This window comes from Xanthobacter autotrophicus (assembly GCF_005871085.1).
GTDB classification, from domain to species: domain Bacteria; phylum Pseudomonadota; class Alphaproteobacteria; order Rhizobiales; family Xanthobacteraceae; genus Xanthobacter; species Xanthobacter autotrophicus.
This window is the reverse complement of sequence record NZ_VAUP01000031.1, coordinates 1-111,992: the sequence shown is the minus strand read 5'-3', so window position 1 is coordinate 111,992 and position 111,992 is coordinate 1. Positions and strand designations below refer to the sequence as shown.

Annotated in this window: 107 protein-coding genes, 1 other RNA gene and 2 pseudogenes (1 of these 110 running past the window's edge); 42 read left to right on the top strand and 68 right to left on the bottom strand. The window is 68.3% G+C overall.

Annotated elements, in window-relative coordinates; translation table 11 throughout:
* The 17 genes from FBQ73_RS14545 to FBQ73_RS14465 all read right to left on the bottom strand — a co-directional run.
* On the bottom strand, positions 1-279 hold the 5' portion of the coding sequence (locus tag FBQ73_RS14545) for a phosphotransferase enzyme family protein (protein WP_170218910.1). It extends 717 nt beyond the left edge of the window; the window shows 279 of its 996 coding nt (coding positions 1-279); it begins with the start codon at positions 277-279; the stop codon falls past the left edge of the window.
* A gap of 134 nt (positions 280-413) precedes the next feature.
* Entirely contained in the window at positions 414-1,013 is a 600-nt protein-coding gene (locus tag FBQ73_RS14540) for a HupE/UreJ family protein (protein WP_138400215.1), read from the bottom strand.
* A gap of 22 nt (positions 1,014-1,035) precedes the next feature.
* Positions 1,036-2,112 (bottom strand): hydrogenase expression/formation protein HypE, encoded by a 1,077-nt coding sequence (gene hypE, locus FBQ73_RS14535; protein WP_210236784.1) that lies wholly within the window; start codon positions 2,110-2,112, stop codon positions 1,036-1,038.
* Entirely contained in the window at positions 2,109-3,233 is a 1,125-nt protein-coding gene (hypD, locus tag FBQ73_RS14530) for a hydrogenase formation protein HypD (protein ID WP_138400214.1), read from the bottom strand. The genes hypE and hypD overlap by 4 nt, the downstream gene beginning before the upstream one ends.
* Positions 3,234-3,243: 10 nt before the next feature.
* Complete coding sequence (locus FBQ73_RS14525; protein ID WP_138400213.1) at positions 3,244-3,558, bottom strand: HypC/HybG/HupF family hydrogenase formation chaperone; 315 nt, start codon at positions 3,556-3,558, stop codon at positions 3,244-3,246.
* A gap of 223 nt (positions 3,559-3,781) precedes the next feature.
* Positions 3,782-5,260, bottom strand: coding sequence for a sigma-54-dependent transcriptional regulator (locus tag FBQ73_RS14520; RefSeq protein WP_138400212.1), 1,479 nt, complete (start codon positions 5,258-5,260; stop codon positions 3,782-3,784).
* Positions 5,257-6,264, bottom strand: a complete 1,008-nt coding sequence (gene hypB / locus FBQ73_RS14515; protein WP_138400211.1) for a hydrogenase nickel incorporation protein HypB — start codon at positions 6,262-6,264, stop codon at positions 5,257-5,259. Before hypB ends, FBQ73_RS14520 begins: the two co-directional genes overlap by 4 nt.
* Positions 6,264-6,605, bottom strand: coding sequence for a hydrogenase maturation nickel metallochaperone HypA (gene hypA / locus FBQ73_RS14510; protein WP_138400210.1), 342 nt, complete (start codon positions 6,603-6,605; stop codon positions 6,264-6,266). The genes hypB and hypA overlap by 1 nt, the downstream gene beginning before the upstream one ends.
* Complete coding sequence (locus FBQ73_RS14505) at positions 6,598-7,584, bottom strand: nickel-dependent hydrogenase large subunit (protein ID WP_138400209.1); 987 nt, start codon at positions 7,582-7,584, stop codon at positions 6,598-6,600. Before FBQ73_RS14505 ends, hypA begins: the two co-directional genes overlap by 8 nt.
* The gene (hybE, locus tag FBQ73_RS14500) at positions 7,581-8,483 is read right to left on the bottom strand and encodes a [NiFe]-hydrogenase assembly chaperone HybE (protein WP_246089715.1); all 903 of its coding nucleotides are present in this window, start codon (positions 8,481-8,483) and stop codon (positions 7,581-7,583) included. Before hybE ends, FBQ73_RS14505 begins: the two co-directional genes overlap by 4 nt.
* 5 nt (positions 8,484-8,488) lie before the next feature.
* Positions 8,489-9,343, bottom strand: coding sequence for a hydrogenase expression/formation protein (locus FBQ73_RS14495; protein ID WP_138400207.1), 855 nt, complete (start codon positions 9,341-9,343; stop codon positions 8,489-8,491).
* Between the two features lie 29 nt (positions 9,344-9,372).
* On the bottom strand, positions 9,373-9,783 hold the full coding sequence (locus FBQ73_RS14490; RefSeq protein WP_138400206.1) for a thioredoxin domain-containing protein: 411 nt from the start codon (positions 9,781-9,783) through the stop codon (positions 9,373-9,375).
* Complete coding sequence (locus tag FBQ73_RS14485) at positions 9,783-10,115, bottom strand: HypC/HybG/HupF family hydrogenase formation chaperone (RefSeq protein ID WP_138400205.1); 333 nt, start codon at positions 10,113-10,115, stop codon at positions 9,783-9,785. Before FBQ73_RS14485 ends, FBQ73_RS14490 begins: the two co-directional genes overlap by 1 nt.
* A 3-nt stretch (positions 10,116-10,118) precedes the next feature.
* Entirely contained in the window at positions 10,119-10,745 is a 627-nt protein-coding gene (locus tag FBQ73_RS14480; protein ID WP_138400204.1) for a HyaD/HybD family hydrogenase maturation endopeptidase, read from the bottom strand.
* A gap of 357 nt (positions 10,746-11,102) precedes the next feature.
* Positions 11,103-11,855: a Ni/Fe-hydrogenase, b-type cytochrome subunit gene (cybH, locus tag FBQ73_RS14475; protein WP_138400203.1), complete on the bottom strand. Its 753-nt coding sequence runs from the start codon at positions 11,853-11,855 to the stop codon at positions 11,103-11,105.
* A gap of 12 nt (positions 11,856-11,867) precedes the next feature.
* Positions 11,868-13,682 (bottom strand): nickel-dependent hydrogenase large subunit, encoded by a 1,815-nt coding sequence (locus FBQ73_RS14470; protein WP_138400202.1) that lies wholly within the window; start codon positions 13,680-13,682, stop codon positions 11,868-11,870.
* Positions 13,679-14,791 (bottom strand): hydrogenase small subunit, encoded by a 1,113-nt coding sequence (locus FBQ73_RS14465; RefSeq protein ID WP_138400201.1) that lies wholly within the window; start codon positions 14,789-14,791, stop codon positions 13,679-13,681. Before FBQ73_RS14465 ends, FBQ73_RS14470 begins: the two co-directional genes overlap by 4 nt.
* Before the next feature lie 263 nt (positions 14,792-15,054).
* Between FBQ73_RS14465 and FBQ73_RS14460 the strand changes: the two genes are divergently transcribed.
* The 6 genes from FBQ73_RS14460 to FBQ73_RS14435 all read left to right on the top strand — a co-directional run bounded on the left by FBQ73_RS14460 (position 15,055) and on the right by FBQ73_RS14435 (position 21,612).
* Positions 15,055-15,900: an FRG domain-containing protein gene (locus FBQ73_RS14460; RefSeq protein ID WP_138400200.1), complete on the top strand. Its 846-nt coding sequence runs from the start codon at positions 15,055-15,057 to the stop codon at positions 15,898-15,900.
* An 83-nt stretch (positions 15,901-15,983) separates the two neighbouring features.
* Positions 15,984-16,081: signal recognition particle sRNA small type (gene ffs, locus FBQ73_RS14455), an RNA gene on the top strand.
* 179 nt (positions 16,082-16,260) lie between these two features.
* Entirely contained in the window at positions 16,261-16,524 is a 264-nt protein-coding gene (locus tag FBQ73_RS22935; protein WP_210236783.1) for a hypothetical protein, read from the top strand.
* Positions 16,525-16,805: 281 nt separating this feature from the next.
* Positions 16,806-18,671, top strand: coding sequence for a DNA polymerase III subunit gamma/tau (locus FBQ73_RS14445; RefSeq protein WP_138400199.1), 1,866 nt, complete (start codon positions 16,806-16,808; stop codon positions 18,669-18,671).
* Between the two features lie 56 nt (positions 18,672-18,727).
* On the top strand, positions 18,728-19,048 hold the full coding sequence (locus tag FBQ73_RS14440; RefSeq protein WP_138400198.1) for a YbaB/EbfC family nucleoid-associated protein: 321 nt from the start codon (positions 18,728-18,730) through the stop codon (positions 19,046-19,048).
* A 221-nt stretch (positions 19,049-19,269) separates the two neighbouring features.
* A complete protein-coding gene (locus FBQ73_RS14435) occupies positions 19,270-21,612 on the top strand; it encodes a Tex family protein (RefSeq protein WP_392567236.1) in 2,343 nt (780 codons plus the stop codon).
* An 84-nt stretch (positions 21,613-21,696) separates the two neighbouring features.
* Here FBQ73_RS14435 and FBQ73_RS14430 read toward each other — a convergent pair whose 3' ends face one another.
* A complete protein-coding gene (locus FBQ73_RS14430) occupies positions 21,697-21,996 on the bottom strand; it encodes a hypothetical protein (RefSeq protein ID WP_138400197.1) in 300 nt (99 codons plus the stop codon).
* Positions 21,997-22,236: 240 nt separating this feature from the next.
* On the opposite strand from FBQ73_RS14430, the gene FBQ73_RS14425 reads away from it, so the two are divergent.
* The 8 genes from FBQ73_RS14425 (at position 22,237) to FBQ73_RS14390 (ending at position 27,988) form a co-directional block, all read left to right on the top strand.
* Positions 22,237-22,683: a host attachment protein gene (locus tag FBQ73_RS14425; protein ID WP_138400196.1), complete on the top strand. Its 447-nt coding sequence runs from the start codon at positions 22,237-22,239 to the stop codon at positions 22,681-22,683.
* A 101-nt stretch (positions 22,684-22,784) separates the two neighbouring features.
* On the top strand, positions 22,785-23,291 hold the full coding sequence (locus FBQ73_RS14420) for a TspO/MBR family protein (RefSeq protein ID WP_138400195.1): 507 nt from the start codon (positions 22,785-22,787) through the stop codon (positions 23,289-23,291).
* 32 nt (positions 23,292-23,323) lie between these two features.
* Entirely contained in the window at positions 23,324-23,518 is a 195-nt protein-coding gene (locus tag FBQ73_RS14415; protein ID WP_138400194.1) for a twin transmembrane helix small protein, read from the top strand.
* A gap of 67 nt (positions 23,519-23,585) precedes the next feature.
* The gene (locus tag FBQ73_RS14410) at positions 23,586-24,167 is read left to right on the top strand and encodes a cob(I)yrinic acid a,c-diamide adenosyltransferase (protein WP_138400193.1); all 582 of its coding nucleotides are present in this window, start codon (positions 23,586-23,588) and stop codon (positions 24,165-24,167) included.
* A 192-nt stretch (positions 24,168-24,359) separates the two neighbouring features.
* Positions 24,360-25,091: a rhomboid family intramembrane serine protease gene (locus tag FBQ73_RS14405; RefSeq protein WP_138400192.1), complete on the top strand. Its 732-nt coding sequence runs from the start codon at positions 24,360-24,362 to the stop codon at positions 25,089-25,091.
* Between the two features lie 180 nt (positions 25,092-25,271).
* Complete coding sequence (locus FBQ73_RS14400; protein WP_138400191.1) at positions 25,272-26,021, top strand: electron transfer flavoprotein subunit beta/FixA family protein; 750 nt, start codon at positions 25,272-25,274, stop codon at positions 26,019-26,021.
* A complete protein-coding gene (locus FBQ73_RS14395) occupies positions 26,021-26,965 on the top strand; it encodes an electron transfer flavoprotein subunit alpha/FixB family protein (protein ID WP_138400190.1) in 945 nt (314 codons plus the stop codon). The genes FBQ73_RS14400 and FBQ73_RS14395 overlap by 1 nt, the downstream gene beginning before the upstream one ends.
* Before the next feature lie 141 nt (positions 26,966-27,106).
* Entirely contained in the window at positions 27,107-27,988 is an 882-nt protein-coding gene (locus FBQ73_RS14390; RefSeq protein WP_138400189.1) for a 3-hydroxybutyryl-CoA dehydrogenase, read from the top strand.
* A gap of 152 nt (positions 27,989-28,140) precedes the next feature.
* Here FBQ73_RS14390 and FBQ73_RS14385 read toward each other — a convergent pair whose 3' ends face one another.
* Both FBQ73_RS14385 and FBQ73_RS14380 read right to left on the bottom strand, forming a co-directional pair.
* Entirely contained in the window at positions 28,141-29,430 is a 1,290-nt protein-coding gene (locus FBQ73_RS14385; protein ID WP_138400188.1) for an ATP-binding protein, read from the bottom strand.
* Positions 29,427-30,212, bottom strand: a complete 786-nt coding sequence (locus FBQ73_RS14380) for a response regulator (protein ID WP_246089714.1) — start codon at positions 30,210-30,212, stop codon at positions 29,427-29,429. Before FBQ73_RS14380 ends, FBQ73_RS14385 begins: the two co-directional genes overlap by 4 nt.
* Before the next feature lie 140 nt (positions 30,213-30,352).
* Between FBQ73_RS14380 and FBQ73_RS14375 the strand changes: the two genes are divergently transcribed.
* The 7 genes from FBQ73_RS14375 (at position 30,353) to FBQ73_RS14345 (ending at position 37,257) form a co-directional block, all read left to right on the top strand.
* Positions 30,353-31,060, top strand: a complete 708-nt coding sequence (locus FBQ73_RS14375) for a hypothetical protein (RefSeq protein WP_138400187.1) — start codon at positions 30,353-30,355, stop codon at positions 31,058-31,060.
* A gap of 287 nt (positions 31,061-31,347) precedes the next feature.
* Entirely contained in the window at positions 31,348-32,412 is a 1,065-nt protein-coding gene (locus FBQ73_RS14370; protein ID WP_138400186.1) for a substrate-binding domain-containing protein, read from the top strand.
* A gap of 67 nt (positions 32,413-32,479) precedes the next feature.
* A complete protein-coding gene (locus FBQ73_RS14365) occupies positions 32,480-33,508 on the top strand; it encodes an ABC transporter substrate-binding protein (protein ID WP_138400185.1) in 1,029 nt (342 codons plus the stop codon).
* A 201-nt stretch (positions 33,509-33,709) separates the two neighbouring features.
* On the top strand, positions 33,710-34,528 hold the full coding sequence (locus FBQ73_RS14360; RefSeq protein ID WP_138400184.1) for an ABC transporter permease: 819 nt from the start codon (positions 33,710-33,712) through the stop codon (positions 34,526-34,528).
* Positions 34,529-34,544: 16 nt separating this feature from the next.
* The gene (locus tag FBQ73_RS14355) at positions 34,545-35,339 is read left to right on the top strand and encodes an ABC transporter permease (protein WP_170218908.1); all 795 of its coding nucleotides are present in this window, start codon (positions 34,545-34,547) and stop codon (positions 35,337-35,339) included.
* Positions 35,336-36,394: an ABC transporter ATP-binding protein gene (locus FBQ73_RS14350; RefSeq protein WP_138400182.1), complete on the top strand. Its 1,059-nt coding sequence runs from the start codon at positions 35,336-35,338 to the stop codon at positions 36,392-36,394. The genes FBQ73_RS14355 and FBQ73_RS14350 overlap by 4 nt, the downstream gene beginning before the upstream one ends.
* Before the next feature lie 38 nt (positions 36,395-36,432).
* On the top strand, positions 36,433-37,257 hold the full coding sequence (locus FBQ73_RS14345) for a phosphodiesterase (RefSeq protein WP_138400181.1): 825 nt from the start codon (positions 36,433-36,435) through the stop codon (positions 37,255-37,257).
* A gap of 71 nt (positions 37,258-37,328) precedes the next feature.
* Here the strand turns inward: FBQ73_RS14345 and hemA are convergent, their stop codons facing one another.
* Positions 37,329-38,618: a 5-aminolevulinate synthase gene (gene hemA / locus FBQ73_RS14340; RefSeq protein ID WP_138400180.1), complete on the bottom strand. Its 1,290-nt coding sequence runs from the start codon at positions 38,616-38,618 to the stop codon at positions 37,329-37,331.
* 242 nt (positions 38,619-38,860) lie between these two features.
* On the bottom strand, positions 38,861-39,976 hold the full coding sequence (locus tag FBQ73_RS14335; RefSeq protein ID WP_210236782.1) for a linear amide C-N hydrolase: 1,116 nt from the start codon (positions 39,974-39,976) through the stop codon (positions 38,861-38,863).
* Positions 39,977-40,324: 348 nt separating this feature from the next.
* Here FBQ73_RS14335 and FBQ73_RS14330 point away from each other — a divergent pair, with 348 nt between their 5' ends.
* The gene (locus tag FBQ73_RS14330; RefSeq protein WP_138400179.1) at positions 40,325-40,723 is read left to right on the top strand and encodes an acyl-CoA thioesterase; all 399 of its coding nucleotides are present in this window, start codon (positions 40,325-40,327) and stop codon (positions 40,721-40,723) included.
* A gap of 53 nt (positions 40,724-40,776) precedes the next feature.
* Here FBQ73_RS14330 and hrpB read toward each other — a convergent pair whose 3' ends face one another.
* Entirely contained in the window at positions 40,777-43,281 is a 2,505-nt protein-coding gene (gene hrpB / locus FBQ73_RS14325; protein WP_246089713.1) for an ATP-dependent helicase HrpB, read from the bottom strand.
* Positions 43,282-43,317: 36 nt separating this feature from the next.
* Positions 43,318-44,244, bottom strand: coding sequence for a cation diffusion facilitator family transporter (locus FBQ73_RS14320; protein ID WP_138400178.1), 927 nt, complete (start codon positions 44,242-44,244; stop codon positions 43,318-43,320).
* 248 nt (positions 44,245-44,492) lie between these two features.
* Between FBQ73_RS14320 and FBQ73_RS14315 the strand changes: the two genes are divergently transcribed.
* The 3 genes from FBQ73_RS14315 (at position 44,493) to FBQ73_RS14305 (ending at position 47,878) form a co-directional block, all read left to right on the top strand.
* Positions 44,493-45,485: a WD40 repeat domain-containing protein gene (locus tag FBQ73_RS14315; protein WP_170218907.1), complete on the top strand. Its 993-nt coding sequence runs from the start codon at positions 44,493-44,495 to the stop codon at positions 45,483-45,485.
* 303 nt (positions 45,486-45,788) lie between these two features.
* Entirely contained in the window at positions 45,789-46,538 is a 750-nt protein-coding gene (locus FBQ73_RS14310) for an acetoacetate decarboxylase (RefSeq protein ID WP_138400176.1), read from the top strand.
* A 188-nt stretch (positions 46,539-46,726) separates the two neighbouring features.
* Positions 46,727-47,878 (top strand): patatin-like phospholipase family protein, encoded by a 1,152-nt coding sequence (locus tag FBQ73_RS14305; protein WP_138400175.1) that lies wholly within the window; start codon positions 46,727-46,729, stop codon positions 47,876-47,878.
* A gap of 22 nt (positions 47,879-47,900) precedes the next feature.
* Here FBQ73_RS14305 and FBQ73_RS14300 read toward each other — a convergent pair whose 3' ends face one another.
* Entirely contained in the window at positions 47,901-48,677 is a 777-nt protein-coding gene (locus FBQ73_RS14300) for a sulfite exporter TauE/SafE family protein (protein ID WP_138400174.1), read from the bottom strand.
* 8 nt (positions 48,678-48,685) lie between these two features.
* Positions 48,686-49,336, bottom strand: coding sequence for a glutathione S-transferase family protein (locus FBQ73_RS14295; RefSeq protein WP_138400173.1), 651 nt, complete (start codon positions 49,334-49,336; stop codon positions 48,686-48,688).
* A 524-nt stretch (positions 49,337-49,860) separates the two neighbouring features.
* Here FBQ73_RS14295 and FBQ73_RS14290 point away from each other — a divergent pair.
* The 3 genes from FBQ73_RS14290 (at position 49,861) to FBQ73_RS14280 (ending at position 54,149) form a co-directional block, all read left to right on the top strand.
* Entirely contained in the window at positions 49,861-51,078 is a 1,218-nt protein-coding gene (locus FBQ73_RS14290) for a polyhydroxyalkanoate depolymerase (protein WP_138400172.1), read from the top strand.
* A gap of 109 nt (positions 51,079-51,187) precedes the next feature.
* A complete protein-coding gene (locus FBQ73_RS14285) occupies positions 51,188-52,462 on the top strand; it encodes an MFS transporter (protein WP_138400171.1) in 1,275 nt (424 codons plus the stop codon).
* A gap of 256 nt (positions 52,463-52,718) precedes the next feature.
* The gene (locus FBQ73_RS14280) at positions 52,719-54,149 is read left to right on the top strand and encodes a homospermidine synthase (RefSeq protein WP_138400170.1); all 1,431 of its coding nucleotides are present in this window, start codon (positions 52,719-52,721) and stop codon (positions 54,147-54,149) included.
* 162 nt (positions 54,150-54,311) lie between these two features.
* On the opposite strand, the gene FBQ73_RS14275 is transcribed toward FBQ73_RS14280, so the two are convergent.
* Entirely contained in the window at positions 54,312-54,866 is a 555-nt protein-coding gene (locus FBQ73_RS14275) for a GNAT family N-acetyltransferase (RefSeq protein ID WP_138400169.1), read from the bottom strand.
* Positions 54,867-55,060: 194 nt separating this feature from the next.
* Positions 55,061-56,191 carry a type III PLP-dependent enzyme gene (locus FBQ73_RS14270; protein ID WP_138400168.1) on the bottom strand — a complete coding sequence of 377 codons (1,131 nt, stop codon included), beginning with the start codon at positions 56,189-56,191 and terminating at the stop codon, positions 55,061-55,063.
* A gap of 839 nt (positions 56,192-57,030) precedes the next feature.
* On the opposite strand from FBQ73_RS14270, the gene rplU reads away from it, so the two are divergent.
* From rplU to FBQ73_RS14245, 5 genes are all read left to right on the top strand, one after another.
* Positions 57,031-57,405 carry a 50S ribosomal protein L21 gene (gene rplU / locus FBQ73_RS14265; protein WP_138400167.1) on the top strand — a complete coding sequence of 125 codons (375 nt, stop codon included), beginning with the start codon at positions 57,031-57,033 and terminating at the stop codon, positions 57,403-57,405.
* A 21-nt stretch (positions 57,406-57,426) separates the two neighbouring features.
* Positions 57,427-57,699, top strand: a complete 273-nt coding sequence (gene rpmA, locus FBQ73_RS14260; protein WP_138400166.1) for a 50S ribosomal protein L27 — start codon at positions 57,427-57,429, stop codon at positions 57,697-57,699.
* Between the two features lie 148 nt (positions 57,700-57,847).
* Entirely contained in the window at positions 57,848-58,477 is a 630-nt protein-coding gene (locus FBQ73_RS14255; protein ID WP_138400165.1) for a GNAT family N-acetyltransferase, read from the top strand.
* Between the two features lie 219 nt (positions 58,478-58,696).
* On the top strand, positions 58,697-59,215 hold the full coding sequence (locus tag FBQ73_RS14250; RefSeq protein WP_138400164.1) for an RNA pyrophosphohydrolase: 519 nt from the start codon (positions 58,697-58,699) through the stop codon (positions 59,213-59,215).
* 307 nt (positions 59,216-59,522) lie between these two features.
* Positions 59,523-60,299 carry an outer membrane protein gene (locus tag FBQ73_RS14245; RefSeq protein ID WP_138400163.1) on the top strand — a complete coding sequence of 259 codons (777 nt, stop codon included), beginning with the start codon at positions 59,523-59,525 and terminating at the stop codon, positions 60,297-60,299.
* A 114-nt stretch (positions 60,300-60,413) separates the two neighbouring features.
* Here FBQ73_RS14245 and FBQ73_RS23410 read toward each other — a convergent pair whose 3' ends face one another.
* The 5 genes from FBQ73_RS23410 to FBQ73_RS14220 all read right to left on the bottom strand — a co-directional run bounded on the left by FBQ73_RS23410 (position 60,414) and on the right by FBQ73_RS14220 (position 63,996).
* Positions 60,414-60,734 carry a KTSC domain-containing protein gene (locus FBQ73_RS23410; RefSeq protein ID WP_138400162.1) on the bottom strand — a complete coding sequence of 107 codons (321 nt, stop codon included), beginning with the start codon at positions 60,732-60,734 and terminating at the stop codon, positions 60,414-60,416.
* 50 nt (positions 60,735-60,784) lie between these two features.
* Positions 60,785-61,411 (bottom strand): HupE/UreJ family protein, encoded by a 627-nt coding sequence (locus tag FBQ73_RS14235; RefSeq protein ID WP_138400161.1) that lies wholly within the window; start codon positions 61,409-61,411, stop codon positions 60,785-60,787.
* Complete coding sequence (locus tag FBQ73_RS14230; protein WP_138400160.1) at positions 61,408-62,019, bottom strand: HupE/UreJ family protein; 612 nt, start codon at positions 62,017-62,019, stop codon at positions 61,408-61,410. The genes FBQ73_RS14235 and FBQ73_RS14230 overlap by 4 nt, the downstream gene beginning before the upstream one ends.
* Positions 62,020-62,062: 43 nt before the next feature.
* Positions 62,063-62,953, bottom strand: a complete 891-nt coding sequence (locus FBQ73_RS14225; protein WP_246089732.1) for a HupE/UreJ family protein — start codon at positions 62,951-62,953, stop codon at positions 62,063-62,065.
* A gap of 182 nt (positions 62,954-63,135) precedes the next feature.
* Positions 63,136-63,996, bottom strand: coding sequence for a peptidyl-prolyl cis-trans isomerase (locus tag FBQ73_RS14220; RefSeq protein ID WP_170218905.1), 861 nt, complete (start codon positions 63,994-63,996; stop codon positions 63,136-63,138).
* Between the two features lie 413 nt (positions 63,997-64,409).
* Between FBQ73_RS14220 and FBQ73_RS14215 the strand changes: the two genes are divergently transcribed.
* Together FBQ73_RS14215 and FBQ73_RS23240 are read left to right on the top strand one after the other, a co-directional pair.
* Positions 64,410-66,317 (top strand): hypothetical protein, encoded by a 1,908-nt coding sequence (locus FBQ73_RS14215; protein ID WP_210236781.1) that lies wholly within the window; start codon positions 64,410-64,412, stop codon positions 66,315-66,317.
* Positions 66,318-66,427: 110 nt separating this feature from the next.
* Positions 66,428-68,395: pseudogene (locus tag FBQ73_RS23240) on the top strand (fused MFS/spermidine synthase); the annotation flags it as partial.
* 649 nt (positions 68,396-69,044) lie between these two features.
* Here the strand turns inward: FBQ73_RS23240 and FBQ73_RS23235 are convergent.
* From FBQ73_RS23235 to FBQ73_RS14150, 12 genes are read right to left on the bottom strand one after another with little or no spacing between them, the layout of a single operon-like run.
* On the bottom strand, positions 69,045-69,530 hold the full coding sequence (locus FBQ73_RS23235; protein ID WP_138400157.1) for a copper resistance CopC family protein: 486 nt from the start codon (positions 69,528-69,530) through the stop codon (positions 69,045-69,047).
* 26 nt (positions 69,531-69,556) lie between these two features.
* Positions 69,557-70,231, bottom strand: a complete 675-nt coding sequence (locus tag FBQ73_RS14200) for a TIGR02466 family protein (protein WP_138400156.1) — start codon at positions 70,229-70,231, stop codon at positions 69,557-69,559.
* Positions 70,232-70,289: 58 nt separating this feature from the next.
* Positions 70,290-70,964, bottom strand: a complete 675-nt coding sequence (locus FBQ73_RS14195) for a general secretion pathway protein GspN (protein ID WP_138400155.1) — start codon at positions 70,962-70,964, stop codon at positions 70,290-70,292.
* On the bottom strand, positions 70,961-71,533 hold the full coding sequence (gene gspM / locus FBQ73_RS14190) for a type II secretion system protein GspM (protein WP_138400154.1): 573 nt from the start codon (positions 71,531-71,533) through the stop codon (positions 70,961-70,963). The genes FBQ73_RS14195 and gspM overlap by 4 nt, the downstream gene beginning before the upstream one ends.
* On the bottom strand, positions 71,530-72,609 hold the full coding sequence (locus FBQ73_RS14185) for a PilN domain-containing protein (RefSeq protein ID WP_138400153.1): 1,080 nt from the start codon (positions 72,607-72,609) through the stop codon (positions 71,530-71,532). Before FBQ73_RS14185 ends, gspM begins: the two co-directional genes overlap by 4 nt.
* On the bottom strand, positions 72,606-73,544 hold the full coding sequence (locus tag FBQ73_RS14180; protein ID WP_246089711.1) for a type II secretion system minor pseudopilin: 939 nt from the start codon (positions 73,542-73,544) through the stop codon (positions 72,606-72,608). The genes FBQ73_RS14185 and FBQ73_RS14180 overlap by 4 nt, the downstream gene beginning before the upstream one ends.
* Complete coding sequence (locus tag FBQ73_RS14175) at positions 73,541-74,263, bottom strand: PulJ/GspJ family protein (RefSeq protein WP_170218904.1); 723 nt, start codon at positions 74,261-74,263, stop codon at positions 73,541-73,543. Before FBQ73_RS14175 ends, FBQ73_RS14180 begins: the two co-directional genes overlap by 4 nt.
* Complete coding sequence (locus FBQ73_RS14170) at positions 74,260-74,673, bottom strand: prepilin-type N-terminal cleavage/methylation domain-containing protein (protein ID WP_138400151.1); 414 nt, start codon at positions 74,671-74,673, stop codon at positions 74,260-74,262. The genes FBQ73_RS14175 and FBQ73_RS14170 overlap by 4 nt, the downstream gene beginning before the upstream one ends.
* Positions 74,651-75,142, bottom strand: a complete 492-nt coding sequence (locus FBQ73_RS14165; protein ID WP_138400150.1) for a prepilin-type N-terminal cleavage/methylation domain-containing protein — start codon at positions 75,140-75,142, stop codon at positions 74,651-74,653. Before FBQ73_RS14165 ends, FBQ73_RS14170 begins: the two co-directional genes overlap by 23 nt.
* The gene (gspG, locus tag FBQ73_RS14160) at positions 75,139-75,618 is read right to left on the bottom strand and encodes a type II secretion system major pseudopilin GspG (protein ID WP_138400149.1); all 480 of its coding nucleotides are present in this window, start codon (positions 75,616-75,618) and stop codon (positions 75,139-75,141) included. The genes FBQ73_RS14165 and gspG overlap by 4 nt, the downstream gene beginning before the upstream one ends.
* Positions 75,615-76,826 carry a type II secretion system F family protein gene (locus FBQ73_RS14155; RefSeq protein ID WP_138400148.1) on the bottom strand — a complete coding sequence of 404 codons (1,212 nt, stop codon included), beginning with the start codon at positions 76,824-76,826 and terminating at the stop codon, positions 75,615-75,617. Before FBQ73_RS14155 ends, gspG begins: the two co-directional genes overlap by 4 nt.
* Positions 76,826-78,442: a GspE/PulE family protein gene (locus tag FBQ73_RS14150; RefSeq protein WP_246089731.1), complete on the bottom strand. Its 1,617-nt coding sequence runs from the start codon at positions 78,440-78,442 to the stop codon at positions 76,826-76,828. The genes FBQ73_RS14155 and FBQ73_RS14150 overlap by 1 nt, the downstream gene beginning before the upstream one ends.
* Positions 78,443-78,984: 542 nt before the next feature.
* On the opposite strand from FBQ73_RS14150, the gene gspD reads away from it, so the two are divergent.
* The 3 genes from gspD to FBQ73_RS14135 are packed head-to-tail and all read left to right on the top strand — an operon-like array spanning position 78,985 to position 82,461.
* Positions 78,985-81,288: a type II secretion system secretin GspD gene (gene gspD / locus FBQ73_RS14145; RefSeq protein WP_138400147.1), complete on the top strand. Its 2,304-nt coding sequence runs from the start codon at positions 78,985-78,987 to the stop codon at positions 81,286-81,288.
* Positions 81,289-81,296: 8 nt separating this feature from the next.
* Positions 81,297-81,911, top strand: coding sequence for a prepilin peptidase (locus tag FBQ73_RS14140; protein WP_138400146.1), 615 nt, complete (start codon positions 81,297-81,299; stop codon positions 81,909-81,911).
* A 19-nt stretch (positions 81,912-81,930) separates the two neighbouring features.
* Positions 81,931-82,461: a tetratricopeptide repeat protein gene (locus tag FBQ73_RS14135; RefSeq protein WP_138400145.1), complete on the top strand. Its 531-nt coding sequence runs from the start codon at positions 81,931-81,933 to the stop codon at positions 82,459-82,461.
* Between the two features lie 2 nt (positions 82,462-82,463).
* On the opposite strand, the gene FBQ73_RS14130 is transcribed toward FBQ73_RS14135, so the two are convergent.
* From FBQ73_RS14130 to FBQ73_RS14090, 9 genes are all read right to left on the bottom strand, one after another.
* Complete coding sequence (locus FBQ73_RS14130) at positions 82,464-83,351, bottom strand: alpha/beta fold hydrolase (protein ID WP_138400144.1); 888 nt, start codon at positions 83,349-83,351, stop codon at positions 82,464-82,466.
* A gap of 8 nt (positions 83,352-83,359) precedes the next feature.
* Positions 83,360-85,897 carry an alpha/beta hydrolase gene (locus FBQ73_RS14125; protein ID WP_138400143.1) on the bottom strand — a complete coding sequence of 846 codons (2,538 nt, stop codon included), beginning with the start codon at positions 85,895-85,897 and terminating at the stop codon, positions 83,360-83,362.
* A gap of 104 nt (positions 85,898-86,001) precedes the next feature.
* Positions 86,002-87,525 (bottom strand): UxaA family hydrolase, encoded by a 1,524-nt coding sequence (locus tag FBQ73_RS14120; RefSeq protein WP_138400142.1) that lies wholly within the window; start codon positions 87,523-87,525, stop codon positions 86,002-86,004.
* 6 nt (positions 87,526-87,531) lie between these two features.
* Positions 87,532-88,542, bottom strand: coding sequence for a zinc-binding alcohol dehydrogenase family protein (locus tag FBQ73_RS14115; RefSeq protein WP_138400141.1), 1,011 nt, complete (start codon positions 88,540-88,542; stop codon positions 87,532-87,534).
* 84 nt (positions 88,543-88,626) lie between these two features.
* Complete coding sequence (locus FBQ73_RS14110) at positions 88,627-89,421, bottom strand: transporter substrate-binding domain-containing protein (protein ID WP_246089710.1); 795 nt, start codon at positions 89,419-89,421, stop codon at positions 88,627-88,629.
* A 58-nt stretch (positions 89,422-89,479) separates the two neighbouring features.
* On the bottom strand, positions 89,480-90,208 hold the full coding sequence (locus FBQ73_RS14105) for an amino acid ABC transporter ATP-binding protein (RefSeq protein WP_138400139.1): 729 nt from the start codon (positions 90,206-90,208) through the stop codon (positions 89,480-89,482).
* Positions 90,192-90,845: an amino acid ABC transporter permease gene (locus FBQ73_RS14100; protein ID WP_138400138.1), complete on the bottom strand. Its 654-nt coding sequence runs from the start codon at positions 90,843-90,845 to the stop codon at positions 90,192-90,194. The genes FBQ73_RS14105 and FBQ73_RS14100 overlap by 17 nt, the downstream gene beginning before the upstream one ends.
* A gap of 12 nt (positions 90,846-90,857) precedes the next feature.
* Positions 90,858-91,541, bottom strand: a complete 684-nt coding sequence (locus FBQ73_RS14095; RefSeq protein WP_011995852.1) for an amino acid ABC transporter permease — start codon at positions 91,539-91,541, stop codon at positions 90,858-90,860.
* On the bottom strand, positions 91,538-92,689 hold the full coding sequence (locus FBQ73_RS14090; protein WP_138400137.1) for a mannitol dehydrogenase family protein: 1,152 nt from the start codon (positions 92,687-92,689) through the stop codon (positions 91,538-91,540). Before FBQ73_RS14090 ends, FBQ73_RS14095 begins: the two co-directional genes overlap by 4 nt.
* A gap of 216 nt (positions 92,690-92,905) precedes the next feature.
* On the opposite strand from FBQ73_RS14090, the gene FBQ73_RS14085 reads away from it, so the two are divergent.
* Positions 92,906-93,841, top strand: coding sequence for a GntR family transcriptional regulator (locus FBQ73_RS14085; protein WP_138400136.1), 936 nt, complete (start codon positions 92,906-92,908; stop codon positions 93,839-93,841).
* Between the two features lie 13 nt (positions 93,842-93,854).
* Here FBQ73_RS14085 and FBQ73_RS14080 read toward each other — a convergent pair whose 3' ends face one another.
* The 8 genes from FBQ73_RS14080 to FBQ73_RS14045 form a co-directional block, all read right to left on the bottom strand.
* A complete protein-coding gene (locus FBQ73_RS14080; RefSeq protein ID WP_138400135.1) occupies positions 93,855-94,367 on the bottom strand; it encodes an NADH-quinone oxidoreductase subunit B family protein in 513 nt (170 codons plus the stop codon).
* Between the two features lie 8 nt (positions 94,368-94,375).
* Entirely contained in the window at positions 94,376-95,881 is a 1,506-nt protein-coding gene (locus FBQ73_RS14075; protein ID WP_138400134.1) for a hydrogenase large subunit, read from the bottom strand.
* 9 nt (positions 95,882-95,890) lie between these two features.
* Positions 95,891-97,351 (bottom strand): hydrogenase 4 subunit F, encoded by a 1,461-nt coding sequence (locus FBQ73_RS14070; protein WP_138400133.1) that lies wholly within the window; start codon positions 97,349-97,351, stop codon positions 95,891-95,893.
* Positions 97,348-98,028, bottom strand: coding sequence for a hydrogenase-4 component E (locus FBQ73_RS14065; protein WP_138400132.1), 681 nt, complete (start codon positions 98,026-98,028; stop codon positions 97,348-97,350). Before FBQ73_RS14065 ends, FBQ73_RS14070 begins: the two co-directional genes overlap by 4 nt.
* Entirely contained in the window at positions 98,028-98,981 is a 954-nt protein-coding gene (locus tag FBQ73_RS14060) for a respiratory chain complex I subunit 1 family protein (protein WP_138400131.1), read from the bottom strand. The genes FBQ73_RS14065 and FBQ73_RS14060 overlap by 1 nt, the downstream gene beginning before the upstream one ends.
* Positions 98,972-101,017: a hydrogenase 4 subunit B gene (hyfB, locus tag FBQ73_RS14055; RefSeq protein WP_138400130.1), complete on the bottom strand. Its 2,046-nt coding sequence runs from the start codon at positions 101,015-101,017 to the stop codon at positions 98,972-98,974. The genes FBQ73_RS14060 and hyfB overlap by 10 nt, the downstream gene beginning before the upstream one ends.
* Before the next feature lie 4 nt (positions 101,018-101,021).
* Positions 101,022-101,312 carry a helix-turn-helix domain-containing protein gene (locus FBQ73_RS14050; RefSeq protein WP_138400129.1) on the bottom strand — a complete coding sequence of 97 codons (291 nt, stop codon included), beginning with the start codon at positions 101,310-101,312 and terminating at the stop codon, positions 101,022-101,024.
* A 210-nt stretch (positions 101,313-101,522) separates the two neighbouring features.
* Complete coding sequence (locus tag FBQ73_RS14045; protein ID WP_138400452.1) at positions 101,523-102,125, bottom strand: PadR family transcriptional regulator; 603 nt, start codon at positions 102,123-102,125, stop codon at positions 101,523-101,525.
* 213 nt (positions 102,126-102,338) lie between these two features.
* Between FBQ73_RS14045 and FBQ73_RS14040 the strand changes: the two genes are divergently transcribed.
* From FBQ73_RS14040 to FBQ73_RS22805, 3 genes are all read left to right on the top strand, one after another.
* Positions 102,339-103,331, top strand: a complete 993-nt coding sequence (locus FBQ73_RS14040; protein WP_138400128.1) for a tyrosine recombinase XerC — start codon at positions 102,339-102,341, stop codon at positions 103,329-103,331.
* A 31-nt stretch (positions 103,332-103,362) separates the two neighbouring features.
* A complete protein-coding gene (locus FBQ73_RS14035) occupies positions 103,363-103,797 on the top strand; it encodes a VOC family protein (RefSeq protein WP_138400127.1) in 435 nt (144 codons plus the stop codon).
* Positions 103,798-104,033: 236 nt separating this feature from the next.
* Entirely contained in the window at positions 104,034-104,195 is a 162-nt protein-coding gene (locus FBQ73_RS22805; protein ID WP_170218903.1) for a hypothetical protein, read from the top strand.
* A 75-nt stretch (positions 104,196-104,270) separates the two neighbouring features.
* Here the strand turns inward: FBQ73_RS22805 and lpdA are convergent, their stop codons facing one another.
* The 6 genes and pseudogenes from lpdA to FBQ73_RS14005 form a co-directional block, all read right to left on the bottom strand.
* Entirely contained in the window at positions 104,271-105,677 is a 1,407-nt protein-coding gene (gene lpdA, locus FBQ73_RS14030; RefSeq protein WP_138400126.1) for a dihydrolipoyl dehydrogenase, read from the bottom strand.
* Positions 105,678-105,692: 15 nt separating this feature from the next.
* A complete protein-coding gene (locus tag FBQ73_RS14025; RefSeq protein ID WP_138400125.1) occupies positions 105,693-106,754 on the bottom strand; it encodes an acyltransferase family protein in 1,062 nt (353 codons plus the stop codon).
* 231 nt (positions 106,755-106,985) lie between these two features.
* Positions 106,986-108,212, bottom strand: a complete 1,227-nt coding sequence (gene odhB, locus FBQ73_RS14020) for a 2-oxoglutarate dehydrogenase complex dihydrolipoyllysine-residue succinyltransferase (protein WP_138400124.1) — start codon at positions 108,210-108,212, stop codon at positions 106,986-106,988.
* 27 nt (positions 108,213-108,239) lie between these two features.
* The gene (locus tag FBQ73_RS14015) at positions 108,240-108,581 is read right to left on the bottom strand and encodes a YciI family protein (RefSeq protein WP_138400123.1); all 342 of its coding nucleotides are present in this window, start codon (positions 108,579-108,581) and stop codon (positions 108,240-108,242) included.
* A 9-nt stretch (positions 108,582-108,590) separates the two neighbouring features.
* Positions 108,591-111,545 (bottom strand): 2-oxoglutarate dehydrogenase E1 component, encoded by a 2,955-nt coding sequence (locus tag FBQ73_RS14010; protein WP_138400122.1) that lies wholly within the window; start codon positions 111,543-111,545, stop codon positions 108,591-108,593.
* Positions 111,546-111,886: 341 nt separating this feature from the next.
* Positions 111,887-111,992, bottom strand: a pseudogene (locus FBQ73_RS14005) (succinate--CoA ligase subunit alpha); the annotation flags it as partial.

The window sequence follows — 111,992 nt, the reverse complement described above, 5'->3', positions numbered from 1 at the left end:
GCGCCCGTCCAGGGTCGGGATGATGCGCGGAGTGGGCACCACGTCGTCGGCCCGCAGCGCTTCGATCCAGGCCAGCTCGGAGCGGATCTCCTCCGGCGTGTGATAGCCCGGCCGGTAGACGCGCAGCACCAGGTCGGCCGCGCCGGCGGTGATGCGGAAGGTGGCATTCTCGGAAATGGAGATGAGGCTCACGGCCGCGTCGGGCGGCAGACCCCATTCGGGAAGATGGACGCGGATCAGGCTTTCGATCCGCGTCAGATACTCGGCGTCGTACAGCACCCGCCCGGCCCCTCCCCGGCATTTTCAAGCGAAGCGGAACACGGTTCGCGGGACGAAAATGCGTCAACTCAACAGGTTTGCGGGGTGTGCCTATAGCACGGCCGGGCGCGGATGGCGCCCGGCCGGCTGCACTCTCACAGAATGCCGGTGACGAGGCCGATGCCGGCCAGCGCCACGGCAGCGCCGGCGCCCCGCACATAGCGTGTGCCATGGGTCTCGCCGAAGCGGCCGATGGCCATGCCGAGGCCAAGGCCGGCCACATGCAGCAGTGCCGTCGCGAACATGAAGCCGACACCATAGGCGAGGCCGGAGGCATCCTCGGGCATCTCGGCGCCGTGGGCGTGGCCGTGGAAGATGGCGAAGAAGCCCACCAGCCCCATGGCCATGGCCAGCGGGGCCTTCACGCCGAGCGCCACCGCCGCGCCGAGCACCACCACCGACAGGCCGATGCCCAACTCCACGAAGGGCACATCGATGCCGCTGATGCCGAGCGCGCCGCCCACCGCCATGAGGGCGATGAAGGTGACCGGCACGGCCCAGATGGCGCGCCCGCCGAGCTGGTAGGCGAAAATGCCCACGGTCACCATGGCGAGCAGGTGGTCGAGGCCGCCCATGGGGTGGGCGAAGCCGGCGTCGAAGCCGTGGGTGGCACCCACGCCCGTATGGGCGAAGGCCAGTTGCGGCAGGACCGAGAAGGCTGCGACGGCAAGGGCCGTGCGGGCTGTGTGACGCATATTTTTCTCCCCAATGAAGGTTTCAGCAGATGCGGGGCAACTGATCGCCGACCAGCATATCGACGATGCGCTCGCCCCCGAAGCGCGTTTGCATGACCACCCGTCCGGGCCGCTGGGCCGTGACCTCGCCGATGACGGCTGCCTCCCGCCCCAGCGGATGGGAGCGCAGCGCCGCAAGCGCGGCGTCGGCCTCCTGCGGCGGCACAACGGCGAGAATCTTGCCCTCGTTGGCGAGATAGAGCGGGTCGAGGCCCAGGATCTCGCAGAAGCCCATCACCTCGGCCCGCATGGGCAAGCTGAGTTCGGCAAGCCGCACCCCCACGGCGCTGGCCTCGGCCAGTTCGTTCACCACCGCCGCGACGCCGCCGCGGGTGGCGTCGCGCATCATGCGGATGCCGGGTGCGGCCTCGATCAGCGTCTCGATGAGGCCGTTCAGCGGCGCGCAGTCGCTCTCGATGGTGGTCTCAAGGGCAAGGTCGCCGCGCGCATTGAGGATGGCGGCGCCATGGTCGCCCAGAAGGCCGTTCACCAGAAGCACGTCGCCGGGCCGCGCCCTGGCGATGCCCACGTCGAGCCCCCGCCGCACCACGCCGATGCCGGTGGTGGTGATGAAGAGCTTGTCGCAGGCCCCACGCGCCACCACCTTGGTGTCACCAGTAGCGATGGCAACCCCGGCCGCCCGCGCGGTCTGCGCCATGGAGGCCGCCACCTGCCGCAATGTCTCCACCGGCAGGCCCTCCTCGATGATGACGGCGCAGGAGAGCGCCACGGGCTTGGCCCCGCCCACGGCAAGGTCGTTCACCGTGCCGCAGACGGCGAGCTTGCCGATGTCGCCGCCGGGAAAGAACAAAGGGTCCACCACGAAGCCGTCGGTGGTGAAGGCGAGGCGGTCGCCATGGGCCATCAGGGCGGCGAGGTCGAAGCGGGCTTGGTCCTCGGGCGCGGCGCGCCCGTCGCCGGAGAAGGCGGCGAGGAACACGTCATCGATGAGGTCGCGCATGGCGCTGCCGCCGCCGCCATGGGCGAGCGTCACCGTCTTGTGGCTCAGCGGCCGGCGGCGGGTGGGGGCGGGAATGGGGGAGAGGACGGGGATATTCATGCGGCTTCTCCCCGCACGCCACCATATTGGTAATAGGCGGCGCAAGAACCTTCCGACGACACCATGAGTGCGCCCAGCGGCGTCTCGGGGGTGCAGCCGGTGCCGAATTCCGGGCATGCCCACGGCTTCACCGCGCCGGTCAGCACCTCGCCGCAGCGGCAGGACGAGGGGTCCGCCACCTTCACGTCGGGCACGCTGAAGCGCTTCTCCGCATCGAACGCCGCATAGGGCGCCTTGAGCCGCACCCCGGAGCCGGCGATGGAGCCGAGGCCGCGCCATTCGAAGGTCTCGCGCGGCTCATATACCTCCTCCACTGCCTTCAGCGCCTGCGGATTGCCGTGCTCCGGCACCACGCGGGCATACTGGTTCTCGATTGCCGCCGTCCCGGCCTCGATCTGGCGCAGCACCATGAGCAGGGATTGCAGCAGGTCGATGGGCTCGAAGCCCGCCACCACGAGGGGCTTGTGGAACTCCTCGGCGATGAAGCGGTAGGGCGCCGTGCCGATGACCATGGAGACATGCCCCGGCCCGATGAAGCCGTCGATGCCAAGGTCCGGCTGCTCCAGCAAAGCCCGGAGCGTGGGGATGATGGTGATGTGGTTGCAGAACAGGGAGAAGTTCTCCACCCCCTCCCGCGCCGCCCGCAGCACGGTGAGTGCGGTGGAGGGCATGGTGGTCTCGAAGCCGAGGCCGAAGAACACCACCTGCCGCCCGGGATTGCGCTTCGCCAGCGCAAGGGCGTCGAGGGGCGAATAGACCATGCGCACGTCCGCCCCGTCCGCCTTGGCCTGGAGCAGGCTCTTGCGGGAGCCCGGCACGCGCATGGCGTCGCCGAAGGTGGCGAAGATCACCTCTTCCCGCTCGGCGATGGCGACGCAATCGTCCACCCGGCCCATGGGCAGCACGCACACCGGGCAGCCCGGCCCATGCACGAATTCCACAAGGTCCGGCAGCAGGCCTTCCAGCCCATAGCGGAAGATGGCGTGGGTGTGCCCGCCGCACACTTCCATGATGGCGAACGGCCGGTCCCGCCCGCGTTCCAGCCGGGTGGAGATGGCGCCGATCTCCTTCACCAGCACCGAGGCGAGGGCGGGGTCGCGGAATTCGTCGACGTAGCGCATGGCCGTCTCCTCAGGCGGTGGTGGGGTGAAGATCGACGCTGACGAGATCGACGCTGCCTTTTGTCAGCGCTTCCATTTCCGCCGCCGCCTCGCCGATCTCGGTGAGTACCTTGAGGGTGGCGGCAGCCTCCTCCTCGTCGATGCGGCTCATGGCGAAGCCCACATGCACCAGCACCCACGCGCCCACGAGGTCGCTGAGCGGCGCGCCGGGCTCGGCGACGCACACCACGTCCACGGCGCGGCGGACGCCGGAGACATCCACCACGCACAGCATGGCGTCCTCATCGGCGACGGCGACGATCTGACCGGGAATGCCGAGGCACATGGGGGGCTCCTATTCAGATCGCGGATGGGGAGGAAGGGGCGTACTCCCTCTCCCGCTTGCGGGGGAGGGCTGGGGAGGGGGTCCTGCCGGGCCAGGTCGGAACAGCGGGACAAGAGCCGCGCCGCGCTCCAACCCATGCTGCCTTGCCCCCTCCCAAACCTCCCCCGCAAGCGGGAGAGGGCTTTGCACCGTGACTGTCGAGAGCAGATGCATCCCCACCCCCTCAATGCGAACTGGAAAAGGCCCCGCCGCGGGAGATCCCGTAGCGGTCGAGTTTCGCCCTCAGGCCCACGCGGGAAAGGCCCAGCTCTTCCGCCGCACGGCTCTTGTTCCAGCGACAGCGCACCAGCGTTTCGGTGAGGATGGTGGCTTCCATGCGCTCCACCCGCTCCTTCAGCGGCCCGCCGTCGGGCAGGGAGATGGTCTCCGAGACCCGGACCTCCACCGCCCGCGTCTCGGCGGCGGCGGCGCGCACCACATGGGGCGAGAGCAGGTCGGCGGAGAGCGTGTCGCGCTCGGCCAGCACCAGCATGCGCGTGATCTCGTTCTGCAGCTCGCGCACGTTGCCGGGCCAGTCATAGACCCGCATGCAGGCGAGCGCTTCCTCAGTGAAGCCCTTGACGCGCTTGCCGTGGTGGGATGAGAGCGCATCGAGGATGCTCTGGGCCAGCACCGGGATGTCGGGGCGCCGCTCACGCAGGGCGGGCAGGGTCAGCACCATGGCGCACAGACGGTAATAGAGATCCTCGCGGAAGCGGCCGCGCCCCACCTCGCCATAAAGATCGCGATGGGTGGCAGCGAGCACCCGCACGTTGACCCGCTTGGATTCGTTGGAGCCCACGGGGCGGATCTCCCCCTCCTGCAGAAAGCGCAGCAGCTTCACCTGGAAGGCGGGGGACACGTCGCCGATCTCGTCGAGGAAGATGGTGCCGCCGTCCGCCTGGTCGAGCAGGCCGATGCGGGTCACGTGGGCGCCGGTGAAGGAGCCCTTCTTGTGCCCGAACAGCTCCGATTCCAGAAGCTCGTCCGGGATCGCCCCGCAATTCACCGCGAAAAACGGCCGGTCGGAGCGAAGGCTCGAATAATGGATGGCGCGGGCGAGCAGTTCCTTGCCGGTGCCGGTCTCGCCATGGACGAGGACCGGCACGTCGAAGGTCGCCACCTGCGCCGCCCGCAGGCACACCGCGCTCAGCGCGCTGCCGGGCGCGCGGATCAGCGTGTCGAAATGAAAGTTCTGCTTCACCCGCGCCTGCTGCGCGCCGAGCCGCGCCTCGGCGGTGGCGGCGGTGAGCTTCATTTCCAGGTTCAACCGCTCGTGGTCGCGCTGGAGCTGGAACAGATGGGCGGCGTTGCGCGCGGCGAGCAGCAACTGGTCGGGATGCCACGGCTTGGGGATGAACTGGTAGATCCCCGCCGCGTTGATGGCGCCGATCATGTCCTCAGGCTCGGTATAGCCGGTGACGATGATGCGCAGGATGTCCGGCCAGCGCTCCCGCACCTCGGTGAGCAGCGCCACGCCCGAGGTGTGCGGCATGCGCTGGTCGCAGAAGATCACCTGGATCCACTCGTTCTCGAGAATCCGCCGCGCCTCGTCCGCGTTGAGGGCGGTGAAGACGTCGAACTCCTCGTCGAGCACGCGGGCGATGACCTCCACCGAGCGCGGCTCGTCATCCACCACGAGGATGGCGGGGCGCCGGTTCACCGCTCGCCCCCAACCGCCATCGCCGCGCGAAGCGCCAGCGCCTCGCTCTCGCGGGCGGCGGCGAGCGCGTCGAGGCGCTCCGCGCGGGCCTTGTCCAGCCAGGAGATCCAGCGCGACAGCCCCACCTCGCCCCGCGCGGAAACGCGCAGGATGTCGGCGCGCGGATTCACCCGGCGGATGTTGGCCTCAAGCTGCGCCATGTCCGCGTCCACATGCGGCGCGAGGTCCGCCTTGGTGATGAGGACGAGGTCGGCACCCTCGAAGATGTCGGGATATTTCAGCGGCTTGTCGTCGCCCTCCGCCACCGAGATGAGGGTGACGCGCTTCGTCTCGCCGAGGTCGAAGGCCGCGGGGCAGACGAGGTTGCCCACATTCTCGATGAACAGCACGCCGCCGGGCGGGAGCGGCAGTTTTTCCACCGCGTGCCCCACCATGTGGGCGTCGAGGTGGCAGCCCTTGCCGGTGTTGATCTGCACCGCCGGCACCCCGGCGGCGCGGATGCGCGCGGCGTCGTTGTCGGTCTGCTGGTCGCCCTCGATGACGGCAGTGGGCAGGCGGCCGGCGAGCGCCTTCAGCGTCTCCACCAGCAGCGTGGTCTTGCCCGCGCCGGGGCCGGAGAGCAGGTTCAGGGCGAGCAGGCCGGCGGCCTCGAAGCGGGCGCGGTTGCGGGCGGCGTAATCGTCGTTCTTGGCGAGGATGGAGGTCTCGATCTCCACCATGCGCGCCTGGGACAGGCCCGGCGCATGGGCGCGGGCGGGGCCGGCGCCGTAGTCGAGGGTGCCGCCGGCGGGGTGGGCGTGGTCGTGGCCGTGCCCGTGATCATGGCCGTGGCTGTGGGTGGTGCCGTCCGCATGGGTGTGGACGTGGGCCTCGCCGAGAGCGTGGGCATGGCCCTCGCCGTGCCCGTGGGCATGCCCGTGCTCATGAGGATGGGCGTGCGCATGCCCGCCCGTGGCATCGGAAATGGTGGCGCCGTCGCCGCTACAGCCGCAGACCGTGCACATCACAACACCTCCAGGTCCTTGATCTTCATGTCCGTGCCGCCATTGGGCACGAGGCGTTCCCCGCCGCATTTCGGGCAGGAGGCGAGGCGGTGGGAGAGCGCCACCGTCTCGCAGCAGTCGAAGCACCAGGCGCTGCCGTCCTCTTCCAGCACCACCAGCTCGGCGCCCTCGGCGAGGGAGCCGCGCATCACCACATCGAAGCCGAAGCGTAGCGCCTCCACCTCGATGCCGGCGAAGCGGCCGATGGCGAGGCGCACGCGAGTGACGCGGGAGAAATTCTGCGCCTGCGCCGCCTCCTCCATGGCGGAAAGCAGGCTCTCGCACACCGCCATCTCATGCATGGGCGGGCTCCTCCGCGAAGGACAAGGTAACCGGCACGCACGGATTGATGGCCGACACCAGAAGCGGCGCCAGCCGCCGTGCCAAGGGGCCGGGCGTCAACGCCGCGAAGGCGCGCTCCAGCAGGCCGCCGGGGGCAAGGTTCCAGGCACTGGGGGAGAGGATGCGGTAGGCTGCGACGCGCCCCGCCTCCACCCGCGCCCCATGGCCCAGCAGCCCGCGCGCGGCGGGCGCGATGCCGAGGCCGGGCGGCAGATCGTCTGTCAAAAGGAGCGCCGGCTTCAGCGCCGCGAGGCAATCCACCAGCCGGGCCAGCAGGCGCACGAACAGGCTCGGCCCCTCGCCGGCGAGGAGGGCGGCGACCAGCGGCGTGCGCGCCACCCGGCCGAGGGCGCCGGTCTCGCGCAACCCACCAGCGTCTGAAACCTGCGTCGGAACGAGCGCTGCCGCCACGTCCTGCGCCGTCAAGTCCGGCAGCCCCGCCCGCCCCTCGGCGGGATCGACCTCGCGGCGGATGCGGGCCAGCAGGCGGGCGGTGGGCGTTTGCGCCTCGGCAAGCCAAGCGTCCAGCTCGGCGGGCGAGAAGGCCGAAAGCTCGGCACCCTCCCCCACCAGAGCGGTTGCGAAGGCGTCCGCACCGTCCGGCCGGGCAAGCAGGCCCAGCGCGGCGCGGTCGGGGGCCGCGCCCAGCGCCTGCGGCCAGCTGTGGAGCATGGCGAGGGCGTGATCGCGCACGGTCTCGCGGGCCATGGCGGCACCATCAGCCGCCGCCGGCAGGCCGAGGGCGGTGGCGGCGGCAAAGCCATGGGCGGCGCCGCACAGATTGAAGACGAGGGGCGCGAGCCGCGCCGCCTCTTCCGGCGTGCGGCCCACCAGAGCCTGCGCCGGGTCCGGGCCGGTCTCCCGCCCAAAGCGCCACATCCCAGCGCGCCCGTCGAGCGCGATGGTGAGGCGGCGGAGCGTGGCGGGCGCGTGGATCATGCCGCGCCGTCCTGCGGGCCTTCCGGGGCCACACTCTGCGCCGCGCGCGGGCCGAGGATCACCGCGCGGCGGGACATTTCGGGCGGCGGACCGGCGGGCCGGGGTGCGGGTTCCTCGGAAGCAAGCGCGGCCGCTTCGGCCTGGGCAAGCGTCGCCGCCTCCTCTTCCGCGCGGCGGCGGATCTCGCCGGAGCGGGTGCCCTCCTCCCGGTTGGCAGCATCGAACAGGGCCGGCAGCACCGCCGCCGCCGTCTCCACCGCCTGCAGCATGGAGGAGAAATCGAACATGGGCGAGAACAGGGAGCAGGCCTTGTAGGGCCCCGTCTCCGGCCGGTTGGCGGCGAGGAATTCGTAAGTGCCGGACGGGAAGGCGATCAGCTCCTTGTCACCGGTTCTCAGGCCGCTCCAGTCGTCCTGCGCGCCCGGTAGCAGCACCAGATTCATGAACCACGGCGTCACCAGCACGCCGAGCGCGCGGCCCTCATGGGCGCGGAAGCCCACGGCCTTCACCCCCAGACTCTCGTTCACGAAGGGCACGCCCTTCATCTTGGCGGAATGGATCTCGCGGAACACCGCCTCGAACCGCCCCGGCATGTCCTTGAGCTGGGCGTCCAGATGGGGATCCACCGCCACGGGGGGAGCGATGGCGGGCAGGTCCGGCGTGCCGCCATCCAGCACCATGAACTGGTCGCGGGCGCCGTCGCAGACCGGGCAGCGCCAGTGCTCGGGCAGCGCGGTGAACGGCGTGCCGGCCGGGATCTGCCACGTCTCGCAACCCTCGGCGGGGTCATAGACGTGCCAGCACACCTTGCATTCGAGGCGCGCGGTGGGGGCAAGGCGCGCCCGGTCACCGAGATAGGAGCCTTCGAAGAAGGCGTGGGAAGCAGGAGCAGCAGACATGGCGCTCATCGGATCGCCGCCAGCACGTCGGTGAGGCGCTCAGCGCTGTCGGCGATGTCCTCGCGGGCGGCGCAGGCCACTTCCGGAACCTCGATCACCTCAATGGTGTCGAGGATGAGCATGTCCTGCGAATTGTAGAAGCGCACCCGCCAGACGTTCCGCGTGGCGCAGGCGTCGATACGGCAATTGCCGTAGCCGCGCGAGAGCACGGTGGTCGCCCCCTGTCCCAGCCGCGCATCCAGCATGGCGAGGTCTTCCGGCGTGTGGGGCAGCAGCGACAGGTTGATGACGTGGGGCAGCTCCCCCGGCTGGCGGGCGCGGGCGCGGTGGTCGATCTCCACCAGCAGGGCCGGGGCGTTGAAGATGCCGGGCGCCGGCGTGTCCAGCCCCTCAAGATCAATGCCCGCACCGGCGCCGAAGGCTCGCACCAGCGCGCCGCGCGGGAAGGCCGCCACCTCGATGCGGTCGGTGCCGGCGGCACCGCGCAGGCGCCACACCCCGGCAAAAGTCGCTTCCTGGATTTCCATGGCGCGGGCATCGCCAAAAGCCGCCACCTTGATGGCGACTTCTCCCTCGCCCATGGCCTCATCCACCAGAGCGATATTGTCCCGGTCGAGATGGGTCAGCGGGATGACGTGGCTCGTCCCCGGCTGCCAGCTCTGGAGCGCCGCGATCACCTGTTCCAGCACGCTCAAAGCCGGGGCGAGGCGGTCGGGGTCTGCCACTTCCGGCAGATGGGCCTCGAAGATGCGCATGCCGGAGGGCAAAGGCAGATAGGCGAGGCCCTCCTCGTCGCTGCCGGACTGGCTGCCGGGGCCGAAGCCGACGGGGGGCTGTGTGGCGAAGGGGGAAGAGGACATTCGGGGCGTGCCTTCTGTGGGTCTCAGCCTCAGTGGGTGGCGACGGATGGGGTCTTCAGCAGCGCGCCGAGGCGTTCGAGATATTCGTCCCAATCGCGCATGCGGGAGATGGCGCCCACGGGTAGCCCGCCGCGCACCACCACGATGGCCGGCAGCGCGAGGCTGAGGGCGTCGCGCAGGGCGGCCTCCGTCTTCGGCCCAGCCACTGCGACGCCGAGGACCGCCTCGCCGCCCAGCGCCTTCACCAGCTCCGGCAGCACCACGGCGATATCCGGGCTTTCCAGATGCGCCTTGCCGTGGGCCGGCAGGAACAGGAAATGGTCGCGCGCATCAAGCCGCGCCGTGTCCTCGGGCGCTTCCAGATAGGGCCAGGCGCGCTCGGACACGAGCCGGCGCACCAGGGGATGGAGATTGGCATCGGGGATCGCGGCCTCGGACATCAGGCTTCCTTTCGGCCGGCGGCATAGGCCGCGGCGAGATGGGGCGGCAAAGTGGGCTCGCGATCGGCGAGATCTGCGAAGGCGCGGTCGATGGCTGCGGCGTCCGCCTCCCCCGCCATGATGGCGGCGACACCAGCGAGCGCATCGCTGATGAGGCGCGCCTCATCAGCGTCCAGCAGGCGGCGGGCGGTGCCCTGGAACACCAGCACATGGTCGCCGGCGCGCGCCTCAGGCACCAGGGCAAGGTCCACCCGCTCCCGCGCGCCCTCGGCGCGGCACTGGGCAAAGGTGCCGTCCACCTCCTCGATGCGCATAGGCAGGCCGAGGCACATGGCTCAGCTCCGGGGGGTGGCGAGGACGCGGGGATCACCGATGCGGCAGGCCGCCTCAGCGCTCGGGCGCTCGCTCTCATAGGACTGTCGGCCGACGGCGGCGGTGACGAGGCTGCCCTCTCCTGCACGGGGCGTGGGCACCACGCCGAACTCATCCTTCAGGATGTCGAGCACCTTGCGCGCCGCCGGCTCCACCTGCGCGGCGATGGTGGCGGTGAGGCCGCCGCCGTAATCGTCCAGCAGCTCAGGCTGCACGCCCACCAGCACGATGCGCGCCGGCGTCTTGCCGCGCAGGGCGAGCAGGCCGAGGATCTCCTGAAAGCCGGTCTGGTGCAGGCTCACCTTGCGAGCGGCGAGCACAGCGGGCACCTCGCCATCGGCGAGGATGTGGAGGGTGCCGGGGACAAGGCCGTAATCCACCGCATCCACGATGACCACGCCGTCCGCCTCCTCCAGATAGGGGAGCAGATAGAGGCCCTGGGTGCCGCCATCCAGCAGGGTGACCGCCTCGGGGAAGACGTGGGAGGCGTCGAGCGCTTCCAGCACGCGGACGCCGAAGCCCTCGTCGGCCCACAGGATGTTGCCGATGCCGAGCACCAGAATGCGCGCAAGTTGCCGATCGTCGTCCATGCGACGCATCCCTCCTGGCTGGCCTCCCACGACGGTCTACCGCCGCCTGATTTTCGAGCTTCTCCAATTCAAGGAGCATGCCAGCCGTTCGCAAAGCCAGACAAAGCGTTGATTCGGATCGTGGCGGCTGCATACCTCATACATGGCCGGATAGTGACATATGGAATGACTATGTCCAGTTTATCCATAAATTGGAATCATAGTTCCCGGCTTCCGGATGGTGGGAGGCAATTCCATGCCTTTTCGCGCCCTCCGCGGAGCGAAAAGGGACGGATCAACGAAAAAGGGCGCGGCCGGCGCCGCGCCCTTTCTGTCGTCCATTCAGCCGCCGTCAGGCCCGGCCGTCCACCCGCGCCTTCACTCCGGATCGTCGTCCCGGAAGGTGCGGTGACCGTTGGTGATGGCCGAGACCATGGTCTGGCGAGACATGATGTCCTCGCGGATCACCGAATAGACGTGAATGATCACGAACAGGATGATCACCCACATGCCCAGGTGATGCAGCGTGTGCACCTGCATGGAGCCGCCCAGCAGCGGCAGCACCCAGCCGAACAGCTTGTCTTGCCACGATCCCGGCCCGGTGCCTTCCGAATAGAGGGCAAACCCGGTGACGATCATGAAGGCCAGCCCCAGCACCATCACGAAGAACATGAAGACCTGGGCCAGCGGATTGTGGCCCACGAACTTCAGCGGACGCGGCTTCAGGAACGCATACCACTTGATCTCCACGAAGAAGCCCCGCCAGAAGCTCTTCCGCCAGAACGGGAAGGTGAACAGCTCGCGGGAATACTTGTTGCCGAAGAAGGCCCAGATGATCCGCCCGAGGAAGCCCACGGCGAGGATGTAGCCCGCCGCGAAATGCACGAAGCGGATGGTGCCCATGAGGTAATGGGCGCTCGCCTCCCCCGACAGGGTCGGGAACGGCGAGCCGATGAAGTAGCCGGTGATGCACAGCACCACGATGGACAGCGCATTCACCCAGTGCCAGAGGCGCACCGGCGCCTCATACACATAGACGGTGGTCAGCTTCCTTCCACCCTTGATCGCCTGCGCGACCGGGGTCGCGGAGGCCGCCGGAGGGGCGGCGCCGGAAAGTGAGGTATCGCTCATGGCATCCCTCCCTCAGCGGACGGTGACGCGGGCGAGTTCCTCGCCGCCTTCGGACATGACGTGCGTGGAGCAGGCCAGGCACGGATCGAACGAGTGCAGCGTGCGCAGGATCTCCACCGGCTCCTCGGGGCGCTGCATGGGCGTGTTCATGAGGGAGGCCTCGAACGCGCCGATATTGCCCTTGGGATCGCGTGGCCCGCCGTTCCAGGTGGTGGGCACCACGCACTGGTAGTTCTCGATCCGCCCGTCCTTGATCTTGATCCAGTGGCCGAGGCCGCCGCGGGGCGCGGCCACCGTGCCCACGCCCTTGGCCTCCTTCGGCCAGGTGGACGGGTCCCACTTCTCCATGTTGGCGGTGGAGGTGTCGCCGGCCTTGATGTTGGCGATGAGGTGGTCGAAATCGTCCAGCATCATCTTGGCGCAGTAATGCGCCTCCAGCGCGCGGGCCAGCGTGCGGCCGATGGTGGTGGGCAGCGCCTGCTTGGCGGTCAGCTGGGTGCCGGCCAGGGTGTTGAACTGGCCCAGCGCCTCGTCCACCTGCCCCTTCACATAGTCGACGCCCTGGGCATAGGCGAGGATGTAGCGGGCGAGCGGACCCACCTCCACCGCATTGCCCTTCCAGCGCGGTGCCTTGATCCACGAATACTTGGCGTTCTCGTCCACCGCCTCGATATTGGTGCGGGTGCCCTTGGCATTGGGGCCGAGCACATACTGGGGATCGGTGATGCCGTCCCACGGATGCAGGCCCTTGTCCTTGTTCGCATCGCCGTAGGTGTACCAGGAATGGGCCACGAATTCCTGCACCTCATCCGGGTTGCGCGGATCGATGGGGTGGACCTCGTTCCAGTTGCCGTTGAGGATGACGCCGCCGGGCAGGCGGTCGGTCTTCTTCTGGCCCTGGATGGCTTCGTAGTCGCCATAATCCATGACATTCTGGCCGGAAAGCCCGCCGCCATAGAGCCAGCCCTTGTAGAAGGAGGCGATGGCGATCACGTCCGGCACATAGACGTTCTGGGAGAATTCGAAGGCTTCCTGAAGCTTCAGCTTCACGAAGTTCAGCCGCTCCATGTTGAGCGGGGCGCCGGCGGCCATGTCGCCGTTCATGTTGATGGCGCAGGGCACGCCGCCCACGAGATAATTCGGGTGCGGGTTCTTGCCGCCGAAGATGGTGTGGACCTTCACGATCTCCTTCTGGAAGTCGAGCGCTTCCAGATAGTGCGTCACCGCCAGAAGGTCCGCCTCGGGGGGCAGGAGATAGGCCGGGTTGTCCCAATAGCCGTTCTTGAAGATGCCGAGCTGTCCGCTCTCCACGAACTTCTTCAGCCGGTTCTGCACGTCGCGGAAATAGCCTGGCGAGGACTTGGAATGCGCCGAGATGGACTGCTGCAGGACGCTCGTCGCCTTCGGGTCCGCCTTCAGGGCGTTGACCGGGTTCACCCAGTCCAGCGCATGCAGGTGGTAGAAATGGACGACGTGGTCATGCCACTGCAGCACCTTGGCCATGATCTCGCGGATCAGGAAGGCGTTGTTGGGGATCTTGATGTTGAGCGCGTCTTCCACCGCGCGCACGGAGGTCAGCGCGTGGCAGCCGGTGCACACGCCGCAGATGCGCTCCACGAAGGCCCAGGCGTCGCGGGGGTCGCGGCCCTTCAGGATGACTTCCAGCCCGCGCCACATGGTGCCGGTGGAGACCGCGTTGCGGATGATGTTGTTGGAGTCGACATTCACCTCGCAGCGCATGTGGCCTTCGATGCGGGTGACCGGATCGACCACGATGCGCTTGCCGGAGGTGTCGAGGGAAAAGCCATTCGGCGTCTGGATGGTCACTTCTCGCCTCCCGTCGCGCTATTGTCGGCGCCGTTGTCCGTATTCTTGTGCTGGGCACGCTTCAGCGCGCTCACGGCCGCATGCACCGCGACCCCCGCGCCCACCGCGCCGGCGGCAATGAGGCCCACCTGGTCGGCATTGGCCTCAACGCCGAAGCCCGAACCCTTGAGATCGGCGAGGCGCGCGTACCACGAGCCCTTGTCCCAGAAGCCGTCTTCCGAGCAGCCGATGCAGCCGTGGCCCGCCTGGATGGGGAAGGAGACGCCGTCGTTCCAGCGCACGGTGGAGCAGGCGTTGTAGGTGGTGGGGCCCTTGCAGCCCACCTTGTAGAGGCAATAGCCCTTGCGCGCGCCCTCGTCGTCGAAGCTCTCCACATACTGGCCGGCGTCGAAGTGGGGACGGCGGTAGCACTTGTCGTGGATGCGCTGGGAATAGAACATCTTGGGTCGCCCCTGCCGGTCGAGGTCGGGCAGGCGGTCGAAGGTGAGCATGTAGGTGATGACGCCGGTCATCACCTCGGCGATGGGCGGGCAGCCCGGCACCTTGATGATGGGCTTGTCGAAGATCACCTCATGCACCGGGGTGGCGCGGGTGGGGTTCGGCCGCGCCGCCTGCACGCAGCCATAGGAGGCGCAGGAGCCCCAGGAGATGATGGCCTTCGCGTCCTTGGCGACCTTCTTCAGCTGGTCCACGAAAGGCTTGCCGCCGATGATGCAATACATGCCATCCTCGTTCAGCGGCGGGTTGCCTTCCACCGCGAGGATGTAGTTGCCCTTGTACTTCTCCATCACCTCATCGAGGATCGCTTCCGCCTGATGGCCGGCGGAGGCCATGAGGGTGTCGTCATAATCCAGCGAGATCATGCTGAGTACCACATCCTTGGCCAAAGGATGGGCCGAGCGGATGAAGCTTTCCGAGCAGCAGGTGCATTCCAGCCCGTGCAGCCACAGCACCGGGGTGCGCGGCTTGGTCTCCATGGCTTCCGCAATCTGCGGCGCGAACTCCGGCCCGAGGCCCAGCGCCGCCGCCGTGAGCGAGCAGTATTTCAGGAACGAGCGGCGGGTGATGCCCTGCCGCCGCATGACTTCATAGAACGTCTCGAGGGCCATAAAGGCGTCCCCCCTTGGCTGACCTTGTCCTCCCCTCCGGCGTCGAGGCCGGGGGATTGGAACCGTTTCAGCAAGGGGTGTGCCAGAGGGGGGATGTGAGGGATTTCAGGGGGTTGGGTGCGGTGGCGGGGCGGAGGGGGTGGATGGGGGGTGAGCGGTTGGGGGGCGAGGTGGAAAGGGGGTTGTCGGGCCTCGACTTTCATGGCTAAGCTCAATATCTCGGGGTGCAGTTTGTGCGCCACCTCAACCTAATAGCGATTAAGATGTCCAGATTTGGCAAACTTACCATAAAAGGCGCCGAGTATGTTGAAGACGACAGTGGCGAATGGGTTTATCACGTGCAAAATCCCCATGCACTTATACAGGCTGCGGGATACTTGAAGCACATAGCTGAACCTTACGAGCGAGTGTTTTACAGAGGTCAGAGTAAATTGCATGGATCCCTAAAGCCGTCACTATATAGAGACATAAAAGATAGAAAGAAGGAAGACAAAAAACATGAAAAACTAAATAAGATAATTTCTACATTTAATGAATCTGCAAGCATATTTGATAATATTCCTCCATATGCAGTCGAGCCACTACTACAGCATTATGGAATAAAAACATCTTGGATCGATTTAGTTGATAATATATGGGTTGCTATATGGTTTTCTGTTTATCAATGCCACAGCTTCGGCAAGGCTTCTCAATTCATTCATTTTGAACAAAGATCGCCTAAAGAAGGGAAATTTGGATATATATTATGCGTCGCCGTTGATGAAAATATGAATTTATCCCCGAGGAAGGGCACAATAAGAGGCGATCATACAGAACTGGTTGATTTGAGGATCGCTGTTCCGTCTGTCTTTCTTCGTCCTCACGCGCAGCACGGGTTGTTATTTAGAGATAAGGGGTCTAATGGGTCCCGTGAAATTGACTATTCGAAATATATAAAAGGAATCGTTAGATATAGTTTATCAGACGCGATTTCTTGGCTGGGCAAGGGCATAATCCACGATGTCAGGGCGTTATTTCCTCCGCCCTTCTACGATAATGGCTATGCTATTTTGTTAGGATGCAAGTTGAGCGATAATTCTTTAGGGTGCATTCAGCATATTGGAGCTTGATGGAGCTTGGCCCAAATTGCGATGCGTTGTCCGGGCTCCCCCACCCCCTTGCATCCCTCCCCCACCCCTGCCATATAGCGCTCGGGAGGTTGGCGGTGGACGAGCCACTCGCCAACCGGGTCAGGTCCGGAAGGAAGCAGCCCCAACGAGCCCGACTCGGGTCTTCGTCCAGCCTCCCACCTTATCGATCATGGCATCGCAAGGTCCCGCCCGCAGCGCCGTCCAGGTGCGCGGGGGGCCTTTGGCGTTGCGGCTTGGGCGTTGGGCGCGCCCCGCCCTCGCCCTGTGAATTGCCGCGCCCCGGTCGCAATCCGGATCGGATTTGGGGATAAGACAAGCCACCGTTCCAAGGAGGCTCCCATGTGGGTCGTCGTCGTCCTCGTCCTCAGCGCCCTCGTCAAGCCGGAAGCGGTGGTGAACCGCGATAATTCCTATCCCACCGAGGAGGCCTGCAAGGCCGCCATCGCCAAGAACGTGCCCGCCCGGCTCGATGCCAAGCACAAGGAAGCCGTGGCCGAGGGCTATCGCCGCTACGTCTGCATCCGCGTCCCCGCCGCGGAAGCGCCCAAGGCCGACGCCCCGAAGGCCGACGCCCCGAAGGTCGAGGCCCCCAAGGCCAAGTGAGTGCTGACAAGTCGGGCGCTGGCTCCCTCTCCCGCTTGCGGGGGAGGGTTGGGGAGGGGGCAGGCCTCTCCCCCAGAACCGATTGATCCAGCCCCATGCAGCGGGCCCCCACCCTGCCCTCCCCCGCAAGCGGGAGAGGGTTCAGCCCAGCGAGCGCTTAAGCGCGGCGGGCGGACGGCAGTTTTGCCGGCCCGCCCATCGACGCGGGCGGCCGCGATGCTATGTATGGGGCAGGTGCATCGTAGGGTCGGCATCCCCTGCACATCCCCAAAGGCAGCTTCATGAGCGAGGACACCCACGCGCACCAGGACGATGACGGGCCGGGCCTAGACCTGGGCGCCCCGCCCTACGCCGCGCGCCCGGATGCGGCGCCCGTCCCCGCGCCGGCCCCCGCCGCCTACCGGGTGCTGGCCCGCAAATACCGTCCGCAGAATTTCACCGACCTCATCGGCCAGGAGGCCATGGTCCGCACCCTGAGGAATGCCTTCTCCTCCGGGCGCATCGCGCAGGCCTATATCCTCACCGGCGTGCGCGGCGTGGGCAAGACCACCACCGCGCGCATCCTCGCCCGCGCGCTGAACTACGAGCCCATGGACGGCGGCGCGGGCGGGCCGAGCCTCGACCTGTCGGTGATGGGCAAGCAGTGCCGCGATATCATCGAATCCCGCCATGTGGACGTGATGGAGATGGACGCGGCGTCCAACACCTCCATCAACGACATCCGCGAGATCATCGAGAGCGCCCGCTACCGCCCGGTGATGGCGCGCTACAAGGTCTACATCATCGACGAAGTGCACATGCTCTCCACAGCAGCCTTCAACGGGCTCTTGAAGACGCTGGAAGAGCCGCCGGAGCATGTGAAGTTCATCTTCGCCACCACCGAGATCCGCAAGGTGCCGGTCACCGTGCTGTCGCGCTGCCAGCGCTTCGACCTGCGCCGCGTGGAGGCGGGCGAGCTGGCGGCGCACCTTGCCGGCATCTGCGCCAAGGAAGGCGTCACCATCGAGCCGGAGGCGCTGGCCATCGTGGCGCGCGCGGCGGAAGGCTCGGTGCGCGACAGCCTGTCCCTGCTCGACCAGGCCATTGCCCATGGCGGCGGCACGGTGGGGGCGGAAGAGGTGCGGCGGCTGCTCGGCCTTGCCGACAAGGGCCGCGTCATCGACCTGTTCGAGGCGCTGATGAAGGGCGAGATGGCCCGGGCGCTGGCCGAATTCCGCGACCAGTATGATGCCGGCGCCGACCCGGCGGTGATCCTCACGGATCTGGCCGAATTCACCCACCTCGTCACCCGCCTCAAGATCATGCCCGACGCGGCGCAGGATGCAGCGCTGGTGGAGGCCGAGCGGGTGCGCGGGCTGGAGATGGCGCAGGGCCTGTCCATGCGGGTGCTGGCGCGGGCGTGGCAGATGCTCACCAAGGGCATCGGCGAGGTGCAGCAGGCCCCCAAGCCCGCCCAGGCGGCGGAAATGGCGCTGGTGCGCCTCGGCTACGCCACCGATCTGCCAACCCCCGACGAAGCCCTGCGGCGCCTGAAGGACCAGCCGGTTACCGACGCCCCGCCCTCCGCCCCCTCGGGCGGTGGCGGTGGAGGCGGCGGTGGTGGCGGTGGTGCGCGGCTGTCCATCGCCCCCCGTCCCGTCGAGGCCCGGCCGCAGATGCAAGCCGCGCCGGTGGCGGCCGTGGCGGCGCTGGCGGCGGGTCCCCGCCTCGCCAGCCTTGCCGACGTGGCACAGTATGTCGCCGCCAAGCGCGACCTGGCCCTGAAGCACGCGGTCGAGACCTCGCTGCGTCCGGTGCATGTGGAGGAGGGCCGCATCGAGGTGGCGCTGGTGCCGGGCTCCCCCGCCAGCGTCATCCAGGATCTCTCCCGCAAGCTCTCGGAATGGACCGGCCGGCGCTGGCTGGTCTCCATTTCCTCGCAGCCGGGCGGACCGACCCTGGCGGAGGAGAATGCGGCGGTGAAGGCCGAGCGGGAGGAGGGCATCAAGGCCCATCCGCTGGTGGCCGCCGTGCTCGCCCGCTTCCCCGGTGCCGAGGTGGTGGACGTGCGCACCCGCGAGGAAGCACCCATCGACACCGAGGTCCTCGCCCCCTCGGAAGAGGACCTTTATGCTGGCCCCGGCGCCGACGACGAACTGGAATATTAAAGCATTTTCGCGCGGCGCCTGACGCGGCCGCGCGCCATGACGGGAGAGATGAAGCCATGCGCGACCTGATGGGGATGATGAAGCAGGCCAAGGAGCTTCAGGAGCGCATGCAGCAGATGCAAGCGGAGCTGGAGCAGGTGGAGGTGGAAGGCGCCTCCGGCGGCGGCCTCGTCACCGTGCGCGTTACCGCCAAGGGCGAGTGCAAGGCCGTGCGCATCGATCCCTCGTTGGCGAAGCCGGACGAGGTGGAGATCCTGGAAGACCTCCTGGTCGCCGCCCTGGGCGATGCCCGCGTCAAGGCCGAGCGGGTGATGCAGGAGAAGATGAAGAGCCTCACTGGGGGCCTTGCCCTGCCGCCGGGCCTGAACCTGTTCTGAGGCTGCTTTTCCACCGCGGGCGGTGGGGCCTGGTTACCGCATCGTGACAGCGCCCCGTTGGTCCGCTAGAGCCGGATGCTGTTCGACGCCATAGCGTCGAATAGCTGAATCCGTCTCTATCAATAGTTTAGAGGGCGATTCACCGCTTAGACGCAAACGGACCCGTTTGCGTCTAAGCGGATCGCGCTCTAGGGGCGTGCCCCGATTCCGAAGGAGAGCCCATGGCTGCCGCCGCACCGCAGGGAATGAGCGAGACCATCGCCCGCATCATCGCCGCCGAGATCAGCGCCCGCCCGGCGCAGGTCAGCGCGGCCGTGTCCCTCATCGACGAAGGCGCCACGGTTCCCTTCATCGCCCGCTACCGCAAGGAGGTCACGGGCGGCCTCGACGACACCCAGCTGCGCACCCTGGAAGAGCGCCTGTCCTATCTGCGCGAGCTGGAGGCGCGGCGGGCCGCGGTGCTGTCCTCCATCGACGGGCAGGGCAAGCTTTCCGACGAGCTGCGCGGCAAGATCGACGCCGCCACAACCAAGGCGGAGCTGGAGGACCTCTACCTCCCCTACAAGCCCAAGCGCCGCACCAAGGCGGAGATCGCCCGCGAGAAGGGGCTGGGGCCGCTGGCCGAGGCCCTCCTTGCCGACCGTTCCATCGCCCCCGCAGAGCGCGCCGCCAGCTTCCTCAACGAGCAGGTGGCGGACATCAAGGCCGCTCTGGACGGGGCGCGAGACATTCTGGTTGAGACCTTCGCGGAGAATGCGGAGCTGGTGGGCCGCCTGCGCGCGCACCTCAAGGCCAATGCCGTGCTCAAGGCCAGGGTGGCCGAAGGCAAGGAGGAGGCCGGCGCCAAGTTCCGCGACTATTTCGACCATTCGGAAAAATGGGCCACCGCCCCCAGCCATCGCGTGCTGGCCATGCTGCGTGGTCGCAACGAGGAGATGCTGACCATCGACCTGGTGGTGGACGAGGACGCCACCACCCCGGTGAAGCCCACCGAGCGCATCGTTGCGGAAGCCTTCGACATTCCCCTCGCCAACGGCGCGCCGGCGGACGGCTTCCTGCTGGAGGTGGCCCGCTGGGCGTGGCGGGTGAAGCTCTCGCTTCACCTCACCGTGGAGCTGATGGGCGAGATGCGCGAGCGGGCGGAAGAGGAGGCCATCCGCGTGTTCGCCCGCAACCTCAAGGACCTGCTGCTCGCCGCCCCCGCCGGTTCGCGCGCCACCATGGGGCTCGACCCCGGCATCCGCACCGGCGTGAAGGTGGCGGTGGTGGACGGCACCGGCAAGCTGATTGCCACCTCCACCGTCTATCCCTTCCAGCCGCGCAACGACGTGCAGGGGGCGAGCGCGGCGCTGGCCCACCTCATCCGACAGCACAAGGTGGAGCTGATCGCCATCGGCAATGGCACCGCGAGCCGGGAGACCGACAAGCTGGTGGCGGATCTCCTGGGCATGCTGCCGCCGCCGCACCCCATCAAGGTGGTGGTGAGCGAGGCCGGCGCCTCGGTCTATTCCGCCTCCGCCACAGCCGCGGCCGAAATGCCGGACATCGACGTGTCGATCCGCGGCGCCGTCTCCATCGCCCGCCGCCTGCAGGACCCGCTGGCCGAACTGGTGAAGATCGAGCCCAAGGCCATCGGGGTGGGCCAGTACCAGCACGACGTGGACCAGGCCCGCCTCGCCAAGGCCCTCGACGCGGTGGTGGAGGATGCGGTGAACGCCGTGGGCGTGGACCTCAACACCGCTTCGGCCTCGCTGCTCGCGCGGGTGTCGGGCCTCGGCGCCTCGCTGGCGGAGGCCATCGTCGCCCATCGCAACACGGTGGGGCCGTTCAGGACCCGCAAGGAACTACTGAAGGTCGCACGCCTCGGGCCGAGGACGTTCGAGCTGTCGGCCGGCTTCCTGCGCATCGCCGAGGGGGCGGAGCCGCTCGATGCCTCCGCCGTGCACCCGGAAGCCTATGACCTTGCCAAGAAGATCGTTGCCGCCTGTGGGCGGGACGTGCGTGCGCTGATGGGCGACACGGCGGCGCTGAAGGCGCTGGACCCGCGTGCCTTCGTGGACGAGCGCTTCGGCCTGCCCACCGTGCGCGACATTCTGAGCGAGCTGGAGAAGCCCGGCCGCGACCCGCGCCCGCAGTTCAAGACCGCCACCTTCGCCGAGGGGGTGAACGAGATGAGCGATCTCAAGCCCGGCATGGTGCTGGAAGGCACGGTGACCAATGTGGCCGCCTTCGGCGCCTTCGTGGACATCGGCGTGCACCAGGACGGGCTGGTCCATGTATCGGCGCTGGCCGACAAGTTCGTGAAGGACCCCCACGAGGTGGTGAAGGCCGGCGACGTGGTGAAGGTGCGGGTGGTGGAGGTGGATGTGAAGCGCAAGCGCATCGCCCTCTCCATGCGCAAGGACGATGCGGGCGGGCGGCCCCCGGCGGGACGGGCGCAGGATCAACGCCCGAACGAGCCGCGCCAGAACGATGGCCGCCGGGGCCAGCCGCCGAAGGACAAGTCCGCGACGGGTGCCTTCGGCGCGGCGCTGGCCGACGCCCTCCGGCGCAAGGGCCAGTAGGCCCGCAAACGAAAAGGCCGGGCACTGCCCGGCCTTTCAAACGGCGCGACGGTTCACGACCGTACGGTTCAGAAGGCCACCACCTCAGCGGCCCGCATGCACCCGCGCCAGCCGGGGCACCAGGCGGGTGAGGCGGATACGACGGCCGCGCGGCGGCTCGTCCTTGTCACTCATGAGCATCACGGCAAAGCCCATCTGCACGCTGCCGAAGGTTACGCCGAGGGCCAGGGTGAGAACGACCAGCGCCAAGGGGCCGTCGGAAGACGTGGCGAACAGGGTGCCCAGATGCGCCACGTCGAAGGCGGCGAGGAGCGCGACGAAGACGGCGGCCACGCCGACCCCGATCGCCGCGTGCCGCAGCAGGAAACGAACGAGAAATGGCATCGCGAGGTCTCCCCTCCTGAACCCATGCTGTGGAACGTGCGCGCAGGCATCCGGTTTCCGTATCGAAAATGGTCTCACGCGCCTTTGATGGCGGCAAGCGCCCCCATGTCGGCACAAAGTCGCAGGATGCGCCGTGTCAAGGTGGCGCCGTCAAGGTGCCAGGGCCTCAAGGCGCCCAGGATCATGACGCGTCCGGTTCCGCCGAGGGTGGCGCCGGAAAATCACAACGGGAGGCAGCACATGACGAAGCTCGACAAGGCCCATCGCCTGGTGGTGGTCTGCGACGGCGCCAAGGCCATCCTTCTGGCCGATGCCGGCACCGCCCTCGTCCCGCGGCTCAGCGTCCTCGAAACCCATGATGAGCCCCATCCCAGCACCGCCGCGCTCGGCACCGACCGGCCGGGGCGGGTGCATGAATCCGCCACCACCGCGCGCAGCGCCACGGAGGAGACCGATCTTCACGCCCAGGCCGAGGCCGCGTTTCTTGGCCGCGTGGCCGCCCGGATCGGGGTGATGGTGGAGGCCGGCACGGCGCCGGAGCGCATCCTTCTGGTCGCGCCGCCGCGCGCGCTCGGCACCCTGCGCGGTGCGCTGAGCGCCAAGGTCAAGGGCCGGGTGGACGGGGAAATCGCCAAGGACCTCGTAATGCTGCCAGTGGAGGAGATCGGCCGCCACATCGTGACCTGAACCATAGCCACAGGCTTGGGATCCTCGGGAGGTTGGGATTCTCAGGAACCGATCCGCCCCCGCGCCGCGTTCGAATAAGGTTCGAACGTCAAAGGTGTCCCATGTCCCTGATCCAATCGAGGTCCTTCTCCCCCTGCGCCGTCGCGCGGCTGAGGCTGCTTGCCTGCCTCGCGCTGGTGGGGGTGGTCGCCGCGGTGGGCGGCGCCGTCACGTCGCCCGCCATTCCCGCCTGGTACCAGGGGCTCAACAAGCCCGCGTGGACGCCGCCCAACGCCGCATTCCCCATCGCCTGGACCATCCTCTACATCCTGATGGCGCTGGCGCTTTGGCGGCTGTGGGACAAGGTGGCCCCCTCTCCCGCGCGGCGCAGCGCCATCGGCCTGTTCCTCGGCCAACTGGCGCTGAATGCGGTGTGGTCGCCCGTGTTCTTCGGGCTGCACGCGCCGGTGGCAGGGCTGGCGATCATTGTCGCGCTCATCATCGTGCTGGCGCTCACCCTGCGCGCCGCCCTCCCGCTGGACCGCGCCGCCGGCTGGCTGCTGGTGCCCTATCTCGCCTGGGTGTGCTACGCCTCCACCTTGAATGCAGCTATCGTCCTCCTCAACTGACGCGGCCCCACCGCGTCCCCGAGGTCTGCCCCATGCTCCACTGGTCCATCTATCTCTTCATCCCGCTGGCCCTGGCCCTGGTGGCGGGGGTGCTGATCCTCGGCCTGTTCAACTTTGCCTCGGGCGGCTCGCCCCAGCGCTCCCAGCGGCTGATGCAGCTGCGCGTGTTGTTCCAGTTCGGCGCCCTCGTCCTGGTGATGATCACCATCTTCGCTATGGGGCGGTAATCCGGGATTGTATTCTGGAGCCGCAATCCGGCAAACGGATCGGGAACAGTAAGGGAGGTCGCAACCAATGGTGAAGCTGAACAAGATCTACACTCGCACCGGCGACGATGGAACCACCGGGCTAGGCACCGGCATGCGGGTACCCAAGTACGACCTCAGGGTGGACGCCTACGGCGCGGTGGACGAGACCAATGCCGCCATCGGCATCGCCCGCCTGCATCTTGCCGGGGAAGCGGCGCTCGACGCCATGCTGGCGCGGGCCCAGAATGACCTGTTCGATCTCGGCGCCGACCTGTGCGTGCCGCCCACAGCTGGTGAGGCGCCCGGCACCGCGCTGCGGATCGTTCCGACGCAGGTGAGCCGGCTGGAAGCCGATATCGACACCCTCAACGCCGAGCTGTCGCCCCTCACCTCCTTCATCCTGCCGGCGGGAACGCCGGCGTCGGCCTACCTGCATTTCGCCCGCACCGTCTGCCGGCGCGCCGAGCGAATCATGGTGGAGCTGTCGCACCAGCCGGATGAAGAGGTGGGCGGACCCGCCATCCAATATGTGAACCGCCTGTCGGACCTGCTGTTCGTGGCCGGCCGCTATGCCAATGCCCGCGGCGCTGCCGACGTGCTCTGGGTACCCGGGGCAAGCCGCACCTGACGGCAAAGCACGCCGGAAAAGCGTCGTACCCGACCAACTGGTGAGGCCAGCCACCGGATACCGGCGGTCCGGCTGCGCGGCATTGTCGCCCCTGTGCATTTTCTTCGCGCGTCCCGCTGCCACCTACGCTCCAAAATGCTTTACGCTTCAAGCCACGGGTGCGCACCGGGCGCCCGGGGAAGACCCTTGGCCATGTTCGTCCCCATTGCCGACGCCAACCCGCTGGAGCATGTGCGGCACGCCTACGTCACCTGGGCGCTGCTGGCGCTCAACCTGTTCGTATTCCTGGCGCTCCAGCACGGGGCCTTCGGGCCGGTGAGCGAGGCCGGCACCCTCTCCTTCGGCACCATACCGGCGGTGGTGACGGGCGAGGCGGTGCTGCCGGAAGGCTATGCGCGCATGCCCGCGCCCTTCAGCCTCGTCACCTACATGTTCCTGCATGGCGGCTGGCTGCACCTGATCGGCAACATGGCCTTCCTGTTCGTGTTCGGCGACAATGTGGAGGACGCACTCGGCCATGCCCGCTTCCTCGCCTTCTACCTTCTGTGCGGTGTTGCGGCGGCGACGGTGCATGTGGTCGCCGACCCCGCCTCGGAAGCGCCACTGGTGGGAGCCTCCGGCGCGGTGGCGGGGGTGATCGCGGCCTATCTGGTCCTGCACCCCAACATCCGCCTGTGGGCGCTGGTGCTCATGAAGATCCCGCTGCGCGTGCCGGCCTATTGGGCCATCGGCGCGTGGTTCATGCTCCAGGTCTGGCAGATCCTCGCGAGCGACGACCACGACACCGCCTGGTGGGCCCATGTGGGCGGCTTCCTCGCTGGCGCGCTGCTGGTGACGGTGATGCGCCGGCCCGGGGTGGCGCTGCTGGATCCCGATCCCTCCGGAGTGCCGAGCCGTCCGGCGCCGCGCAAGAACGAGCCGTGAGAGACCGACATGTCCAACTTTAGCAGACCTTGAAAGCGCGAGCGTTGACACACTTTCTGGCCCCTCCTACGTTGCCGGCCCGCACAAAATGCTGCAATGCAGGGACGACGCGGAAGACTGGATGATCGGCGCGACTTTTCGACCGCCGGTCAATATTTCGGGAACGGGGAGCACGCCTCTATGAAGATCCTGGTGCCCGTTAAGCGGGTGGTGGATTACAACGTAAAGGTCCGGGTGAAATCGGACGGGTCGGGCGTGGAGCTCGCCAACGTCAAGATGTCCATGAACCCGTTCGACGAGATCGCGGTTGAAGAGGCGCTCCGCCTGAAGGAAGCCGGCAAGGCCACCGAGGTGATCGCCGTCTCCATCGGCCCGGCCCAGGCCTCCGAGACCCTGCGCACGGCGCTGGCCATGGGTGCCGACCGCGGCATCCTGGTGAAGGTCGACGGCGTGGTGGAACCGCTCGCGGTGGCCAAGATCCTCAAGGGCGTGGTCGGCGAGGAAGCCCCCGGCCTCGTCATCCTTGGCAAGCAGGCCATCGACGACGACTGCAACCAGACCGGCCAGATGCTCGCCGCCCTGCTGGGCTGGCCCCAGGGCACCTTCGCCTCCAAGGTCGTGGTCGAGGACGGCGGCGTCGCCGTCACCCGCGAGATCGACGGCGGCCTGCAGACCGTGAAGCTCAACGGCCCGGCTATCGTCACGACGGACCTGCGCCTCAACGAGCCGCGCTACGCCTCGCTCCCCAACATCATGAAGGCGAAGAAGAAGCCCATCGCCGAGAAGACGCCCGCCGATTACGGCGTGGACGTCGCCCCGCGCCTCACCGTGCTCTCCACCGCGGAACCCGCGGGCCGCAAGGCGGGCGTGAAGGTGGGTTCGGTGGCCGAGCTGGTGGCGAAGCTCAAGGATGAGGCGGGGGTGATCTGATGGCAACTTTGCTGCTCGCCGAACACGACAATTCGGCTCTCAACGGCGTCACCGCCAAGGCGCTTTCCGCCGCCGCCGCCCTCGGCGGCCCGGTGCACATCCTGGTGGCCGGCCAGAATGCCAAGGGCGTCGCCGACGCCGCCGCCAAGCTTTCGGGCGTCGAGAAGGTATTGCTGGCGGACGACGCGCTCTATGCCCATCGCCTCGCCGAGCCGCTCGCCGCGCTCATCGTGGCGCTGGCCCCCGGCTATGACGCCATCGTCGGCCCCTCCACCGCCGTGGCCAAGAACGTGTTGCCGCGCGTGGCAGCCCTGCTGGACGTGATGCAGGTGTCGGACATCACCAAGGTGGTGGCCCCCGACACCTTCGAGCGGCCGATCTATGCGGGCAACGCCATCCAGACCGTGAAGTCCTCCGACGCGAAGAAGGTGATCACGGTGCGCACCGCGTCCTTCGGCGCCATCGGCGAAGGCGGCTCGGCGACCGTGGAAGCCATCCCGGCGGTGGCTGATCCCGGCGTCTCCACCTTCGTGGAGGAGACTATCGCGGCCTCAGATCGTCCGGAACTGACGGCGGCGAAGATCATCGTCTCCGGCGGCCGCGCCCTGGGCTCGCGGGAGAAGTTCGCCGAATTGATCGAGCCGCTGGCGGACGTGCTGGGCGCCGCGGTGGGCGCCTCGCGCGCCGCCGTGGACGCCGGCTACGCCCCCAACGACTGGCAGGTGGGCCAGACCGGCAAGGTGGTGGCCCCCGAGCTGTACATCGCGCTCGGCATTTCCGGCGCCATCCAGCATCTGGCCGGCATGAAGGACTCCAAGGTCATCGTCGCCGTCAACAAGGACGAGGAGGCCCCGATCTTCCAGGTGGCCGACTACGGGCTGGTTGGCGACATCAACACCGTCATCCCCGAGCTGAAGGCGGAACTCGCCAAGGCGAAAGGATAAGGCCAAAGCGTTTTCAAGCGCCTTGGCCCCCATTCAACGCAGATCGAAAATGCACTAGAAACAGGCGGCCGGGCACGCCCCGGCCGCTGCCATCAGGGGCGCCGGCTCCTCCCCCCGGCATCAAGGTGAAACGAGAGAACCATGCCGCTCGAGATCAAGAAGGTCGGGGTCATCGGCGCAGGCCAGATGGGCAACGGCATCGCGCACGTCTGCGCCCTCGCCGGCTATGACGTATTCATCCATGACGCGGACCCCGACCGCATCCGCTCGGGCCTTGCCACCATCAATGGCAACATGGCCAAGCAGGTCTCCAAGGGCACCGTGACCGAGGACGCCCGGCAGGTGGCCCTCGCCCGCATCGCCATGGCCGAGCGCACCGAGGACCTGGCCGACTGCGACCTCGTCATCGAATCGGCCACCGAGAAGGAAGAGGTGAAGCGCAAGATCTTCACCGGCCTATGCCAGGTGCTGCGGCCCGACGCGCTGCTCGCCTCCAACACCTCGTCCATCTCCATCACCCGGCTGGCCGCCGCCACCGACCGCCCCGAGCGCTTCATCGGCATTCACTTCATGAATCCGGTGCCGCTGATGGAACTGGTGGAGCTGGTGCGTGGCATCGCCACCGACGACGACACCTTCGAAAGCTCGAAGCAGTTCGTCACCCGCCTGCACAAGACCTATGCGGTGGCCGAGGACTTCCCGGCCTTCATCGTCAACCGCATCCTGCTGCCCATGATCAACGAGGCCATCTACACCCTCTACGAGGGCGTCGGCAGCGTGGATTCCATCGACCGGGCCATGAAGCTCGGCGCGAACCATCCCATGGGTCCGTTGCAACTGGCCGACTTCATCGGCCTCGATACCTGCCTCGCAGTCATGCAGGTGCTGCACGAGGGCTTGGCGGATTCCAAGTACCGCCCCTGCCCGCTGCTGGTAAAATACGTCGAGGCTGGCTGGCTCGGTCGCAAGACCCAGCGCGGTTTCTACGACTATCGCGGCGAGAAGCCCGTCCCAACCCGCTGAGCCCGATCAGGGCGGCCCATCGGCCGCCCTGATCGCTATGGGGCGGCTCCAGCCGCCCTGGCCTCTGCGCGAAAAACCCCGATTACGCGAAAACCCCGATGTGCAGGCACGGCCTGCGAACGATCGCTCTGGCCTCCGCGCGGCCTGTCCGGTCACGCTCCCCCCTCCACCGCGATCCCCGGAAATTCCACCCGCTGCAACAGGCCACCGCCCGGCCGGTTGGCGAGGGTGAGGCGGCCGCCGTGGCGCGTGACGATCTCGTTGGCGATGGCAAGGCCCAGACCGGCCCCGGGGATGCTGACCTGACGCGCCGGGTCCACCCTGAAGAAGGGCTCAAACACCTGCCCCATCAGCGCCTCGGGAATGCCGGGGCCATCATCCTCGATGATCAGCACCGCCCGCCCCGCCTCGGCGCTGACGGCAACCCGCGCCCCGCCGCCATGAGTCGCGGCGTTCACCACCAGGTTGCGCACCGCCCGCCGCAGCGAAAGCGGACGCCCCCGCACCGCCACCGGTGACGCCCCCGCCAGATGGACCGGGCGCCGCGCCTCGGCCACTTCCGCCACCACGCCCTCCACCAGATCGTCGAAGCGGACCTCTTCCTCCGGGCCGCCCTCCACCTCCTCGCGCACCAGCCGGATGGCGCTGTCGGCGATGCGGTCGAGTTCCTCCAGGTCCGAGAGCCAGTGCGCCCGCTCCTCGTCGTCGGTGATGAACTCGGCGCGCAGCCGCATGCGGGTGAGCGGGGTGCGCAGGTCGTGGGCGGCGCCGGCCACGATGCGCATGCGGCTGTCGATGGCCGACTTGAGCCGGGCCGAGAGGCGGTTGATGGCGGCGGCCGCCGCGCGCACCTCGGCCGGCCCCTCCTCGGGCAGTACCGGCAGTTCCCCATCGGGACCAATGCCCCGGGCCGCCTCCTCGATGAGGGACAAGGGCTTGGTCAGCCGCCGGACCGCGACCACCACCACCAGCGTTACCCCCGCCACCATGAAGGCGAGCCAGGTGGCGAAGCCGAAGGTGCCGCCCGGCGGGCCATCCGGCGGGCGCATGGGACCAAACCGCCGCTCCAGCACCAGCCAGCGCCCGTCCGCGAGACGCACGGCGGTCAGGGACGGCTCCCCGAAGGCGGGCCGGTAGACCCGCACGGGAGCATTACGGCCGAACCGGGCCATGGAGTCTCCGAGCCGGTGGGTCGCCTCGGCATCGATCTCGCCATCGGGCGGCACGGCCTGGATCCTCGCCCGCTCCCCCGGCAAACGGGCCCCCGACGGCACCGCCGCCGCCAGATCGGCGAGAAGGATGATGTCCTGGGCCTTGTCGCCCTCTTCGAAGGGCGGCCATTCGGGATGGGTCAGGAAGAAGGACGCGCTGTTGGCAAGGGCGATCACCACCAGCACCGCCACCGCCAGCAGCGCGGTAACCTGCGCGCGCAGGGTCCTCACGAGGCTTCCTCCCGGTCCACCCGCACCGCCAGTTGATAGCCGCCGTTGCGCAGGGTCTTCAGGATCTGGAACGCGCCCTGGTCGCCGAGCTTGCGGCGCAGGCGGCTCACCAGCACATCCACCGAGCGATCGAAGGGCCCGGCCTCGCGACCGCGGGTGATGTCCAGCAGTTGCTCGCGGGAGAGGATGCGGCCCGGCCGCTCCAGGAAGGCCATCAGCAGGTCAAACTCAGCACCGGTGAGCGGGATCTCCACCCCGTCGGCGTCGGTGACGCGCCGCAGTTCCGGCTCGGCACGGAAGCGACCGAAGCGGAACGCCGTGGCCGCCACCGGTTCCGGCTCGGCCCCACCGGTGCGCCGCAGCACGGCGCGGATGCGCGCCACCAGCTCGCGCGGATTGAACGGCTTGCCGAGATAATCGTCGGCGCCGATCTCCAGCCCGATGATGCGGTCCACATCCTCCTTCAGCGCCGTGAGCAGGATGACGGGGATCCGCGAACGGTTGCGCAGGGCGCGGCACAGATCGAGGCCGGAAGCATCCGGCAGCATCAGATCCAGCACCACGAAGTCGATGCGCTGGGTGGCGAGCTTCTCCTCCATCTCCCGGCCGTCGCCGGCGGTGGTGACGCGGAAGCCCTGGGCCGTCAGGTAGCGCCCCAGCAATTTACGGATTTCGAGATCGTCGTCGACGACGAGTATATGCGTTGCGCCTTCAGACTGCACCGGCGTCTCCTTTCCGGCGAGTCTAGCGGAGACGCGCCGCCGCCGCTCCCTCCATTGCATCGAAGCATTGCCCAGGGGCATTGAGCAATATTTCGATACAAATTCGATCCGCGCCGACACCTTGGGACATGTCCCGACCTTCGCCAGCAACGGGAGGGGGTGAAACTGCAGTCAACCTGAAGAAAGACAGCAGGCACCCCATGTCCTTCAAGCCTCTGCGCACCAAGCTCCTGACGGGCGCCGCCCTCGCCCTTGCGGCGGGATGCGCTGTCGTCGCATCCCTGTCCGGCCCCGCCTCCTCGAAGACGCAGGACCGGCTGCCGCAGACCATGTCGAGCGGCCCGGTGCGGGTCGCAGCCCTTGCCATGGAAGGCCAGCCGCTGCCGCCGGAGCTCTCCTGGAACCCCTCCCGTGACGTTCCGCCACCCGGGTCCAGCGAAGAGCCCGGCGCCCCTGGGCCTCATCCCGGCCCGGCGCGCGGTGGCCCGCCCCCCGGCGGACCGCTGGGGCTCGCCCAGATCCTCGCCGCCGCCGAAACCGCCATCGGCGTCCGGCCGAACCAGATGGATGCCTGGCGCGACTTCACCGACGCCTTCCAGGCCGCTCTTCCTCCGCCCCCGCCGCCTCCGGGCGCGCCCTTCCCGCCGCCCGGTGCTCCGGCAGCGGTGCCCGGCGCCCCGGCCCCCTTCGCCCTCGTCACCGCGCTTGCGGTGCGCGACGAGGAGGCCGGCAAGGCCGGTACACGGCTGAGGCAGGCGGTGGAAGCCCTGAAGGCGCGCCTGTCCGCCGACCAGCTTCAGCGGCTGACCCAGATCGAGCCGGCACTGCTGCCGCCGCCACCCCCCGGCTTTGCCCCGCCACCGCCCAGCGGTCGGCGCGGCCCCCCAGATCGCCTCCCGCCCAGGTGAGGCTCCGCGAAGGAAGGGAGTCTCGCCGCCCTTGATCCTCCCTTCCCCACAGCGGGCGTGCTCCAGCACGCCCGCTGTTTGCGTTCGCGCGGGCGGCAAGATCAGCCAGAAGTGCCGGGCAAGGCCGCCCCCTTCGCACCCCGCCGAAATTCAATACCTTGATACCGTCTCGTTCCCGCTCGAGGGGCCCGCCGCCGGTCATATGGCTGTCGTGCATTGTCGAATAAGGTCCTGAAAACGATTTCACGGACTGGACGACCTCCGGTCCCCGGCTTCAGGATCGCGCGATGCCACGCATCGTCACCATTCGCACAGTTGCTGAGCGCGCCGGTTGCTCCATCGCCACCGTCAGCCGGGTCATCAACCGCTCGGCCCCCACCAGCGCCGCCGTGGATGCCCGCGTCCGCGCCGCCGTCGCCGAGCTGGGGTTCCGCCCGAGCGAGATCGGCCGCGCGCTGAAGACGCTGCGCACCAGAACCCTGGGCGTTGTCATTCCCAGCCTCACCAATCCGGTGTTTGCCGCCTCGGTCGCCGGCATGCAGTCGGCGGCGCGGGAGCGGCAGCACACGCTGCTGCTCACCGCCACCGACTATGAGCCCGGCGCCGAGGCCGAGCTGGTGGAAACGCTGGTAGCCCAGAACGTGGCCGGCCTCATCCTCACCGTCGCCGATGCCGCCGAGAACGCCACCCTGGACCTGCTGGACGCGGAGGACATCCCCTACGTCCTGGTTCACAACGAGCCGCCCCACCCCGGCCGGGCCGCCGTGTGCGTGGACAATGCGGCCGCCACCTTCGCCCTGACCGAGACCATGATCGCGGCCGGGCATCGGCGCATCGCCTATCTCGCGGGGCGTTTCGCCACCTCCGACCGCGCCCGCCGCCGCCACGAAGGCTACCGCGCCGCCATGGAAAAGGCGGGCCTTGAGCCCGAGGTCCCCCTCGAGCTCGACTATCTCGGCGATGCGCCGAGCCATGCCGAGGCCCTCGCGGGCCTCTTTCGCGCCGGAGCGCCCCCAACGGCAGCGCTCTGCTCCAACGACCTGCTCGCCCTCTCGGTGGTCGGTGCCCTGCGCACGCTGGGGTTCCGCGTGCCGGACGACGTCTCCGTCGCCGGCTTCGACGGCATCGCCCTGGGCGGGGCCGTCCATCCCACCCTTGCCACGGTGGACACGCCCACCCGGCTCATGGGGGAGCGCGCCGTGGCGCTGCTCTTCGCCATGATCAACGAAGGCGCCGCCCCCCGTGTCGAACACCTGCCCTTCACGCTCCGCCCCGGCGGAACGCTCGCTCCAACAGCACGCGCCGACCAGCCTGCATCGCAAGGTGATCGGATAACGTCTTCTCCTCCCTAGAGTTTAGAGCCGGAGGCCGCTATCCGGCGGTAGTCCGGCAAGCCCTTCCCTTCTTCCGAGGCCAGCCATGCGCCCCACCCTTCCCCGCCTTCTCAAAGCCGGCGCCGTCGCCGCGCTCGCCTTCACGGCGCTCCCCCTCGCCGGCCGCCCGGCCGCGGCGGCGGACGCCATCTGCTACAATTGCCCGCCCGAATGGGCCGACTGGGGCGCCATGCTGAAGGCCATCAAGGCCGACACCGGCATCGAGGTGCCGCAGGACAACAAGAATTCCGGCCAGTCCCTCACCCAGATCATCGCCGAGAAGGCGAGCCCGGTGGCGGACGTGGCCTATCTGGGCGTCACCTTCGGCATCAAGGCCAAGGACGCGGGCGTGACCCAGCCCTACGAGCCCAAGGGCTTCGCCGAGATCCCGGCGGGGCTGAAGGACAAGGACGGCAACTGGTTCACCATCCATTCCGGCACGCTGGGCCTGTTCGTGAACAAGGATGCGCTGGGCGGCGCGCCGGTGCCGGCCTGCTGGGCCGACCTGCTGAAACCCGAATACAAGGGCCTCGTGGGCTATCTCGACCCCACCAGCGCCTTCGTGGGCTATGTAGGCGCGGTGGCGGTGAACGGCGCCATGGGCGGCACGCTGGACGACTTCAAGCCCGGCATCGAATACTTCAAGAAGCTCCAGGCCAACCAGCCCATCGTGCCGAAGCAGACCTCCTATGCGCGCGTGGTCTCCGGCGAGATCCCGATCCTGTTCGACTACGACTTCAACGCCTACCGCGCCCGCTACTCGGACATGGGCCACTTCGAATTCGTCATCCCCTGCGAGGGCAGCGTGGTGGTGCCCTATGTGATGACCATGGTGAAGGGCGCGCCCCACCCGGAGGCGGCGAAGAAGGTGCTGGACTACGTGCTCTCCGACAAGGGCCAGACCATGTGGGCGAAGGCCTATCTGCGACCGGCCCGCGACATCAAGCTGCCGCCGGAGGTGGCCAGCCGCTTCCTTCCCGCCGCCGACTACGCCCGCGCCAAGCCGGTGGACTACGCCAAGATGGAAGCCGCCCAGAAGGCCTTCTCGGAAGCCTATCTGAACGCGGTGAAGTGAGGGGTTCCGAGCCGCTGCAAAGCCCTCTCCCGCGTGCAGGGGAGGGTTGGGAGGGGGCAGCACGCTAGACATTTGCACGCCCGACAGCGGGAAAACCACCGGCGCCCTCCCCCTCCCCGGCCCTCCCCCGCACGCGGGAGAGGGAGTGCGCCTGTCCTTGCACCGCCATCACCCCGGCGATCTCCAACCCGGTCCCACCCCATGCACAGCGCCGACCGCCTCGCCCGCCTGTTCCTTCTGCCGCTGTTCCTGTTCGTGGCGGCGTTCTTCCTGCTGCCCATGGTGCGGCTGGTCGGCGTGGCCGGATCAGGCCCCAACGGCCTTGCGGAATATCTCGCCATCCTCACCAATCCGCGCCATCTGGCGACCCTTCTCGCCACCCTGGCGCTCTCCGCCGCAGTGACGGCGGCGACGCTGGCCATCGGCACGGTGGTCGCGCTGTTCCTTGCCCGCAACCGCTTCGTCGGCCGGCCGCTGCTGGTGTCCCTGCTCACCCTGCCACTGGCCTTTCCGGGCGTGGTGGTGGGCTTCATGGTGATCCTGCTGGCGGGGCGGCAGGGGCTGCTCTCCAGCCTCTCCATGGGGCTCGGGATGGGGCGCTGGGTATTCGCCTATTCCATGGCCGGCCTGTTCGCGGGCTATGTCTATTTCTCCCTGCCGCGGGTGCTGGTCACCCTGATGGCGGCGGTGGAGAAGCTGGACCCGGCGCTGGAGGAGGCCGCCCGCTCGCTGGGTGCAAGCCGGGCGCAGGTGATGCGGGACGTAACGCTGCCGGGCATCGCCCCGGCGCTCATGGCCTCCGGCGCCATCGCGTTCGCCACCGCTATGGGCGCCTTCGGCACCGCTTTCACGCTCGCCACACGCATCGATGTGCTGGCCATGACCATCTATACGGAGTTCACCCTCAACGCGAATTTCGCCACGGCCGCCGCCCTCTCCATCGCTCTTGGCCTCATCACCTGGATGGTGCTGGCGCTGACGCGCAATTTCGCCGGCTCCGGCGTCGCGGCGGCGGGGTGAGGCCATGAGCGTATCGATGAAACCCCACCGCCTCACCTTCGCCTTCCAGCTGACGGTGACGCTGCTGGCTTGCGCCTTCCTGATGGTACCGGCGGGCGCCTCGATCCTTGCCGGCTTCACCGTCAATTACTTCCGCGGCGTCTCCTCCGGCCTCACGCTGAAGTGGATCGGCGAGGTGCTGGCGCTTTATTCCGACACCATCGCTCTCTCCATCGCCATCGCGCTCGGCACCCTCGGCGTCACCCTGCTCATCGGCGTGCCGGCGGCATGGGCGCTCGCGCGCCGGCCGTCGCGGCTCACCCGGCTGGTGGAGGAGGTGGTGACGCTGCCCGTCGCCATTCCCGGCCTCGCGCTGGCGCTGGCGCTGATCCTCGCCTACGGCGGCATCCGCGAATTCCGCATGAGCCCGCTCTTCATCCTCACCGGGCACGTGCTCTACACCCTGCCCTTCATGCTGCGCGCGGTGATGGCGGTGCTCGCCGCCGTGGACGTGCGCACGCTGGAGGAGGGCGCCGCCTCGCTGGGCGCCTCGCCGCTGCAGCGCTTCTTCCATGTGGTGGTGCCCAATGCGCGGGGTGGCATCCTCGCCGGGGCGCTGATGGTGGTGACCCTCTCCATCGGCGAGTTCAACCTCACCTGGATGCTGCATACCCCCCTTACCAAGACGCTGCCGGTGGGCCTTGCCGACAGCTACGCCTCCATGCGCCTCGAAATCGCGAGCGCCTACACGCTGGTATTCTTCGTCATGATCGTGCCCCTGCTCGTCGCCCTCCAGCTGTTCGGCCGGACCGTGCAGGGCGCGGCGCGATGAACCGGGGCGCCGCCATCACGGTCGCCAGCTGCGGCAAGACCTTCGCCGACGGCACCCGCGCCCTCTCCCCCCTCGATCTCGATGTGAGGGCGGGCGAGACGCTGGTGCTGCTCGGCCCTTCCGGCTGCGGCAAGACCACCCTGCTGCGCCTCATCGCCGGGCTGGAGGCCCCCGATGCGGGCGGGCATATCCGCTTCGACGGCGCGGACGTGACCGCCCTGCCGATCGAGAAGCGCAACGTGGGCATGGTGTTCCAGTCCTATGCCCTGTTCCCCAACATGAGCGTCATCGACAATGTGGCCTACGGCCTGCGCGTGCGCGGCATGGCGCAGGCGGCGCGGCGCGCGCAGGCCGCCGGCGTGCTGGAGATGATGCGCATCGGCGCGCTGGCCCAGCGGCGCATCGACCAGCTCTCCGGCGGCCAGCGCCAGCGGGTGGCGCTGGCCCGCGCGCTCGCCGTGGAGCCCCGCGTGATCCTGCTGGACGAGCCGCTCACGGCGCTGGATGCCGCCCTGCGCGAGCACCTGCGCGGCGAGATCGACGCGCTGCTGAAGCGCCTCGCCATCACCGCCATCTATGTCACCCACGACCAGGCCGAGGCGCTGGCCCTGGGCGACCGCATCGTAGTGATGCGCAACGGTGCCATCGCCCAGGTGGGCACCCCGCGCGATGTGTATTTCCGCCCCGCCGACGATTTCGTGGCCGATTTCGTCGGCGTCACCAATCGCCTCACGGGCACGCTGAAGAACGGCCGCTTCGAGACGGCGGCGGGCGTCGTACCGCTGCCGCAGGATCTTGTCCCGCCCGCCGCCCCGAGCGGACCCGGAGCGGTGCGGCTGCTGTTCCGCCCCGAGGCAGCGCGGCTCGCGAGCCCGGCGGACACCCCCCTCGTGTTCGAGGTGGTGCAGGTGGAATTCCAGGGCGCCCGCCAGAAGGTCACCCTCAAGGACCCGGCCGGAGCGCGCATCCTGGTGGAGGCGCCCGCCGATGGGCTGCTGGTTCCCGGCGCCGCTGTCGGGCTTATCCTCGATCCCGCCCGAATCAGCCTCGCCTGATGGGCTTAACCCGGTCCTGCCTCATCTGAATCTGCCCCATGCTCATCGCCCAGCTCACCGACACCCACATCCGCCGCCCCGGCACCCTCGCCTATGGGGTGGTGGACACGGCGCTTTATCTGGAAGCCGCGGTTGCCCACATCCTCGCCCTGGCGCCTCGGCCCGATGTGGTGATTGTCACCGGCGACCTGACGGATTTCGACGATGCGACCGAATATGCCCGCTTCCGGGCGATCACGGCGGCGCTGCCCATGCCGCTATTCCCCATTCCGGGCAACCACGATTCGTCCGCCGGCCTCCTCGCCGCTTTCCCGGAGATCGCGGCGCGCTGCGACGGCGAACGGGTGAACTATGTGGTGGAGGACTTCCCGCTACGGCTGGTGATGCTGGATTCCACCGTCTACGGCCGCCCCCATGGCGCGCTGGGGGAAGAGGGCCTCGCCTTCCTCGACCGCACGCTGGGCGCAGCACCCGAGCGGCCGGCCTTCGTCTGCGCCCACCATCCGCCGTTCCTCACCGGCATCCGGCACATGGATGTGCAGAACCTGTCAGATGCGGCGGGGCTGGAAGAGGTGTTCGGGCACTGGCCCCAGGTGCTGGGCTTCACCTGCGGCCATGTCCACCGGGCGGTGACCACCAGCTTCGCCGGCGTCGCCGCCACCATCGGGCCGGCCCCCGCCCATTCCGTGAGCCTCGCCCTCGATCCGCAAGCGCCGCCCACCTTCCACATGGAGCCGCCGAGCCTGTCCCTGCACCTGTTCACGGACGGCCGGGTCGTGACCCATCGCAGCTTCATCGGCGCCTATGACGGCCCGCACCCCTTCTTCGGAGCGGACGGCAAGGCCATCGGCACGCCGGGGTGAGGCGTCCGACCCCGAAAAAGAAAAAGCCCCGGACCAGCCGGGGCTTTTTCTTCAGTGCAAGGCCAATCGCCTCAGCCGCCGGCCACCGGCAGCGGGATGGGCGCGGGGCCCAGCGCCGTGCGGCGGGACGAGGCGGAGGCGCGCTCAGCCACATGGTCGGCATAGGGCAGTTCCAGCCGCTCCCACACATCGGTGAGCGCCTTGGCCAGATGGGCGATGAGCGCGTCGTCGTGGAACGGGGTGGGGGTGATGCGCAGCCGCTCCGTGCCGCGGGGCACGGTGGGGTAATTGATGGGCTGGATATAGATGCCGTACTCGGCGAGCAGCAGGTCGCTCGCCATCTTGCAGGCCTTGGCATCACCCACCATCACCGGGACGATGTGGGTGGGCGTGTCCATCTGCGGCAAGCCGGCGGCAGCGAGCGCGCGCTTGACCTTGGCCACCTGGGCGCGCTGGCCGTCGCGTTCCGCCTGGGAGTTCTTCAGGTGCCGCACCGAGGCTGCTGCCGCCGCCGCGACCGCCGGGGGCAGCGCGGTGGTGAAGATGAAGCCGGGCGCGTAGGAGCGCACCGCGTCGATGATCAGGCGCTTGCCGGTGATATAGCCGCCGACCACGCCGAAGGCCTTGCCCAGCGTGCCCTCGATCACGTCCACGCGGTCCATGACGCCGTCGCGCTCGGCGACGCCGCCGCCGCGCTCGCCATACATGCCCACGGCATGAACTTCATCGAGATAGGTCATGGCGCCGTAGCGCTCGGCCAGCTCGCAGATGGCGCCGATGGGGGCGATGTCGCCGTCCATGGAATAGACGCTCTCGAACACCACCAGCTTCGGCCGGTCGCCGGCCGCCTTCAGCAGCTCTTCCAGATGATCAAGGTCGTTGTGGCGGAAGATGGCCTTCTGCCGGCCGCCGTGGCGGACGCCCTCGATCATGGAATTGTGGTTCAGCTCGTCGGAGATCACCACGCAGTCGGGGATCAGCTTGACGATGGTGGAGATGCCGGTGGCGTTGGAGATGTAGCCCGACGTGAAGACGAGGCCGGATTCCTTGCCGTGCAGGTCGGCCAGCTCGCGCTCCAGCATCACGATCTCGTGGCTGTTGCCCGAGATGTTGCGGGTGCCGCCGGCGCCGGCGCCGCGCGCCTTCGCGGCTTCGCACATGGCGGCGACCACATCAGGATGGCTGCCCATGCCCAGATAGTCGTTGGAGCACCACACCACGATGTCGCGCGGGCCGCCGGGGGAATGCCAGACGGCGCGCGGGAAATGGCGCGCGTCACGCTCGATCTCGGCGAAGGTACGGTAACGGCGCTCCTTGCGCAGGGCGTCGATGGCGTCGGCGAAAAAGCTGTCGTAGTTCATTCCGAACCCTGCGGCGACTGAGCGACTGGGTGCGGCTCCGGCGGAGCCGTTCCTCATTGTTATAAGGTTATCCTGGCACCTTGCTCCTTGTATTGATGCCAATCAAGAGGCGAGCAGGACGCGCGGCGATCCGGCGCAAGGCGAGGGTGCGGATCGGAAATTATCGTGCATTGCAGCATGTTGCGCGGGGCAGCCGTGGCCGCCCTGCCGCCGTCAGGCAAACGTCATGCAACCCTGGCGCGCTATTTCACATCCACCGGCAGGAAGGCGAAGGGCGCGGCCGGCTCGAAGCGCGCCGCAGCATTGCCCGAATAGACCTTGCCGCCGGTCAGGGTCAGCTTCTTCACCGGCGCTCCGGCCTTCAGATCGAGGCTGTCGAGGGGCACCCAGAAGCTGTTGGGGCTGGTGGCGGAATCATAGAAATAGACGCGGTCCTTCTGGTCGCTCACCGTCCGCCACAGGGTGGAGGCGATGTTTGGCTCGCCGGGCGTGGTGAGGCCCAGCGGCACGCTCACCGAGCGCATCACGCTGGCAACGCTCGCCACCGCCTGATTGGCATAGGTACCGTCCGGAACGGCGGTGAGGATGGCCGGGGAAGCCTTCGTGGGAATGGCCTTGATGAAGAAGCTGGCGCGGGCGAAGCGGTCGGCCGCACGGTTGGTGCCCGGCAGGAACACCGTGCCGCCGATCTGCTCCCAGTAGCTGTTGAGCGCCAGCTGCTGGTCGAAGGACGGCGAATTGGTCATCACCTGATATTGGCGGCCATGGTGGACCACCAGCTTGCCGCCCAGATACTCGAAGATGGCGCTGTCGCCCGAGGGGTCGGAAATGGCGAGGTGCAGCTGCGCGCCATCACCATTGGGCAGGTTCGCGGTCACCACCACGAACGGTTCGGCGGACAGGGCCGCCACCGCCTCGCTCACGGTGGCGAAATTATCGAGCACATATTGCGCCCACAGGCTGATGGAGAGGGCGGGGCGGCCATCGGGCTTGGCGTATTCGGATTCGGCCAGATAGAGCAGGTTGGCGACCAGGCCCTTCTCGTTCATGCCGTCGGCGGTGCCCACGTCATAGCCGGAAGCGATGAGGCTGCCGTATTTGGCCACCCATTTCGGGGTGTTCGCGCCGGCGGCGCCAGTACGCGCCATGCCCGCCGGGAAAGCCCAGAGGTTGGTGTGCATGTCCTCGGCCCAGTCCATGGACCGGCCGGTGATGACCACGCCATCGGAGCCGAGATAGACCGCGCGGGTGCAGGCCTGCGTCACTCCGGCGCCGAGACCTGCGACATAGAGCGCGGCGGCAGCGAGCGCGGCGGCACGAACGGAGCTGAGGGTAAAGGGAGTGCGCGAATACGGCATAACGGTCTCCGGTTGGGCGGCCGGACCGTTTTTTGAGCGGGCTGCCGGAGCTTTAAGCCCCGACAGCACCGCATCGACCGCCGGATAGACGGCTGAAAGAGATACCGGCTCCGCCCACACAGCAAGGCGGAGCCGGTCATCCATGCCCTGTCTGCCCCGAAAAGACATGGACAAGAGAGAGATAACCACTACCCCCGGCTCGATTCTCTGAGATGGATCAAATTTTGCGGAAGCCGGTCAGATTTTTGCTATGGACAAAAGTCGTAGCCAGCGCGACCGCGCGCAAAAGGGCAACAGCGCCTCAGGCGCTTGGCATGATGGAACGCGCCTCAGGCGCATGGAGAAACGATGCTCGATAAAGAGGCCCATATGCCGGACGAGATCCCCGTGATCCGGACCATCGCCATGCCGGCGGACACCAATCCCAACGGCGATATTTTTGGCGGTTGGCTGATGTCGCAGATGGACCTTGCGGCCGGCAACGTGGCGGCGCGGCGCTCGCGCGGGCGCGCGGCAACGGTGGCGGTGGAGGCCATGAGCTTCCTGTCGCCGGTGGCGGTGGGTGACGAGGTGAGCCTGTTCGCCCGCGTCGCCAAGCTGGGCCGCACCTCCATGCGCATCGAGGTGGAGGCCTGGCGCCGCGCCCGCGCCAGCGAGCAGACCACCAAGGTGACGGAAGCTGTCTTCACCTTCGTCGCCATCGACGAGGAAGGTCGCCCCCGCCCGATCCCAAAGGACGAGGGCTGAGGGGCCCCGTCCCTACGTCCCTCCGCCTACGTCCCTGCGCTACGTTCCCGCTTCTACGTGCCCCTTGGCTTGGCCCGGGTGGTGGGGGGCGCTTCGGCGGGGTCCTCGGGCCAGGAATGCCTGGGATAGCGCCCGCGCATGTCGGCCCGCACCTCCCGCCACGAGCCGCGCCAGAATTGCGGCAGGTCCTTGGTCACCTGGATCGGCCGGTGGGCGGGGGACAAAAGGGCCAGAGTCAGGGGAACCCGGCCGCCGGCGATGGCCGGATGCTGGGTGAGGCCGAACAATTCCTGCACCCGCACGCTCACCTGCGGCCCGCCCTCTGCGCCATAGTCGATGGGCAGGCGCGAGCCGGTGGGGGCGGCGAAATGGGTGGGTGCCTCGGCCTCCAGCCGTGCCGAAAGCCCATAGGGCAGGAGCGCGTGGAAGGCGTTGCCCACATCGCCCGGTGAAATCTCGGCCAGCGCGGTCTTGCCGGAAAGGAACGGGGCCAGCCAGTCGGCGGCGGTGGCGGCAAGGGTCGCATCCGACAGGTCCGGCCATTCCTCGCCCTCGGCCGCGCGCAGGAAGGCGACGCGCTCGCGCCATTGGGCCGTGGCAGCGCTCAGCGGCAGGCGGTGGAGGCCGAGCGCCGCGATACCCTCTGCCAGCACCCGCGCGGTGGCCTCGTTCGCCGGCACCGGGCGCGGCTGGGCGGCCAGCACGATGGCCCGCAGCCGCCGAACTTCCCGCGCCCGCACGGCGGCGGCCTCGGCGTCAAAGGCGATCTCGGTGCCGGCGGTGATATCGCCGGCGAACTGGGTCTCCACCTCATCCGGCGACAAAGCGGCGGCCAGCGAGATGCGCGCGGCCTCGGCCCGTCCGCCCACCTCCGCCACGGCGAGGAAGGGCGCCCGCGCAAGGGCCACGGCGGGATCCATCACCGCACCCCGGCCATTGGCGAGGAGGAAGCGGGTCCCGTCGCCGCGGGCCTTCGCCACCCGGTCCGGAAAGGCGAAGGCGAGCAGCGCCGCCGGCGACGGGCGCGGACCATCGGCCTTTTCGCCGCCGCGCTGCGCCATCTCGGCCCAGCGGGTGGCGAGGCGGCGGGCATCCTCGGCCCGGCGGGAGCGGTCGCGACGGAAGCCTTCGAGGCGGTGGAGGAGGTCCACGCCATCGCCGCCCAGGCCGCGCTCGGTGAGCAAAGCGGCGATCTCCGCCGCTTCCCGCGCCACGCCCCGGTCGGCGCCCACCACCACCAGATGGGCGAGGCGCGGCGGCAAGGGCAGGCGCGCCATGCGGCGGCCCAGCGCCGTCACCGTATCGTCGGTATCGAGGGCGCCGAGCAGGCGCAGCAACGCCTTGGCCTCGCTCACCGCCGGGGCCGGCGGCGGATCGAGGAAGGGCAGGGATGCGGGCTCGCGCACACCGACGCGGGCGAGGTCCAGTACCAGGCCGGTGAGGTCGGCGGCGAGGATTTCGGGGGTGGCGAAGGCGGCGAGGCTTCCCGTCTCGCCCTCCCCCCACAGGCGATAGCACACGCCCGGCTCGGTGCGTCCGGCGCGGCCGCGCCGCTGGTCGGCGGCGGCGCGGGAGACCCGCACGGTTTCGAGCCGCGTCAGCCCCACGTCGGGCTCGAAGCGTGGCACCCGGGCGAGGCCGCAATCCACCACCACCCGCACCCCCTCGATGGTGAGCGAGGTCTCGGCGATGGAAGTGGCGAGCACCACCTTGCGCCGGCCCCTGGGCGCGGGCAGCACGGCGCGATCCTGCTCGGCCGCCTCCAGCGCCCCGAACAGGGCGACCACATCCACGGACGGGTCGCGGACCTGCTCCAGCAAAAGGGTTTCGGTGCGCCGGATCTCCGCCGCGCCAGGCAGGAAGGCGAGGATGGAGCCGCTCTCGCGGGCGAGCGCCCGGCGGATGGCCTCCGCCATCTGCGGTTCGAGGGGACTGCGCGGGTCGCGGCCGAGATAGGTCGTTTCCACCGGAAAGGCCCGCCCCTCGCTCTCGATCACCGGCGCGGGGGCGTCCGTGCTGCCCATGAGGGCGGCGACGCGGGCGCCGTCCAGCGTCGCCGACATGGCGAGAAGCCGCAGATCCTCGCGCAGGCCCCTCTGGGCGTCGAGGGCCAAGGCGAGGCCGAGGTCGGCATCGAGGCTGCGCTCGTGGAATTCATCGAACAGCACGGCGGCGACGCCGGAAAGCTCCGGGTCCTCCAGCACCATGCGGGTGAAGATGCCTTCGGTGATCACCTCGATGCGGGTGCGGCCGGACACTTCCGAGGCGAGGCGGGTGCGGTAGCCCACCTGGTCCCCCACCCGCTCGCCGAGGCTCTGCGCCATACGGCGGGCGGCGGCGCGGGCGGCGAGGCGGCGCGGCTCCAGCACCAGGATGCGGCCGCCCTTCACCCACGGCGCATCCAGCAGCGCGAGGGGCACCCGCGTGGTCTTGCCCGCGCCCGGCGGCGCCACCAGCACCGCGCAGGTCGCGGTGGCGAGGGTCGCTGTGAGGTCGCCGAGAACGGCGTCGATGGGCAGGGGCGTGTCGAACATGGCTTGCGCCTGCTCATAAGGCATGGCGGCGATCCGGGACAGGGCAGGAGCGTCCGCTCCTTAGTCCGCCCAGGCCGGGTCCGCCGTGAAGGCGATGGTGAGCCAGCGGTCGGGGCTCTCATAGCCGATGGCGTCGCCGATGCGGTCGCGGACGGCGTCCCATTCCTCCACCCGGCGCGGCGGCAGGCCGGTGGGCACGATGAAATACAGCTCCACCTGCTTGGCGCGCCCCACCTTGGCGATGTAGGCTCGGTAGGACAGGAAGCCGTACTCCTTCAGCACGCCCTTCGCCACCTCATGCACATGGGCGGTTAGGTCGTCCGGCGCCACCAGAAGGATGTCGGTGAGCGCCTGCCGGATGTTGGAGACCGGCAGGGGAATGATCACGGCGCACACCAGGGCAAGCACGGCGGGATCGATATAGGGCGAGATCCATTCGAGCGTCGTGCCCTGCACCAGGTAGCCGCCGCAGAAGGCCGCCAGCAGGGCTGCGGTGATGCCGCCCGACATCATCCACGCCTTGGCATCAAGGCCCACGAAGTCGGATCTGATGGTGCGATTGGCCTTGGTCTCCAGCACTGCCATCACCGTGCAGGCAATGAGCGTGACCACTGCGTAGATGATGGCGAAGTCGAACTCGAGCGCATGCCCGCCCATCAGCAGGCTGCCGATGGCGTTGACCAAGGCGTAGACGGACACAGCCACCAGCAGCACCCCGTTCAGCCCCAGCACGATGGGCTCCAGGTGCCAGAAGCCGGTGGAGAATCGCGCCTTGAGCGGCCCGGCCGCGGCCCGGCTCGACGTGTAGGAGGCGATGAGGTTGGCGACGATCAGCGCCAGCGCGCTCATGCTGGCATCCACCAGGGCATAGATGCCGTCGAAGGCGATGGAGAAGGAGCCGGACAGGATGCCGAAGGTGATGCCGAACGCCGAGATGAGCAAGGTGACCGCGATGGATGCGCGAAGAACGCCCTGTTCCGTCTGCATGGATGGTCCCTGAAACCGCTGGCGCGTGCTCTCGCGGGGTGTCGTCGTCCGGATATAGGTCATGGAGCCGGCGCGGCAAAGAGCCGTGGATGGACGCGGCCGACCCCTCCGGCTTGACACGTTCTCTTGCGGCTCGTCCGTCCGGACCTGCCGCGCGACGCTCTCCGGCTCCTGCATCCATCCTTGCGGTCGGGCACGTTCGGTGCCTTATGAGGCGCGTCGACGCCGCAACCGGGAACGCCGCCTTCATGTCCACCGCCCCGTCCAGCCTCACCAGCAAGGTGCAGCCCCTCGCCTTCGATACCGGGATCTTCGCCCTCGCCTTCCTCGATGCGGCGGCTGCCTTCGTGGGCACGGAGGGCGTGGTGCATCTGGTGGGCCCCGAGCCGAAGGTGATTCAGGTCCACGGCGGCGCGGTGCTAGATGCCGCTTCCGACGGCAAGCGCCTCGTCACCGGCGGCGACGACGGGCAGGTGATGGAGACCCGTTCGGACGGCTCCACCCGTGTCCTCGCCGGCCAGAAGGGCCGCTGGATCGATCGGGTGGCGCTGGGACCGGATGGCGTGGTCGCATGGTCCGCCGGCAAGACCGCCCATGTGCTGCCGACGAAGGGCGAGCCGAAAAGCCTCGATGTGCCCTCCACCGTGGGTGGCCTCGCCTTCGCGCCCAAGGGCCTGCGCCTCGCGGTGGCCCATTATGGCGGCGTCACCCTTTGGTTTCCCAATGCCGCCGCCGCCAAGCCGGAGCTGTTCGGCTGGAAGGGTTCCCACCTCGGCGTCACCTTCTCGCCGGACGGCCGCTTCCTGGTCACCACCATGCAGGAGCCGGCGCTTCACGGCTGGCGGGTGGTGGACGGGGCGCACATGCGCATGTCCGGCTATCCCTCGCGGGTGAAGTCCTTCGCCTTCACGGCGGACGGCAAGTGGCTCGCCACCTCCGGCTCGGGCGAGGCCATCCTGTGGCCGTTCCAGGCCAAGGACGGCCCCATGGGCAAGGAGCCGTCCATGCTCGCCCCCTCCCCCACCACCCGCGTCACCGTGGTGGCGCCCCATCCCAAGGATCCGGTGGTGGGCATCGGCTACGAGGACGGCATGGTGATGATGGTGCGCATCGCCGACGCCGCCGAGATCCTGCTGCGCAAGCCGGATTCCGACCCGGTGAGCGCCATGGCCTGGCACCCCTCCGGCGGGGCGGTGGCCTTCGGCACCCAGGGCGGCAAGGGTGGCCTGCTCGCCTTTTAGAGCCCGCGCGTCCGCTGCGTCCCCCAACACGGGTTCGAAGACCGCGCCGTAAGGGCGAAGCCCCGCGGCCGGCGTGCGTTGCGGGCAAGATGGTTCGCAGCCCAGATGCAGGGCGGGCATGTCGTGATGAGGTCATGGCGGGCGGCTATGTCGCGGCCCCATCGCCTTCGGACGCGGCTTCAAGCCATTGGATTTTCCACGCCCGCGCTGATTGAAGCGCTTTTCACGCGCACCCACCCGCTTTAACGTGACGGCAACCGTTCGCGGATGCGAAGCGGGCCACGGAGCACGAGAGAAACGCCGATGAAGATCGCCGACGTTCGCCGCACCGCCTATTCGATGCCGCTCGTGAACCCTTCCTATCCGCCAGGGCCATACCGCTTCATCGATCGTGAATTCATGATCATCACCTACCGCACCGATCGCGCCGCGCTTGAGAAGGTGGTGCCGGAGCCGCTCGAGATCATCGAGCCGATCGTGAAGTACGAATTCATCCGCATGCCGGATTCCACCGGTTTCGGCGACTATACCGAGACCGGACAGGTCATTCCGGTGAAGTTCGAGGGCGTGGAGGGCGGCTATGTCCACTCCATGTATCTCGACGACGAGTCCCCCATCGCCGGCGGCCGCGAGCTGTGGGGCTTCCCCAAGAAATTCGCCAATCCCAAGCTGGCGGTGGAGAAGGACACGCTGGTGGGATCGCTGCACTATGGCAGCGTGCTCTGCGCCTCCGCGACCATGGGCTACAAGCATGTGGCCGTGGACAAGGAGAAGGTGCTTGCATCGCTCCTGACCCCGAGCTTCCTGCTCAAGATCATCCCGGATGTGGACGCCAAGCCGCGCATCTGTGAGCTGGTGCGCTACTATCTGGAAGACGTGAACCTGAAGGAAGCCTGGACCGGCCCGGGCGCCCTCGGCCTGTTCCCCCACGCCTTGTGCAACGTCTCGCAGCTGCCGGTGCTGGAGGTGATCTCCGCCCTCCACATCAAGGCGGACCTGACCCTCGGCATGGGCGAGGTGATCTACGACTATCTCAAGGACGACGAGGGCTGAGGCCCGAACATCTTGCGCTAAACGTCCTGTGCGAAGCGGCCGCCGTTTCGCGCAGGACGCATCGAAACAGACGCGAGCCGGATCCGCTCAGGCTCATCTGACCGGAACATGATCCAGCGGAACGGGCAGCGCGGTGCGCCGCGCTTCAACCCGACGAGGGTTCCGCCGGACTGCGAGAGGCAAGGTTCATGACACTTCGCGCCAATCACCTGCCCCCCGACCTGTGCGACACCATCAACGAATACAAGCGCATCGCCCTTGTGTTCCAGGGCGGCGGCGCGCTCGGCGCCTACCAGGCCGGCGTCTACGAGGCGCTGCACGAGGTGGGTTGCGATCCCAACTGGATCTCGGGCGTGTCCATCGGAGCCATCAACTCGGCCATCATCGCCGGCAACGCGCCGGCGGACCGGGTGGCCAAGCTGCGGGAGTTCTGGGAGACCATCACCTCGCAGCGGATCATCCCCTTCAATCTGGAGGGGGACATCTTCCGCCAGTGGCGCAACCAGTTCAGCGCCGCCCGGACCATCCTGCAGGGCCAGCCCGGCTTCTTCCAGCCGCGGTTCCCCAATCCGTGGCTGGTGCCGGCGGGGGCGACCGGGGCCACCTCCTTCTACGACACCGCGCCCCTGCGCGACACGCTGCTGAAGCTGGTGGACTTCGACCGCATCAATTCCGGCGAGAAGCGCTTCTCGGTCGGCGCGGTGAATGTGCGCACCGGCAACTTCCTCTATTTCGACAACAAGATACACACCATCGCGCCGGAGCATGTGATGGCCTCGGGCGCGCTGCCCCCCGGCTTCCCGGCGGTGAAGATCGACGGTGAATATTATTGGGACGGCGGCGTCGTCTCCAACACGCCGCTCCAGTTCCTGCTGGACCAGCCGGACCATCCCAGCGCGCTGGTGTTCCAGGTGGACCTGTTCAGCGCCCGCGGGCCGCTGCCGCGCGACATGTTCGACGTCTCCGAGCGGCAGAAGGACATCGGCTATTCCAGCCGCACCCGCTACACCACCGATGTATTCCGCCGTGTGCAGGAGCTGCGCCAGAAGCTCTATGACGCGCTCCAGCGCATTCCCGAGCAACTGCGCACGGAAGACGACCTCGCCCTGATCGAGGACTACAGCGCCTCCGGCCCGGTCAACATCTGCCACCTGATCTACCAGGAAAAGACCTACGAGCGGGAATTCAAGGACTATGAATTCTCCACCACCTCCATGCGCGACCACTGGCAGACCGGCTACGAAGACACGGTGAAGACCCTGCGTCGGGGCGACTGGCTGAAGAAGCCGGACGATACCATCGGCATCGTGGTGCACGACATCCACCGCCTCTCCGAATGAGCGGGGGCACCGGCAGCCCGACCTACCGGAACCCGCGCGCCAGCATGTAGGCGCCGAGCAGGGCGAGGCCGGCGAAGAAGACCCGGCGGAACACCAGCGGCGAGACCGCGAGGCGGATCCGCCGGCCCAGCTCCATGCCGAGGAAGGCGGGCGCAAGCGCCGCCACCGAGGCCAGCGCCACCATGGGATCGGTCAGCACCGCGCCGCCCTCCCCGGGGCTCGCGAGCACCGCGGCGAGCGCGAAGGTGGAGACGGTGAAAGTGAGGCCGAGGGCCTGCACCAGGTCGTCCCGATTGAGGCCCAGCGCCTGGAGATAGGGGGCGGAGGGCATCACCGCCACGCCGGTGGTGCCGGTGACCAGCCCGGTGAGCAGCCCCATGAGCGGCGACAGCCACGGCTCAAGCCGCGCCGGCAGGCGCAGCGGAATGGCGCTGAGGCCGAGGGCGCCGTAGAGCAACAGGGTCGCCCCCAGCATGGGCACCGCCGCCGGGGAGGTGAGGCCGCCCAGCAGCAGCCCGCCGATGAGCGTGCCCAGCACCACGGCGCCCATCATGACGCCGAAGCGCCGGGCCGTGCCGGCCACGTTCGGCCCGGTGAAATATTGCCAGAGATTGGTGACGGTGGCCGGCAGGATCAGCACGGCCGCCGCCTCGGCGGGGGTGAGGAACAGGCTCAGCAGCCCGATGCCCACCGTGGGCAGGCCCATGCCGATGAGCCCCTTCACCATGCCGGCCAGCACGAGCACGGCAAAGCCCGCCGTCAGCACGCCCATGGGTAGCGCGGCGGCGGATGCCAGCATCGCGGCGATCAGAACTCGGCGCCGAGCTCTTCCAGCTCCTCGGGCTCTTCCTGCGCGCCGGCGATCCATTCCTGCATCAGGGGCAGAGCCATGATGCGGGCGCGGTAGGCGTCGCACTCGGGATCGAGCTTCACGTCATAGGACGTGAAACGCGAGCAGACCGGGGCGTACATGGCGTCCGCCAGCGTCGGCGCCGCACCCATGAGGAAGGGTCCGCCGTGAGCGGTGAGGCAACCGCGCCAGATGGCGACGATGCGCTCGATGTCCGCCTGCGCCCCGGCCCACACCTTGAAGCCCGGATAATGGGCCTTGATGTTCATGGGCAGGGCCGAGCGCATGTTGGCGAAGCCCGAATGCATCTCGCCCGAGATGGACAGGCAGTGCGCCCGCACCGCCCGGTCCGCCGGCAGCAGGCCGGCCTGCGGGAAGACTTCGTTGAGAAAGGCGGCGATGGCGAGGGTGTCCCACACGGTCACGTCCTCATGCACCAGACGCGGCACAAGGAAGGAGGGGGACAACAGCAGCAACTCGGCCTTCATGTCCGGATCATCGAGGGGCACCCGCTCCTCCTCGAAGGACAGGCCAGCCATCTTGCACAGAAGCCAGCCGCGCAGGGACCAGGAGGAATAGTTCTTGCTGGAGATAGTCAGTGTCGCCATGCTGGATGCTCGTCTGCCTGTCCTGCGCCTCGGATATTAGACTTAGGTGCTTGACTTGAGTATCGGACTTGGATGCGTCAGCCGGGGGCCTCAACTGGATGCTTTGTCTTGCTGCCCGCCCCCTGCGCCTGTTCTGGATACCTGATCCGTGGTCGTGTTGTCTCCGCGGCGTCCGCGCTTCCGCAAGACCGGGCAAGGTCCGCAGTCTCGTGTCGAATCGCAGACGGATCAACCCATTCAGACCGATTTCGACGTGAACGGCTCCGGCTCCGGCGCTCCTTGCGTGGAAGCATGTTGCATTGCACCACGCACCGCTTCACAATTCACCGTAACAGGTACATCCGTTCAGGCTTGCTGCAAAGCGGAAAGCAGGCCCTGCGGCAATAACTTAAACAGAATGGCTCCGGCGTCCATGAGGGCGTCGGCAGACGGGGAACAGAAGGACCTTTCAGCGTCATGCTGCAGATGATATTCAGGTCAGTCTCTCCGGTACATAGCCGGCGGTCGCAGCGGCACGGGCAGCCATGATGTATCAGGCGTATCAAACCCAGTCCGACTTGATGGGCCCCATCCGCTTTCTGGCGGGCCTCGCACGGCAGACCCTCACGGGTCCGCTCATCAACGGCTATGGCCATGCGGGCCTGCGCCATCTCGCCGCTGCCTACGAGTTGGTGGAACGCGCCGGGCTCAGCCACGGGCGCCCCGACTTCGGCCTCCGCACGGTGGAGGTGGGCAACCGCGAGGTCCAGGTCATCGAGGAGAAGGTGGCGGTGCTGCCCTTCGGCACCCTGCTGCGCTTCAAGAAGGACGTGGACATCGCCCAGCCCCGCGTGCTGGTGGTGGCCCCCCTCTCCGGCCATTTCGCGACGTTGCTCGTCAACACCGTGAAGACGATACTGCCGGACCACGACGTCTATATCACCGACTGGCACAATGCCCGCGACGTGCCGTTGTCGGCTGGACCATTCGCCTTCGACGACTATGTCGAGCACGTCATCAAGTTCCTGGAAATCATGGGGCCGGGGTCTCACCTCGTCGCCGTTTGCCAGCCCTGCGTGCAGGCCCTGGTGGCCGCGGCCGTGATGGCGCAGAACAGGAACCCGGCCGCGCCAGCCTCCATGACGCTGATGGCCGGCCCCATCGATTGCCGGATCAACCCGACCAAGGTGAACGAGCTCGCCACCTCCAAGCCCATTTCCTGGTTCGAAAAGAATCTCATCGCGACAGTGCCGAAGGGGTTCGCCGGCTCGGGCCGCAAGGTCTATCCGGGCTTCATTCAGCTCACCGCCTTCGTCAGCATGAACGTGAACCGGCACGTTAAGGCCCATCTCGACCTCTACAACGCCCTTGCCGAGGGCGACGACGAGAAGGCCGAGGCCACCAAGTCCTTCTACGACGAATATTTCGCCGTGCTCGACCTCGACGCCGAGTTCTACCTGCAAACGGTGAAGTACGTGTTCCAGGATTACCTTCTACCTAAAGGTGAACTCACCTATCGCGGCCAGCCCATCGACTTCAAGGCCATCCGCAAGACGGCCCTTTTGACGGTGGAAGGCGAGCGGGACGACATCTGCTCCATCGGCCAGACCATGGCGGCGCAGGATATCTGCTCGGGTCTGCGGCCCCACAAGAAGCGCCACCACATGCAGGCGGGGGTGGGCCATTACGGCGTGTTCTCCGGCCGCAAATGGGCCGGGCAGGTCTATCCGATCGTGCGTAACCACATCCTGTCCAGCGACTGATCCTCCAACGGTCCGGGGCGCCTGCCCCGGCTGCGTTCCACCGACATCGCCTGACGGGCCAAGGCAGGCCGGACCAGAGCCGGGCCGCCTTGGCCCGGAGACCTGCCCCGTGCCCCAAGCTTCTGCCCCGACCCCATCCCCCTCCGAAAGGCTGCGGGATCACCCGGCCTTTCTGCTGTTCTGGGTCAGCCGCGTTGCCTCCGCCCTCGCCTTCCAGATGCTGGGCGTGGCGGTGGGCTGGCTGGTCTATGCCCTCACCGGCAGCGCGGTGGCGCTGGGGCTGGTGGGGCTTGCCCAGTTCCTGCCGCTCCTCTGCCTCAGCCTCATCGCCGGCCATGCCGCCGACGTGTTCGATCGTCGGCGCATCGTCTTCATCTGCCAGTCCATCGCCGCCCTGACGCTCGCCCTGCTGGCGCTCGGCCTCGCTGAAGGGATGGTGGGCCTTGCCGCCATCTATGGCGCGGTGGTGATGCTCGGCGCCTGCCGCGCCTTTGAACATCCCACCATGGCGGCGCTGCTGCCGCGCCTCGTGCCCGGCGAGGTGCTGCCCCGGGCGCTGGCGGTGTCCTCCTCCGCCATGCAGATGGCCACCATCGCCGGGCCGGCGGTGGGTGGCTTCGCCTATGCGTTCGGCCCCACCGTGCCGCTGGCCGGCGCAGCCCTGTGCTACGCCGCCGCAGCCCTTGCCATGATGGCGGTGCGCCACGTGCACGCCCCGGTGCAGCGCGGCGGGATGACCCTCGCCACCCTGCTCGAGGGCCTTGCCTTCATCCGTGGGCACAAGGTGGTGCTCGGCTCCATCTCCCTTGACCTGTTCGCGGTGCTGCTGGGCGGGGTCACGGCGCTGCTGCCCATCTTCGCCAGCGACATCCTGCACGTGGGCGCGCAAGGCCTCGGTGCCCTGCGCGCGGCCCCGGCGGTGGGTGCCGTGCTCATGTCGGTGGTGCTCGCCCGTGTGCCGCTGTCGCACCGGGTGGGGCACAAGATGTTCGCCGCCGTCGCGGTGTTCGGCCTGGCCACCGTGGTGTTCTCCCTGTCGAGCAGCTTCGTCGTGTCGCTCGGCGCCCTGTTCGTGCTCGGGGCGGCGGACAATGTGAGCGTGGTCATCCGTTCCTCGCTGGTGCAGCTCTCCACCCCCGATGCCATGCGCGGACGGGTGAGTGCTGTGAATTCGCTGTTCATCGGCACCTCAAACCAGCTGGGCGAGTTCGAATCGGGCATGGCTGCCGCCTTGCTCGGCGCGGTGGGCGCGGGGGTGGCGGGCGGCATCGGCACCATCCTCGTGGCCGTGGTGTGGATGCGCCTGTTTCCCGACCTGCTGAAGGTGGACCACATGCCCGCCCGCCCCGCGCGGACCCATCCCGCGCAGGCTAAGTCTGCCTGAGCCGATCCGGCGCCAGAGAAGCCGGGAGCGACCGCAATCATTTGGTTTGCCGGCTTCCCCGCGCCTCTTCGGTTGACGCGCGGGCGCGCTTTTCCCATGGTGCCGCCGCCCGCGCATCCGTCGCGGGTCTTTGTCCCCGACGCTGCGCCGACGAAGCGGTTTCCGCCGGTTGGCGTGCGTCCCGGGAATCTGTGATCGAGCGGCGCCCTGTTCCCGTGACGGGAAGGCGCCGCCCCCCGACGAGGAGTGTAGCGCCATGAGCGACTGGCCGGTCCACGCGAAGATCGACGGCCCCATCGTGATGATCGGGTTCGGCTCCATTGGCCGCGGCACCCTGCCGCTGATCGAGCGCCACTTCGATTTCGACCTCTCCCGCATGGTGGTGATCGACCCGGTGGCGGACCACAAGACGCTGCTCGACGCCCGCGGCATCCGCTTCATCCAGTCGGAAGTCACCGCCGAGAATTATCGCGAGTTGCTGACCCCGCTCCTCACCAATGGCGGCGGCCAGGGCTTCTGCGTGAACCTGTCTGTGGATGTGTCGTCCATCGCGGTGATGGAACTCACCCGCGAGCTGGGCGCGCTCTACGTGGACACCGTGATCGAGCCCTGGAAGGGCTTCTATTTCGACGAGACCATGGATAACGCGGCGCGCACCAACTACGCCCTGCGCGAGAGCCTGCTCGCCGCGCGCCGGCGCAATCCGGGCGGCACCACCGCGGTGTCCACCTGCGGCGCCAATCCGGGCATGGTGTCCTGGTTCGTCAAGCAGGCCCTGCTGAACATCGCTCACGACACCGGCCTCGACCGGCCCGAGCCGGCGAGCCGCGAGGAATGGGCGCAGCTTGCCCGCGCTCTTGGCGTGAAGGGCATCCACATCGCCGAGCGCGACACCCAGCGCGCCCGCGACCCCAAGGTCATGGGCGAGTTCTGGAACACCTGGTCGGTGGAAGGCTTCGTCTCCGAAGGCCTCCAGCCCGCCGAGCTGGGCTGGGGCACCCATGAGAAGACCCTGCCGCCGGACGGCCGCACCCACGAGGCCGGCTGCGGCGCGGCCATCTACCTGCTCTCGCCGGGCGCCGCCACGCGCGTGCGCTCCTGGACCCCGACGCCGCAGGCCCAGTACGGCTTCCTCGTCACCCACAACGAGAGCATCTCCATTGCCGACTACCTGACGGTGCGCGATGGCGACACCGTGCTCTATCGGCCCACCTGCCACTATGCCTACCACCCGGCCAACGACGCCGTGCTCTCCCTGCACGAGATGTTCGGCAATGGCGGCCACTTCCAGGGCAAGTGGAAGATCCTCGACGAGCACGAGATCGTGGACGGCATCGACGAGCTGGGCGTGCTGATCTACGGCCACGCCAAGAACGCCTATTGGTTCGGCTCCCAGCTCTCCATCGAGCAGACCCGCGAGCTTGCGCCCTACCAGAACGCCACCGGCCTGCAGGTGACCTCCGCCGTGCTCGCCGGCATGGTGTGGGCGCTGGAGAATCCGACCGCCGGCATCGTGGAAGCCGACGAGATGGACTTCCGCCGCTGCCTCGACGTGCAACTGCCCTATCTCGGCCCGGTGATCGGCACCTATACGGACTGGACGCCCCTCACCGGCCGCCAGAAGCTGTTCCCCGAGGATCTCGACCTGGAAGATCCCTGGCAGTTCAAGAACATCATCGTGCGCTGAGAGCTGCGGGCGGCAGCCGCTGCCCGGTTCGCATGAGCGGCTTCGACAGGCCCGGCCCCGCGCCGGGCCTGTCCCCGCTCACCGCCGATGCCTCAAAATGAAAAGCCCCGGCAAGGCCGGGGCTTTTCTGCATCCGCCGGCCGTACAGGCCGGACCTTCACCCTATGCCGACTTGCGCATCTCCACCGCGAGAAGCTCCGCCAGAGATGGCTGCGTCACGCGCGCACCGGTAGGGCTGATGAGGCCGTGGGCGCCATCGAGGGCGCCGGCTTCCAGTTCCACCGCCAGCAGGCGATGGCGGGCATAGGGGCCGGGCATCCAGAGCGCGCCGGTCTTGTGCGCGCTGAAGCCGAAGCGCTCGTAATAGGCGGCATCCCCCACCAGGATCACCGCGCCGTGCCCCTGCGCCCGCGCCGCATCCAGCGCCGTGCGCATGAGGCCGGCGCCGAGGCCATGGGCCTGGAACCAGGGGTGTACCGCCAGCGGACCGAGCAGCAGCGCCGGCTTTCCGGGACCTGCGGTGACGTTCCACAGCCGCACCGTGCCGGCGAGGCGGCCATCGAGGCCACGGGCCACGAAGGCCAGGTCGCGCGCTGGCAGTCGGCCTTCACGCAGGCGCTCGGAGGACTTGGTGAAGCGCTCGGCGCCCAGGCACAGGTCCAGCAGGGCCTCGCGCGGGGCCACATCTTCCACGGTTTCCAGCACGATCTCAGTCATCAGCAGCTCCAGTGCCAACGTGAGAGGCGAAGAGATCCGTCCCGCCGCGCGGGAAGCGCGGTCGGCCATACCCTTTTCGGGACGGTGCGGAAGACGAGGGGGAAGCCCCCTCCTCATTGCCACCGGCGCGGACCATGAGGCCCGGCGCACAGTGGGGTGGGGATCGAGCCCTGATCAGGTGCTCAGATCGAGCTTCAGATCACGTAGGACTTCAGCGGCGGGAAGCCATTGAACGCCACCGCCGAATAGGTGGTGGTGTAGGCGCCGCAGGCCTCGATGATCACCTTGTCGCCGATGGAAAGCGACAGCGGCAGTTCCACCGGGGTCTTCTCGTACATCACATCGGCCGAATCGCAGGTCGGGCCGGCCAGCACGCACGGGGCGGTGTCATCGCCGTCGCGCGGGGTGCGCAGCGGATAGCGGATCGCCTCGTCCATGGTCTCGGCCAGACCGCCGAACTTGCCGATGTCGAGATAGACCCAGCGCATGGCATCGGCCTCGGACTTCTTCGAGATGAGCACCACCTCGGCCTCGATGAGGCCGGCGTTGCCCACCATGCCGCGGCCCGGCTCCATGATGGTTTCCGGGATCTGGTTGCCGAAGTGCTTGCGCAGGGAGGAGAAGATCGCCTCGCCATAGGACTGCGCGCCCGGCACTTCCTGCAGGTAGCGGGTGGGGAAGCCGCCGCCGAGATTGACCATGGAGAGCGAGATACCCCGTTCCGCGCAGGCCCGGAAGATCCGCGCCGCCGAGGCGAGCGCGCCGTCCCAGGCGTGCACGTTCTTCTGCTGCGAGCCCACGTGGAAAGACACGCCATAGGCGGCAAGGCCGAGGCGATGGGCGTGTTCCAGCACGTCCGCGGCCATCTCCGGCTCGCAGCCGAACTTGCGCGACAGGGGCCATTCGGCGCCGGCGCCGTCGCACAGGATGCGGCAGAACACCTTGGCGTGGGGCGCCACGCGGGCGATCTTCTCCGCCTCCTCGTAGCTGTCCACGGCGAACAGGCGCACGCCCAGGCGGAAGGCGCGCTCGATGTCGCGCTCCTTCTTGATGGTGTTGCCGAACGAGATGCGGTCAGCGCCGGCGCCGGTGGCGAGCACCATCTCGATTTCGCCGACAGAGGCGCAATCGAAGGACGAGCCCATCTCTTCCAGCGCCTGAAGAATCGCGGCGTCGGGATTGGCCTTCACCGCGTAATAGACGCGGGTGTCCGGCAGGGCGCGGGCGAAGGCCTGATAATTGGTGCGGACCACGTCGAGGTCCACCACCACGCAGGGGCCATCCTCTCGTCGGGTACGCAGGAATTCGCGGATGCGATCGGTCATGGTGTCCTCCCAGTGACCTGAAGCCTCGTGAAGCGCGGTAAACCGCACGACGACAGGACGGACGAACCCGCACTGGGTTCGGCCGGGGCACGCGCAAGCAGCCGCCCGGCGCTGTGGACACGCCGGGTCGTCTGCGGGCCGTACCCGCTTCGCCGGGGCTCTATCCCGGCCGCATCATCGGACCGAACGGCAGTGGAACCGCCCGCCGGGCGACAGCCAGGCGAGGACGATACAACTGCGCACGATTGGAGAGGGATTCCCGCTCCGCACGGCCGGCAAGATGTAGTGCCTCTTCAGTAACGCCGCCCTTTGGAGGGGCGACCGAGACCAAAAAAGCCCTTACGTCGTTGCTTCAAGTCACGTCCCCCGCATGAGGAGCGGGGTGGGCCGGTTCCCTCCGGCTATCGGTCGTCCTGGCAGCTTTCCGGCCTCTTGTCCGGAGATCCTACCGACCGACACGCGACCACAGGCACGTGCGAATTTGGGCAAGGGGGATTTAGGGGATTTGCCCCGCCCATGCAAGGGGCAATTTGATGATTTTCGCGGCGCCGATCCTGGCGGCGAAACGAGCGTCCGCCCGGGCTCACGCCATGCCGGATCGCAGCGGCTCCGTCGGCGCGGCCGGGGGGCCAGCCGAGCCACCCGGCGCGGCGCCTTCACACGCCTTTCGCACCGACACCCGCGCGCAATGGCTGCTCGGGGCCGCTCCTCGCATTGACTTTTCAGGCACCGATAGTGTATCGGACCCACTTCGCGTGGGCCCTCGTGCCCGCATCCCCCATTTCCGACCGGAAGAAGCCAGCCCTTCGAGGCTCGGCGGAACACGAAAGCGAGACAAGATGTTCGCGGTCATCAAGGCAAACGGCAAGCAGTATCGCGTTGCCGCCGCCGACGAAATTACCATCGACCGCCTCGATGCCGAGGTTGGCTCTGTCTTCACCTTCCCGGTGCTGATGCTGGGTGGCGCCACCATCGCCATCGGCGCGCCCCACGTGGACGGCGCCACCGTCACCGGTGAAGTGGTCGAACAGACCCGCGGCGACAAGGTCATCGCCTTCAAGAAGCGCCGCCGGCAGAATTCGCGCCGCAAGCGGGGCTTCCGCGCCGACCTCACCGTCGTGCGCATCACCGAGATTTCGGGCCTCGGCGAGACCGTCAAGGCTGAACCCAAATTCCAGCGCGCGCCGGCTCCCGAAGCCGCTGCCGACGCCTGATAGCGAACGAGGAGAGCAACAATGGCTCATAAAAAGGCAGGCGGCTCGTCTCGCAACGGTCGTGATTCCGACGGTCGCCGTCTTGGCGTGAAGCGCTTCGGCGGCCAAGACGTCATCCCCGGCAACATCATCGTGCGCCAGCGCGGCACCAAGTGGCATCCCGGCACGAACGTGGGCATGGGCAAGGACCATACCCTCTTCGCCCTGGTGGAAGGCAAAGTCACCTTCCAGACCAAAGCCAACGACCGCACCTACGTATCGGTGCTTTCCACCGCCGCCGAAGCGGCCGAATAAACGGCGAGACCTGAGAATGCAGGTTCCCGCCGGTCACGTCGACCCGGTGGGCGCCTGAGCAGGCCAAGCCTCAAAGCTCAGACACGAACCGGGGAGACGGGACACCCTCTCCCCGGTTTTCCTTTGTCTGGCCTTTGAGGAGCTTGCCATGACCCTGTGTGAGACGCCATCCGGAGCGCCGCTCGCGGAGAGCTGTATCCCCGTCCTCGAAACCGACCGGCTCGTGCTCCGCGCGCCGCGCCTCGAGGACGTTGCCGCCGTCGCGGAGCTCGCCAACAATCGCAAGATCGCGGAGATGACCGCGAACCTGCCCTTTCCCTACAAGCGCTCCGACGCCCATGCCTTCGTCGAGACGCTGGCTGCCGTTCCGGACGCAGCTACCTTCGCGCTGTTCCTCAAGGGCGAGGGCGCCCTGACCTTCGCCGGCATGGTGAGCTTCGGCCGCCGCCCGCCCGAGCCCGCACCCGAGATCGGCTACTGGATCGGCGAGCCCTTCTGGGGCCGCGGGATCGCCACCGAGGCAGTGCGCGCCGTCATCGACTATGCGTTTTCCGAGACCGAGCTGCAGCTCCTCATCGGCTCGGCCCGCGTGGTCAATCCGGCCTCGCGCCGGGTGCTGGAGAAGTGCGGCTTCCAATGGTCGGGCGTCGGCCTTACCCGAGTGAAGGCGCTAGGCGCCTCCGTGCCGGTGGATCGCTTCCAGCTCGACCGGCGCATCTGGGCCTCGCTGCGCGCCTGGGGCTCCACCGCCATGCCGCGCCACCGCGCGGCTCATTGACGGAGAGGCCGCGCCACCGCGCGGCTCACTGACGAAGAGGCCGCGCCACCGCGCGGCTCACTGACGAAGAGGCCGCGCCACCGCAGGGCCCGCTAAAGGACATCGCGCCTCCGCACCATTGCGGAGCGCGCGGACGGCTTCGGGCCTTTCCCGGGCTTGCGCGGCGACGCTGCGCGGGCCAATCAGGAGTAAAGCAACCCTTCCTTGCGGATCACGCCTATGTCCAATCGCCACGACAAGAAACAGGGCGACCTGCCCTATCGGCCCTGCGTGGGCCTGTGCGTGTTCAACGCGGCCGGCAAGGTCTTCCTCGGCCGGCGCATCGGCGGGCCGGAGCACGTGGATTCCACCCATTCCTGGCAACTGCCCCAGGGGGGAATCGACAAGGGCGAGGCGCCGTTTGAGGCCGCCTTGCGCGAGCTCTACGAGGAAACCTCCATGCGCTCGGTGACGAAGCTCGCCGAGGTGGAGGACTGGCTGTCCTACGACCTGCCCGGCCGCATCGCCGGCGAGGCGTGGAAGGGCAAGTATCGCGGCCAGACGCAGAAATGGTTCGCCCTGCGCTTCACCGGCCTTGATGCGGAGATCGAGATCGCCCGCCCCGGCGGCGGCCACCACAAGCCCGAGTTCATGGACTGGCGCTGGGAAAGCCTCGACCGGGTAGCTGAGCTCGTCGTTCCGTTCAAGCGTAAGGTCTATGAAGAGGTGGTGAAGACCTTCCGCCCGTTCGCGGGCTAAAATCGCCCGGGTCTCCCGCGGGATGGCGCACCACTGGCAGCATCACACCACAGACTGACGCCCACCGGGGCAAGCCCCGCCAAACAAAACATCAGACCCGCCAGAGGTGAAAGCCGAACGCTAACGATGACTTGAAGATCTGCATGAAATGAGCAGAATTCACACTATGGAATCAATATAGCAGACTATTTTGTCTGTGGTATGACAGTCCGGACACTCCCACCTGTTGCCCTTGGGAGACAGTCACGGGTGCTGAACTGCGCTAAGACCCCCGCATCGCGTTTCATCCGGGCTCGGGGGATCGACCATGCGTAAGTCGCTGCTTGCTACAACCATTCTCGCGGCCATGTTCGCCGCCGGCTCCGCCCAGGCGGCGGACCTCGCCACCAAGATGCCGGTCAAGGCCGCGCCCGTTGCGCCTGCCTTCAGCTGGACCGGCTTCTACATCGGCGCCCAGGGCGGATACGCCTGGGCCGACAACAGCTTCAGCAACACTCACGACCTTTACAACACCTACGCGAACGACGCGAGCTACAGCTTCGACGGCGGCCTCGTGGGCGGCGTGATCGGCTATAACTACCAGATCAACAACATCGTGCTCGGCGTCGAGGCCGATGCCAACTGGGCCGATCTCACCGGTTCGGGCTCCATCATCCGTCCCGGCCAGGAAAACCCCCTCGCCTCCACCTGCATCGTGAGCAACAATCCCTGCTCGTCCAAGATCGACGCGCTCGGCACCATCACCGGCCGCCTCGGCGTCGCCTTCGACCGCGTGCTGCTCTACGCCAAGGGCGGCGCGGCCTGGGCCAATGTCAAGCACACCGCCAGCAGCACCGACTTCGAATTCCCGGAGGCCAGCTATAGCGCTTCCGTGAGCAACACCCGTTGGGGCTGGACCGTGGGCGCGGGCGTCGAGTGGGCCTTCTTCAACAACTGGTCCGCGAAGGTCGAATACAATTACATCGACCTCGGCAGCAACGACGTGACCTTCAACTTCGTGCCGAGCACCTACATGCCGGCCTACACCTCGACCGCCGACCAGAACATCAACCTGGTGAAGGCCGGCATCAACTATCGCTTCTGACCGCCGGCATCCGCCGCGGGTCAGCGCATCACGCGCCGGCCCGCCCGGGTGTGAACTTGGAGAGCCCTGGCATCGCCGGGGCTCTTTCTTTTTGCACGCCCCCTGACCCATAGGTCAGCGGGTGGCGTACTGGTCGTGAATGTAGGTCTTGAAATAGTCGCGCTTGGACCCGGCCCGGCACAGACCCTCATACACGAAGAGGGGCACGCGATAATAATCGCAAGGTCCGCCGACATCGGCGAACCACAGGGAGAGCACCCGCGTCTTCGGGTTGTATTCAGCCCGGGATATGGCCGTAGAATTGAAATGCGGCAACGCGCTTTCCCCCTCTGCAGCCGCGATTCGGCATTGAGGGAACAGCTTACCTTGGCCTTTGATCCATGCCGAGACTGTATCTGTCAGCCGCCACGCGGGCCTGAACGGACCCACTGGCATCGCTCAACGACAGCGGCCGCCGGTGTCGATCAACCTCACGGGCCCTGGTTTCAGCCCGCGACGGGCCGCACCAGATGGAGGCCCAGCACCATGATGCCCACCGCCGCCACCCAGCTGCCGCCGGCCCGGAGGGCGATGGGCCGCCACGGCGCGCCGTGCAGGAAGGCGATGGCGCTTCCGGTGGCCAGCGTGATCACGCCATAGCCGACGGCGGTCATGCCGGAAAGGAACAGGAGGCGATCCGTCGTCGCCACCATGGCCGCACCGTTCTGCGCGCCGTGCAACAGCCCCATCACCACCGCGATGGCGAGCAGCACCCCGAGCGGCAGCCGAGCCGCCGCCGCCACGGCAAGGCCCGTGACCGCCACCAGCACGAGGCCGAGCAGCGGACCGAAGGACGGCAGCGGGACAGCGAGTGACGCGATGCCGCCGATGGCGAGGGCCAGCGGAAACACCAGGATGATCCAGCGCGCCCGCTGCGCCCCCTGGAAGGCGGCGAGCACGGCCAGAGCGATCCAGGGCAGCACCTGCTGCAGGTCCGTCAGCGGATGCAGGGCGCCGCTGTAGAAGTCGCCGAGCCGCGTATCCACCAGATGGGCGTGAGCAGTGTCGGGCACGAAGGCGACCGCGCAGGCAAGCGCGGCCGCCGTGGCAAGCAGGCGAGGTCCGCGCATCATCCGATGACGCCCACCGCGCCCAGCAGGAAATAGACGCCGACGCAGCCGATGGCCGCGCCGCAGGCCCGCACCACCTTGGCGCCCGCCTCGTAGCCGACCAGCACGCCGATAAGGATGCCAGTGAGATGCAGCAGCCCGGTGGCGATCACGAAGCCGACGGCGAAGGCGATGGCGTCCGCCGCTTCGGGCAACTCACGCCCGTGGGCGTAGCCGTGGAAGATGGCGAAGACGCCGACCAGGGTCGCGGCGACCCAGAGCGGCGGGCGCACGCTGAACGCCACCATGGTGCCGAGGGCGATGCCCGACACGGCGATGATTGGCTCGACGAACGGCAGCGGCATGCCGAGCACGCCCAGGAGACCGCCCACCGCCATCACCAGCGGGAAGGTGATGGGCAGCACCCAGATGGCGGGATTGCCCAGCTGCGCGCCCCACAGGCCCACCGCCACCATGGCCACCAGGTGGTCGGGGCCGGTGAGGGGATGGAGGAAGCCGCTCTCCAGGCCGAGGGAAACCCCACTTCCCGTATGGGCGAAGGCGGGCGCCAGCGGGATGGCGGCGAACAAAGCGGCGAGCACCACCGCAGGGTTCAGGACGAGGCGATTCATCTGCTCTTTCCTCTAGCAACAGGGGGGCCCGGGGGCACGACATTCAAATCCGCAACAGGAACCAGTAAGAGGCCACCGAGCCGATCACATAGGCAGGGATGGCGGCGCCCCAGCGCGGCAGCAGCGCCTGCGCCTGCCGGTGGGCCCACAACAGGGCCAGCACCACCGCCACGAAGGTGAGCTGACCGATTTCCACGCCCACGTTGAAGAACAGGAGCGCGATGGGCAGCGTCGCCTGCGGGATGCCCAGCGTGGTGAGCGCGGTGGCAAATCCCAGCCCGTGCAGCAGGCCGAAGGCGAAGGCGACGGTCCAGGGATAGCGCGCCGTCAGGCCCACCTCCCCGCGTTGGAGCTTCACGATCTCCACGCCCACGAACACGATGGAGAGGGCGATGGCGGCGTTGAGCGGGCGTTCCGGCACCCCCACCCAGCCGAAAGTGGCGGCGGCCAGCGAGATGGAATGGCCCACCGTGAAGGCGGTGATGGTCTTCACCAGCTTCCAACCGCCCTTCACCAGCCAGATCAGGCCGAGCACGAACAGCAGATGGTCGATGCCGCGCAGGATGTGGTCGATGCCGAGATTGACGTAGGTCTCGGCCAAATCCCGCCACACGGCGAGATCGGTGCCGGGATCGCGCGCCGCCATCACCGTGGGCTTGGCGGCGCTCACCGTATAAACCTCCATGGGTCCCTCGTGGGGGATCACCCGAATGGTGGCCACCGACTGCTTGCTGCCGAGCCCCATGAAGCTCAGCTGGCCGGTGAGGCCGCGCGCGCCGCAGACCAGCTCCGGCGGCTCCCACGTGCAGTGGGGCGGGAAGATGGGCTGCAGGCTCAGGTCCACCGGCGGCATGGTCCATTGGCCGATGAAGCGACCCGGCGCGATCTCGCGCAGGGTGATCACCGCCATGGTGGCCTCATGGGCCCGCGCCATGGTGGCCGGAACAAGCAGCCCGACGACGAGGCACAGCAGCGCGGCGGCAAGGCCGCCCAGCGCCGCGAAAGGCGCAAGGAGCGCCCGGCCCCCGAGCCGCACGCCCCCGGCCGGCGACGTGGCGGCGTCCGGCTTGGCGGATGTCCCGGCCGTCGCGGCCCGGGCGATGAAGGCGCGGCCGCTCATGGCACGTCGCGCCGGATCACATAGGCCTTGCCCAGGTCGCGGGTGGCGGCGATGGCGAGCACGCGCCGGCGCTCGTCCTTCCACGCCTGCGCGACCTGTGCGTCCACCTCGCTCAGGTCCACCTTGCGGCCGGGCACCAGGGCGTCGAGGCGCGCCACGTACCAGCCCTGGGCCGAGGACAGCACGCGCCATTCGCCCTTGGGCGCGGCGGCCAGCTGCTCCATGAAGTCCTTGCCGAAGGACGGCTCCAGGCTCGGCCGCGGCCGCTGCGCGAAGATGAGGGCGCGCAGTTGCACGTCCTCGGGCTCAGTGCCGGCGCGGATCTCCTCCAGCACGGCGCGGCTCTGCGCTTCCGCGTCCGGGCCGGTGAAGGGCACGGCGATGAAGCTGACCAGCTCGGGAATGTCGTAATTGGCGCGGCGCTTCTCGTACCAGGCCTCCAGCTCGGCCCGGCTCGGCTCGGTCACATCGACGCCGTTGAAGATGAGCAGGCGCATCTTGTGGGTGATGCGGTCGCGAATCATCTCGTCGCCCTTGTCGAGACCCTGCGCCAGCGCCTCGCGGAAGGTGATCTCGTTCAGCAGCCACAGGTCGATGAGCTTGGCGAGCTCGTCGGCGCCCGGCTCACGGCCCTCGTGGGAGGCCTTGAAGGCGTCCACGATAGACTGGCGCACCGCCGGCGTGACTTCGATGAGCCGTTCCTTGCTGACCGAGGGCGTGGTGGCGGCATGCACGGCGAAGATCACCGCCCCCAGCACCATGAACTGCACCAGCGGCTCACGCACGAGGCGCCGCAGGAAGCCCACGATGCCCCCGCCGCCCGTCGCGCCGCCCGCCGTCACACCGCCTATCGCCACGCCGCCTGCATTGGCGCCCGCTGCATCGTCCGCTCGCGCGGCCGGCTCCAAACCCGATGACGTCAAATCCCGTCCCCCGCACCGTCCTTGCCCGGATGCCGGCACGCGCTTCAGGCGCATCGTGAGCCGGATCCGCCGGAACCGGATCCGCTCGGGGCGGTGAAGCCGGTTCAGGCTCAACACAGAAAAAGCATGCTCCGAGCGGACGACGACGCCGTCGGATCGGGACGTGCTCTAGCCAACGGGTGGTGTCGCGTTGATGACAGCGGCGCGCGTTTTCCCAAGAGTGCGACACTCAAGTTATTCGGCTCACCTTGCGCCGCGTCATCAAAGCTTCAGCAGGCAGTCACAGAACGCCGATAGTAGAGCCCCAGCGGATTCTGGACGTCCGTTTCATTCAAAGGGGTTGGAGAATGAAAAGCGCGGTGCTGGCGCATCACCTGATTGCGGGGGCCTCGGTCCTCGCCGTGGCTGGCGGGATGGCTCTGCCGTCCACGCCGGCCTTCGCCGACAGCTACATGGCTGGCGACTTCCATAACCACACGCCATGCTCGGACGGTCGCTCGTCGGTCGAGACCATGGTCAAGAAGGCCGTGCAGAGCTACGGCCTCGAATGGCTTGGCGCCGCCGACCATGGCGGATCGAGCCCGCGCGACTGCCGCGTGGACGATCCCGAGGGCGACGGTTCCACCACCGGCACCGGCAAGTTCTGGGACGTGGCGCCCGTGACCGCGGTCAAGGGCGACGTGGCCATGTCGCAGGGCCACCGCTCCATGTGGCGCTGGCAGAGCGCCGAGGAGATCATCTATCCCGAGCTCGCGCGCCTCGCGAAAGAGCTCAACAAGCCCATGCTCTATGCCGGCATCGAGACCAACGTGCCCGGCCACGAGCACACTTCCATGGCCGTGATCGGCAACCAGAAGCCGCAGAACTTCGGCGGCGACACCGGTGATGCCGGCGGCGTGGCCGAGTTCGAGTACCGCTTCGACCGCTCGGACACCGACTTCTCCAAGGGCGCCCCGAACCATGCCTGGGAAGGCAAGGTGGCGAACGCCTCGGGCACGGGTTCGGGCACGGCCAACCACAAGAACAAGGCCGTTCCCAGCGTTCAGTGGTTGCAGAAATACTATCCGCTCGACAGCTACTACGTGCCCGCGCACGTGGAACGCGCCGGCGTGTTCAACCCGAACGGCAACAACGGCTTCAACGTTGAGCACTTCCGCGACTTCAACAACGCCGGCCCGACCGTGGCCGTCGGCTTCGAGAGCCAGCCGGGCCACCAGGCCTCCAACAATCGCGGCGAGTATCGCGCCGGCTTCTGCGGCGCGGGCTGCGATTCGGTGGGCGTGACCACCTTCGGCGGCACCGGCATCTACGCCGCCAAGGTCGGCGGGCTGTGGGACGCGCTGCTGGGCGAAGGCCGCAACTGGTTCTTCTATGCCAGCTCCGACTGGCACAATCGCGGCGCCTTCAGCATCTATGAAGCTTCCTCGACCAACGACTTCTATCCCGGCGAATACCAGAAGCTGTACGTGCCGCGCCCGGCGGCCGGCACCACCCTGCGCCCGAACGTGATCGTCGACGGCGTGCGCTCCGGCAATTCCTACTCGGTGCAGGGCGACCTGATCACCGGCGAGCTGAGCTACAAGGCCGAGGTCATCGGTTATGCCGCGGCCGGCACCGCCAAGATGGGCCAGACGCTGGTGGTTCCCCGTGGCCGTTCGGTCAAGCTCACCCTCGAGGTGAACCTGCCGACCACCAAGAACAACTCGCCCTACAGCTTCAACAACCCGTCGCTGGCCCAGATCGGCGTTCAGGAGCCCCTGAACCGGCCGACCCTGCGTCAGGTGCAGTTCATCAAGGGCAACGTCTCCGGCGTCGTCGCCGTGGACAGCGCCAACTACACCAACGCGACCAACACCTCGGCCGCCCGCCTCGCCACCTTCGGCCCGAACAACTGGACCGTCAGCGGCCAGAAGCGGACCATGGTGGTGACCATCACCAACGTGCAGAACAACATGTACGTGCGCACCCGCGGCAGCAACCTGCCGGCCTCCGTGCCGGCGGAGACCGACGCCCAGGGTAATCCCCTGAACGACTGGGATCCGGAGAACTCGGCCCAGGGCCCGTTCGTGCCCTGCACCGACGCCGCCTGCCCCTCGCACCTCGTGGTGCGCGACGGCCAGAAGATCTCCAGCTACGACGTGGCCGGCTGGTCGGACCTGTGGTTCTACACCAACCCCATCTTCATCCGCGTCGCCGACCAGCCCAAGCTGCTGGTGGAGACCAACGGCGCCCTCGCCGTCGCCCTCAAGAAGTGAGGTTCAACCGGCGCGCTTCGGTGCGCCGGTCCGGAACCCACGTTCGTGCCGCGTAACGCCGGGGGCCTTCACGGCCCCCGGCTCGCTTTTTTCGACCCTTCAGGTTCTCCATGTCTCAGGTTTCTTCGTCCCAGGTTTCCTCATCTCGGGTTTCCGCGCCTCAAATTTCCGCGGCTCGTGCCGGTGCGGCCTCGACCGCCGCCCCATCGCCCGGCACCGATTCGCCCGAGGCCGCGAGAGCCGGCGGGCATGGCCGCCGCATCGGCGCCGTCACCGCCGTCGCCGCGCTGTCGGGCTTCGCCGGGCTGGGATACGAGATCGTCTGGGCGCGGATGCTCGCGGTGGCGCTGGGCCATGAGATCGTGGCCGTGCTGGGCGTGGTCTCCGCCTTGTTCGCGGGCCTTGCCCTCGGCAGCCTGCTCCTCGGCCGCCGCATCGCTCACAGCCCAAGGCCCGCCGCCTGGTATGCCGGGCTTGAATGCGTCATCGGCCTGTGGGCCCTCGCCCTCATCATCCTGTCGCCGCTGGCCGCCGGGCAGGTGCCCGCCCTGGTGCCGGTGGATGCGGACCCGCTGCGCCAATGGGCCGCGGCCTTCGGCCTGCCCTTCGTTCTGCTGTTGCCGGCGACGCTGGCCATGGGCGCCACCGTGCCGGCGCTGGAAGCCGTGCTTGTCCCCTTGCTGGCGGCGCGCGGGGCGGTGGGGCGCGTCTATGCGGCCAATACGGCGGGGGCCGTGGCCGGCACCCTTGCCACCGCCTTCCTGCTCATTCCGACGCTGGGCCTGTCGGCCACGCTGATGGCCTGCGCCGGGCTGAATTTCGCCTGCGCCGCCCTGCTCCTCGGCTATTCCGGGGAACGAGGCAGGGCGCAGGCGGCGCCGCCGGCGGCGGCCTCCCTCCGCGCGGGCACGGAGCTGCCGCGCAGCCCGCTCATGGCCCTATTCGTCACCGGCCTGCTCGGCATCGGCTACGAGGTGGTGACCGTCCGGGTGCTGAGCCAGATCCTCGAAAACACCATCTACACCTTCGCCATCCTTCTGGCCGCCTATCTCACCGGCACGGCCCTCGGCGCGGTGGCGCGCAACGCCGTCGCCACGCGCCGCCCCGGCGCCGACCTCACCCGGCCCCTGGTGGTGGCAACCGCGCTCGCCTGCCTCCTCGGCGCGGCGCTCCTCGGCGTGTCGGACACGCTGCTGGAGATGCTGCGGGCAGCGCTGCCCGCCACCTTCGAAGGCCGGCTTGCCGCCGAGCTGGGCATCGCGGCGCTGGCCTTCCTGCCGCCCACCATCGCCATGGGCGCCCTGTTCACCGAACTTGCCCAGCGCGCCAGCGACCGGGCCGGCGGGGTCGGGCCGGCGCTCGCCGTTAACACGTTGGGGGCGGCGCTGGCGCCGATCCTGTTCGGTCCGCTGCTGCTGCCGTTGCTCGGCGCCAAAATGGCCTTCGTCGGTGTCGCCCTCGGCTATCTGCTGGTGCTGCCGGACCTGCGGCGCCGCTCACTTCTCGCGGCGGGGCTGGTGGGCGTGGCCACGGCGGCGCTGGTGGTGGCGCCGCTGTCCCTGCGCTTCGTGCGCATTCCCCCCGGCGGCGAACTGGTATGGCACCGCGACGGGGTGATGGCGGCGGTCAGCGTCATCTCCAACAGCGCCGGCGACCGGCACCTGCAGGTGAACAACCATTTCCGCATGGGCGGCAGCGCCTCCCTGCGCTCGGACCACCGGCAGGCGCACATTCCCCTGCTGCTGCATCCGGCACCGGACAGTGCCCTGTTCCTCGGCCTCGGCACCGGGGCGACCCTCTCGGCGGCGGGCGCCCATCCCGGCCTCAGCGCGGACGGAGTGGAACTGGTGCCGGAGGTGGTGGAGACCTTCGCATTGTTCGGCGCCTCGGCGGGCGAGATCGGCCGCAACCCGCGCCTGAACGTCCATGTGGCCGATGCGCGGCGCTTCGTGCGCGCGCCCGGACGCCGCTACGACGTGATCGTCGCCGACCTCTACCATCCGTCCGTGGACGGCTCCGGCGCGCTCTATGCGCGGGAGCATTTCGCCGCCATCCGCGACCGGCTGGCGGACGGCGGGCTGTTCGCCCAGTGGCTGCCGCTGCACCAGTTGGACCTACCCACCCTGCGCATCATCGTGCGCACCTTCCTCGACACCTTCCCGGATGCCAGCGCCTATCTCGCCCAGTTCAGCGTGGAGACACCGCTGATCGCGCTCATCGGCCGGCGCGAGGCGAAGGCCTATCCCGCCGACTGGGCGGCGCGCCGCATCACCGATCCGGGCCTCGCCGGGCGCCTTGCCGCGCTGGACATGAGCGGTGACTTTTCCCTGTTCGGCCTCTATCTCGCGGGCCGTCCGGAGCTTGCCGCCTTCGCCGGGCCGGGGCCGGTGAACACGGATGACCGCCCCCTCGTCACCACCGATGCCCCCCGCGTCGCCTATGCCGGCACGGACACCCCCGCCGACCGGCTGGTCGGCCTCCTCGCCGCACTCCACCCCGCGCCCGAGGCGGTGCTGGAGGGATCAGATCCGCAGGCCCGCGCCCGCCTTGCCGCCTACTGGCGGGCACGCGATGCCTATCTGGAGACGGGCGCGCAGACCCTGGCCGCACGCGGCCCGCGCGACGTGATCGGGACCCTCGCCCCGCGTCTCATCGAGATCGTGCGCATGAGCCCGGATTTCGAGCCGGCCTATGGGCCGGTGCTGGCCATGGCGCGGCAGCGCGCGGTCAGCGAGCCGGCTGCGGCGCGCCGCCTCCTAGAAGCACTCGATAGGGCGAACCCGGCCCGACCCGATGCACGCCGCCTTCTTGCGGCGCTGCCGCCGGATGCGGCGTCGGCGCCTCGCCCGCCGCAGCCACGGTGAAGGGGATGGAGCCGCCATCGGCGTGATAGTGGCGGCGCAGATAGCCGTTCCAGATCACCATGTATTTGCCCGGCGGCAACGGCTGGGTGACGCGGAACGCGGTCTGGCGCACCTGCACGGCGGGGCGCGTCCAGTCGGTGGCCCATTCGGCATTGTCGGCACCGATGACCTTCACCTCGTGAAGCTCGAACTCGTCGGTAAAGTCGATGGTCACCGCCGGCTCGCTTTCCCCGAGTACGTCATTGGCGTTGGGCACCGACTGGTCGAATGCGCACTGGGCAAGGGCCGGCGCAGCCGTGCCGGCGACGAAGCCGGCGACAAGCGCGGCGAGGACGGAGGCGGGTTGCATCGTGAACTCCTGAAAAGGTCGCCCGCTCACGCGAAGCGGATGGCGTAGCCGAAATTGTCGAGCCGGTCGGGAATGGCGTTGAAGGCGATGGAGATGCGCCGCTCGCCGCGATTGGCGGGCACCTCGTGCAGCAGGTAGCTCGGGAACATCACGAGATCGCCGGCGCGGGTCTCCGGCATGGCCCACTTGCCGCCGTTGAAGGCGTTGATGCGGGCGTTGGGATTGCTGTTGCCGAACAGGAAGCCGGTGCCGCCGATGCTCTTGTGGAACACGATGTTGGCGGAGGGGTGCGCCTCGGTAAGATAGACCACGCCGGAGATGAAGCTGTTGGCATGGGTATGGATGGCCTGGTGCCCGCCGGGCTCCAGCACGTTCACCCAGATTTCCTTGATCTGCCAGGTCAGCGCCTCGCCGAACAGCACCTCGCCGAACTCCGCCACCTTGGGCAGCACCAGCGCACCGAGCCGGCCATGAAGCGAATTGGCCTCGGCTCCCGCCACGGGGGTGTGGGAGAGCAGGCTCGAATAGGCGTTGGTGAGGCTGGTGGCGTCCTGCGCCTCGGCGGCGAGCGCGGCCACCGCGTCGGGTTCGAGCAATCCCGGCACCCGCATCACGGGGGTGGGAAACAATCCGATAAGCTGGCTCACGATGGCGCCCGTCCGGTCCGGCAGAAAGGGGGAGACGGCGCGCACTTTCCCCATGGGCCATGACCTGCCGATGACGATGGGGCGGCCCGGTGCGGCCGGCTGCCATCCCCCTTCAGTGGCTCGATTCAATGTCCGACAGCGCCGGTGGGGGCCGGTTGGGCGCGACGATGTGCGCCGTGGGCCGATCACCGGCCGGCCGGCCCGGGCGCGCCAGCAAGGGGGGGCCGTCCGGCCCGCGCACGGTCGGTGTCGCGCCGCCGCTGCCGGAAGCCGGAAGCGCGAGCACCACGCTGTTGCGACCGTTCTGCAACAGTGTGTCGCGCACACTGACCGAGCGCAGCACCCAGCCCTCGTGGGTCTCCCCGGTGCGCAGCCGCAGCACGGCATTGCCCGTCGGATCGAGGAAGATGCCGTAGGCATCGCTCTGGCCCACCACGGTGCCGATGAGGGTGATGCGCGGCCGCGCCGGAGCCGTCGCCACGGGCGCGGCAGGCGTGGGCGCCGGTGGAGGCTCGGCCACGGCAGGCGGGCGACGCCCGGGCGTGAAGAGGGGCCGCGCGCGGGTGGCCTCGAGCCGGTCGAGGGGCAGCGACCACAGGGGATTGCCACGCGGCGTGGTCCCCGCGCGGCCGGAACCTGCGGCGCCATCGCCCTCTCCAGCGCGGACCTGGACCGGATTGGCCGGTGGGATCGGCGTGTCGAGGTCGGAGGCGGTCGCAGCTGTGCCGGACACCACGAGGACCACGGCCAATAGGGCAAAGCGCGAAGCGCGCGCGAAAGCGCTCATCGCGCGCCCTGCCATTGGCCGTAGACGGTGAAGGTCACTTTCAGCGCCATGGACTGGCCGCTCCCGTCCGCTGTCCGCCCCCCGGAGGCCGGCGCCTCGCTCTGGATCGCCAGCTGGTCCACGAACAGGAACGGCTGGCCCGCCTCGATGTCGTAGAGCAACTTCTGGAGCGCATCCGCGCCGATGTCGAGGCTGGTGGCCACGGCGACGAAGCCCGGACCATAGGTTGTGTCCTGAAGCTCCGGCCGGGACGAGGTGATGCGTCCGCCGGCGCGCTCCACGGCAGCGGCGATGCGCTGCATAAGCACGGCGCCCGCCACCGTCACCGTGGGTCCTTCCAGCACCGGCGCGCCGGTCCACGGGTCCGCCGCATCGCCGGGGCGGGGCGGCTTGCGGCCCTGCAGGCGGTCCAGCGCATCGGAAGCTTCGGCCACGGCGGCGCGCTTGTCCATGAGGTCGCCAATGGCGCTCCCCGCGACCGCGAGCAGCAGCAGGACGAGCGCCAGATAGCCCTGCGCCGCGAGCAGCGGCAGCCGGCGGGATGGGACGACGGACGGCAGCAGGCTCATCGCATGGCCTCCATGGGCAGCAGGATGCGCGCCGAGATATGGAAGCGCTCGCCGGCCTCCCCCGCCGCGCGGGTGGTGGGGGCGACGAAGGTGGCCTCGGCGAACTGGTGCGACTGCTCCAGAAGGCGGATCAGCGCCGCCGCCTCGCGCGAGACGCCGGCCACCTCCACCCTGTCGCCCTCCATCTGCAATTCGGTGACATGGGTGTCGTCGGGCAGCACCTGCGACAGCGCTTCCAGCACCAGCACGCCGGCGGGCACCTCGCGCTTGCGCCGTTCGAGGGCGGCGAGCACGGCAGTCCCGCCCTGCCCGTCGCGCGCCGTCACCAGGGCGCGGCGCTGGGCGGCGATGCGCTGGGTGATATCCTCCCGTTCGGTGTCGAGGCTGCCGCCGACAAAGCCGGAGACCACAAGCGCCAGCAGGGCCGCCCCCGCCGCGCCTCCGAGCACGCCAAGCAGGACACGCCGCACCCCGGCCACCCCCGAGGCCGCGCCGGATGCCGCATGGTCGAGCACGCGGATGGGCGCACCCGTGCCCTCCGCCTGCGTGGTGACGAGAATGGCGCCCACGCCCTGCGCCTTCAGCCGGTCCGTGAGAGGCGAAAGCCGGGCCCGCGCGGTGGCTGCCACGGTGAGGGCGAGGCGGTCGTCGGGGGCGTCCTGCGGCGGTGTGAAGCCATAGGCCGCCTCGGTTGCGCTCCAGGGGGTCAGCCGGTCGATCTGCGAGCGCACGATGCCGTCGAGGAACGCCGCCGCGCCGCGCGGCAGCTCCAGCGGGCGGAACAGGAAGCGGGCAGGATCAAGAGCCAGTTCCACCTCCCGCCCCTTGAGCGCCGTCGCGATCTCGGGCGGGAACGGGGTGGGGTCATCCAGCCGGAGGCGGGCCGTCCCATCCGGCAGGGGCAGGGTGAACACCCCATCCTCCGCCTCCACCAGGCGCACCGCCGCCCCGCGCGTGAGCCGCTCGCGCAGGTCGGCGACGAAGCCGGCGGCAAGGTCGATGAAGGCGGAGAAGGCGTCGAGAAACCGCGCCAGGGAGAGGGCGGAAGAGGAAGAGTGCGACGTCGTCTGCGTCATGGCCGGCGCTCCCCCTTCGGGCGCGGCGGCGGGGCCTCCGCCGGCAGGTCGGCATCCTCGCGCCAGGAGAGGACCCGGTAGGGATCATCGCCGAAATCGCGCAGCAGGATCACCGCCTCCGCCGCGCGGCGGCGCCCCGTGTCGAACTCCATAAGGATGCGCACCCGCACCGCGTCGCTCGCCTCGCGGCTGGTGCCGGGCAGGGCCGCAGGAGGCGCGGCCGGCGCGCCCGCGCCGCCGCCCGCATCCGGCGGCGCAGCCCCGGGCAGGGCCGCGCGCACCACGGGATCGGCATCCGCCGCATTGATCTCACCGCGCCCGCTGAACACGGTGAGATGCGGCAACGCCTGTTCCACCAGCGTCGGCGGCAGGCCCACCACCCGCCAGATCTCCTCCACATGCACGAAGGGCGCGCCGCGCGGCCCGTGATCGAGGCCGGCGTCGCGATACAGCTCCGCCTCCCGCCCGCCATCACCGGAAGGCGGCGCGCGGAAGCCGAGGATGCGGTCGGCATGATCAGCCGCCGCCTCGGGCTGCGCGCCAAGAGCCGCGAACAGGCCGGCGAGAAGCTCCTTCGGCGCGGCATTGAGGTCGATACGCGCGGCCTCACCCACGAAGCTGGCGCTCACGTTGGCCTTGCCCATCCGGAACGCCACCTCGCCGCTGGAGGGGCGCTTGTCCTTCGGCACGGCGATGAGGCGCAGAGCCGCGATCTCGACTGCCGCCGTGGCGAGGCCATGGGCGATGATGCTGTCGTCCCGCACCGCGGCGGCCGTCGCGGTGCTGGAGATGTAGACCGCATAGACCGTAGCGAGGGTGGCGAGGGCGGCCAAAATCCACAGCACCGCCACCAGGATGAAGCCGGCGCGGTGGGTGCCGTCCGCATCGGCGGGATCGCTCCGCGCGGCGATGGGGCTTGCGAACATGCCGGTCATGGCGCACGCCCCTCGCCCGATGCATCCCCAGCCCCCTGCCCAGCCTCCTGCCCTGCCCCCGCCGGGCGCGGCCTGGTGCAGACGGGGCGGGTCTCGTCGGTGACGCAGACCGCCGGCACTTCGGCGCGGATCACAACCGCGCTGGAGGCGTCGAGGGCGCGGCCGGTGCGCGCCTCGCGGATCACCAGACGCACCGCGCGCGGCAGGGTGTCAGCATCGATCCAGCCGTCGCGCCACACCCCGTCGCGACCGGCGTAGGAGAAGGAGACCCGATAGGCCGCGCCCAGCAGCGGCACCGGCGCCCCGAACGGCGGCAGGCCGGCATCCGCCGGGCGCGGTGCGAAGGTGGCCGCGCTGCGCCCCAGCCCGCCACCGGTCTCCGCCAGCTGGACGATCTCGAGCCCCGGCTTCGCATTGGGGCCGAGCGCCGTGCGCACGAACAGCACGGACGAGGACGTGCCCACGAACAGCGGGCGCTTGGCCGAGAGATTGGCCGGCACGAATTCGGCGGCGGCGAGGTCGGCGGCCATGCGGTCCACGGCGAGAGCGATGAGTTCGCTCGCCTCCACGCGGGCAAGGCCGCGCTGCCAGTTGGGCAACCATTTCCCCGTCACCATGGCCAGCGCCGAGAGCACGAGGCCGGTGAGCGTCAGCGCCACCAGCACCTCGATGAGGGAGAAGCCGGCCGTCGCGGCGCGCTTTGGGAAAGCCCGGCTCATTCGGCGGCCACCGGCACGAGGCGCACCGTCTCCAGCACCACCATGGCGCCGGAGGGCGCGCGCACGCGGATCACCACGTCGCGCGGCGCCCATTTGGCGCCCTCGGGCACCCCGGCCACGGCGAGGGGCCGCACATCCATGCGCCAGCCATGACCGGCGATGTCGCCATCGGTGCGGCCGAGAGCAAGGGCGCTCCGGGCCGGGATGCCGGTCTCCACCGCCCGCGCGGTGGAGAGAAGGCCGGTGCGCGCCTCCAGCGCCCGGGCGCCGCGCCCGTTGGCGCCCATCACCTGCCCGATGGCCGCCAGCACCGCCGCCGCCACCGCGAGGGCCACCAGCACCTCCAGCAGGGTGAAGCCTTCGACGGCCGTCGCGCGGGCGAAGGCTTCAGGACTTGAGGCGTGGGACAATCTCCACTCCTCCCGTCAGCCAGTTCACCCGCACCTCATAACCTGCGCCGTTGCGGGTGAGGGCGACCACCCCGCCGCAGGACAGGCCCGAGGGCAAAAAGCCGATGCGACCACCCGCCGCCCGGCCGTTGCAGATGTTCGGCAGCACGGCGGTCATGCGCACGTCGGCGGGAATGCGCAGCTCGCGTACCCCCTGCCGCCCGCCGGCGCCGGAACGGATGCGTCCTGCCGGGGCGTCCACCACGGTGGCCACCGGCAAGCCACGCCGCAAAGCGGCGGCGCGATCCGCCTTCAGCAAAGCGGCGGTCTCCACCGCATAGGCCTGAAGCCGCTGGCGCGAAGTGCCCAGCGGCATGCGCGGCAGGGCGAGGGCCGCCAGCGCCGCGACGATGGCCAGCGCGCACACCACCTCCAGCAGGCTGAAGCCCGCCTGCCCCGCTTTCGCGGCGATGGTGTGCGCGCGGCTCACTTCGACCAGTTCGTGATGTCGGCGGCGGTGCCGGTGCCGCCCTGCTGCCCGTCCGAGCCCAGGGAGACGATGTCGTAGGCGCCGTGCTCGCCCGGCGCGCGATAAGAATAAGGCTTGCCCCAGGGGTCGGACGGCAGGGTGCCGCCCTTCAGGTACGGCCCGTTCCAGGTGGCGGCGCCCGGAGCGCGCTGGACCAGCGCGGCAAGGCCCTCCGAGGTGGAGGGATAGCGGCCGGTGTCGAGATAGAACAAATCGAGGGCGCTGGAGAAGCCCTGGATCTGGATCTTCGCGGTCTTCACCTTGCTGTCGCCGAGATAGCCGAGCACGCGCGGCCCCACCAGGGCGACGATGAGGCCGATGATGGTGATGACCACCAGCAACTCCACGAGGGTGTAGCCCCCTTCATTCTTTCGCCGGCGGCGGATCTGGGCGGCGCGGGCGGCGCCCGCCGGAAGAAGAATATTCACGCGGTTCATCCGATGCTTTGGCTGACCGACAAAAGCGCGGTCATGACGGAAACGATCAGGCCGCCGACGACGACGCTGATGGTGACGATGGCAGCTGGCCCGATAATCGCGACCACCTTCGCGAGCGAGCGCTGGAGCTTTTCCTCGTAGAAATCGGCGATGCGGCCCGAGAGCATGGCGAGTTGTCCGGTCTCCTCGCCGAGGCGCAGCATGCGCACCGCCATGGGCGGCAGCGCCGCGCCGGCGGAAACCGCATCCGACAGCCGCGCGCCCTGGCGCACCTTGTCGGAGGTGGCGGCCCAGACGGATGCGTCGTCGCCTGCCGCCATCACCTCCACGATGATGCGCAGCGCCTGGGTGAGGGTGACGCCGTTGCCCAGCAGGATGGAGAGGTTGCGGCAGAACACGGCCGAGCGGCGGAACAACAGGATGGTGCTGACCAGCGGCAGCCGTGCCAGCGTGCCCATCACGGCGGTGCGCGTCGCCGGCCGGCGCAGCACCAGCCACGCGAGCACCACCAGCGCGCACCCCCCCGCCCCCAGCGCGGCGCCATGGGCCTGAGCGAGGTCCGACAGGTTCAGAAGCATCTCCACGGCGGGATCGAGCTTGGCGCCCATGTCCCGCAGCACGGTGGAGAATTGCGGCAGCACGAACAGCAGGAAGAACACCAGCACGCCACCCGCCGCCACCAGCACGAAGGCGGGATATTGCAGCGCCTCCATGAGCTTGCGGCGCAACTGCTCGGCCCGCGCGCGCTCCTGGGCCAAAAGGTCGAGGATGCGGTCCATGGTGCCGGAGGCTTCACCTACCCGCACCAGCGCCACATAAACCGGCGGAAACAGCTTGGGCTCCCCCGCCGCCGCCTCGGCGAAGCTCTGGCCGGCGAGCACGTCGGCGCGCAGCTTGCGCACCACCGCCCGCATGCGGCCGAGGTCGGCATCGCCGCAGAGCAGCTCCAGCGCCTCGTCGAGCCGCGCGCCGGCCTTCAGCAGCAAAGCGAGGTCGCGGGTGAAGAGGGTCACGTCCTCCGCCTTCGGCCCGCCCAGCGACAGGCCGAACCGCCCGCCCTCGCTTTTGGCCCGGGCGGGGGCGGTCTCCACCGGCATGAGGCCGAGGAATTCGATGCGCCGGCGCACCTCCGCCTCGGTGGGCGCGGTGATCTCGCCGCTCACGATCTGTCCGGCCTGGGTGAGGGCCCTGTAGGTGAAGGTCGCCATCAGCGCACGGTGGTCACGCGCAGCACCTCGGCCGGCGAGGTGATGCCGGCCCGGCATTTCAGGATGCCGTCGTCCAGCATCGTGGTCATGCCGCCGGCGATGGCCGCCTTGTCCACGGCGCTAGCCCCCGCGTGGCGGTCGATCATCTCGCGGATCTCGTCGGAGAGAGTGAGGATCTCGAACACCCCCACCCGGCCGCGATAGCCGGCCCCGCCGCAGCGCTCGCAGCCCTTGGGCTCGTACACGGTCTCGCCGGCCTTGAAGCCGAGGGCCGAGAAGCGCGGGTCGTCGGCCACGTCCATCGCTGTGAGGGTGCGCGGCCGCTTGCAGCGGTCGCACAGCTGGCGCACCAGCCGCTGGGCGATCACCGCCCGCAGGGTGGATTTCAGCAGGAAGCCCTCCACCCCAAGATCCAGCAGGCGCGGCACCGAGGCCGCCGCCGTGTCGGTGTGGAGCGTGGTGAGCACCAGATGGCCGGTGAGCGCGGCATGGACCGCGATGTGCGCGGTTTCGGGATCGCGCACCTCGCCCACCATGATCACGTCCGGGTCGTGGCGCAGGAAGGAGCGCAGGGCGGCGGCGAAGGTGAGGCCGATGGCGGGCTTCACCTGCGACTGGTAGACGCCCTTGATCTCATATTCCACCGGGTCCTCGATGGTGAGGATCTTCCGCGTCGGCTCGTTCAGGATGGAGAGGATGGTGGCAAGCGTGGTGGTCTTGCCCGACCCGGTGGGTCCGGTGACCACCACCATGCCGTGGGGCAGCGCCAGCAGCCGCTTGAGGATTTCCGCATCGCCCGGCGACAGGCCGAGCTTGTCCATGTTCAACAGGCCCCGGTCGCGGGGCAAGAGGCGGATCACCGCCGCCTCGCCGTGCTGGGTGGGCATGAGCGCCACGCGCACGTCGATCTCGGAGCGGCCGAGCTTCAGGCGCGCCGCGCCGTCCTGCGGCAGACGGCGCTCGGCGATGTCGAGGCCGGCGAGGATCTTGATGCGGGAGATCACCGCCTGGGGCAGCACGTCGGCGGGCGCGGGCACGACCCGCAGCAGGCCGTCGATGCGCATGCGCACCTCGATGGTGCCCCGGAACGGGCCGATATGGATATCGCTGGCGCGCAGCTCCATGGCCTTTTCCAAGAGGTCGTTGACCGCCCGCACCACCGGCGCGCCGGAGGCGAGATCGCGCAGGCTGTCGATGTCGTCGTCTGCCCGCGCGCTGCCGGCCTCCGTGATCCCGGCCGCCGGCACTTCATCCCCGCCGAGTCGCTCGGTGAGTACCGTGGCGATGTCCTCGAAGGAGGCGACCACCAGCGCCACCTTTTCGCCCAAGGCGATCTCGGCGGCGCGCCGCACCGCCCCGTCGGTGGGATCGCCCACGGCGAGGCGCACCGCGCCATCGGCGCCGCGAAAAGGCAGCGCCGTCATCTCGCGCAGGAAGCGCGGCGAGAAGTGTGACACCAGCGCGGGCGCCGCCATCAGTTCCGGCAGGCTCACGCGGGGCAGGCGATAGAAGGCGGCCACCGCGTCGGCGAAATCGCCGGCGGGAAGCTCGGTGGATTCCCACACCTTGCGCAGGGGCTTTGCGGTCTCGACGGAGAGCGGCGCGGAAGGGCGCATATCCGAAGCGCGGGTGTCGACGGAGTGCGCCTCATCGGGCCGCGCGGGCACGGCGTCGCCCGGCCGCAGCAGCCCGCATCGCGCCAGATAGCCCATGAAATCGCCGACGAATTCGCCGGCGCCGTCGGCCGCCATCCCTGTCCCCGTCGCCCGAACGGCACGCCGGCCAGTTGGCTCGCCCGTCGCGCCTCACCTTGATCCGTGCCGCCGGGCAGGGTTCTCGCATGCGCCGGACGACAATCGCCCCGCGACGGCCGCCACGCGGGTGCCCCTTCCATGGGTCCCTGATCGAACATGACAAGGCCATGCGGCCCGAACGCGCTCTCGCCGGCGGGCGCATCATCGTGACGCCCCATGAAGGTTTCGCGGCGACTTCATGACAGTCCCGCAACAGTCCCGCCCCGCGCACGGTGCAAGGCCAGTCGTTCCACAACTTTGGGTGACCCTAATATTTCTGTCATACGCCATCGATACTAGGTGTCGTCCGTCCGGAGATCGGGGCCATCCACCTCGAACGGCAGCTGGGTTCATCGAGGCATCGGGTGGAAGTGCGGAAAGATCGGCCCAACCGGTTCGGCTCCCGACCGGGCACCCTGCTGTTGACGTGCGCGATCCTCATCGCCACGGCGCTGGCCGCGTGCTCGCTGGTGCCCGACGACGTCAAGCCACCGAGCGTGATGGACCAGGTGCGCGCCATCGACCTGCTGCCCCGCGATACCAAGCCCGTGCCCGGCCCACAGGACATTCCCGACGACCGCAAGGCCATCGAATATTTCGGCTCCAGCACCTCGGCATCGGTCTCCGACCGCTCCGAGGTCGGGGTGGCGGGACGGGGCGGCGTGAGCGGCGGCGCCGACGGCTATGACCTCAACTTCGACAACACGCCGGTGACCAGCGTCGCCAAGGTCGTGCTGGGCGATATCCTCGGCGTGGGCTACGTCATCGACCCGCGGGTGCAGGGCACGGTCACCCTGGCCTCGGCCCGGCCGGTGCCGAAAACCGAGCTGCTCTACGTGCTCGAAACCGCGCTGAAGACCAACAACGTGGCCATGGTGCGCGAGGCCTCCGGCTATCGCCTCGTGCCCCTCACCGAGGCGGCGGGCGGCGGCAATGCCGACGTGGGCACCTCGCGGCCGGAGCCGGGTTACGGCATCTCCGTGGTGCCGCTGCGCTATGTCTCGGCCGAAGCGTTGATGCCGCTGCTCGACAGCTTCGCCACCAAGGCCGGTGCCGTGCGCGCCGATCCCGGCCGCAACCTGCTCATCATCCAGGGCACCGGGGCGGAGCGGCAATCGGCCATCAACACCGTGCTCTCCTTCGATGCGGACTGGATGCGCGGCCAGTCGGTGGGGGTCTATCCGGTCCGCAACAGCGCGCCCGAGGCGCTGATCTCCGAGCTGGAGAGCATCATGGATGCGGGCGACAGCGGGCTCAGCCACAAGATGGTGAAGTTCCAGGCCATCACCCGGCTCAATGCCATCATGGTGGTGGCCAAGAAGCCGGAGCTGCTGCAGACCGCCGGCACCTGGATCGGCCGCCTCGACCGCTCCGACACCACGGTGGGGGTGCGCGTCTATCGCCTGCGCTACGGCGACGCCAAGCAGACGGCGAAGGTGCTCAACGACCTGTTCGTGGGCGGATCGTCCAGCGGCCTCGACCAGGCGGCAAGCCAGATCGCGCCGGGCTCCGGCGCCTCGGTGTCCTCCGGCGGCGGCTCGGACGGCAATGGGTCGGGATCGGGCCTCACGGTGCAGCAGCGGCTCGGCCAATCCCCGCCCAAGCAGGACACGGGCGGCTCCGGCGGCAAGGCTACCGCCGTCGACAGTGAGGGCGCGCCTTTGGGCGGCTCCGGCGGCGGCTCGGGAGGGGGCGGCGCGCTGCTGCCCGGCATCCGCATCACCGCCGATGCGGTGAACAACTCGCTGCTGATCTTCGCCAGTCAGGAGAATTACCGCATCATCGAGCGCACCCTGATGCAGCTCGACCAACCACAGATGCAGGTGGCCATCGAGGCCACCGTGGCCGAGGTGACGCTGAACGACACGCTGGCCTATGGCGTGCAGTTCTACCTCACCAGCAAGGACCTGGGCCTCGGCCGCAACAACGGCTCGGTGCTGAACACCCTCTCGGGCGAGATCACCGACCAGGCCATCAACCGCGTGCTGCCCGGCTTCAACCTGCTGGTGGGCCGCGAGAACCAGCCCCGCGCCATCCTCGATGCCCTGCATACGGTCACCGACGTGAAGGTGCTGTCCAACCCCTCGGTCGTGGTGGTGGACAACCAGAAGGCGACGCTGCAGGTGGGCGACGAGGTGCCGGTCTCCACCGGCAGCGCCACGGTGCTGTCGTCGTCCAACACGGTGGTCAACACCATCGAGTACAAGAACACCGGCATCATCCTGCATGTGGTGCCGCGGGTGAACGTGAACGGGCAGGTGCGCCTCGAGATCGAGCAGGAGATCAGCAACGTCACCCAGTCCGATCCCACCACCAGCGGCACCAGCAGCAATTCCACCGGGCTCACCCCCACCGTGTCCCAGCGCAAGGTGAAGAGCGTCATCGCCGTGGCGAGCGGGCAGACCGTGCTGCTCGCCGGCCTCATCAGCGAGCGCCATAACGGCGTGCGCCAGGGCGTGCCCATCCTCGACCAGATCCCCGGCGTCGGCGACGCCTTCGCCCACACCACGGGCACGGTGAAGCGCACCGAGCTGATCATCTTCATCCGCCCCCAGATCATCCGCGACAATGTGGATGCCCACACGGTGGCCGAGGAGCTGCGCGCCAAGCTGCGCGGCACCGTCACCACCCTGCCCGGCGGCCCGCAGGCCCCGCTCGGCGCACGGTGAGGCCGGCCGTGACCCTGTCTTCCCCCGCCCGCCGGTCGTCCCCGACCCGCCTGCACGCCACCGGCGACCTGGCCGGCAAGGTGGCCCTCGCGGCGGTGGTCATGGCCGCCATGGCCGCGAGCCTTGCGGTGGAGCCGTCCGTGGTCGGCCTGCTGGCGGCAGCGCTGGTGCCGGTCCTCGCCGCCATCGCCGTCATCGACGGACGGCACTTCATCATTCCCGATTCATTGAACGCGCTCGGCCTTCTCCTTGGCCTTGCCGCCGCGGCCACGGCGCCGGAGCCGGAGCCGGTGGACGGCGTCATCTCCGCGTTCCTCGGCGGCGCCGGGCTGGCCATCATGTTCCTCGCCATTCGCCTCGGCTACCGCGCGTTGCGCGGCCGCGACGGGCTGGGGCTGGGCGACGTGAAGCTCGCGGCGGTGGCAGGGGTCTGGCTCAGCGTCACCGCCATGCCGGTGGCGGTGGAAACGGCGGCCCTTGCCGGGCTCATGGCCTATGGCATCCGCCGCCTTACTACCGGCCGCGCCGTGCGGGTGCGGGACCGGCTGCCGTTCGGTCTGTTCTTCGCGCCGGCCATCTGGATCGGCTGGCTGTTCGACCGCTGGATCGTCGGGTTGATGTGAGGGGGATCGGGAGGCGCCAATGAAGCTGACGGGTCCTTCAGCCCCGCGCCGGATGCTGGCCGCGCTCCTTGTCGCGGCCGCGCTCGGTCTGCCCGCGCCGGCCGGCGCGGGCGCGCCCTCCACCACCCGCGCCTTCACGCTCTATGCGCGGGGCGACTATGAGGCCGCCGCCGCCGAACTGACGCCGCTGGCATGGGCCGGCGATCCCCGCGCCCAGGGCCTGCTCGGCTTCCTCTATGAATACGGCAAGGGCGTGCCGCAGAATTATCTGGCGGCCGCCAATTGGTACGCCAGCGCCGCCGAGCAGGGCGAGGCGACAGCGCAATATCTGCTGGGCCTGCTCTATGACAAGGGCCACGGCGTGCCGCGCGACGTGGTGCTGTCGCAGAAGTGGCTCATCCTCGCCACCGCCCGGGCCAACAAGCGCGAGCGGGATGTCTACACCCGCCTGCGCGACGCGGTGGCCACCAAGATGAGCGCCGCCCAGCTCGCCACCGCCCAGCGCCTCGCCATCGAATGGGCGCCGGTGCGCGGGCTACCGGCCCAGTAGGCTTACCTTGCCAGCCCGCCGAACCACGCGCCGAAATAGCCGGCATACAGCTCCGGCGCCTCAAGGTTCAGTGAATGGCCGACGCCCGGCACAGCCACAAAGCGGCAGTGGGGCATGAGGGCGGCCATCTCCTTCAGGTCCGCCTCGGCGATCACCGCATCATTCATGCCCCACACCACGAGGTGGGGATGGGGGATGGAACCCATGCGCGCCTTCAGCTCCCCGCTCGCCGCCTCCTTGGTGAGGGTGTCCGGCGTGCCGAACCAGATGCCGTCGGACACCGCGAAAGTCTGGTCCACGATGCGCTCGAACAGGCCGGCGCGTGCTTCCACGCCCGGCTTGAAGCGGGCCGGCCCGTGGAGAAGGCTTTCCGGCTCGAACAGGCTCATGGCGGTGGATGCCATCACCTGCCGCGTCAGTTCCTTGCTCGCCTTCATCTGCCCGAAGAACGCCGCCTGCTCCGGGCGAAAGACGATGCCCTGCGGCCCCACCGGCGAGAGCGAGAACACCCGGCCGAAGCGCTCCGGCTGCTTCAGGATCATCCGTGTGGAGATGATGCCCCCCGTGGAATGGGTGGCGAGGTGGCAGAAGGAAACCCCCAGGGCATCCAGCGCCGCCAGCATGTCGTCGGCGTGCTGGGCGATGGAATAATTGGAGAAGTCCGGGAGGTGCTCCGGCTTGTCGCTGTCCCCGCAGCCCCGCCAGTCGATGGCGATGGTGCGCACGCCCCGCGGGAAGTGGGGGGCGGCGAGTTCGATCCACTCCTTGCTCGCCAGATTGCCGTGGAGGAAGAGGACGATGGTGTCGCCCTCCCCCCATTCGCGCCAGGCGAGGTTTACCTCGCCGGCCTGAACCCTGAGGTTGATGTCGCCGGCTTTCAGCATGGCCATGGCGGCACCTATTTGTTGAGGCCAGTGGGCGCAGCGGCGGTGGCGGCCTGGGGCGAGGCGTCCGAGGGCGCGCCGTGGATCAGCCGGTCGACGCTCGCGGCCGAGGCGGTGGGCACGCGGCCGGTCTCGACGAAGTCCACCACATCCTCGGCGAAGGCCACCGGCTCGTCGGTGTGGATGAAGTGGGCGGTGCCGGGATAGACCTTCACCCGCACATCCCCACCCGCCGCATCCATGCGCCGCATGAACGGCAGGATGAGCTGGCGCGAAAGGTCGTTCAGCCCGTTGAAGGCATAGCCGGGAATGAACGGCTCCTTGTCGCCGAAGGCAAGGAAGATGGGGATCTTGATGTCGGTCAGCCTTTTATAGAGGCTGGCCGGGTCCTTCTCCTGCAATTCCGCCACCATGGCGTAGATGTCGAAGATGAAGACATCCACCCATTGCTGCAATTCGCGCGGATCGCCCTTGATCATGCCGATGCGCTGGGCGGTGTGCAGGCGCGCATATTCGCTGTCGCGCAGGAAGTAGCCCGAGCGCTGCGGCGTCACCGCGCCGGTCACCGGATCGCGGCTGCGGAAGTGGAAGAAATCATCGATCTGCTGGGCAGTGAGGTTCTTCTCCCGCTCGCGCAGGCCGGTCTGGTCCCAGGTGGCCTTCCACTTGTCGAAGTCGTGGGCATAGGCGGGATCGAACAGGTCCAGCTTCTTGCCCGGCGCCACCGTCACCTCGCGGGGATATTCCTCGAGGCCGGCGGGGGCTTCCAGGATCAGCTTCGTCACCGCGTCGGGCCAGGTGAGGGCATAGCCGAGCACGATCTGCCCGCCCATGGAATGGCCGAGATAGGCGGCCTTTGGCACCTTGAGCTGGTTCACCACCACCTCGTGCACCACTTCCCGCATCTCCTGCATGGTGCGGGCCGGGCTCCTGTCGAGGTTGCCGGGGCCGGACATGCCGTAGTGGGGCAGATCCACCGCGATCACCCTGAGGCCGCGCTCCAGCGCGATGCGCATGATGTTGCCGTAGTGGCCGCCGAACGCGCCCTTGCCGTGGATGATCACCAGCACGTCCGGATTGGGCGCCGTGCCGGCATATTCATCCATGTAGCCGATGTCCCAGGCGATTCCGCGACTGTCCTTGGCCGTGGTCTTCTTCACCGGGAAAGGATAGGTGACGAAACTGTTCCAGAACGACTTGTCCGGCGTGATGTTCGCCGCCACCGAGGGGGTGCGGTAGGTCTTCGCCACCAGGCCGCGGTCGCGGGTGAGGCGCGACACGTCGGAGAGGAAGCCGGCGACGGTGGGATCGAATTCCCGGTTCTTCAGGATGGAGAACACGCCGTAATGGGCGACCGGGCTCTTCTCATGGACGAAGTCCGCGCCGGGCACGAGGTCCACCGTGCGCTTGGCCCGGTCGAAGGTGAGCCACTGGTCGTTGTCGATATGCATCACCAGCGTGCGGGCGGTGATGCGCTTGAGCTGGTCATTGATGTTGTAGGTCTCGCCGGCACGGTTGCGCCACAAAAGGTCCACCGCATCGAACAGCAAAGCGCGCTTGTTCACGCTGGCGCCGGCCTGGGGCGTGGGTGGGTTCCAGTAGAACACGTCCGGCTGCACCTTGGCCCAGTCCTGCTGGGAGCGGAACTGGAAGTCGAAGCCGGTGAGCAGCAGCACCGACCAGCCGAATGCGACCCCCTGGTTGGGGTGCTTGTCCTTCGGCAAGTTGTAATAATTGCCGCCGGTGGCCCGCCATTGCGGATCGCTCTCGATGGCGGCGGACATGAGTTGGAAGGTCCAGTTGCCCACCGGGTCGCCGCCATCCGACTGGCTGGTGCCGCCGATGGGCAACAGGCCATTCATGAAATCGGGATGCATGACGCCCCAGACATAGGTCTGCGTCGCCCCCATGGAAGCGCCGGTGACCAGCGCCGCCCGCGCCACCTTCAGGTGGTCGCGCAGCATCCGGTAATTGGCCTGCACCATGTCCTGGTAGCTGTACTGGGGGAACTTCTGCCCCAGCCCCTCGGAGGGCTTGGAGGTGCCCCACAGGCCCAGCGCGTCGAGGATCACCACATAATACTGGTTGGTGTCGATGGCCCGGCCCGGCCCGATCACCGATCCGCCCGAGAGCGCCGTGCCCTCCACCCACTGGGCATACATGTCGGTGGCATCGCCCGAATAGAAGGAATTGATGATCACCGCATTGGTGATCTCGCCCGCCGCATTGCGGATGGGGGTGCCCAGCGCGATGTAGGCGGTGCGCAGCGGACCCGCGCCCAGCTGCTCGAGGGTGGTGCCGCCCTCCCCGCCATTGGCCCATTTTTCGGGGGCGGCGAGATCGTAGGTGCCGCCGATCTTGAAGTTGCCGATGTCGTAGAAGGTCTTGAGATGGCAGAGCCGCTCCTGCGAGCAGATGGGCGTGATCTTGAGCGGCTCGAACTTCGGGGCTGATGAGGACTGGGACTGGGCTGGGGATTTGGCTGGAGTCTGGGCTTCTGCGGCGACCAGCTGGGCGAGAAGCGCGAGGCCGATGGCGAAGGCGTGTCTCATGTTTCCTCCCGGCGCCGCTCATTCATTGGCGTCGCCGGTGGCAAGAACATCACGGTCCGCGGCCGTTGGAAAGTGCGGACTTTACCGGTCCGGCCGAGGCCGCCTCACATGACGGCGCCGATCTGCCAGGGCACGAACTCGTTGCGGCCGTAGCCCAGAAGCTCGGACTTGGACTTGGTGCCCGAGGCCACCTCCAGCACGGTGCGGAAGATCTCCCGCCCCTTCTCCTCGATGCTCACCCCGTCGAGCACGTCGCCGCAATTGATGTCCATGTCGTCCTCCATCCGGCGATAGAGGTCGGTGTTGGTGGCAAGCTTGATGGAGGGCGTGGGCTTGCAGCCATAGGCCGAGCCGCGCCCGGTGGTGAAGCACAGCACATTGGCCCCCCCCGCGACCTGGCCGGTGGCCGCCACCGGATCATAGCCGGGCGTGTCCATATAGACGAAGCCCTTGCGGTCGATCCGCTCGGCATAGCGATAGACGCCGCGCAGGGTAGAGGTGCCGCCCTTGGCCACCGCGCCCAGCGACTTTTCAAGGATGGTGGTGAGCCCGCCCGCCTTGTTGCCGGGGGAGGGATTGTTGTTCAATTCCCCGCCGGCCCGCGCCGCATAGGCCCGCCACCAGTCGATGAGATCGACGATCTTGCGGCCCACGGCCTCGCTCTCGGCCCGCCGGGTGAGGAGGTGCTCGGCGCCATAGATTTCAGGGGTTTCGGAGAGGATGGCGGTACCGCCCTGGCGCACCAGCATGTCCACCGCCGCCCCCAGCGCCGGATTGGCGGTGAGGCCGGAATAACCGTCCGACCCGCCGCACTGGAGCGCGAGGGACAATTCGGACGCCGCCACCGTCTCGCGACGCGACGCGTTGGCGAAAGCCAGCATGTCCTTGATCTTGTCCACGCCCCGCGCCACCGACTTGCGGGTGCCGCCGGCCTCCTGGATCACGATGCTCTGGAAATGGTCGCCCTCGGTGATGCCGTAGGCCTCCTTGAGGCGCGGGATCTGGAACACCTCGCAGCCGAGGCCGATGACGAGCACGGCGGCGAAATTGGGATGGCTGGCATAGCCCCACTGGGTGCGGGCGAGAATGTCGAATTCCTCGCCCTTCGATCCCATGCCGCAGCCGGTGCCGTGGGTGAAGGGCACCACCCCGTCAATGTTGGGATAGTCCGCAAGGATGCCGGAGCGCGCCACCTCGTCGGCGACGAAATCCGCCACCGTGGCCGAGCAGTTCACCGAGCTGAGGATGCCGATATAGTTGCGCGTGCCGGCCCGCCCGTCGGCCCGGCGGAAGCCTTCGAAGGTGGCGGCCGTCTCGCCCGGCAAAAGGGTTTCCAGCGGCCGCGCCTCGGAGGCGAAGGCATAGTCGCGCTCGAAATCCTTGAGCATCACATTGTGCTCGTGGACCCAGTCGCCGGGCGCGATGTCCACGCCGGCGAAGGCGATGACCTGGCCGAACTTGCGCACCGGCGCACCGGCGGGAATAGGCGCGCAGGCGATCTTGTGGCCGCGCGGCACGGTGCGCGTGGCGGTGAGGCCTCCGGGCAGCGCTGCACCCTCCGGGACGGTGTCGATGGCGATGAGGACATTGTCCACCGCGTTGAGACGCAAGGTGCGCGGGTCAGCCATGATGCGTCAGACCTCCAGAATCGCCTTGATGACGCCGGCCTCGGGCTTCAGCCAGTCCTGGAACAGGCCGGGCGCATCACTGAGCGCGCCGCGATGGGTGTTGAGCGCGCGCGTCGGCACGCGGCCGGCCTCCATCTGGCGCACCACTTCCGCGAAATCGTCGGGCTGGGCGTTGCGGCTGGCGTAGAGCGTGGTCTCGCGCTTGTGGAACTCGGGATCGGAGAAGGTAATGTCCTGCCGCACCACGCTGACCAGCACATAACGCCCGCCATGGGCGATGAAGCCGAAGCCGCGCTGCATGGCGCCGGCATTGCCGGTGGCATCGATGACCACGTCGTAGAAATCGCCCTGCGTGATCTGCCTGGCCGCTTCCTCGGCACCGGCATCCGCCGTCACCAGATGGTCGGCGCCCAGCATGTCCTTGGTGAAGGCGAGGCGATCCTCGCGCATGTCCATCACCGAGACCTCGGCGCCGCGCGCCTTGGCGAAGATGATGGCGGACATGCCGATGGGACCCGAGCCCACCACAAGCACCTTGTCCTCAGCCGTGATCTGGCCGCGCTTGACGCCATGGGCGCCGATGGCGAGGAACTCGATCATGGCCGCATCGTCGAGGGAGGCACTGCCGGTGGGCACCACGTTGCCCTCGGGCACGCAGAGGAATTCCGCCATGCCGCCGTCCTTGTGGACGCCCAGAACGGCAATGTTCTGGCAGGCATTGGTCACGCCCTTGCGGCAGGCCACGCACTGGCCACAGGACAGATACGGCACGATGTAGACATTCTCGCCGGTCTTCAGGCGGCTGCCCTCGGGCGCCGCCTCGACGGTGCCCGACAACTCGTGGCCCATGACGCGGGGATATTCGAGGAAGGGGTGCTTGCCCTGGAAGATGTGGAAGTCGGTGCCGCATACGCCCACGCGACGGATACGCACGAGCACCTCGCCGGCGGCGGGCACCGGCACGGGCCGGCTGATGACCGACAGGCGACCCGGTTCTTCGCAGAGTAATGCCTTCATCTTCCAATTCTTTCCTGAAATATGCGGCTGGTCTTCAAGACCAGCCGCAGGAAGCGGCCCGGATCAACCGGGCCGCCGGAAATCTCACTTCAGCATCTCTTCGGGAAGCGAGGTGCCGTTGTAGCGGGTGTAGATCTCGTTCAACTTGCCGTTCTTGAGGTTGGAGGCGATCACCTTGTTGACCGCCTCGCGCAGGGCGTCGTCGCCCTTGCGCAGGCCCACCGCATAGGGGTTGGTCTTCAGCACCAGCTTCACTTCCAGCGGATCGTTGGGGCGGCGGGCGTTCACCGCCTGCATCACCTGCGGCGAGGACGCCATGAGGTTCACCTGGCCTGACACCAGCGCAGTGATGAGGGTGGCGTCGTCGTCGAAGCGCACCATCTCGGCGCCCTGCGCCTGGGTGGTGGCTTCCTTGTCGTTGGAGGAGCCGCGGGTGGTGCCGAGGCGCTTGCCCACCAGGTCCTTGATATCCTTGACGGAGACGCTCTTCGGCCCGGCCACCACAATCTGGATCACACCGTAGGGATCGGAGAAGTCGATCACCTTCTTGCGCTCGTCGGTGACGCTGAAGGAGGCCATCACCATGTCCGCCTTGCCGGTGAGCAGGAACGGGATGCGGTTGGGGCTGGTGACCTGCACGATCTCCAGCGGCACGCCCAGCTCGGCGGCGAACAGCCGGGCGCTCTCCACGTCGGAACCGATGGGCTGCATGTTGCCGTCGGTCATGCCGAAGGGCGGGGAGCCGAGGTCCACGGCGATGAGGATCTTGTTGCGCTTCTTGATCTCTTCCAGCGTGTCGGCGAAGGCCGGTAGGGCAAGGCTGCCCGCGACCGCGAGCCCGGTGGCGCCGACGAGGAAGGCGCGGCGGCTGATGTTCATGCGCTCCATGTTTCCAACCCTTCTTTGTGTTGCAGTGTTCTGGCTGAGAAAGCGGGGATCAGAGCCCGCTGCCGACGAAGGCGCGCAGCTCCGGCGTCTTCGGGTCGTCGAGCATGGCGCCGGGGCCGGTTTCCCAGACGGTGCCCTGGTGCATGTAGATGACCTTGGAGGCCACCTTGCGGGCGAAGGCCATCTCGTGGGTCACGAGGATCATGGTCATGCCGCCGCGGGCGAGGTCTTCCATCACCTTCAGCACTTCGCCGGTGAGCTGGGGATCGAGGGCGGAGGTGACCTCGTCGAACAGCATCAGCTTGGGCTGCATGGCCAGCGAGCGGGCGATCGCCACGCGCTGCTGCTGGCCGCCGGACAATTGCTCGGGGAAATGGTCCGCCTTGGCCTCAAGGCCGACGCGGGCCAACACCTCGCGGGCCAGGTCGCGCGCCGCGGCCTTGCCGATACCCTTCACGCAAGTTGGGGCGAGCATGATGTTCTGCTCGGCTGTCAGATGCGGGAACAGATTGTAGCTCTGGAACACGATGCCCACGTCGCGGCGCAGGGTCTTCTTGTCGAGCTTGGGATCGTGCACGGCGTGGCCGCACACCATGATCTGCCCGCCCTCGATGGTTTCGAGGGCGTTGATGCAGCGCAGCGCCGTGGACTTGCCGGAACCGGACTGGCCGATGACCGCCGCCACCTCGCCGCGCGCCACCTCGAAGGAGACGCCGTTCAGCACCTTCACCGCGCCGAAGCTCTTTTCCACGTTGGTCAGACTAACGACGGCCGACATTGAGCTTCCTTTCGAGACTGCGGCTCCAGGTCGAGAGCGGATAGCAGAGGACGAAGTAGATGGCGGCCACCACCATGAAGATGGTGAACGGCTCGAAGATGGAATTGTTGACGAGCTTGCCCGCCTGCGACAGCTCCACGAAGCCCACCACCGAGGCCAGCGAAGTATTCTTCACGATCTGCACCAGGAAGCCGACCGTGGGCGCCGTGGCGATGCGCATGGCCTGGGGCAGGATCACCCTCGTCAGGCGCTGCCAGCGGCTGAGCGAAAGGCATTCCGCCGCCTCCCACTGGGTCTTGGGCACGCTCTCGATGCAGCCGCGCCAGATCTCGGCGAGGAAGCCTGACGAGTAGATGGTAAGGCCGAGGCCAGCCGCGAAGATGGCCGGCACTTCCTTGAAGCCCACGATCGCGATGCCGAAGTAGAACAGGAACAGCAGGATCAGCAGCGGCGTGCCCTGCACCACCTGGATGTAGGCGGTGGCGAGGATGCGCACCCAGCGCGTGGAGGAAATGCGGGCCAGCGCCACACCGAAGCCCACGAGCCCGCCGCCCACGAAGGCGATGGCCGACAGGCCGACGGTCCACAGCGCCGCCCAGCACAGGAACTGGAAGTGAATGAGGGTGAAGGTTGGCATTTTCGTTCCCCGTCAGAGCGCCGTGCCGAGCTTGCGCCGGCGGACGAAGACCACGAGGCCGAACAGCCAGAAGGCGATACGCACCACGAACGACAAGGCGAGGTAGAGCACGCCCACCACGATGTAGGTCTCGAAGCTACGGAAGGTGTCGGACTGGATGCGGTTCGCCACCGCCGTCAGTTCCTCTGCCGAGATCTGCGAGGTGATGGAGGAGGCCAGCATCAACAGCACATATTGGCTGGTGAGGGCGGGATAGACCCGCTCGATGGCGGGCCGCACGATCACATGCCAGTAGGTCTGCGGGCGGCTGAGGCCGAGGCACTCGGCCGCCTCCAGCTGCGACTTGTGGATGGATTCAAGGCCGGCGCGGACGATCTCGCTGGTATAGGCGCCCACGTTCACCACCAGCGCCAGCACCGCCGCCACGTTGGCATCCACATGGAGGCCGAGGGTGGCGATGCCGAAATAGATGATGAAGATCTGCACCAGCAGCGGGGTGTTGCGGATCACCTCCACATAGCAGGCCACCAGCGCCTTCACCCAAGGCGCCCCATCGGAACGGCCGATGGCGCACAGGGTGCCGAGCACGAAGCCCAGCACCGTGGCGACGAAGGACAATTGCAGCGTCAGCCACACCCCCATGGCGAACTCGCGCCAATAGGGCAGGAGCGCCGCGAAATCGAACTGGTAGGTCATGCCTCGCTCCGCTCGGTCTGAGGCTGGGACTGCCGCCGCGCGATCACCACGTCGAGGGTCGGGGTGGCGCTCACCGTCCCCGCCTCCCCCCACCACGACAGGAACGCGCCGATGCGCCGCTCCACCTTGGTCGCGTGGTTCTGGGCGATGTCGGCGATGCGGTGGTCGAGGAAGGGGTTGAGGAAGCGCTCCAGCGTGGTGGCCACATAACGCTGCGCCTCCTCGCCCATGCCGTGGGCGGCAAATCCCGGCAGCACTTCGTGACGGTACACGTCGTCGAGGCGGCCGCGCACGTCGGCATCGGCCAGGATCTCCCGCACCGTCTCGCCCGGATCGCGCCGTTCCGCGCGCCAGATGTCAGCGAGCACGGTGTGGCCCAGATTGAGGATATGAAGCTTCAGCCGCTCGAACGGCTCGAGGTCATCCGCCAGCAGCACGCTGGGATGGGCGAACGGCGCCGCAAGGCCGGGCCGACGTTCGATCACCCAGAGGGCGTAGGGCTCGGCCACGGCGCCGATGGGCTCGAGCGCCTGCGAGACGATGCGATCCACCAGCGTGTCGGCGAAGATCACCTCGGCCTCAAGCCAGGCGAGGAAAGCGTCCGGCGCCCCCGCCTCGCGGGCGAGGGAGACGACGGCGGCATTGAGCACCCGGCCGTTGCGGTTGATGAGTTCGCACGGCAGCACGGTGAGCCCGCGCCCGGTCTGGCGCCAGCGGCGATGGAGCAGGGCCGTGAGCTTGCCGGGAAACGAGGCCGGCACGCCGCCGGCCAGCAGCGCCGGGCCGCGATCAGCGGCGGCGATCTCGTAGCCGGCATCGGCGGTGTTGGAGACGATGACGTCCGCATCGTTCGCGAACAGGTCGGACAAAGCCTTCCAGTCCTGCGCGGCGGAAAGGCCGCGGTCGACGCTGGTGACATCGATGCGGCGCTCGATGCGCTCGCCCTTCTCGATGCCGCGGATGATTACCGGATAGCCGCCGGGCCGTCCGAAGGCGGCGACCCGGCCGGCCCGGTCCGCGGCGCCGGAAGCCTGCACGATGCAGATGGGGCCGACCGCCTGACCGGCCTGTCGCGCTTCATGGACGAACAGGTCCACATGAGCCTGGAGAAACCGGCTGGTGCCGAACTGGATGATGCGTCCGCTCACGCGTAAATCCTTTTAGATCCAGCGCGAGGAAGCTTCGGCAGAGCATGCGGCCATGGCAGCCGACCATGGCTCATCTGCCTTCCTCCCTCGTTTTTCTCTTGTCTAGTTACGTATGAAAATCCATTCTGCGCCCGTGAAGTCAAACAGTTTTTTATGTAATAAAATACATGCAACCCCAGCGTGACACACCTGGGACGGGGTGGGAGACGGCGAACCATGCGGGGCAACAGCCTCTTCAAGCGCACCTACAACCGCAGCCTGGACCTGCTGGGCGGGATGCCGCTGGGCGCGCCCATGACCTCGGAGACCCAGCTGGCGCAGACCCTGGGGGTGAGCCGCACCACGGTGCGCGCGGTGCTCGCCCTGATGAGCGAGGCTGGCATCGTCACCGCGTCGGAAGGGCGCCGGCGGCTTGCGCGCCATCCGGTGGCGGGCGACCGCTTTCCCGAGCCGCAGACTGAGTCCGCGCGGGCCAGCGTGGAGCGCCAGTTCATGCAGTGGGTGCTCCACGGCGACCTCAGGCCCGGCCAGCTCATCCATTGCGCGGAGCTGGCGCGCAAGTTCAATACATCGACCACCGCGATCCGCGAATACTTGACCCACTTCAATCATTTCGGCCTGATTGAGCGACGCCCCAACAGCGCATGGGTCTTCAACGGCATTACCGCAGCATTCGCCACCGAGATCTACGAGATCCGGGAAATCTTCGAGCTGCGCTCGGCCCACCGCTTCGCCAGCCTGCCGGACGACGCGCCGGCATGGCAGGAGCTGGCCGCCATCGAGCGGGAACACCACACGCTCATGGCCGAGATCGACACCCGCTACCGCGACTTCTCACGCCTCGACGAGCGGCTCCACCGCCTCATCCACGAAGCCTCGCTCAACCGCTTCATGCGCGATTTCTACGACGTGATTTCCATGATTTTCCACTATCACTACCAGTGGAACAAAGCGGACGAGAAGGAACGCAACACCGCCGCGATCCACGAACACCTCGCCTATATCGCCGCCCTGCGCAGCCGCGACGTGCGCCTCATCGACCTGCGCTGCCGGGCCCATCTGCGCACCGCCCGCGCCACACTGCTGCGCTCCATCGACGCCCGCCCGCCCGGCGCCGATGCCGATGCCAACGACGGGCTGCGCGCCGGCTGAACGGGGCTCAGCCTCAGCCCTTCCCGGCCCGCAGCAAAGCGAGGAGGCCGGTCAAGAGCGCCACCGGCGTCGGCGGGCAGCCGGGAATCCTGAGGTCCACCGGCACGATGGCCTCCACGCCGCCATCGCTGGCATAGCTGCCGGCGAAGAGGCCGCCATTGATGGCGCAATCGCCGGCCGCCACCACCCATTTCGGCGCCGGCGTCGCGTCATAGGTGCGCTTCAGCGCCTCGGCCATGTTCTTCGCCACTGGTCCGGTCACCAGCAGCACGTCCGCATGGCGGGGCGAGGCGACCACGTGCAGGCCGAAGCGCTCCAGGTCGTAGAAGGCATTGCCCAGCGCATGGATCTCCAGCTCGCAGCCGTTGCACGAGCCCGCATCCACCTCGCGGATGGACAGGCTGCGCCCGAGCCGCGCGCGCGCCGCCCCATTCAGCTCTGCTGCGAGCTTTTCCACCGCCGCATCTTCCGGGGCGGCCTCCGTGAGGGGGGCTTTCAGCAGCCCTTGGAGGAGAAGCTTGCGCATGGCCGACCCTAAAGATCCACGCCCGAATAGGAGCAGTTGAAGGATTTGTTGCAGAGGGGAAAGTCGGCGACGATGTTGCCCTCGATGGCGGTTTCCAGCAGCGGCCACTGGAACCAGGACGGGTCGCGCAGATGGGCCCGCTTGACCCGCCCGTCCGTCTCCAGCGCCACGAAGGCGAGCACGTCGCCACGGAAGCCTTCCACCACCGCGAGGCCCTCGCCGGGACCCGGCGGAACCTCCACCGCGACCGGCCCCTCCGGCAGGGTGTCGAGCAGGCGGACCACGAGGCCCAGGCTCTGCTCCACCTCTCGGATGCGCACCCAGATCCGCGCGTTCACGTCGCCCTCGGTCCGCACCACCACCTCGAACGGCAGGCGATCATAGGGCGGATAGGCGAGCGCCCGCCGCGCATCGAAGGGCCGGCCGGAGGCGCGGCCCACGAAGCCGCCGGCACCGAACTGGCGGACATAATCCGGCCGGGTGAAGCCGGTGCCCACGGTGCGGTCCTGAAGCGAAGCCGTGTTGTCATAAAGCTCCACCAGCGCCGGGAAGGCCGTGCGCACCTCGGACACCAGCACGCGGATGGCCGAAATGCCTTCCCGAGCCAGATCCCCCGCCACCCCGCCGGGGATGACGCCATCCATCATCAGCCGATGGCCGAAGGCGCGGGCGGACACCCTGAGCACCTTCTCGCGCAGCACGCCGCAATGGGCCAGCATCAGCGCAAAGGCGGCATCGTTGCAGATGGCGCCGATGTCGCCGAGATGATTGGCAAGGCGCTCCAGCTCCGCCATCACCCCGCGCAGGGCATGGGCCCGCGCCGGCACGGCGACGCCGCGCGCCGCCTCCACCGCGCGGCTGAAGGCGAGCGCATAGGCCACCGTGCTGTCGCCGGACTGCCGCCCGGCGAGCCGCGCCGCCTGCGCCACCTCCGCACCGGCCATGAGGCCCTCTATGCCCTTGTGCACATAGCCGAGCCGGGCCTCCAGCCGCACCACCGTCTCGCCGTAGCAGGAGAAGCGGAAATGGCCGGGCTCGATGATGCCCGCATGCACCGGGCCCACCGGGATCTGGTGCAGCCCCTCCCCTTCCGCCGCGAGGAAGGAATAGGCATCGCCCTCAGGCTCCGCCGGCAGGTTCACCCCCAGCGGATGGCGCACGCCCCAGCGACCGTGATCGAGCCAGGGGCGAGGATCGGGCGCGCCCTCGGGCACGAGGCCAAAGAGGTCGCGCACAGTGCGTTCCAGCCGCGCCGCCGGCGGGTGATAGTGCGCCACCGAGGGGAAGGCGCCGCCAACGCAGACATAGGTGGCCACGGCAAGCCGGCCGGACGCTTCGTCCAGCAACGCCATGTGCACCACACCCGCATCGCCCCACAGGCCCATGAGCACCAGCTCGCCGGCCGCCAGATGCCCGGCAAGGGCAGTCCACTGCTCTGCGCTCACCTCGGCGCGCGGAAAGGGCCGGCAGGGACCGGCGCGGCCATTTTCCAGAAGCAGTGCGAAGGCTTGCATGGTGCGCCCCTAGCCCAACAGCCCGGCCACGTGCCGGAACCACGCCACCAGCGGCGGCGGCAGATAGAGCCCGGCCACCAGCACCAGAGCGAGATGCACCGTCATGGGCAAATAGCTCGCCTTCACCTTGTCGGTACCCGGGCTGGGCGCACCGAAGGCGATGCCGGAGAGCTTCAGCATCAGTGCGCCGAAGGCGAGCAGCAGCCCCGCCACCAGCGGCAGCGCGAGCCACGGCCTATGCGCGAAGGTGGAGGTGACGAGCAGGAACTCACTCATGAACACGCCGGCCGGCGGCAGGCCGGCAATGGCCGCCACCGCCACCACGAGCCCCCAGCCCAGGGCCGGGTGGGAGGTGGTGAGCCCGCGAATATCGGAAAGCTTCTGCGACCCCTTCACCTGGCACACATGGCCGACGGCAAAGAAGATGGCCGACTTGGTCAGGCTGTGCATGGTCATGTGCAGCAGCCCGGCGAAATTGGCGACTGGCCCGCCGAGCCCGAAGGCGAAGGCAATGAGACCCATGTGCTCGATGGAGGAATAGGCGAACAGCCGCTTGATGTCCCGCCGCCGGTACAGCATGAAGCCGGCAAGCAGCAGCGAGGCAAGGCCCATGGCCATCATCAGCGGCCCCGGTGCCAGCGTGCCGGGATGGGCCGCGAGTAGCAGCTTGAAGCGCAGCACCGCATAGAGCGCCACGTTGAGCAGCAGCCCGGACAGCACCGCCGAGATGGGGGTTGGGCCTTCCGAATGGGCATCTGGCAGCCAGGCATGGAGCGGCGCAAGGCCCACCTTGGTGCCGTAGCCGAGCAGCAGGAACACGAAGGCGACGTTGAGCAGGGCCGGGTCGAAATCCCGCGCGCGCTTCATCAGCACGCTCCAGATCATGCCGTCCGGTCCCTCGCCCACCACCGGCTGAGCCACCATGTAGACGAGGATGGTGCCGAACAAGGCCAGGGCGATGCCCACCGAGCCCAGCATGAAATATTTCCACGCGGCCTCGATGGCCGCCTCGGTGCGATAAAGGCCCACCATCAGCACGGTGGTGAGGGTCGCCACCTCGATGGCCACCCACATGACGCCGAGATTGTTGGAGAGCAGCGCCAGGTTCATGGCCGCCAGCAGCACCTGGTACATGGCGTGATAGAAGCGCAGGTGCAACGGCGTCAGGCGCCCCGTCTCCAGCTCATGGGCGATGTAGCTGGCGGAGAACACGCTGGTGGTGAAGGCCACGAAGGTGTTCAGCACCACGAACACGATGTTGAGGTCGTCCACGATGAGGAACGGCCCGGCGATGCGCGGCGCCACCAGCAGCGCCAGGGCGGTGAGGAACGTCAGCGCGCAGGCGCCCACATTGAGCGCGGCCGAGACGCGATAGGACGGGATCAGCGCCAGCAGCACCGCCGCCACCGCCGGGATGGCGAGGATGACCGGCGCGGGATTGAACGTCAGCGCGGCGATGGAGCCGATCATGCGCGCCCTCCCCGGAAGCGGTCGAGGGCGTCCACGTCCACGGTGTCGAACCGCTCGCGGATGCGGAACAGGAAGATGCCGATGACGATGAAGGCGATGAGCACGGAGAAGGCCACCGAGATTTCCACCACCAGCGGCATGCCCTTGGCGCCCGTGGCGGCAAGGATGAGGCCATTTTCCAGCGACATGAAGCCCACCACCTGGCTCACCGCGTTGCGTCGCGTCACCATCATCAGCAGGCCCAGCAGTACCACCGAGAGGGCGAAGGCGAGGTCCTCCCGCGCCAGCGCTTCGGCGGCGGGGGTGGCCTTCAGCATCACCACCATGGACAAGGCGACGAGGGCGATGCCGGCGAGCATGGTGGGACCGATGGACACCGCCGTCTCCACCTGACGGTGGATGCCGAGCCGCGCCACCATGCGATGCAGTGACACCGGGATCACCAGCGCCTTGAACACCAGGGCGATGCCCGCGGTCACGTAGAGATGCGGCGCGTCCTGGGCATAGGCCTGCCACGCCACCGCCAGCGCCAGCGCCACCGCCTGCAGGGCGAACACGTTCAGCAGGGCATAGAGCCGGTCCTGGTACAGCATCAGGAAGGAGATGAGCACCAGCGCGCCGGCGAACATGTGGGCGACATCGAAGACGAGGTTCGGGGTGATGGCGTGCTCGATCATCACAGGATCCCCGACACGAACAGCAGCAGCGTTCCCAAGAGCCCGAGCATGAGCGCGGCGCCGAGGAAATCCGGCACGCGGAACACCCGCATCTTGGCGATGGAAGTCTCGAACACGGCGACGAGCAGCGCCCCCACGGCGAGCTTGCCCCCATAGCTCACGAGGCCCAGCGCCATCCCGGGGACACCCGCCCCCACCGGGGCCAGGCCCCACGGCACGAACACGCAGGCGACAAGCGACAGGAACAGCAGCAGCTTCAGCTGCGCGGCCAGCTCGATCAGCGCCAGGTGGCGGCCGGAATATTCCAGCACCATGGCCTCGTGCACCATGGTCAGCTCCAGATGGGTGGAGGGATTGTCCACCGGGATACGGCCGTTCTCCGCCACAGCCACCATCAGCAGCGCCACCAGCGCCAGCGCCAGCGATACCCTCAGGCCCACGCCCGCCAGCATCACCGAGGCGATGGTGGAGAGCTGGGTGGAATGGGCGACGAGGGCCAGGGAGAACACGATCATGATCATGGCCGGCTCGGCCAGCGAGGAGATCATCACCTCCCGGCTCGATCCGAGGCCGCCGAAGCTGGTGCCCACATCCATGCCGGCCAGCGCCAGGAAGAAGCGCGCCGAGCCAATGAGGGCGGTGATGGCGATGAGGTCCGCCGACCAGGAGAAGATCAGCCCGGTGGCGAAGGTGGGCACCAGTGCCGCCGCCACCCAGGTCGCCGCGAACACGAGATAAGGCACCACGCGAAACAGCCAGGAGGCGTTCTCGGCAAGCACCACCTCCTTGCGCAGCAGCCGAGCGAGGTCGCGATAGGGCTGGAACACGCTGGCGCCGCGCCGGCGCTGAAGGCGCGCCTTCGCCTGGCGCACCAGCCCGGTGAGGAGCGGGGCGAGGGCGAGCACGAGCAGCATCTGCGTGCCCTGCACCAGGATTTGCGCCATCAGGTCCATAGGGCGAGCACCAGAAGCAGCAGCACCAGGGCCGAGAAGACGAGGCCCAGATACTGGCGGATGGTGAGGTATTGCAGCGTGTTCGCCCGCTCAGCCACATAGTCCACTGCCGCCGTCAAAGGCAGGAACAGGAAGGCCCAGGCGGGATCGCGCGCGCTGGCGGAGAAGCGGGCGGGGGTGAGCGCGCCGGGGGGCGGCATCTCCACCTTCTCCCGGGCCGCAAACAGGCCGCGCGCGAACACCCGGCGGATGGGCTGTGCGAAGGAGGCGGCGGAATATTGCGCAAGCGGACTGGCATTGGGGAAGCCGCAATCCCACGGCGGCGCCCGCCGCACCGCGCCCGAGGCGAAGCGATGGATGGCGAAAGCGGCCAGAAGCGCCGACAGTGCCGTGAAGGCAAAGACCAGCAGCCCGTTATAGGAGCTGCGGCTCTCGGCCACCGGTATGATGGAGAGCCACGCCACGGATCCCTGCGCCGGCATGGTCTGGCCCACCAGGCCACCCACCGCCGGCTGGAGCGCATCGATGACGAAGCCCGGCAGCAGCCCCGCGCCCACGCACACGGCCGCGAGCGCGATCATGGCGGCGCGGGAGAAGCCGTCCACCTCACGGGCCTCGGCGGCCTTGGGGCTGCGCGGCCGGCCGAGGAAGGCGATGCCGTAGAGCCGCACGAAGCAGGCGGCCGCCAGCGCCGCGGCCAGCGCCATCAGCGCGCCCACGGCCGGCACCATCAGCTTCAGCCCCCAGGCCGGCAGCTCCGGGCTCAGCAGCACCGCCTGGAACACCAGCCATTCGGAGGCAAAACCGTTGAGCGGCGGCAAAGCCGAGATGGCGGCGCAGCCGATCAGCATCACCACGCTGGTGGTCGGCATGCGGTGGATGAGGCCGCCCAGTTCGTCCATCTGCCGTGTCCCGGTGGCGGTGAGCACCGCGCCGGCACCGAAGAACAACAGGCTTTTCATGGCCGCGTGGTTGAGCACATGGAACAGCGCCGCCGTGAGCGCCAGCGCGGCGGCGGCGGGAAAACCATTGGCCGAGAAGGCGAGCGCCAGCCCAAGGCCTACGAAAATGAGGCCGATATTCTCGATGGTGGAATAAGCGAGCACGCGCTTGGTGTCGCCTTGAAGCAGCGCCTGCAGCACGCCGATGACCGCCGCGACGCCCCCCGCCGCCAGCACCGGGATGCCCCACCACCAGTCCGGCGGGCCGGAAAGATCGAACACGATACGGATGAAGCCGTAGACCGCCACCTTGGTCATCACCCCGCTCATGAGGGCGGAGACGTGACTGGGCGCGGCGGGATGGGCCAAAGGCAGCCAGACGTGCAGCGGCACCAGGCCCGCCTTGGAGCCGGCGCCCAGCATGGCGAGCGCCAGCACCAGCGCGGCGAAGGCCCCCACGGGGGGCGCCTCGCGCATGGCGTCGAAGGCGTAGCCGCCCCCGGAGCCGGCGGCGAGCAGGCCGAAGGCCAGCATCAGCGCCAGGGTACCGAAGGACGCCATAAGAATGTAGACGAGGCCGGCGCGCACATTGCCTGCCTCCTTGTCATGGGCCACCACCAGCGCCCAGGACGCCAGCGACATGAATTCCCACGACAGCAGGAAGCTGTAGGCGTCGTCTGCCAGCAGCACCATGTTCATGCCGGCGAGGAAGGCCGGGAAGAAGGGCAGCACCCGTTCAGGGGCATGGTCGTGCCGGCCATAGCCGAGGCCATAGAGGCTGGCCGCCGCGCCGCCGAGATTGATCACCGCGAGGAAGACCGCCGACAGGGCATCGAGCCGCAGGTGCGCGCCGATCCAGGGAATGCCCAGGGGCAGCACAAGCCCGGCCGCAGGCGCTGCGATGGCGGTGAGGGCGGAGAGGCCGGCCACCAGCGTCACCACCAGCGCACCGCCATAGACCAGGGGCCGGCCCAGCGGACGACGCGCCGTCGCCACGCCAAGCCCGGCGAGGGCCAGAAGCGCCACCACCGCAGCGAGGGCGATGAAGAGTTGCCCGCTGACGGGAAGCTGCGCGACGAAGGCGGCGTCGGGCATGGGCCTAGTCCTCCCCCGCCGGGGGCCGGGCCGCAAGGGGCGCGGGTGTCGGCGCCCTTAGCCGCACGCCCCTTCCTCCAGCCTCGCTGGCGGCCCCTTCGGCGATGAGCTCGATGCCCGACGCCTCCAGCCCGCCCACGAGCTTCATGAGCGAATCCACATTGCCACGGATGACGCCGTCGCTGGCTTCCATGCGCTGGATGGTGGGCAGGGAGAGGCCGCTCAAGGCCGCGAGCGCGCGCTGGTCGAGGCCGAGAAGCGCACGGGCGGCGCGAAGCTGGGCGGCTGTGATCATGACGGCCGAGAGGTCAAGCGGGTGACAGGACCCGTTCTGCTTACGCTCCCAGCACTCATCGTTCAAGCATCATTTATGATGTATGAAACATCATAAAGTCGAAGCCTCGGCCTGCGATGCCCCGACATCAGCGGGCATGGGGCCGGGTTCGCGCCGGATGATACGTGTGTGTTCGCGGCTCAACGAACCGCGAACACACAGGAGCTACCATCACGCCTCGCGAATGTCATTGGCCACGCGGGCCAGGATCTCGACAATGCGCGTCTCGGCACCGCGATTGGCCTCCAGCTTCTGCTGGGCCACGTCCCGCAGGTTTTCAAGGGCGGCTTCCACCAGGCGGGGCAGTTCCGCGCCCTGGTTCGGGCCGTTCTCGCTCCAGCCGATCCACTTGCGCACCCGGCCCATCTTCAGGCCGATCTCCGACAGGCGCCCGATGATGGCGTCGGCGAAGTCGCGGTTCGCGGCGAGATGGGCGCGGCCCTCCTCGGTGATGGCATAGCGCTTCTTCGCGCCATCGGGCTCGGAGGTCACATAGCCCGCCTCTTCCAGGAAGGTGAGGGTGGGATAGACCACGCCGGGGCTCGGCGAATACCAGCCGGCGGTCTTCTCCTCGATCACCTTGATGATCTCGTAGCCGTGCCGCGGCTGCTCGGCGATGAGCGACAGGGCCAATAGCTTCAGGTCGCCCTGCGCCAGCATCCGGCCGATGCGGAACATCTCGCCGCCGCCCCGTCCGCCGCGCCCGCCACCACGATGGCCACCCCGATGGCCGCCGAATTCGTCGCCACGGTCGGGACCGCCCGCGTGGCGCATCTCGTCCCAGTCACCCCTGTGGCGATCGCCGCCATGGTGTCCGTCACGTCTGCATCCAAACATTTTCGTCTCCTAAGATATGTCGTAAGATACAACGACGAGACTTATATCGTTCGATATATCTAAAACGCAAGGGGCCCTTGGCGGTTCCCGTTCAGGGTTTTTTGAAATTGGTGCGTCCATAGAGGGGGCGCCGACTTCCGGAGTGCTTCCATGGCCATGAGCGATGAGCAGAAAGCCGCCCGCGCCGCCCACGGCCTGCTCAGCGCTGTGACGCCGGACGTCGGCGCGGCCATCGAGGCCTGGCTCGCGCGCCTCGCCCATGAGCGGCGCCTGTCCCACAAGACGCTGGAAGCCTATGCCCGCGACCTTTCGGTGGTGATGCTGCGCCTCACCGACCATCTCGGCGCCCGCCCGGGCCTGGACGATCTGTCGGCCCTCACCCCCGCCGACGTGCGCGCGGTGCTCGCCGCCCGCCGGGCCGACGGGGTGGCCCCGCGCACTTTGGTGCGCCTGCTCGCCGCCGCGCGCTCCTTCGGCCGGCACCTGGAACGGGAGGGGTTGGGCAGGGTGGGCGCGCTCACCGCCGTGCGCGCTCCCAAGGTGCCCCGCAGCCTGCCGAAGCCGGTTTCAATCGCCGCCGCCCGCGCCCTGTCCGATCCCGCCACCCGCGCGGGCGAGGATCGCGAGGCCTGGGTGCTGGCCCGCGACGCGGCGGTCATCGCCTTGCTCTACGGGGCGGGGCTGCGCATCTCCGAGGCCCTTGGCCTCACCCCCCGCGACGTGCCGCCGGACGCCGAATCCATCACCGTCACCGGCAAGGGGCGCAAGACGCGCATGGTGCCGCTGATCGCGCCGGTGCGCCGCTCCATCGCCGAGTACCAGGCCATCTGCCCTCATACCCTGGGACTGGAGGGGCCGTTGTTTCGCGGCACGCGGGGCGGGCCGCTCTCGCCGCGCATCGTGCAATTGGCGGTGGAGCGCATGCGCGGCGCCCTCGGCCTGCCGCAGAGCGCCACGCCCCATGCCCTGCGCCACGCCTTCGCCACCCACCTTTTGTCCCGGGGCGGCGAGATCCGCGCCATCCAGGAGCTATTGGGCCACGCCTCGCTCTCCACCACGCAGATCTATACCGAGGTGGACGCCACCGCCCTGATGGCCGCCTGGCGGGCCGCCCATCCGCGCTCCGGCGCGTCGGACACGTGATGCAGAGGCCAGCCGTCTGAAAGGAGACCCCATGACATTCCCGCCCGTCCGCCCGGTCATCGAGCACCTGTCCATCACCACCGTGGACCTGCCGCGCGCGGTACGGTTCTACGATGCGGTGCTGGCGCCGCTGGGGCTGGTGCGGGTGGCCGATTATGACGAGCCGGAAGGCGCCTCCGCTTGCTGGGGACCGCCGGGCACCATCCCCGCCCCGGAAGGCGCCATCGGCGCCGCACCCTTCTGGGTACAGCTCCGTGACGAGCCCTTCATGCCACCGCCGGGCACCCACATCGCATTCTGCGCACCGGATGAGGCGGCTGTCGCGGCTTTCCATGCGGCGGGCCTTGCCGCGGGCGGGACGGATTACGGCGCGCCGGGCCTGCGGCCCCACTATGGGCCGGGCTACTACGCCGCCTTCCTGCAGGATCCGGACGGCTGGCGCATCGAGGCGGTGACGTTCGTGTAAGGGGCGCACCTCCGTCCGGGAGCCGCAACGAGCGCCGATGCGGCGCGCGTGTCCGAAGGCCCGAAAGCAGATGAGTCGGAAAGCAGGTGACAGGCAGCGCGGGGCGCGGCCGATGTCACGGCAACGCTCAAGGGTGCGCGCAATTGTGATCAGAGCCGGGCCGACGAAGGGTTCGCGCCAAGCCTGCTGCGTGGCTTAATTGACGCGTACCCCCCGACCAAGGCCAGGAGAAGAAGATGAAGCGCATCGCTTTCACCTTATGTGCCCTGACCATTCTTGCCGGCACCGCGCCCGCCTTCGCCGGCGGCGTGGGGTGTGCCGGCATGACCAACGCATCGTCGCAAACCGGCGCACCGACCACGACCGCGAGCACGTCGACCCCCCAGAAGGGCGGCTGACCCACTCGACGGATCTTCAAGGGACCTCCATTGCCCTCCGGCCCCAGGCCGGAGGGCTTTTTTTGGAGATCGCTATCACATGTGGATGGCGCGCTTCTCGACCGCCATGGCCGCTTCCTTCACCGCTTCCGAGCGGGTCGGGTGGGCGTGGCAGGTGCGGGCCAGGTCTTCAGACGAGCCACCGAACTCCATCAGCACGGCGCATTCGTGGATCATCTCGCCGGCCTCGGGGCCGATGATATGGGCGCCCAGCACCTTGTCGGTGGCGGCATCCGCGATGATCTTCACGAAGCCGTCGGTGGTGTTGTTCACCTTGGTGCGGCCGTTGGCGGTGAAGGGGAACTTGCCCACCTTGTAGGCCACGCCCGCCGCCTTCAGGTCGTCCTCGGACTTGCCGACGGAGGCCACCTCCGGGAAGGTGTAGACCACGCCGGGGATCACGTCATAGTTCACGTGGCCGGCCTTCCCCGCCAGCAGTTCCGCCAGCGCCACGCCTTCATCCTCGGCCTTGTGGGCGAGCATGGGGCCGACGATCACGTCGCCGATGGCATAGATGCCCGGGACGTTGGTGGCGAAGTGGTTGTCCGTCACCACCCGGCCGCGGGCATCCTTGGCGACGCCAGCCTCGTCGAGGCCGAGGCCCGCGGTGTAGGGAATGCGGCCGATGGCCACCAGCACCACGTCCGCCTCGATCACCTCGGCGGCGCCGCCGGCCGCCGGCTCCACAGAGACCTTCAGGGTCTTGCCCGAGGTATCGACACCGGTGACCTTGGTGCCGAGCTTGAAGGCGAAGCCCTGCTTGTCGAGGATGCGCTGGAAGCTCTTGGCCACGTCGCTGTCCATGCCGGGCAGGATGCGGTCGAGGAACTCCACCACCGTCACCTGCGCGCCGAGGCGGCGCCACACCGATCCCAGCTCCAGGCCGATGACGCCGGCGCCCACCACCAGCAGCTTGCCGGGCACTTTGGGCAGCGACAGCGCGCCGGTGGAGGAGACTATGCGCTGCTCGTCGATGGTCACGCCCGGCAGGGGCGCCACGTCCGAGCCGGTGGCGATGACGATGTTCTTGGTCTCGAGAACCTCGACCTTGCCGTCGGCGTTGAGGGTGACCTCAACCTTGCCGGTGCCAAGGATCTTGCCGGCGCCCATGTAGACGTCGACCTTGTTCTTCTTCAGCAGGAACTCAACGCCCTTGACGTTCCCGTCCACGCCCTTGTCCTTGAAGGCGAGCATGGTCTTCAGGTCGAGCTTGGGGGCCGGCACGCCGATGCCCATCTCGCCGAACCTGTGGCCGGCTTCCTCGAACAGCTCGGAGGCGTAGAGCAGCGCCTTGGAGGGGATGCAGCCCACGTTGAGACAGGTGCCGCCATGGGTGCCGCGCTTCTCCACCACGGCCACCTTGAGGCCGAGCTGGGCCGCGCGAATGGCACACACATAGCCGCCGGGGCCGGTACCGATGATGGTGAGATCGTAGGACATGATTGGACTTTCAGTACCCTAGTTGTTGCCCGGACGGGCGAGCGGTTGCGTATCCCGGAAAGCGTGACCCCTCAGATAGCGCGACGACCAATTTCTGCCGAGTCCGATAAAAGGCGAAACGGCCAGCTTGTTCGCGACGATCACGAGGATGATGGGACAGATCACGGCAGCCATAGTGCCGAGGATGATATGGACGCCGACGGAGCTCACATAGACTTTCAGCAGGACAGTCCGCGTCAGCGCCATGAAGATGCCGTGGGTGATGTAGATGCCGAGCGACGCCTCGCCGAGAAAACCCAGCGCCCGGCTCCAAGGCGTCGTGGGCGCAGGCAGAAGCAGCGCCAGAGACACCACCGCAGCCACACCCGCGATCGCCGCCAGCGGAACGAACAGGCCGAACCCGAAGAGATAGCAGACGGTGGCCAAGGCCGCCCACGCCAGCACGCAGGCCGCCAAGGCACCCCCGCGCCGCAGCGCCGCCAGAACGTCCGAACTGCGTTCCAGCAAGGTGCCCAGACCAAAAAAGGCGAGACCCATATAAAAACGGGGATCGACCGCGTCCTGCAGCCCGAAGGTCGAATAGATCATGTACCACGCTGCAGTGCACGCGGCGAACACTCCCAAACCCCGCATTCCGTCGATACGCTCCGCAAACCAATAGAGAAAGCGGATCATGAAAAGATACGGCAGGAACCAGAAATGTTGAATCGGATGGAGTATGACCTTGGGAATGTCGTTGAGCGGAACTGCCACGTGCACCGATCCGAACGATAGGTTCTTGAGTAGCGCGAAGACTACATTCCAGATCAAATACGGTATAAAAAGATTGATCAAGCTGGACACAAGAAAGTGGCCAAACTTCTTTTCCTTTGAAATTGGGAAAACGTAACCCGAAAGTAGAAAAAAGAGCGGCATATGAAAAGAATAAATGTAGAATTCCGCTGCGGTCATCCAAGACGGAAACTGGGTAAAGGCGGAAAATCGCATTCCGATTAAGACATGGCCGAAGACTACGAGAAGAATACCAATCGCCTTGGCGTAGTCGATCCAGTGAAATCGCGTGGGGGCAGCTGCGGTCATAGCTCACTCCGATCACCTGTTGGTCACCGAGCGTGACCTTGGGTGCAGCGCAGTATGCCTGAGCTACAGATTGCGAAAAGCGATAAATGCACGCATTAGCGGCAGATGTCAGATGATGCAATTCATCGACAGTACGGATTCGCGAACGGGGCCGGGTCAAGCGACGAGCGCTTGCCCGGGGCCCCGTTCGTGTTCGGGAGCTCGGTGTAGCCGTTTGCTCCCCCCGACCCATCACAGATCCAGCACGAGCCGCGCGGGATCTTCCAGGGTCTCCTTCACACGGACCAGGAAGGTCACGGCCTCGCGGCCGTCGACGATGCGGTGGTCGTAGGAGAGCGCGAGGTACATCATGGGGCGGATCACCACCTGACCCTTGATGGCCACCGGACGCTCCTCGATGCGGTGCATGCCGAGGATGCCCGACTGCGGCGCATTCAGGATCGGGGTGGACATCAGCGAGCCGTAGATGCCGCCGTTGGTGATGGTGAAGGTCCCGCCCTGCATGTCCTCGATGCCGAGCTTGCCGTCACGCGCCTTGCGGCCGAAGCCGGCGATGGCCTTCTCGATCTCCGCCACGGAGAGCTGGTCGGCGTCGCGCACCACCGGGACCACGAGGCCCTTCTCGGTGCCCACGGCGATGCCGATGTTGTAGTAGTTCTTGTAGACGAGGTCCTGGCCATCGATCTCGGCGTTCACCGCCGGCAGGTCCTTCAGGGCGGCGATGACCGCCTTGGTGAAGAAGCCCATGAAGCCAAGCTTGGTGCCGTGCTTCTTCTCGAACGCATCCTTGAACTGGGCGCGCAGGCTCATCACGGCGCTCATGTCCACGTCGTTGAACGTGGTGAGCATGGCCGCGGTGTTCTGGGCGTCCTTCAGGCGGCGCGCGATGGTCTGGCGCAGCTTGGTCATCTTGACCCGCTCCTCGCGCACCGCGTCGGTGGGCACGGAGGGAGCGCGGACCGCGACCGGGGCGGCGGCGGGAGCCGCAGCAGCGCCGGCGGCGATGGCAGCCAACATGTCACCCTTGGTGACGCGGCCGTCCTTGCCGGAACCGGCGACGCCCGAGGGATCAACACCGCTCTCGGCGGCGATGCGGCCCACGGCCGGGCCGTTGGCACCGGATGCGGCAGCAGCCGCAGGGGCCGGGGCGGGAGCCGGGGCGGGGGCCGCGACGGCAGGCGCGGGGGCGGCGGCTGCGGGGGCCGCGGCAGCAGCGCCGGAGCCGGCGCCGATGGAGCCAAGCAGGGCGCCAACGCCCACGGTGTCGCCGTCCTTGGCGATGATCTCGGCCAGCACGCCGGCGGCCGGCGCGGGAACCTCGACGGTGACCTTGTCGGTCTCCAGTTCCACCAGCGGCTCATCGGCCTTGACGGTATCGCCGGGCTTCTTGAACCACTTGCCGATGGTCGCTTCGGTAACGGACTCGCCCAGGGTCGGTACGCGGATCTCGGTGGTCATTGCGTTCGCCCCAGTGCGGGGCCTCCCTCAACTATCGGCAGGTGAAGATGCAACAGCCGCCGGGCCAGCCACCCGGCGCTGAATGAGCGACAGGATGGGCATCACCTCATAGGCGAAGCCCAGCCCTGCCACGATGACGGGGTCCTGCGCGGCGAGCCTGTCCGCCGCGTCCTGATCTTGAACTTCCACCAGCGCCATGCCCCAGATGCCCGAGGGATCCGCCACCGGCCCCACGGCGAGGGCGACACCGCGATCGGCCTCGCCCTGCCAGAAGGCGCCGTGGGCGGCCATGGCGTCCATCTCCGCCACGGTCGCGTCCGCCGGGAAGGCGGGACGCGGCGGGGAGAGGCGCAGGAGGAAGTGGGCCATGTCGCCGGCTCAGCCCAGGGCTTCGTCGAGGAAGGCCTTGAGCTGGGCCAGATGCTTGGACATCAGGCCCGTAGCCGTCGCCGCCGAGGCGGGACGACCAGCATAGCGCGGACGCTTCGCGGCGCCGCCCACCTGCTCCAGCACCCATTCCAGATAGGGCTGTACGAACGCCCAGGAGCCCTGGTTCTTGGGCTCTTCCTGACACCAGGACACCTCGGCATTCTTGAAGCGCGAGAGTTCCTGCACCAGGGTCTTGAGCGGGAACGGATAGAGCTGCTCCACGCGCATCAGGTAGACGTCCGACACGCCGCGCTTCTCGCGCTCCTCGAGCAGATCGTAATAGACCTTGCCCGAGCACAGCACGACGCGACGGATCTTGTCGTCCGGCACCAGCTTGATGGTGTTCTCCTCCGGATGGGACTGGGCATCATCCCAGAGCACCCGGTGGAAGGAGGTGCCGGCCACCATGTCGCTCAGCGAGGACACCGCCCGCTTGTGGCGCAGCAGCGACTTGGGCGTCATCAGGATCAGCGGCTTGCGGAACTCCCGCTTCATCTGGCGGCGCAGGATGTGGAAGTAGTTGGCCGGGGTCGAGCAGTTCGCCACCTGCATGTTGTCCTCGGCGCAAAGCTGCAGGTAGCGCTCGAGGCGGGCGGAGGAGTGCTCCGGACCCTGGCCCTCATAGCCGTGGGGCAGCAGGCAGACGAGGCCGGACATGCGCAGCCACTTGCGCTCGCCCGAGGAGATGAACTGGTCGAACAGCACCTGCGCGCCGTTGGCGAAGTCGCCGAACTGCGCTTCCCAGAGCACCAGGGTATTGGGCTCGGAGAGGGTGTAGCCATACTCGAAGCCGAGCACCGCCTCCTCCGAGAGCATCGAGTTGATGACCTCGTACTTGGCCTGGGTCTCGGAGAGATGGTTGAAGGGCTTGAAGCGGGCCTCGGTCTCCTGGTCGGTCAGCACCGAATGGCGCTGGGAGAAGGTGCCGCGCTCCACGTCCTGGCCGGAGAGGCGGACCGGATTGCCTTCCAGCAACAGGGACGAGAAGGCCAGCGCCTCGCCGGTCGCCCAGTCGATGCCCTTGCCGTCCTCGATGGACTTGCGGCGGTTGTCGAGGAAGCGCTGGATGGTGCGGTGGACCTGGAAGCCCTCCGGCACCTTGGTGATCTTCTCGCCGATCGCCTTCAGCGTATCCTCGGCGACGCCGGTATTGCCGCGCCGCGGGTCGTCGTCCTCGTGGGTGGCCTTGAAGCCGGCCCAGCGGCCGTCCAGCCAGTCGGCCTTGTTGGGCTTGTAGGCCTGGCCGGCCTCGTGTTCGGCCTCCAGGCGCTCGCGCCACGCCGCGCGCATGGTGTCCACCTCGCCGGCAGTCACCACACCCTCGGCCTCGAGCTTCTTGGTGTAGAGCTCCAGCACGCTCGGGTGCTGGCGGATCACCTTGTACATCTTCGGCTGGGTGAACGCCGGCTCGTCGCCCTCGTTGTGGCCGAAGCGGCGGTAGCAGAACATGTCGATGACGACAGGCTTATGGAAGCGCTGGCGGAACTCGGTCGCCACCTTGGCGCAGAACACCACCGATTCCGGATCGTCGCCGTTGCAGTGGAAGATCGGCGCCTCGATCATCTTCGCCACGTCGGAGGGATAGGGCGAGGAGCGCGAATAGCGCGGATTGGTGGTGAAGCCGATCTGGTTGTTGATGATGACGTGGATCGACCCGCCGGTGCGATGGCCCTTCAGGCCCGAGAGGCCGAGGCACTCGGCCACCACGCCCTGGCCGGCGAAGGCGGCATCGCCGTGCAGCAGCAGCGGCAGCACCTGCACCCGCTCGGCGTCCTGCATCTGGTCCTGCTTGGCGCGGGCCTTGCCGAGCACCACCGGATCGACGATCTCGAGGTGCGACGGGTTGGCGGTCAGCGACAGGTGGACCTTGTTGTTGTCGAACTCGCGGTCGGACGAGGCACCGAGATGGTACTTCACGTCGCCCGAGCCTTCCACGTCGTCGGGGGCCCAGGAGCCACCCTTGAACTCGTGGAACAGGGCGCGGTGGGGCTTGCCCATCACCTGGGTCAGCACGTTCAGACGGCCGCGATGGGCCATGCCGAACACGATGTCCTTCACGCCCAGGTTGCCGCCGCGCTTGATGATCTGCTCCAGCGCCGGGATCAGGCTCTCGCCGCCGTCAAGGCCGAAGCGCTTGGTACCGGTGAACTTGACGTCGAGGAACTTCTCGAAGCCCTCGGCTTCCACCAGCTTGTTCAGGATGGCGCGCTTGCCCTCGCGGGTGAAGGTCACCTCCTTGTCGGGACCCTCGATGCGCTCCTGGATCCAGGCCTTCTCCTCGGGCGAGGAGATGTGCATGAACTCGACGCCGATGCTGGAGCAATAGGTACGGCGCAGGATCGCCACCATCTGCCGGACCGAGGCGAACTCGAGGCCCAGTACGTGGTCGATGAAGATCTTGCGGTCGAGGTCGGCCTCATAGAAGCCGTAGGAGGCCGGATCCAGCTCCGGCGCTTCGCGCGGCGGGGTCAGGCCGAGCGGGTCGAGATTGGCATGCAGGTGGCCGCGCATGCGATAGGCGCGGATCATCATCAGCGCCTTCACGCTGTCGCGGGTGGCCTGCTGCACCTCGGTGGCGGAGAATTCGACGCCCACCTTCTGCGCCTTGGCCTTCACCTTGTCCGAGATGGCCTTTTCCACCTCGATCCACTGGCCGTCCATGGCCGAGACCAGCTCGCCATTGGCATGCACCGGCCAGTGCGGCTTCTTCCAGGAAGCGCCGCGGGCGTTCTGGAATACCGCGTTGGGATCATCCTTCAGCGCCGCGAAGAAGCTCTGCCAGTCGGGGCTGACCGAATTCGGGTCGGCTTCGTAGCGGGCGTAGAGATCCTCGATCCAGGCGGCATTGGCGCCGTCGAGGAAGGAGGTGGAGAGGAAAACGTCGTTCTGTTCCGCGCGCGACATGGGCTTGTTCCCGGATGGTCGAAGGCGCCTCGCATTCCTTCAGCGCATTTTGCACTGAAAATGAAGCCCCAAAGACCGCTCGTCTGCCACAAATCCGGCGTCCGGCTCACGCTGGGCGCCCTTTCACCCCTGCGAGGCTCGTGGCGGCCTTCAGCAGCGGTGCTCGACAACCTTTAGATGGGATGCGCCGCGGCCGGCCGTAAGACCGTCGCGGCGCATCCCCTAAAACCGCGCTCGCCAGTCGCCGAACTTCATGGCGATTGCGCGGCGTAACCGGCTTCACGGCAGGCTGCCCTCATCTCTTTACGGACGAGGGCGCCCGATCGCTCAGCCCGAGAGCCTCAGCCCTTGAGCACCTCGACGAGGGTCTTGCCGAGGCGGGCCGGGGACGGCGACACGCGGATGCCCGCCGCCTCCATGGCCGCGATCTTGTCCTCGGCGCCGCCC

Excerpts from the sequence above, each read along its gene's own strand:
- FBQ73_RS14040 (WP_138400128.1), top strand. The coding sequence starts at position 102,339 with ATGGCCATGAGCGATGAGCAGAAAGCCGCCCGCGCCGCCCACGGCCTG.
- FBQ73_RS14280 (WP_138400170.1), top strand. The coding sequence starts at position 52,719 with ATGAGCGACTGGCCGGTCCACGCGAAGATCGACGGCCCCATCGTGATG.
- FBQ73_RS14080 (WP_138400135.1), bottom strand. The coding sequence starts at position 94,367 with ATGCGCAAGCTTCTCCTCCAAGGGCTGCTGAAAGCCCCCCTCACGGAG.
- FBQ73_RS14035 (WP_138400127.1), top strand. The coding sequence starts at position 103,363 with ATGACATTCCCGCCCGTCCGCCCGGTCATCGAGCACCTGTCCATCACC.
- hypE (WP_210236784.1), bottom strand. The coding sequence starts at position 2,112 with ATGAATATCCCCGTCCTCTCCCCCATTCCCGCCCCCACCCGCCGCCGG.
- hypB (WP_138400211.1), bottom strand. The coding sequence starts at position 6,264 with ATGTGCACGGTCTGCGGCTGTAGCGGCGACGGCGCCACCATTTCCGAT.
- rpmA (WP_138400166.1), top strand. The coding sequence starts at position 57,427 with ATGGCTCATAAAAAGGCAGGCGGCTCGTCTCGCAACGGTCGTGATTCC.
- FBQ73_RS23410 (WP_138400162.1), bottom strand. The coding sequence starts at position 60,734 with ATGCCAGTGGGTCCGTTCAGGCCCGCGTGGCGGCTGACAGATACAGTC.
- FBQ73_RS14320 (WP_138400178.1), bottom strand. The coding sequence starts at position 44,244 with ATGCAGACGGAACAGGGCGTTCTTCGCGCATCCATCGCGGTCACCTTG.
- FBQ73_RS14105 (WP_138400139.1), bottom strand. The coding sequence starts at position 90,208 with ATGTCGGCCGTCGTTAGTCTGACCAACGTGGAAAAGAGCTTCGGCGCG.
- hemA (WP_138400180.1), bottom strand. The coding sequence starts at position 38,618 with ATGAACTACGACAGCTTTTTCGCCGACGCCATCGACGCCCTGCGCAAG.
- hypD (WP_138400214.1), bottom strand. The coding sequence starts at position 3,233 with ATGCGCTACGTCGACGAATTCCGCGACCCCGCCCTCGCCTCGGTGCTG.
- FBQ73_RS14395 (WP_138400190.1), top strand. The coding sequence starts at position 26,021 with ATGGCAACTTTGCTGCTCGCCGAACACGACAATTCGGCTCTCAACGGC.
- FBQ73_RS14230 (WP_138400160.1), bottom strand. The coding sequence starts at position 62,019 with ATGAATCGCCTCGTCCTGAACCCTGCGGTGGTGCTCGCCGCTTTGTTC.
- FBQ73_RS14085 (WP_138400136.1), top strand. The coding sequence starts at position 92,906 with ATGCGGGGCAACAGCCTCTTCAAGCGCACCTACAACCGCAGCCTGGAC.
- FBQ73_RS14245 (WP_138400163.1), top strand. The coding sequence starts at position 59,523 with ATGCGTAAGTCGCTGCTTGCTACAACCATTCTCGCGGCCATGTTCGCC.
- FBQ73_RS22935 (WP_210236783.1), top strand. The coding sequence starts at position 16,261 with ATGTGGGTCGTCGTCGTCCTCGTCCTCAGCGCCCTCGTCAAGCCGGAA.
- FBQ73_RS14375 (WP_138400187.1), top strand. The coding sequence starts at position 30,353 with ATGTCCTTCAAGCCTCTGCGCACCAAGCTCCTGACGGGCGCCGCCCTC.
- FBQ73_RS14370 (WP_138400186.1), top strand. The coding sequence starts at position 31,348 with ATGCCACGCATCGTCACCATTCGCACAGTTGCTGAGCGCGCCGGTTGC.
- FBQ73_RS14345 (WP_138400181.1), top strand. The coding sequence starts at position 36,433 with ATGCTCATCGCCCAGCTCACCGACACCCACATCCGCCGCCCCGGCACC.
- FBQ73_RS23235 (WP_138400157.1), bottom strand. The coding sequence starts at position 69,530 with ATGCAACCCGCCTCCGTCCTCGCCGCGCTTGTCGCCGGCTTCGTCGCC.
- FBQ73_RS14495 (WP_138400207.1), bottom strand. The coding sequence starts at position 9,343 with ATGTCCTCTTCCCCCTTCGCCACACAGCCCCCCGTCGGCTTCGGCCCC.
- FBQ73_RS14050 (WP_138400129.1), bottom strand. The coding sequence starts at position 101,312 with ATGATCACAGCCGCCCAGCTTCGCGCCGCCCGTGCGCTTCTCGGCCTC.
- FBQ73_RS14225 (WP_246089732.1), bottom strand. The coding sequence starts at position 62,953 with ATGGCGCGGGCCCATGAGGCCACCATGGCGGTGATCACCCTGCGCGAG.
- gspG (WP_138400149.1), bottom strand. The coding sequence starts at position 75,618 with ATGAACCGCGTGAATATTCTTCTTCCGGCGGGCGCCGCCCGCGCCGCC.
- FBQ73_RS14270 (WP_138400168.1), bottom strand. The coding sequence starts at position 56,191 with ATGACCGATCGCATCCGCGAATTCCTGCGTACCCGACGAGAGGATGGC.
- cybH (WP_138400203.1), bottom strand. The coding sequence starts at position 11,855 with ATGAGCGATACCTCACTTTCCGGCGCCGCCCCTCCGGCGGCCTCCGCG.
- FBQ73_RS14505 (WP_138400209.1), bottom strand. The coding sequence starts at position 7,584 with ATGATCCACGCGCCCGCCACGCTCCGCCGCCTCACCATCGCGCTCGAC.
- FBQ73_RS14300 (WP_138400174.1), bottom strand. The coding sequence starts at position 48,677 with ATGCTGGCATCCGCCGCCGCGCTACCCATGGGCGTGCTGACGGCGGGC.
- FBQ73_RS14480 (WP_138400204.1), bottom strand. The coding sequence starts at position 10,745 with ATGGACGACGATCGGCAACTTGCGCGCATTCTGGTGCTCGGCATCGGC.
- FBQ73_RS14365 (WP_138400185.1), top strand. The coding sequence starts at position 32,480 with ATGCGCCCCACCCTTCCCCGCCTTCTCAAAGCCGGCGCCGTCGCCGCG.
- FBQ73_RS14290 (WP_138400172.1), top strand. The coding sequence starts at position 49,861 with ATGATGTATCAGGCGTATCAAACCCAGTCCGACTTGATGGGCCCCATC.
- FBQ73_RS14070 (WP_138400133.1), bottom strand. The coding sequence starts at position 97,351 with ATGATCGGCTCCATCGCCGCGCTGACGTTCAATCCCGCGCCGGTCATC.
- rplU (WP_138400167.1), top strand. The coding sequence starts at position 57,031 with ATGTTCGCGGTCATCAAGGCAAACGGCAAGCAGTATCGCGTTGCCGCC.
- FBQ73_RS14435 (WP_392567236.1), top strand. The coding sequence starts at position 19,270 with ATGGCTGCCGCCGCACCGCAGGGAATGAGCGAGACCATCGCCCGCATC.
- FBQ73_RS14075 (WP_138400134.1), bottom strand. The coding sequence starts at position 95,881 with ATGCAAGCCTTCGCACTGCTTCTGGAAAATGGCCGCGCCGGTCCCTGC.
- FBQ73_RS14065 (WP_138400132.1), bottom strand. The coding sequence starts at position 98,028 with ATGATCGAGCACGCCATCACCCCGAACCTCGTCTTCGATGTCGCCCAC.
- FBQ73_RS14355 (WP_170218908.1), top strand. The coding sequence starts at position 34,545 with ATGAAACCCCACCGCCTCACCTTCGCCTTCCAGCTGACGGTGACGCTG.
- FBQ73_RS14155 (WP_138400148.1), bottom strand. The coding sequence starts at position 76,826 with ATGGCGACCTTCACCTACAGGGCCCTCACCCAGGCCGGACAGATCGTG.
- FBQ73_RS14010 (WP_138400122.1), bottom strand. The coding sequence starts at position 111,545 with ATGTCGCGCGCGGAACAGAACGACGTTTTCCTCTCCACCTCCTTCCTC.
- FBQ73_RS14415 (WP_138400194.1), top strand. The coding sequence starts at position 23,324 with ATGCTCCACTGGTCCATCTATCTCTTCATCCCGCTGGCCCTGGCCCTG.
- FBQ73_RS14380 (WP_246089714.1), bottom strand. The coding sequence starts at position 30,212 with ATGCAATGGAGGGAGCGGCGGCGGCGCGTCTCCGCTAGACTCGCCGGA.
- FBQ73_RS14410 (WP_138400193.1), top strand. The coding sequence starts at position 23,586 with ATGGTGAAGCTGAACAAGATCTACACTCGCACCGGCGACGATGGAACC.
- FBQ73_RS14400 (WP_138400191.1), top strand. The coding sequence starts at position 25,272 with ATGAAGATCCTGGTGCCCGTTAAGCGGGTGGTGGATTACAACGTAAAG.
- FBQ73_RS14060 (WP_138400131.1), bottom strand. The coding sequence starts at position 98,981 with ATGGACCTGATGGCGCAAATCCTGGTGCAGGGCACGCAGATGCTGCTC.
- FBQ73_RS14130 (WP_138400144.1), bottom strand. The coding sequence starts at position 83,351 with ATGGCCATGCTGAAAGCCGGCGACATCAACCTCAGGGTTCAGGCCGGC.
- hybE (WP_246089715.1), bottom strand. The coding sequence starts at position 8,483 with ATGTCTGCTGCTCCTGCTTCCCACGCCTTCTTCGAAGGCTCCTATCTC.
- FBQ73_RS14200 (WP_138400156.1), bottom strand. The coding sequence starts at position 70,231 with ATGGGGAAAGTGCGCGCCGTCTCCCCCTTTCTGCCGGACCGGACGGGC.
- FBQ73_RS14405 (WP_138400192.1), top strand. The coding sequence starts at position 24,360 with ATGTTCGTCCCCATTGCCGACGCCAACCCGCTGGAGCATGTGCGGCAC.
- FBQ73_RS14255 (WP_138400165.1), top strand. The coding sequence starts at position 57,848 with ATGACCCTGTGTGAGACGCCATCCGGAGCGCCGCTCGCGGAGAGCTGT.
- FBQ73_RS14115 (WP_138400141.1), bottom strand. The coding sequence starts at position 88,542 with ATGAAGGCATTACTCTGCGAAGAACCGGGTCGCCTGTCGGTCATCAGC.
- FBQ73_RS14360 (WP_138400184.1), top strand. The coding sequence starts at position 33,710 with ATGCACAGCGCCGACCGCCTCGCCCGCCTGTTCCTTCTGCCGCTGTTC.
- FBQ73_RS14525 (WP_138400213.1), bottom strand. The coding sequence starts at position 3,558 with ATGTGCCTCGGCATTCCCGGTCAGATCGTCGCCGTCGCCGATGAGGAC.
- FBQ73_RS14015 (WP_138400123.1), bottom strand. The coding sequence starts at position 108,581 with ATGGCCCACTTCCTCCTGCGCCTCTCCCCGCCGCGTCCCGCCTTCCCG.
- FBQ73_RS14235 (WP_138400161.1), bottom strand. The coding sequence starts at position 61,411 with ATGATGCGCGGACCTCGCCTGCTTGCCACGGCGGCCGCGCTTGCCTGC.
- FBQ73_RS14310 (WP_138400176.1), top strand. The coding sequence starts at position 45,789 with ATGAAGATCGCCGACGTTCGCCGCACCGCCTATTCGATGCCGCTCGTG.
- FBQ73_RS14390 (WP_138400189.1), top strand. The coding sequence starts at position 27,107 with ATGCCGCTCGAGATCAAGAAGGTCGGGGTCATCGGCGCAGGCCAGATG.
- FBQ73_RS14465 (WP_138400201.1), bottom strand. The coding sequence starts at position 14,791 with ATGGCCCTCGAGACGTTCTATGAAGTCATGCGGCGGCAGGGCATCACC.
- FBQ73_RS14025 (WP_138400125.1), bottom strand. The coding sequence starts at position 106,754 with ATGACCGCAGCTGCCCCCACGCGATTTCACTGGATCGACTACGCCAAG.
- FBQ73_RS14540 (WP_138400215.1), bottom strand. The coding sequence starts at position 1,013 with ATGCGTCACACAGCCCGCACGGCCCTTGCCGTCGCAGCCTTCTCGGTC.
- FBQ73_RS14305 (WP_138400175.1), top strand. The coding sequence starts at position 46,727 with ATGACACTTCGCGCCAATCACCTGCCCCCCGACCTGTGCGACACCATC.
- FBQ73_RS14490 (WP_138400206.1), bottom strand. The coding sequence starts at position 9,783 with ATGTCCGAGGCCGCGATCCCCGATGCCAATCTCCATCCCCTGGTGCGC.
- FBQ73_RS14350 (WP_138400182.1), top strand. The coding sequence starts at position 35,336 with ATGAACCGGGGCGCCGCCATCACGGTCGCCAGCTGCGGCAAGACCTTC.
- FBQ73_RS14110 (WP_246089710.1), bottom strand. The coding sequence starts at position 89,421 with ATGAACATCAGCCGCCGCGCCTTCCTCGTCGGCGCCACCGGGCTCGCG.
- FBQ73_RS14420 (WP_138400195.1), top strand. The coding sequence starts at position 22,785 with ATGTCCCTGATCCAATCGAGGTCCTTCTCCCCCTGCGCCGTCGCGCGG.
- gspM (WP_138400154.1), bottom strand. The coding sequence starts at position 71,533 with ATGAGCCTGCTGCCGTCCGTCGTCCCATCCCGCCGGCTGCCGCTGCTC.
- FBQ73_RS14275 (WP_138400169.1), bottom strand. The coding sequence starts at position 54,866 with ATGACTGAGATCGTGCTGGAAACCGTGGAAGATGTGGCCCCGCGCGAG.
- FBQ73_RS14445 (WP_138400199.1), top strand. The coding sequence starts at position 16,806 with ATGAGCGAGGACACCCACGCGCACCAGGACGATGACGGGCCGGGCCTA.
- FBQ73_RS14185 (WP_138400153.1), bottom strand. The coding sequence starts at position 72,609 with ATGACGCAGACGACGTCGCACTCTTCCTCTTCCGCCCTCTCCCTGGCG.
- FBQ73_RS14440 (WP_138400198.1), top strand. The coding sequence starts at position 18,728 with ATGCGCGACCTGATGGGGATGATGAAGCAGGCCAAGGAGCTTCAGGAG.
- hypA (WP_138400210.1), bottom strand. The coding sequence starts at position 6,605 with ATGCATGAGATGGCGGTGTGCGAGAGCCTGCTTTCCGCCATGGAGGAG.
- hyfB (WP_138400130.1), bottom strand. The coding sequence starts at position 101,017 with ATGCCCGACGCCGCCTTCGTCGCGCAGCTTCCCGTCAGCGGGCAACTC.
- FBQ73_RS14335 (WP_210236782.1), bottom strand. The coding sequence starts at position 39,976 with ATGCCGTATTCGCGCACTCCCTTTACCCTCAGCTCCGTTCGTGCCGCC.
- FBQ73_RS14135 (WP_138400145.1), top strand. The coding sequence starts at position 81,931 with ATGAAGCTGACGGGTCCTTCAGCCCCGCGCCGGATGCTGGCCGCGCTC.
- FBQ73_RS14150 (WP_246089731.1), bottom strand. The coding sequence starts at position 78,442 with ATGCGCCCTTCCGCGCCGCTCTCCGTCGAGACCGCAAAGCCCCTGCGC.
- FBQ73_RS14175 (WP_170218904.1), bottom strand. The coding sequence starts at position 74,263 with ATGAGCCGGGCTTTCCCAAAGCGCGCCGCGACGGCCGGCTTCTCCCTC.
- odhB (WP_138400124.1), bottom strand. The coding sequence starts at position 108,212 with ATGACCACCGAGATCCGCGTACCGACCCTGGGCGAGTCCGTTACCGAA.
- FBQ73_RS14460 (WP_138400200.1), top strand. The coding sequence starts at position 15,055 with ATGTCCAGATTTGGCAAACTTACCATAAAAGGCGCCGAGTATGTTGAA.
- FBQ73_RS14330 (WP_138400179.1), top strand. The coding sequence starts at position 40,325 with ATGCTCGATAAAGAGGCCCATATGCCGGACGAGATCCCCGTGATCCGG.
- FBQ73_RS14425 (WP_138400196.1), top strand. The coding sequence starts at position 22,237 with ATGACGAAGCTCGACAAGGCCCATCGCCTGGTGGTGGTCTGCGACGGC.
- FBQ73_RS14485 (WP_138400205.1), bottom strand. The coding sequence starts at position 10,115 with ATGTGCCTCGGCCTGCCTATGCGCATCGAGGAGGTGGACGGCACCTTT.
- FBQ73_RS14100 (WP_138400138.1), bottom strand. The coding sequence starts at position 90,845 with ATGCCAACCTTCACCCTCATTCACTTCCAGTTCCTGTGCTGGGCGGCG.
- FBQ73_RS14215 (WP_210236781.1), top strand. The coding sequence starts at position 64,410 with ATGAAAAGCGCGGTGCTGGCGCATCACCTGATTGCGGGGGCCTCGGTC.
- FBQ73_RS14295 (WP_138400173.1), bottom strand. The coding sequence starts at position 49,336 with ATGGCGACACTGACTATCTCCAGCAAGAACTATTCCTCCTGGTCCCTG.
- FBQ73_RS14250 (WP_138400164.1), top strand. The coding sequence starts at position 58,697 with ATGTCCAATCGCCACGACAAGAAACAGGGCGACCTGCCCTATCGGCCC.
- hrpB (WP_246089713.1), bottom strand. The coding sequence starts at position 43,281 with ATGCCTTATGAGCAGGCGCAAGCCATGTTCGACACGCCCCTGCCCATC.
- FBQ73_RS14180 (WP_246089711.1), bottom strand. The coding sequence starts at position 73,544 with ATGACCGGCATGTTCGCAAGCCCCATCGCCGCGCGGAGCGATCCCGCC.
- FBQ73_RS14095 (WP_011995852.1), bottom strand. The coding sequence starts at position 91,541 with ATGACCTACCAGTTCGATTTCGCGGCGCTCCTGCCCTATTGGCGCGAG.
- FBQ73_RS14195 (WP_138400155.1), bottom strand. The coding sequence starts at position 70,964 with ATGAGCGCTTTCGCGCGCGCTTCGCGCTTTGCCCTATTGGCCGTGGTC.
- FBQ73_RS14430 (WP_138400197.1), bottom strand. The coding sequence starts at position 21,996 with ATGCCATTTCTCGTTCGTTTCCTGCTGCGGCACGCGGCGATCGGGGTC.
- FBQ73_RS14125 (WP_138400143.1), bottom strand. The coding sequence starts at position 85,897 with ATGAGACACGCCTTCGCCATCGGCCTCGCGCTTCTCGCCCAGCTGGTC.
- FBQ73_RS14045 (WP_138400452.1), bottom strand. The coding sequence starts at position 102,125 with ATGCGCCACGCGGGCGGTCCCGACCGTGGCGACGAATTCGGCGGCCAT.
- FBQ73_RS14120 (WP_138400142.1), bottom strand. The coding sequence starts at position 87,525 with ATGGCTGACCCGCGCACCTTGCGTCTCAACGCGGTGGACAATGTCCTC.
- FBQ73_RS14315 (WP_170218907.1), top strand. The coding sequence starts at position 44,493 with ATGTCCACCGCCCCGTCCAGCCTCACCAGCAAGGTGCAGCCCCTCGCC.
- FBQ73_RS22805 (WP_170218903.1), top strand. The coding sequence starts at position 104,034 with ATGAAGCGCATCGCTTTCACCTTATGTGCCCTGACCATTCTTGCCGGC.